The organism is Ignavibacteria bacterium (assembly GCA_017302895.1).
Lineage (GTDB): Bacteria > Bacteroidota > Ignavibacteria > Ignavibacteriales > Ignavibacteriaceae > UTCHB3.
Window position 1 is genome coordinate 1 of the sequence record JAFLBV010000003.1, and the last position, 115,343, is coordinate 115,343.

Below are 115,343 nucleotides of genomic sequence, written 5' to 3' on the forward strand. Positions count from 1 at the left end.
GGCATTCCCCGGCCGCTCGATCCCTTCCCTGCCGAAACGACGGTGTCGCCCGGTTGGCGCGCCAATCTGGAGCGCGCCGTCGCCGGCGAGATGGCCAATGTGCATCTTTATCGCTACCTTCTGCCCCCCATTCCAACAATTCTCTTTGAAAAATATTTACTCTCATCGGAGAAATTGTTGAGGAGAGTAAGCAGAACAATATCTTCAGCCGACCATCTGTGGGGAGATATACCCAAAGCTGAGAATTCACTCTGGATAAGGGGATTTTCGGAGTCGAGATACCCGTTAATTCCATCCGAATAAGCCTTAACCAAAACCTTCGCTTCGCTGTCAAGTTCATCGAAAAATGTTTTTGCCTTTGACGACAAATCAAGTTGTCTGAAAAATTTATCCGCTTCAACCGTTTTCTCACCGAGATATTCAGAAAGCCCCCCCAGGGCAATAAGTCTGTGATACTCCATTTCGAGCAGCCTGTCGCGTGCATGGAGGTATCCGAGCGCAAACAAAAGGTCTTTTCGACTTTTGCTTTTAACGAGGGGAATGCCGTATTCATTAGTTCTTATCTCTACATTATCAGTAAGTCCTTTTATTTCAATCGCACCTTCATACTTTGGAACGGATGTTCCGATGATGGACTTAAAAAAGAAGTAAATAACTACAGAGAGTATCAGGAGTGTAAGTGCCGGAGCAACAATATATTTAAGGAGTTTTTCCATTATCTCAAAATTGATTAATTATACCGAAATGAAGTTTACCGTCACTAAAACCTTCACCGGCCGCCAAAGCATAACTGACACTTAGCAATCCGATGCCGGTTTCAAAACTCATACCAAATCCATAGCCCGTCTTGAATGAACTTGTTTCCTCGATTTTCTTCTCTGCATTACCTTCCCGAAGGTAATATCCCGCATCGAAGAAAGCAAAAAGATATGATCTGCTCGAAGTAAGGAATCTGTATTCAAGATTAGACCAGGCAATTCTGTTCCCCCGAAACTGCTCTTCACGGTACCCTCTGAGTGATGAATTCCCACCAAGCCGGAAAAGATCACTCTCCTCAATAAGATCGCCCTGAACTTCTCTAACGCTTACACCAAGCGCTGCTATATTTCGATTGAACAATTCGAAATATGCATCGAAATCAAATACAATCTTTCTCAAATTCACCTGCAGTATCTGCCCGGGTGTTATGAATTCTTTGGGTCCTTGAATCTTCTTGTTGGAAAGTGAAAACCAGGAAAAGAAATTTATCCCACTAACAGGTGATATCGGATCATCCCGTGTATCGTATTTTATACCCACACCACCTGTCAGGATAGACGAATTGTAAACCGTGAAAACCGGAACTGCGAATAGAGTGGGGATTATCGATTGGGTCGCAAAAGACAGTGATATCGAGAAGTTGCTGCCGGTGTAATAATCAGCAGTCAGCTCGAGTATTCTGTCCACATAAAGTGTGTCCTGTTGCCTCTGATAGAGTCTCGGAGAGATATTCAGGGGTAAGCCAAGGAACCATGGTTCAAGATAGCGAAGATCGAGCTCCTGGGAATTCCTGTTCAACTGTTGCCATTTGAAACTGAAATTCCTTCCCGTACCGAAAAGATTTCGTAAATTAATGTTTACAAGACCCGTCAGATACCCCGATTCCTCATTTTGTCCGGGGGGCAGATAACCGATGACGCCGTCAAAATTGTTGGTGTTCGCTTCTTTTATGGTGATCCGAAGTACCCCTTCCTGTCGCTCGTTGAAATAAAATTCAGGTTGAGCCACGGGTTCGAAAAATCTTAAACGGTTAAGCTTTGCCGCAATAATTTTATTGTTTTCAGGCAGGTAGATGTCCCCTGCCCTGATATTTAACTCGCGAAGGATCACATCCGGTGAAGTCGAACTGTTACCTGAAATCTCAATCTTGTCAATAATCGCTTTTTTATTTGGTAAAATCGTCAAATTGACATCTGTATTGAGGGAAGTTGAGTCCTCTGATTTATAAACTGTTACAGAATTCACCTTGATCTGAGCGAAAGGATACCCTTTTTTCTCGAGGTTCTGTAGAATTTCCGCAAAAACCAGTTCGAGTTCCCGCTCGTCGTAAAAACTCCCTTCAATAAATTCAAGACTCCTCACCCCTTCAACGAGAGTATCAGTACCGGAATTCAAAAATTTTATCTTTTTTATTGTGGCTCTTAATCCGGCGTCTATAGTAACTGCAAGCCGGGATGAGAGTGAGTCGATCTGTTCAATTTTAGCGTCAACTATATGGGAAAGATAGCCGGAAGAGTTGAGTTTTCGGGAAATTCTCGCCAGAACTGTGTCAATTTCAAAAACAGAAGTTTTTATTGGAAAGGAAATCCCGACAGCAGCGGTAATTTCTTTTTCACTGATTGGGGGGGCAGGCCGGTATTCAATGGAGGTAATATTCTGTCCGAACAGAGGTATTTGAACAACAATCAGAACAAGCTTAAACCATCTCATTCATCAGATTCATTTTTTTACCAACAGGTTCAACAATTACTTCATTGAATTTGGATTTGATAATTTCCGGTTCCACTTCGCATACACTTATCATTGAGGCATTTGCTGCACCCGAAGCAGTGGCGTATTTAATAATATCAGTCAATATCTCGTCGTGCGACAGTCCATAAACGAATCCGGCGACAAAGGCGTCTCCCGAACCGGTCTCGTCAATTCTGTCCACTGCAGGAGGTATAACTTTATAATTGAACCCGAAAGAATTAACATAAAGAGGATTTGATCCATCCGTGATGACCGATATTTTAACCCCCTTCTCAGCAAATATTCTCAGGGCATCGAGGATTTCACTCTCTGTTTCAACTTTTGTGCCGGTAAACTCGGATGCCTCTTTTCTGTTAAGATGTAAAACCGTTGGATTTTTTTCGATAGCGAGGTGCAATGAGTTTCCATATGTGTCGAGGATGGAAGTTTTATCATACTTTTCTGCGATTTCCAGACCATAGGCAAATATGTCATCGCAAAGTGGAGAGGGACTGCTGCCGGAGAAAACAACATACTCACAATTTTGAATCATTTTATCAAGTCTGGACTTAAAACCCTCAACTTCAGATTCGGAGATAATGGAGTTTTCACCAAAAAAATGTGAGACTGTTCCCCTTCCTTCATCAATAATTACACTTCCGTATCGGGTTTCTGACACGGTATTCACGGCCGTAAACGCTATCTCTTCAGCCGTGAGTGCTGAGCGAAGACGCCTGCCGTGATCGCCACCAAGAAAGGTTAACGCAAGGTTCTTTATACCGAGTTTGTTTAATTGCCGACTGACATTAATCCCTTTTCCGCCGGCATAGTAACTTAGGCGCCCGTTTCGGTTTGTGCTGTTTTCAACTGTTTCACTGTAGTGTAACCTGTGTTCAATAATTGGATTAAGTGTTACGGTCAGAACCAATTTATTCTCCTAATATCTGTATCTGTACTCGCCAAAAAACGGAGTCACAAGCCTGTAATCTCCAAAGCCGGTTTGATCAACAAAAATGAAGCGTCTGTTGATATCGTAGTAATCCCAAATTTCGTATGGCTTACTGTCGTATTCAAATGGATGTCTTTCTATGTTGTTCGGAGTACCGAGGGTGATGTAAACCATCCCCATATCGCTTCTCCAACCTTCCAGCATCTGTTTGAAGTTTTTGTTTGCAAATTCGATTCTTCTGTAATACTCGTTGAAGACTTCGTTCTCGGGTGTACCCTGTGTTGGGTCCTTCTTCTCCCAGAATTCCATGAATCGTGCAAGTTTTTCTGTAAAATCCTTCCCGTCCTGGATAAAATTTATCTCGGAGGGTCCGGCAATATAGATCATTTGATCAGCAGCCTTCTCCAGATCTTTCAAAGTGGATGGCATACCTGACCACTTCGAAAAGAATGTTTTTGTACTGCCGATAATTGTCTTATCATCAACAAATGGTGCACTAATCACCATTTTATATTCACCCATGCCGGCATCTTTAAAATTGAAAGTGTAAAAAAGTTGATTGTTCCCTGCCTTGAAGGATTCAACTTTTTTCTCGTTATAGATTGGATTTCCTTTTAAATCGAGAATGGCGTAAGTTACTTCAATTTGTCTGTCAGTAGCTGAATAGACCTCATAAAAAACAGGGATCCCGTCTTTTTGAGTGGCAACATTTCTTGAGAGATTTGGGATAATCTTCGTTGTTCCCGATGCACTGGTGGTTTTACCTGAAATGAGCATAATGTCGCTTATCGCCAGTTCCTGTGTAAAAGTTCTTACAGGAAACTCAACTTCTGCCCTGTATTCTTTCCTTGAATCAAGGTCTTCCACTAAAATCGTGAAATAGTACTTTCCCGGAGGCAGTTTGAATGATCTTGCAGAGAGATTGTAGTCGGTTTTTGAATTGGTTTTCTGGAAATCGAGTAACTCAATTTTTTCCGTCCACGATTTCTCGGTGATTAATGTCAGTTTGTTTTCATCATTAATCGTAATGGAAATTGAGTATTCAGCTCTAAATTTTTCACCTGATTTGATAAAACTTAGCCTGTCGAAAGGCACCTGCAAAAAGAAATCGACCCGGGTCTGTGTTGTGTCACCCGAGTAAAAATTGTAAATATCAAAAAAGAATACAGGTTCTCTGCTGTAATCGTTCGGTTTTCCTGTTTCGGGTTGAGCCATAAGTGCCACCTGAAACAGTATCATGGTCAACAAGGCAACTTTTTTCATATCAGTTTCTTTCAATTTTTCCAAATAAATCGTATTCGGCAGAATCGTAAATTCTCACCTCGACCATATCACCCGGCGCGAGTAAATGATCCTCTTTGTCGATGATTACTTCACCATCAACCTCAGGGGCATCCATAGTGCTCCTGCCGATATAGAAATCGCCTTCAGCCGAGTCGATTATTACTCTCTGAAGAGTTCCGGTCAACGCCTCATTCTTTTTTCGTGAAATCCTTTTCTGGATTTCCATAATTCTTTTCTTTCGTCTCTTTTTTTCTTTTTCAGGAACAGGATCCCCTAAAATAAAACTTGTTGTGTTATCCTCCACGGAAAAAGTAAATACCCCAAGTCTGTCAAACTTAAATTCTTTTATAAATTTCAAAAGTTCTTCGAAATGCTCTTCTGTCTCTGCCGGATATCCCGCGATCATGGTCGTTCGAATGGTAATACCGGGCACTCTGGCTCTAAGTTTGTCAAGAAGTTCAACTGTAGCCCTGCGGGTTATCCCCCTCCTCATTGATTTTAGAACGGGATCGCTGATGTGCTGAAGCGGGATGTCGAGATATTTTACCAGTTTTGGGTTGTTCGCCAGTTCATCAATCAGCTCATCAGGAAAATGTGAAGGATAGGCATACATCAGCCTTATCCACTCTATTCCCGCCACTTCACTGAGCTTCTGAAGGAGTTCGGCGATATTTCTCTTCCCGTAAAGATCTTTACCATAATCGGTGGTATCCTGCCCGATTATTATCAATTCTTTTACCCCGTTCTTTGCAAGAAAGCGGGTTTCTGAAATCAAATCTTCCATCGGCTTTGATTTGTGCAAGCCCCTCATTAGAGGAATTGAGCAAAAGGAGCAGGGATGATCACACCCCTCGGATATTTTCAAATAGGCGAAGTGGTGCTGCTCAGAGAGATGTCTTTCACCGAGAAGTTCATACTTGAGGTGTCCCCCCATGTCCTCGATAATCTCTTCATATTTCTCGGTACCATAGAAATGGTCAACTTCGGGAATCTCGGTTTTAAGATCTTCCATGTAACGCTCGGAAAGACAGCCCGCTACTATTACATTCTCTATTACACCTTCGTTTTTCAGTTTCACGGCTTTTAGAATTTCTTCTATCGATTCCTGCTTTGCTGCTTCTATAAACCCGCAGGTGTTTAAAATCACGGTATCGGCTTCTTCTGCATTTTCGGTTAATTCATAACCGTTCAAGAGAAGCTGGTTCATCAATCTTTCTGAATCCACAGTGTTTTTTGAACAACCTAAGGTGATTACACCTACTTTTTTTGCCATATTTTTAGAAACTGATAAATTGTTTTACATAAATATAAATTACGGGAGCTGATGCGATTACCGAATCGAACCGGTCGAAGAAACCGCCATGTCCGGCAAGTATGTTCGAGGAGTCTTTTGTTCCCGCATCCCTCTTAATGAGTGATTCGACGAGATCGCCGAGGGGTCCAACAATTCCCACTATCAGACCGAGTGCCAACGCGTCGTAGACTGACAGGAAGTCAAGGAACAGATATCTGAACAGAAAAAAACTTGCAATCGCCCCGGCGAGTCCAAAATAAAACCCTTCCCAGCTCTTCTTTGGACTGACTCTTTCCATCAATCTGTGCTTTCCGAATGTCAGGCCGCCAAAATATGCGGAAGTGTCACTCAACCAGATCGAAACAATGTATGAAACTATGAATATCCCCGCCTTGCCGACAGGAAATGACGGAAATTCCCTGATCATTATCAAACTGCTGGCACATACACCTATATAAAAGATACCTGTCACACTTGCACCAAGATTGATGATTGCAGAACCTTTGTTCTTAAACAATTCCCGGAACATGATGACAAGAATAATCACATATATCGATTCTATTTCCGATATCCATTGGAATTTTACATTCAGTATGAAGAAGAGAACTGCAGGAATACCCCACCCTCTTGTGGTAATGGCATCTTTTTTCAGTGCCATCTCACTAAATTCCCAATACGACATTACGGCAATCAAAGATACCAGTGCCACAAACCACAAATCGCCGAAATAAGCTGCGGCAAGCACTAAAGGACCGAGGGAAAAAGCTACCAATGAGCGGGATGCGAGATTCGAAAATTTCATCTTCTGGAATTTTTTCCTGAGTTAATTAAACAAATTTTCATCTTCATTATCAGCTTCCGGTGGCTCCTTTTTCTGCTCATCATATGCCTTTAGAAATTCGAAAGCTGATTCGCTGTCTTCCACTTTTACATAGAGCATGATTGAGGACATGTTTCCCAAACCGGGATAACTGCTGTCTTTCTTGTTCACTATCCAGGTTTCGATCCCTGCACTTTCGAGATTAGCCTTGATCATTTCTGCTTCGTAGAGGTCGTAACAACTATAAATAAAGATGTACTCATCTGTATAGAAACTGATTGAGCCGTCAGAAGGATTTTCGACCGTCGCACCGCATTCAGGACAAACCGGTACACCACTGTCAAATATCGATCCGCACTCAGGACACTCGAACATACTACATCCTTATTGTTGAAAAAACAGTTAAATCAGAACTGATTATAACACTTTTCGGTGAAATTATTCACTCTGTTGAGGATAAACTTATCTCTTCGAGGTAAGCTTTCCGGCAAGACCTTCATACTTTGTCAGTTCAGCATCAATAGAACCGATCACAACTTTGGTTTTCACCTTCACAGGCATCTTTACATCGTCATCTGTCAACCAAACATAGATACTGCCTTCATTCTTGAACAAACCGCCTTTTTTAACAAGAGGTTCGAGTATGATACAATCAAATGTGCCGGCTGCAACTTTCACTCTTTCTTTACCGCGATAAACAACATCGAGCTGATTTACTTTGCCTTCATAAAAGTTTTTCAACTTTACGATGTCACCCTTTTTTGATTTCGAGAAGTCAATTGTCCGGCAATAATAAAATGCTGAAATTATATCGTGTGTGTATTTTGGGAAAGCGTAATCTCCATCAGAAGTCTTTGCCTTTCCTGCTCTGTGATCGAAGAAAGCTGAATAATCTTTTGTAAAGCTACCCTCTTTTATGTGCTGTTCAAATCTCCAGGGGAAAAGTCCTTCCACATCAAGATACGACTCGTATCTGTCGCGAACCTTAAAAACTGCGTCAAAAGATGGTACGGAGTTCACTTCAAACAAAACATTATAGGTTTCCCGTCCTGCAACCTTCTTAATTTTCGGAATTTGCATGGTGGCAATACCTGCAGTTACGAAACCGTAGTTTACATTAAAGGTGAGTTTTTCGCCGGCTTTAAAAGCCTTGTTAGTTACTTTGGGAAAATTGTCATAAACATCATTTCCGGAGTAGAAGCCACCGAGAAAGAGGATCGCACCCGCAAGTACGATACCGGTAATAAATCTTTTCATTTTGAGTTCCATTTTTTAATTTCTTGAATCTTATTCATTATGTCAGCTACTATTTTTTCGCTGTTTATACTATTCATACACTCCAAACGAACACATTGTTTCAAGTCACACCCGTTGCAATCCATTTCAGGCTCATATATCAGTTTTCTCTCAGTATAAGGTCCCCATCTTTTTGCCGAACACTGAATAACTTTTGGATAAAATCCGACAATAAAACAGCCGGACGCGGCTGCAATATGTAAAGGTCCTGTGGAATTTGAAATGAATAAATCACCCTCTTTTATGAAAGCGGTCAACTCTGAGAGAGACAATTCCCCTGCCAGAAGTGTTGCTTCGCTTTTCCCTTTCACTCTCAAACATTTTTCAATTTCATCCTTTGAGCCGGTCAAAAAAACCTGAAATCGGCCATCTTCACACAGTTTTTCGGTAATAAAACGAAAGTGAGTCTCAGGAAGATCAGCAGCACTTCCACCACTTCCGGGATGAACAATGGTTATTATCTTCGAATTGTCAGTCTGACTGTTTTTATTCTCTTTTATTCCTGCAAAAAAGTCCGCGGGAAAGCGGTATTTACCCCGCCATCCAACCATCGAAAGATTGTATTCCAGTTCGTGTTTTTCTGCAGTTTTTCTGTGCTCAAATATCTTTTGCGAAAAAAGAAAGGAATACCAGCGATATCCTGTGCCGACCCGCTTTTTAATCCCGGAAAGGAGACAGATCAGCGAGACCCTGAAATTCGGAGAGATTATATAGACTTCGCTAAACTTGTGTTTACGGAACTCTGCTGCACTTTGAAATACTCCCTTGTTTTTGAAATGATCCCAACTGAGGAATCCATCCACATAAGGAGATGCATCCACAAGTACTTGTGTATAATCTCTTCCCATGAACCATACTTCCGCACCCCTCTCTTTTTTCAGAATTTCAGCAACGGGGAGTGTAAGCACTACATCTCCAATTCTGTCTGTTCTGATTATGAGAATTTTATCCTTCACCGTCATTCCGGGAAATCTTGCTTTTCAGGAGTGTTATGATTTTTTCGTAACTGTCTCTTTTTTCAGGCTCTTTATCGATTAAGCGTGTAAAAATTTCAATTGCTTTTTCACTGTTACCCTGACGGGCATAAATTATTGCCATTCCTGCCGTGATAATCTCTTCGGGGGCTCCGTCATTTGTATGTTCAATTTTTTGAAGGGGTGCTTCAGTTTCATCTGAAGGTGTTTCTTCGACAAAATTTTCCGGTTTGTGGTAATCGTTAGCAATAGTGTCTTCATCATCAGGAAAGAGGTCTTCCGATGCAGAATTTTCTACCGGTTCATCATTGGACAACTCGAAAGTTTCCTCATCATTTTCCTCTTCATATGTCTCATAATCGACGGACCGGATTTCTTCCTCGGGTTCTTCAGAGATGGAGTACCGGGAAAGCTTCGCTTCTTCATCTCTCTGAGATCTTTCCAGTTCCCTCTCTGTTTCGCTGATCAGCTCCCGGTAGTAGGCAGTGAGCTCATTGCTCGAAAAAAATTTTACTGCGGAATTAAGTGTTATTTCCGCCTGTTTTGGCTTTTTTATCTCCAAAAAGAGCTTTATCAGGAAATAGTAAGCGGCAGGATTCCCGGGGAAATTTGCAAGTCCTTCCTTCACCTCAAGTATCGCCTCGGCCGGTTTTCCCTCTGCAAGTAAAACTGATGCCCTGCGAAGAAAAAGTTCGTGCAATCCCGATTCAATGGCAAGATTTTCAATCTCTTTTGTATATAACTCACCGGTCGATTCTTTTCTCATGGCAAGTTTACCACCCCGAAACCGTTTCGAGTAAAATATCCTCGGTTAATTTCTCGATTGCGGCCTCGATTGCCTGGTTTCTGCCCGATTGACCCGTTGCTGCGGCGTAATCGGCATAGTTCGAGAATTGTCTCTCGAAAATTGTTTTTTTGAGTTTCAAGTCTTTGTAAGCGACTTGAATTGTCAGATTTAGTCTTCGTGATTGTACCTGCTCACCGGTTGTTATGGCAGCAGGTGTATCCGAAATTCCAAGTACGGCACACTCAAGCACAGCATCGGCTTTGGTTTTATCCGTAATTACAAAACTGTTGTCGTCAATAAATTTTTGTGTAAGTCTTGTTGTGAAGCTCTGCACAAGCTGAGGCTCTCCCGACCCGCTTTGATCCTGCGCATACGGAATTGCAAGCGACTTGAGATGAGGTGGAATTGAGGCACCTGTAAATGAGTAGGGGCAACTGCAACCTGCAATGCTCATTGCGATGAACGAAGCCGAGATGAGCATGAGTCTGAACAGTTTCAGTTTAGTCATTGTCACCCTCGAGCCCGAATCTTTCCAGTTTTCGATATAGTGTCCTTTCAGAAATATTCAGATACATTGCGGCCATCCTTTTGTTTCCCCCCGCTTTTTGGAGAGCCTTTATGATCAATTCTTTCTCCATTTTGTCGACATTCAGGTCATCTCTTTCATCAGAAGCGTTGCCTGTAAGTTGAACATCGGAACCAAATTTACTTCTTACTGCCAGATTTGAGACCATGTCTTTCAATTCCAGAATATCTTTTTTTAATTCAAAGAGGGCCCTGTAGATAAAATCCCTTTCGACTTCATCAGTCGTTTTATTCAATCTGACCGGAAGGTTTTTAGCCGGTTCCCTTCCTTCAATTCTGAGAAGGCTTCTGAAAGAATCTGCAGTCAGTATATCCTTTTTGGTAAGCGCAATTGCCGTTTCCACGCCGTTCTTCAATTCTCTAACATTTCCGGGCCAGGGATATTCGTAGAGCATATCCAGAGCATCGGAAGAAAACTCGACCTGTGGCCGGTTATTGCTTTCACAATAGAGACGGGCAAAATTGTGAGCCAGCTCATCAATATCCTGTTTCCTTTTCCTGAGTGGAGGTATTTCTAGCGTAACCGCTTTCAGGCGGAAGAAAAGATCTTCCCTGAACCGTTTCTCATCCACAAGTTCCTGAAGATTTCTGTTGGTTGCGGCGATAATCCTGACATCCACTTTTGTAGTCTTTTCTGCACCGATTCTCATAAATTCCTTGGTTTCGAGCACCCGTAAAAATTTTACCTGAGTCGGAAATGGCATTTCACCAATTTCATCAAGGAAAAGCGTCCCGTTGTCCGCAAGCTCAAAATATCCTTTTCTGCTCTCAACCGCTCCTGTAAATGAACCTCTGTTATGACCAAACATTTCACTCTCAAGAAGGCTTTCAGGTATTGCTCCGCAGTTGAGTGAGAGCATATCCTTGCCTGACCTTCTGCTCAACTGATGTATCGCTCTTGCGAAAACCTCTTTACCAACACCGCTCTCACCATAAATCAATACGGTAATATCACTGGGTGCCACTTGTAAAATAATGTCAACCAGATCTCTGATCTCTTTTGATCTGCCGATTATACCTAGTTTTTTCTGAATTTCATCCATAATCAAACCGAAATTATCAAACCGTCATGAGCAATTGTAATTTTATTCAAACCATCCGGAAAGATTGCTGTTATTTTTGAAATCAAAGGCGATGGATCGTCTGTATCAATATGTGTCAATATCACTTTTTTTAGCTCGTTCTTCCTGATTAATTCGATTACTGTCTCCATATCGACATGTGTGGTTTCCGTAATCAGAATCGAATTGATGTCAGGTTGAAACAGCTCGAGATCCGAGGATGAACCAACATCCCCCGTGTAAAAAATCTCACCATTTGCGGCGGAGATTAAAAGACTGTAACTCTTAAGTTCCGAATCCTTAAGCCCGTGTTCCCTGTACTTCTCCATATGAGAGTTCTCAAATGCCGTAACAGTAAACTTCCCTCTGAAATCAACTTTTTTACCTGCCTCAATTTTTAGGAAATTCAGAGCAAATGAGAGTCTGTCCTCAAAAAGAAAACTTTTTGCTAACATCTCTTTTAAAAAATTAATATTACTCTTCGATACAAAAATGTCAACCGGAAGCTGCTTCTTGCCGAGTTTCATCTGCTGAATCAGCGATAGTATCCCTGAGAAATGGTCGGGATGGAAATGAGTGATCAGTATCCCGTCTATCTCATTATACCCGATACCAAGCCGCAACAGTGCCCTGCTGATACCATCCCCGGCATCGACGAGCAGATTGTAGGAATCAGACCGGATAAGAAATGAGGAGTGGAAGCGATTTAGTGATGATTTGCCTGACCCCGATCCTGTGAAAACTAATTTTATGGTATCAGACATATTGATGCTGTCAGGTTTGTGAACAAAACTGGTTTAACTATTCCCCGGTCTCATCGGGGCTGCTGTCGTCCAAAAAGTAATCAAAATCGGAACCCGGAAACTCATTTTCGACTGCAAAGATACAATTATTTGCTTTTCGGAAATTTTCAGTGGCTATATAATACAAGTATAAACCGGCATAGGCTGCTACTGCAAATTCTGATCTGGGATACCTTGCAAGGAGTGTTTCGAGGATTGTAATCGATTTCTCTCCGTCACCCGCGAGAAGAGCTTTTATATAAAGATCTGCAGGGGTTTCGGGCTTTCCCGCAAGGGCGGTCGATATTTTTTTCAACTCTTCAAAATTCTCTTTTTTGTAGAGGTCGAACACTTCCTTCGGGGTTACATTCTGACCAAAAAGATTTGATGCAAATGCGATAACAAAAAAGAGGAAAAGAGTGTTTTTTTTCATATTCACTAGACTGCCGATGCCTGATATTTTTCAAATACAGTTACCACTTCCCCAAAAAGGGTGGCAGATGTCACTCTGTCAATTTTTATATCAACATAATCCCCTGTCGAGATGTTTTCATCAACAGGGAAAATTGCTACTTTGTTGGTGTCGGTTCTTCCCGCAAAAAACTTGTCGCTCTTCTTTGAGAATCCCTCGACCAAAACTCTTTCAGTCTTCCCAATCATCAGATTGTTGAGTTCAAGCGAGTGTCTCTGCTGCAGTTCTATTATCTGTTGCAATCTTCTAGTTTTCACTTCCTCAGGCACATCATCACCCATCCTGAAAGCCTTGGTACCCTCTCTCGGAGAATATTTGAACATGTAGGCTCCGTCATACTTCACCTTGTCCATCAACTCAAGAGTCATCAGATGATCTTCGAGTGTTTCAGTTGGAAAACCGGTAATAATGTCAGTTGAAAAACTTACACCGGGTATGATTTTACGGGCTTTTTCGATCAGATTCAGGTAGTGTTCCACTGTGTATGTCCGGTTCATCAATTCAAGTACTCTGTTCGAACCCGACTGAACCGGAAGGTGGATATAATTACAAAGATTGTCATACTCAGCTATCGTTTCAAGCAGTTTATCGGAAAGATCCTGCGGATGTGATGTCGTAAATCTTACTCTCATGCCTGAATCAACCCGGGAAACAGCAGCCAGTAGGTCGGCAAAATCGCTGCCGTTATCATCGTATGAATTTACATTCTGCCCAAGAAGCGACACTTCCCTGAATCCCTTCATCGAAAGTTGTTCCACTTCCTTCACAATCGATTCAAGACTCCTGCTTCTTTCCCTTCCACGGGTGTAAGGAACTACACAGAATGTACAAAATTTGTCGCAGCCGCGCATTACGGATATCCACGCCTGCAAACCCTCTTCCCTGTAGGGCATAATGTCGTCATAAGTTTCGGTGCGCGAAAGTTTTACTCCAATCCCTTTCCCGCCGCTGTAAACCACATCGAGAAACTCGGGAAGTCTTCTGTATTCATCGGGACCAACCACCATATCGACAAGTTTTTTCTCCTCGATAAGATTCTTCCTGAGTCTCTCTGCCATACATCCAAGAATTCCGACAACCATGTCAGGTTTTTTATCTTTCAATGTCTTCAGGTTGCCAAGCCGCCCGTAAATTCTCTGCTCCGCATTTTCGCGAATGCTGCATGTGTTCAAAAAAACCACATCTGCTGAATGTACATCATCTGCAAGGTCATAGCCATTGTTGTTCAGAATTCCCATCACCAACTCTGTGTCTGCGGTGTTCATCTGACAACCGTATGTCTCAATATATACTTGTTTTTTCTTCATCAAATCTTTTTATGGTCTAACTTATGATTCCGGCATATCTCCGGAAAATGAATTATTTAAACAATAAATATAATCAAAATTTATCTTACCATTTACCGGTTATAAGTGCCCCCTGTACTCATTGTTTCTAAGGAACATTTAATAAATTGCACGGTTAAATACACAGTTTTATCCAACAATTATATGGATTATGCCATGAAAACCAATGTATTATTGCTTTCTTTTTTATTCTCTTTTCCGTAGCCCTGTTCTCACAGGATGTGGCCAAAAATAGTGTAAAACTGGACGGAGTGTCTGTGGGAATGACCATGGACGAGGTTTATAAGGCAATGGAAGCACCATTTACTCCGGGTGCGAACGACAAGATCTGGATATTCTTTGACAATAATCTCACTGTCGAGTTTGATGACAAGGACCTTGTCTCGGATGTTACTACCGAAAATCCGGGTTCCGTTCTGGAATTTAACGGGAAAACGATTGAAAATGGATCGGATGTCAAAAAGGCACTTGAAATTCTGGGGAAGCCCGATCACATAAATAAAACAGAAATGGTTACTGAATACACTTACCAGAACCTCGGAATTCTCCTTCTCACTTATGCCGATGACGATACAATAGTGCTTATCAGCATATTCAAACTTTAATAATGCCGCAGCAGTTTTTCAGGCTAAAAAGTGATTGAAATAAAAAGAGGTTGCCCCCACCCGGCAACCTCAAATATCTTCTATTTCTCCCACACCCTGATCGGAAGTACCGTCATCGGTATTCCTTCGAGAGTGAGTCGTTTTTGAATCGAAGCACCAGTTTCGTTGTGGAGCAGTCTTTGATAGAATTTCTCTTTCTCGAATACAAGTTTGCCGCTAAAGAATGAGGCAAGCGGGAAATCCTCGGCCACCTGTAAACATAGCTTTGAACCTTCCTCGGATACATCTGTGCCGACAGAAATTCGTGACTCGGCTACCAGTCCCAGCTCATTCGCAAATTTTATGTATTTGTCAACATTTGCCTGAGTGTATTTCCTGATGTTTTCCATTTCGTCACTTCCCTTAAAAACACCCGAATCGATAACACCGACTGATACAAAGAGTATCTGTTTGTAAAATTTCGGGAATTTTTTTAAGAGCTGAAGGATTGAGTGGATCCCCAAACCGCCATATCCTGAGACCAGAAGCACGGCAACAGGTTCATTTTTATCGATTGTTTTAGTTGCAGTTTCTTTTGATTTGTCATCTGCAACGGGAATATCCAAAAGTATTTCTGAAAGGCTCCTAACTTTTTTCATTACTTTGAAGTAGTGCCTCTTTATTAATGCACAGAACAGTACGAGTCCCATGGTTATGATTACGGTCAACCATGCTCCGTCGAGGAATTTTTCCACAACAACTATCGTAAGAATCGAAAAACAGAGGACGAATGCAACAATGTGAATGGTGAGATTCTTTTTCCAGTGAGGCAGCGACTTTTTCTTCTTAATCCAAAAAAGGGTCATCCCGAGCTGCGTCAGAGAAAAAGTTACAAATACATTTATTGAATACATGGTGACCAATGCATCAACACTTCCATCAGTGTACCAAAGGATAAGAAGCGCTGCGGTTCCTATCAGTATGATACCGTCCTGCATTGTCAGACGGTCTGAGAGTGAGCTGAATCTGTGAGGCAACCACGAATCTATCGCCATGTTAGCCATGACCCTGGGACCATCGATAAATCCTGTCTGTGCAGCTACAAAAAGGAGAAGTGCCTCCGCAACAAGTGTGAGAATCACAAACCATGTTCCGATTCCCATCGATTCAATCATTACTGCATTGAGGGTTTTCCCTTCGACCGTTTTAACGCCTGCGAGGAGATAAATAATAAGAATGGCAGATGCGGTAAATGCAAGTGAACCTGCCATATAAAACATCGTTCTTTTGGCAGTTTTTACTTTGGGCTCACGCATAATCTGAATACCGTTGGAAACAGCTTCAATTCCGGTATATGTACCTGCACCTCTCGAATATGCATTTGCAAACAACAGGAACATTCCTCCGATACCCAGAGTGGTTGAACTTTCATTGAAGTCTTTTACCACATCACCGGCTGTGGAAGCAATGTTGTCAATGTGAATGAAAAAAGATCCGAAGATTACTACAAGATGGGTGACAACAAAAAGGAGAAAGATGGGTACAAGTATCGAGATTGATTCTTTCACCCCTCTTAAATTCATCAATATCAGGATTACAATAACCACAGAATTTACATAAACAATGTTATGATGCCACTCTAAAGGAAGGAAACTGAAAACCTGGGATGTTCCCGATGCGATTGAAACTGTAATGGTCAGAATATAATCCACTATGAGGGCACTTCCCGATATTACACCAAATGAACTTCCCAAAAGTTTGGTGGCAACTACATAACCACCTCCACCGTGAGGGAAATGCTCGATTATTTTAGTGTATGAGTATGATATTATTATTACTGTTACCGCTGTGGCAATAGCTAGAAATATCGCAATGCTTGTATGGCCCCCCAAAGCTCTGAAAGCTTCGTCAGGTCCGTAGGCAGATGAACTTAATCCATCTGCTCCCAACCCTACCCATGCAAGAAATGCTGCCAATGAAATTTTATGAAAAATCTCAGGATTGTTGAGATCCTGAGGCTTTCCCAAAAGGAGATTTTTAATTTGTTTCATATCTCAAATGATTAGATTTACGAATGTAACGGACTGCAAAATGAAACTCTCCCGAAGTATCACTGACTTGCACATTCTATCGTAAAAACGGGTCTCGATTAAAAAGCCGTCTCAGATCAGTTTGTAAGACTTCTTACGGGAGCGGGTATCCTACCGCCTCTCCCAAAGAAAACATCGGCACTTAAAACTTTCACAGGCATTATCGGGGCTTTGCCCAACAATCCACCGTAATCAACCGATTCACCGACACTCTTGCCATAAGCAGGAATAAGCCGGCAAGCCGTCGTTTTTTCGTTGATCAAACCAATTGCTGCCTCATCAGCTATAATCCCGGCGATGGTGTTCACAGGTGTGTCTCCCGGAATTGCGACCATGTCGAGTCCAACTGAACAAACTGCTGTCATCGCTTCAAGTTTTTCGATCGTCAGGTGTCCCTTTTCGGCAGCGGAAATCATTCCCTGATCTTCGCTCACAGGAATAAAAGCTCCACTCAATCCACCAACGGATGAACTTGCCATAAGCCCCCCCTTTTTCACACTGTCATTCAGCATGGCGAGTGCTGCAGTGGTACCGGGTGCACCGACATCTTCCAAACCGATCTCTTTCAGAATATCTGCAATACTGTCTCCCTCAGCAGGAGTTGGTGCAAGGGAAATATCGACAATGCCAAACTCCACACCATCCTTTTCGGCAACTTTTCTGCCGACGAGTTCACCTGCACGGGTAATTTTGAAAGCTGTTTTCTTGATGACTTCTGCAATTTCCTGAATTGAAGCCCCTTTGTGACCTTTCAGAGCTTCAAGAACCACTCCGGGACCACTTACTCCCACATTCAATGTTGCATCTCCCTCGGTTATTCCATGGAATGCACCAGCGATGAAAGGATTGTCCTCAACCGCATTACAGAAAACCACAAGCTTTGCACAACCAATCGAGAATTTTTCTCTTGTTATGTAAGCTGTATCCTTGATTACCTGTGCCATCAATTTTACCGCATCGATATTGATTCCGGCTTTTGTTGATCCGATATTAACGCTTGAACATACTTTTTTGGTGGTTGCAAGTGCCTGAGGAATCGATAAAATGAAATTCTTCTCTCCCGGAGTCATCCCCTTCTGAACCAAAGCAGAGTATCCACCGATGTAGTCGATTCCGATCTCCATGGCAGCCTTGTCCATCGCTTCAGCTATCTTCACATACTCTTCAGATGAAAAACTGTCACCAATGAAGGAAACGGGAGTAACCGCCACCCTCTTGTTTGCAATCCTCAAACCGTATGCAGCCTCAACCGACTCGGCATTCCTCACATGATTTCCTGCCAGACGGGTGATCTTTTCATAAATCTTTTGTGTAACCACATTGATATTTCTGTCGCTGCAGTCCCTCAAATTAATACCCATCGTAACAGTCCTGATGTCGAAATGCTCGACCTCACTCATCATAATGGTTTCTAATATCTCAGAAAATTCAAAATTCATTCTAATTCCATTCGTTTATAACTCTTCAAAATTTTTCCCGCTTCCCCTCACAAACCTCATACCTCAAACTTCAGCTAATAGCTCATAGTTAATAGTTCATAGCTATATTCTGAACATATACTGAAAAATATCCTCATGCTGAGCATATATTTTCACATTAAGTTCAGTGGCAACTTTAGCAAGCTCCTCCTGAATCTCTCTTAGGTTTTTCGGGGAACTGGTGATATCAATGATCATGATAAGTGTATAGAAATTTTGCATAATCTTCTGTGAAATATCCTGCAGGTCGATTTCCATGGAAGCGAGAGAACCGGTGATTTTGGCTACAATTCCGGGTTTGTTAACTCCAAAAGAAGTAACTATTACCCTTCCCTCAAACTTCTCCTGAGAGCCGGGAGCAACATTCATCGATGCAATCTCTTTTTCAACATAATCTCTTACCATATCGGGACTCGCATTCGCGCCCAATACATCTATTGCCTTGTTGGTTATTTCCCAAATCAACTGTTCTGAAATCTTCAAGGTTTTAGTCCTCTGTAATTAAATTGTAAAAATCGTAAATTCTCATTTTTTATTTCAAGGTTTCGCCGGTTTATAAAGTCAATCGTGTTCGAAATGTTGCCTCTGTAAAAACGAAACAACACAAAATTGGCTTCAATAAGCGCATCGAAAAATCGATCTGCCTTAAGGGCATCCACCACAAGATATACTCCAAATGCCACCCACCCCAATGAAAGGGCACCATTTATGTACTCACCCGCATAGGCCTGACCTGCTCCCGGAATCAAAACCGACAGAAGCAGTCCCTTCGTAAGGGAAAGACTCCTCTCCTCTGCTGAATCACACAAAGCTGTTAAAAAAGCTGACGAATCCGAATTTTCGAAGTGGTGCTTCGCCTCTTTCCAATTTCCCGCAAATGCAAACCGCCACCCCCTCCAGTGTTCGAAAGCTGCATTTCTATCCGGAAAAACCTTTTCGAGAGCGGCAATTCTTTCATCAAATTTTTTGTATTTCCGCTCCAGAATCAGAAGTCTGAGTATTTCCTGCTCGGCTGAAAAAGACTCGTCCCTGTTCCTTCCTGCGACCGCAGCCATTTCAAAGGCAACTTTAGCCTCGGGATATCTGCCCGTTGCTCTCAGAGCAGACCCCCGAATCATGTTCGATTCGAATCCAAACCGGTTTGTCGTATCAAAAAATCTTAATCTCTCGGCTTCAAGGTAGGCTTCAAGGAATTTTTCAGCCTTCAGAAGCGAATCTGCATAACCGAGCTGGTCAGCAAAATCGTTTTCCTGCCCATTTATTAGTTTTGACAATGTCAAAAATAACAAGAATTGAAGAAACAATGATCTTAAAATCACTCTCCCCCCAGAATCTTTTCGGCTGTTTTCAACGGTTTATTGCCGTAATAGAAGTCAAAAAACTCCTTTTCTCTCTTTTCAATCTCATTCTGATTATGTAAAGAAGCTGACACCACCGATCCGTAAATATTACCACCTTGGAAAAAGGCAGTAATCAAACCGAAAATAAATCCCCGCTGCATATATCCGTCTCTGAAATTTGAGTATGTCAAATAGCCAAAAATACCCGTCAGAAGAAGACTTGCGGCAGCTTCACCATAATCCCCTGTATATACCCTTCCCAAACCGGGTACAATTGCAGACAAAACTCCGGCAAACAAGGGTGATTTCTTTCTTGGATGGACCCTTTGTTCCAGGTTGCTCAAAAGGAAATTTGATCCTTCCCCTCCAAAAAGATAGATGTTGTTTTTGTCCTCCTCATCCAAAACACCCCGTTGAATATCAGTGAGGATCTTCAACTTCAAATAGTTTACCGAAAGGGAGCTGTCATTTATGCTCTGGGGCAGTTTTACGGTTGTCCCAACCTTGCCCGACTCAAATTTTTCTTTTTCAATGGCATATTTCAGATGGGTTGAGAATGGAGACAAAAACTGAATATCGTATTCACCCCGTTTAATCCGTGACAAATCTATAAAAAATTTGGCGGTATCATCGAAAAATGGAGTGGCTGCAAGCCGGTTAAACTCAATCTCTGCTTTGTCATAAAAACCAAGTTCAAAAATATGCTTTCCAAATTGATAGACTTTTTCAGGAGTGTGTAGCGAATTTTGTGCAATGACGGGAAATAGCAGCAAAAACAGCAGAACAGCGAATTTTTTCAATTCATTTCCGTTTTAAGTAACGGGATGGGGGGTCAATCAGGTAACCATATTTGTCAATGTGGTAATGTTTGGATTTGTTGCCGAAACTTGTATCCCTGATCAACCTGTCGGATGCCAGCAACACAGCCTCAACCAAATTTGTTTCTCCGAGTGCCTCGACAAAAAACCTCGAACAACTCGGTGAAAAAGGACAATTCTCACCATCAGGTTCCGAAATAAAAAGGCGATATCCATTTACCAAAACTCTAAACACAACTTCAGGAACATCGCCTTTTATCTCATAATATTTCTTCTTTACAGGTATCTCCTCAGCATAATCAACCCTGACCGCCTCCCATGACTGCCCGTAAATCACTCCACAAAACAGCCAAACAGCAAGATTGAACGGGATTTTCAAAATTAATACCTAATACCTAATACCTAATACCTATTTAAGCAGTTCTCTCGCTATAACCACCCGCTGAATTTCAGAGGTGCCTTCATAGATTTCAGTAATTTTCGCATCTCTGAGGTATCTTTCAACGAGATATTCGCGAACATAACCGTAACCGCCGTGAATCTGGATGGCTTCCAAAGCGCAATCAACAGCCGCTTTTGAGGCAAAAAGTTTCGCCATTGCAGCCTGTTTTGTGTAATCTTTTCCGGCATCCTTCAGAGCTGCAGCTTCAAGAATAAGAAGTTTTGCTGCCTCAACCTGAACTGCCATGTCAGCTATTTTGAATTGGATTGCCTGATGATTTTTAATTTCGGTACCAAATGCTTTTCTCTGCTTCGAATATTTGATGGAAGCTTCGAGGGATGCCTCGGCGATGCCAAGTGCCTGAGCTGCGATACCAATTCTTCCGCCATTGAGGGTTTTCATTGCAAAATTGAAACCTTTGCCCTCTTCCCAGACGATGTTTTCGTGAGGAACGCGGCAGTTTGTAAAAGTCAAGGAACAGGTATCCGATGAGCGAATTCCGAGTTTATCCTCTTTTTTCGCCTGTTCAAATCCGGGAGTTCCTTTTTCAACCAGGAAAGTGGTGATTCCTTTATGCCGTAATTCCCTGTTGGTTTGAGCCATGACGAGGTAATAATCGGCGGTTTTTCCGTTTGTAATCCAGTTTTTAATACCATTAATCACCCAGTGATCGCCGTCTCTTACAGCTTCAGTATGCTGATTTGTAGCGTCACTTCCCGCTTCAGGTTCAGAGAGTGCGAAGGCTCCGAGCTTTTCACCCATTGCGAGCGGCTTCAGGTATTTCTCCTTGATAAAATCGGAACCGTACTGTTCCAATCCCCAGCACACAAGCGAATTGTTAACTGACATAACCACACCGACACTCGCATCAACCTTCGACACTTCAGCCATTGCAAGAACATAGCTCACGGTATCAAGTCCGGCACCACCGTAATCAGGAGATACCATCATCCCCATGAAACCAAGCTCACCCAGTTCCTTAATAATGTCATGTGGGAATTCTGCGTTAATATCCCTTTCAACAGCACTTGGTGCAATTTTTTCCTGTGCAAACTCCCTTGCAGTCTGCTGAATCATCAACTGTTCTTCAGTCAATTCAAAATTCATGTAAATTCCTTTTTGTTTTGATCTCCAAAAATATCCGTCTGCAAAAATAGTAAAAAAAGGTGAATCAAAACCGGCTTAGTTACATCTATTAGCTCTACTAAACCCGGGCTTTCACTCTGATCGCATTGATCAAATTGAGCCCTTTTTCGGTCAGTCTATATTTCTGGTTTTTACTTCTTGGTTTATCGCGAATCGTTCTGGATATTAAACCCGTTTATTCAATAGGCGCAATTTGGGTTTTGGCATTCTTTTGCTTAGAAACACCAACAAAAGTGAGTAATTCCTCGAGGCGTTTTTCTGGTGCGTTGATTATTTTGTATTGAATCAGACTTTCTTATCTGAGGATTTTAAAAAGAACTCCACCCCCACAAAAAATTCCCCCTCAAATCCCTCCCTTTTGGTTAAATTCACGGGTTAAATATTCTCTTTTTTCAGGAAAATTATGGACTTTATTCTTTATTTGTTCGACTTTATTTTGCATGTGGATGTACATTTGGGTGAGTTGATCAGAGATTATGGTGCTTTGACTTATGGTATTTTGTTTTTAATTATTTTTTGTGAGACGGGCCTCGTGGTCACTCCGTTTCTGCCGGGTGACTCGTTGCTTTTTGCAGCGGGAGCTTTCGGTGCGAAAGGTGATCTCGACCCCCATCTGGTATTTTTGATTCTGGCAGTTGCAGCTTTTCTGGGTGACTCGGTAAATTATTATATCGGGAAAAAGATTGGTCACCGGGCATATACGATGAACAGCCGGTTTATTAAAAAGGAACATCTGCAGAAAACACATCAGTTTTTCGAAAAACATGGCGGAAAAACGATTATTTTTGCACGGTTTTTCCCCATCATCAGAACTTTCGCTCCGTTTGTTGCTGGAATTGGTGAGATGGAATATAAAAAGTTTATTTCATACAATGCTGTGGGTGGTGTGCTTTGGGTTGCCATTTTTGTGTATCTTGGATATTTTTTCGGTAACCTCCCCTTCGTAAAACAAAATTTTACGATCGTTTTAGCCGCTATTGTTGTGATTTCACTGGCACCGGCAATCATCGGAGTTATAAAGAAATACACAAAACCGAAAGCTGAACCCGAAGCTTAATTCGGAATATATTAGTTTGATGTTTGGGATTTAGCCTGCCAGGGTTGAATCCCTTTTTATATATAAAAAAAGGCTGCCCTTTCGGAACAGCCTCGGATTCACCAACATCTTATTAATTTATCTAGTTTTTCTTTCCCTTGATCCACTGGTCGAGCCGGAGCTGCCACGATCGGTGTTTCTGGGGGTTGTATCTTTCTTTGGAGTATCCCTGACGGTATTGTCCCGTTTTGTATCTCTTGAAGAGCTTCCGCCGGTGTCACGGGTTACAGGTCTGTTATCGTCTTTTTTCACTTCTCTCGTTGTGTTGTCACGGGTTACAGGCTTGTTGTCATCTCTTTTTACTTCTCTGGAAGTGTTGCCACTATTGTCACGGGTTACAGGTCTGTTATCGTCTTTCTTTACATCTCTTGAAGTGCTGCTGCCATTATCACGGGTTACGGTCCTGTTATCATTTCTTGTCACTTCTCTCGAGTCATCTTTTCTGTCGATATTCCTTGTCCCGGTATTGTTCTTCACTTCCCTTGTGATTTCTCTTGCCGATTCATCAACTTTGTCAGATCTCAGGTCGCCATTGTTTCTGGTTCTTGTGATTTCCACTTTTTCATCGTTTCTGTCGGAAGTTCTGTTCAGGTCAATGTTCCTGACTTTTACATTTCCATCCGATCTGTTATTACCACGATCGCTTGCATTCGTGAAATCGAGATCCCTGGTTCTGATGTTGCCACCACCTCTTTTTTCAACGATTCTTGGATCGATACCTTCATTTACCACGCGGTCGCGATATTTGTAGTTTGAGAATGAATTTGTTCTTTCATAGCATCTTTCGGCACCATATCCACTAAAGTAGTAATCGTATATATTATGTCTGTGGAAGTCTCTGATTCTTACGAATCTCCAGTGGTGAACAGGAATCACAATGTTGATCGAGAAAGAGATTCCGTAGTTTGGACTGAAAATTGCGTAGGGTGACAAAGGAGCCCATCCAATATAGTCATCATCGTATCTCCACTCTACCCATGCCGGAGCCCAATCGTATCCGGGAACCCATACCCAGCCTTCCCAGTTGTCGTAGTACCATCTTCCATAGTGAAAAACTATGTCGCCAAACGCTTCGTCAGAATCCCAGAACCAACCGTAGCTGGTGTAGACCCACCGTCCGTAAGTGTAAGGCTGCCAGTTTGAATTTACTCTTGAGGGTTTCCAGACGACGACATTATCTATCTCCATCCAGTAACCGTAAGATCTAAGTTCTTTATGGAAAGCGTTGAACCTTCCACGGTTGAAGCTGTTATCAGCATTTGTGTTAAATGCCAAGGCTGCAAAAACCAAAACTGCAAATAATATCCGTTTCATTGTAAACCTCTCTTTGTTTGCCTCTTATGATACAACAACCGTGCCAATTATTTTCTTTCGATTTTGAGCCATTTTGTGCACTTTTTAAAATATGGAACTGTTCATTTTTTTGAACAGTTGTTCCATTATATAGTTAACCAAATGTTATTTATAAAAAGAGATCAAAATGTCAAAAAATATTTTATCCAAAAGTTTCGAGGCCGGAATCAAATTTGAAGACTTTCTTAAAAAAACTGAAGATTATGTAGAAACAACTGTCGTTGATTCACTTTCAGAGGATGAGAAATATCTGTTCAATTACACTAAGCTGAACCTTCAAAGAATGAAACGGGTGCTCAAAACACATCCCGTGGATGAAACACTCGCAACAAAAATAAAAGCCTTAAAAGAGAAACAATACTGGATGCTGATCACAGAAAACTGGTGCGGTGACTCGGCACAAAGTTCACCCGAATTTTATAAAATGAGTCAGTTGAACCCCAATATCGATCTGAGGGTGGTCGAAAGGGATACATTTCCGGAAGTAATGGACATGTATCTGACAAACGGGAAAAAGAGCATTCCGATAGTTGTCGCTTTTGATGAAAACTGGAACCAGCTCTGGAAGTGGGGCGCAAGACCAAAGGTATTACAGGATCAGATTAATGAATGGACAGCCCAAAACATGCCCAAGGACGAATGGATTGAGAAAATTCACCTCTGGTATGGCAGAAACAAGGGAAAAGAAGTCTTTGCCGAAATGAACCTTTTACCATTATAATTCTGTTTCATTATTATTATATTTCAGTATTGTAATTTTGAAAAAACAAGGTAATCATGTCTATTCTCACCCAATCTGGTTTGTTAAAACTCAGAGTTGAAAAAATAGTCCACGAAACAGACGATGCAATATCGATCTTGTTGAAAGAAGTTGACGGTAAAGAATTCTCATTTAAATCAGGACAGTTCCTGACATTTGTATTTGATCAGGATGGTAAGGAAATCCGCAGGTGTTATTCAATTTTTACGCATCCTTCCCAACTTCCCGAGACCGGTATTGCGATTAAAAAAGTACCCGGCGGATATGTATCAGACAATAGGATGGACAATCTGAAGGAAGGCGATATCCTGCCGGCACTGGTTCCTATGGGTAACTTCATAAGGCGTCCAACTGAAAAAAAGAATATCATCGCATTTGGTGCCGGAAGCGGAATAACTCCTCTTCTCTCGATAATCGAGGATGCCATACAAGATGAAAAAATTGAGAACATAATTCTTCACTTCGTAAACAGAAATGAAAACAGTATAATATTCCGGGATCGTCTCAATAAACTGCAGATGAGCAACAGGAAATTCACCCTTATCAATCACATTACTCAACCACTCAACGGGTGGAACGGCAGTAAAGGGAGAATAAACAGAGAGAAAGCTCTCGATATCCTAAATTCACTTCCGGAGGAAATAAGATCCGATTCGCAGATTTTTATGTGCGGACCCTGGTCGATGATGGAGGATATTACTTCCGCGGCTCTCGAGGCAGGCTATGACAGAAAGGATGTCAATCGTGAGATATTCAATTTTGCAATAAAAAACGAATCCTCTCTGAATCTTGATCCCGTTGCCAGAGAAGTTTCGATTATTGCGGGTGGAAGGTCTTTCGATGTGCTGGTACAACCGGGTGATTCGATACTCGAAACAGCCTTGAATGCGGGAATTGATCTCCCCTTCTCCTGTCAATATGGTTCATGTACATCATGCAAGACGAGACTCGTTTCAGGGCAGGTGGTGATGCTTGAGCAAACAGGATTGTCTGATGAAGAGATTGGAAAAGGAATCTGTCTCACATGTGTCGGTTATCCTGCAAGCGACAATGTAATATTAAACTATGATGATCCTCTGATCAGGTAGCTGCAGCATTTTCTTCTTTGACAAAGGCAAGGACAATGATGCCCGCCACGAAGAAGAAAAGCAGTGAAAGAATTGCGTACCTCTGGCTGCCGGTTGCGGAACTTATCAGTCCAAAAACCAGCGGTCCGAGGATGGCGGAACTCTTCCCGAAAAAAGAGTAAAATCCAAAAAACTCAGTCTTTTTATCGGGTGGTGTCAGTTGAGACATTAGTGCCCGGGAAATTGACTGGCTCGACCCCATTGCTCCACCCGCCAAGAAACCCACAACATAGAAATATGACTTTTCTGTAATCCAGAATGCCAAAGCCACTGTAAAAATCCAAATAAACAGCGTAATCATCAGGCTCTTCTTGTGTCCGATTGTATCGGAGATTATACCAAAAACTACAGAACCGAGTATGGCAGTTCCCTGAACCGACATGAAGAAAATTATCAACTCCCCTTTTGTGAACCCAAGAGTTGTGGTTGCATAAATACCGGCGAAATAGATTATGGTATTAACCCCTTCGATAAAAAAGAAGAAGGAAAGGAGAAAAATCGCCAGATTCCTGTATTGTTTCAAGTGCTTAATAGTGAAAATTACTCTCGTCACCCCTATCGTGAAGTAAGATTCTCCGGACGGTTTTTCCTTTTTATGTTCCTTTAAAAGAATCAAGGTAGGAAGTGCAAAGATGAAGAAGAAAAGTGCCGCAACCGGGAAAGACTCGCTTATCATCTCCATTTGTATCAATGGCATAAGGATCAGCAGCGAACTTAAGGATCCCAGATATCCCATCGCATAACCGTAACCACTTACTCTGCCGAAATTTTTAGGCTTTGTAATCTCCGGGAGAAATGAATCATAAAAAATCAGTCCTGCTTCGAATCCGATGTTTGCAACAATGAGAAGAGCCAGCCCAAGCACCACATCGCCCGGTCCGACAAAATACAATAGTGAAGTTGCAACAATGCAAACAAGTGAAAAGAAAGTGAGAAAGCGTTTTTTGGTGGAAGTGTAGTCGGCAACAGCTCCGAGAACAGGTGAGATAAGTGCAGCAACGAGCATCGAGACCGAAGTGCCGAGCCCCCAGTAAAAATCACCTTCGGATTTGTTAAGGTTTACAGTTTCTTTGAAATAAACTGCATAGAGGAATGTTACAACAATGATTGAATAAGAAGTATTTGCAAAATCATAAAGAGTCCAGACAAATATCTTCTTTTTTTCATTCATTTGGTTTTGTGGTCCTGGTAAGTGTTTCTTCTATCAGCCCTCTGCCGGTTTTTGAAATTTTACCTTCTTTTTCAAGGTCTTCATACATCTTGTCGAGCAAGCCGTTTATAAACTTCCCGCTTGCGGCAGTACTGTAATCTTTTGCAATCTCGATAATCTCATTCATTGTCACTTTGCGGGGGATATCGGGGAAATATCTGAATTCGCAAAGTCCAATTCTAAGGAGTATCCTGTCGATTCGAGCCATTCTTTCAATTTCCCAGTTTTTTGCATGTGCTTCTATCTCATCATCAAAACCGGGAGTGTACATAATAGTTTTGCGTACCAGATTTTCGAAGAATTCCCTGTCTGCAGCATCGGTTATCTCCTCTGAAAGTTCTCCCGCTGTCACTTCGATACCGTCACGGTTATAGGAGTGTGCGTACAAAACCTGTAGTACTTTTTCGCGTATAATTCTTCTGTTGGATTTTTTCTTAAGCATAATCGGTCATAAGGTGTGAAATGAAAGCTGAATCAGAGTAAAATTTGAATAATTCAGATTTTAAATATACAAAAATCAGAGGGGTTATTTGACTCCGAACATCCAGAAATTGATCAAGCCCACCACTTCACGAAATTTGTAATACCTGACCGACTCATCGGACATCACCAGATCAGACTTTACGAGGTCAACGGTCAGATTATAAAACTCTGCCATTTCCTTCACCCTGGTAAGGTGAAATGCATCTGAAACAATGATAATCTTCTGAAATCCGTTTCTTTCGATCAATGTATTCTTGATGTAGCTTATTTGGTCGAGGGTGGATCTGCTCTCCGATTCAATCCTTATGTCGGCAGGGTTGATCCTTTTTTGAAGCAAATAGTAGAATGCGACATCCGCCTCAGGAAGTTCACCGGGTGCGTTGCTTCCTGTCAGTTGCAGCTTTTGTACAATTCCTCTCGAATAGAGTTGCAGGCCTTTATCAATCCTCATTTTTAGGATGGTGCTTGGCTTGTTATATTTCCAAACCGCAGCGCCAAGAACCACCGCTACTTCAGCAGGGTTTTTTTCGTTGTAGGTGGATCCCGCCTTTACCCCGTCGCTCACATAAATATAGGTGTATAAAAAGACTGAAAGATAGTAGAAAAGAAGCAAGACTCCTGTATAGATGATAGCCCACCGCTTCGGAGAAAATATTTTTATAACAACGAACGCTGACAGAGTCGCCTTAAAAGCGAATCCGATATTAAAAAGGACGCCTGTGTAAAGCTTATAGAAAGGTGTGTCAAGCAGGTTAATATCGATACCGGAATTACTTTGGTTCATGTAACCACCGGCAATTGTGAAAGCAAAACCCAGGAACCACAGTATAAGAAGCAGCATCCTTTTTTTGGTGAATTCCTGTCGGTCCTTTACCCAAAAAATTATCAGGAACAGAATGAAAGAGCTGCTGAAGAGGAGTGTGAGGAAATTACCCATATACCAAAGGTTGAAATCATCGAAATCAAGCCGGTGATTAATATATTTCCCAAGTATGAGGGTAAGAAAATCGATGGCGCCCAGCAGAACAAAAACCAGAAGGTCAAAAATACCCGTCAGCAGATTGTTCGCTTTTTCAGAAATTTTTTTAATTATGCCGGGAGCCATCTAAATTTGTTTTTCTTGTCTCCTGAAATATAAGGAAAAACCCGTTGCGAAAAAATTAATCCTCGAAAATGTGAGATTCCTTATTTTCATTTGCTTCCGGCTTTTTCGGAGCCGGTTCATTCTTACTCCGTGAGAATGTCGATTTGAAGGCGTCACCCAACTCTTCCCAGATCATAAAGAAAACCGGAACGAGGATAAGGGTAAGAAATGTTGCAAATCCAAGCCCGAATATAACTGCGATACCCATCGATTTCCAGAATTCGGCACTTTCACCACCGAAAACAAATTCACCAGTGTAGATGTCGAAACCGAATCCAAACGAGAGCGGAATCAATCCGAGAATTGTGGTTACTGCCGTAAGAGTTACAGGTCTGAATCTTCGGAGTCCTGCATATTTTGCTATATCTTTCAGGGCAAAATCTCTCTTTTTAAGGAGATTCATATAATCGATAAGCACGATATTGTTATTTACGACCACACCCGCAAGACTGATCACACCGATACCCGTCATTACGATCCCAAAAGGCATTTTGAATGCGAGCAGACCTATAAAGACGCCCACAAGCGAGATAAGCACCGCCGTCATGATAATAAACGGTTGGGAAACAGAGTTGAACTGAATAACAAGTATCAGGAATATAAGCAAGATAGCGATTCCAAATGCTTTACCAAGGAATGCAGAAGCCTCTTCCTGCTCCTGACTCTGTCCTGTGAACGAGACGGAATATCCCTGAGGCAACTGGTATTCTCCCATTTTTGCCTTAACCTGATCGAGTACGGCATTTGCATTAAACCCTTCTGCGGCGTCACCCGTTATGGTGATAACCCTCTTAAGGTCCTTTCGTTTAATGGCTCCGGGGCCTCTGTCCAGAAATACATTTGCCACGCTGCTCAGGGGAACTGAAAGAGTCTTACCGTTTTGATTATTGAAAATTATCAAAAGGTTTTTTAGGGCATCAACAGAGCTTCTCTGGTCTTTCCGCAGCCTGACGGTAATGTCATATTCATCTTCATTCACGCGATATTTGGAAGCCTCAGTACCGTTTATTGCCGTTCTGACCGTACTGGCAATAAGAGATGTATTCATACCATAAACGGCGGCTCTTTTCCGGTCAATCACCACCCTGAGTTCAGGCTTTCCTGCATCATAATCGTCATCAACATCCACCAAACCGGGGACATCCTTTAGATAATCACGAATTTTAGCTGTAAGTTTGCCGATCTCATTGTAGTCCTCACCGGAGACTTCGATATTCACCGGAAGACCAACAGGGGGACCCATTTCCTCCTTGGCTATCGTTATGGCGGCTCCGGGGGTTCCTTCGACTAATTTGCGTATTTCTTCGGTGGTCTCTTTTGAGCTCTTGTTACGGTTTTCGTAATCGATATATTCAACCGTGATAGTACCCTTGTTTGGAGTGGCAGCACCCGCATCAAATGGATTGGTTGAAGCACCCGCCACAGCAAGAATCTTCTCAATATCCTTGAAGTTTGCGGTCAGAATTTTCTTTTCAATCCTGTTTATTATCTCATTTGTCTCCTTTATACCCGTTCCGGTTGGTGCCTCAAACTTGATATAAACCCTTCGGGGCTCGACATCAGGGAAGAACTCCACACCAAAACCAAAGGCGCCATAAAGCTGGGTAATGAAGAAAAGAGAAATAAATGCTGCGAAGATGAACCGCAGGCGAATATTTTTGAAAATCAAAACTACCAGGATCCCAAGAATCGCGGTAAGGATAATTTCAACTGTCAGCGGGAAAAATTGAGCCAGTATCCCTTCGACAAAAAACATACCGAAGAATGCCAGGATACCCAGCCAGGTCCTCAGGCTTATTTTCTTCCCTTTTTCGCGTTGTTCACCGAGTGAAAAATCGAGCAGTTTCTCATAGTATTTCAAAACCACAGGAAGCATCTTGTCCACGAATATGTATGTACCCCAGTCGAAAGGATAGGAAATTATTCCCAGTACTGACTTTTTCAGAACAGGTTTTCCGTGACTTTCATGTTTCACAAAAACTTCCGCAAACACGGGATTTATTACCAGAGCCACAAAAAGCGACGATGAAAGAGTAACAATTACTGTCATCGGGATGTAGTACATAAAATCGCCTGTAACACCTGGCCAGAAAAGCAAAGGAAAGAATGCGGCTACGGTTGTCAGGGTGGATGATGCCACGGGCCAGGCAACCTCTGCAGTTGCTTTCTTTGCAGCGTCAATTTTGTTGTAGCCCTCCTCAAGAAACTTTTGAATGTTCTCGAGGATAACTATCGCATTGTCCACAAGCATACCGAGTGCAAGGATCAAAGCAAACAGAACGACAAAATTGAGGGTTATATCCATCATCTGGAGAATAAAAAATGAGATCAGCATACTTAGAGGAATGGATATTCCCACAAGGATTGCATTTCTCATACCAAGGGCAAAGAAGAGGATACCGATTACGAGCACAAGACCCGAAAAAATATTATTCTCGAGCTCCTTTACCTGCTTGTCAATCTCCTCGGATTGATCTGTCACAATCGTCAGATTAATATCATCGGGAAGTTGAGCTTCCTTCTCCTTAATAATCTGTTTTACCTCCTCCGCAATTCTGATGATATTCTCCCCGGATCTTTTTGAAATCTGGATTGAGATAGCCTCAATATTGTTTGTCCTTGCGAAAGAAGTTCGCTCTTTGAAACCGTAAGTAAGCGTGGCGACATCCTTAAGGGCAATCCCCTCACCTTCCTTGGTCTTCACAATAATATTCTCGAGCGGGTACGGAGTTTTGAACTCGCCCGGTACACGAACCAGAAAACTCGACTGGTTTACATCAATCGTTCCTCCGGGGATTGTTTTATTTTCATCCCTGACGGCCGCAATAATGTCATCAAATCTGATGTTATAATGTTGAAGTTTCCTGTAATCAACATCAACCTGCACTTCTCTCTCGAGTCCGCCATTAACTTTTACTTCGAGCACCCCTTTGATGGTCTCAATTTTGTCTTTCAACTCTTCGGCAATATCTTTCAGTTTTGAAAGACCCGTTGGTCCTGAAAGTTCGAAAGTAAGTATCGGGAACTCTGAGAAATTGATTTCCACTATTTCGGGTTTGGTTGCATCTGCGGGAATTTCTGTTTCCGCTTTGTTAACTTTTTCCCGAACTTTTTGAAGTGCGTCCTCGATATCATATCCGCTTTGAAACTCAACCTGAATCAGGGAGTAGCCTTCAAACGAAGAGGACTGAATTTTCTTCACCTCCGCAATTTTCTTCACTTCCTTCTCTATCGGTGTCGTAACCAAAGATTCGATATCTTCGGGTGAAACTCCGGGATAAGGAGTGGAAATGATCACAAGAGGAATTGCAATATCTGGCGACGCTTCTCTCGGCAGCGATACATAAGATATGAACCCCATAATCGCTATTATGAAAACGAGAACAAAAACGCTCGTTTTATTATCAATCGAAATATCTGTAATTTTCATATTTTGCTGTTCCCGCTATCGTACATCAACTTTTTCACCATTCACAAGGGTCTGGTAACCGACAATAACCAGGGAGTCACCTTCATTCAGATTCCCTGAAAGTGCGACCCGGTTGTTGCTCCGTGCCAGTATTTCCACTTGTCTCATCTCCGCAACGGTAACACCATTTTTCTTCAGAACAACAAATACAACAAATCCAAGATCTGTCTTTACAACAACTTCCTCGGGCACCACCGGAACTGAAGTGTAAACTTTATCGTCAATCCTTACTTCAGCATTCATTTCAGGTTTAAATTTACCATTGTTGGGAAGTCGCATTTCCACTTTTACTGTCCGGCTTGTGGCGTCAACCGATTTTGCCACATAACTTACAGTTGAGTTTACTACGAGACTGTCAAGCTCAAGGAAAATCAGACTCCCCTTTTTCCCCGGTTTAATCGAACTGACATATGCTTCAGGAATTCCGGCTTCCACTTTCAGGTTATCTGAGATAATAGTAACAATCGGAGCACCGGGAGCCGCAACTTCACCAATTTCGTAATGCTTTGTATCTACAACACCCGCAAAAGGAGCCTTCACAAAAGTGTTTTCATACTGTTCCTTTACAGCTTCATACATTGCTTTTTTGGCGTCCCTGGTATACTTTGCCTGAAGGAACTGAAATTCCGTTCCTGCATTCTGTTTGTAGATTTGTTCCTGCTTTTGGAGATTTATTTCTGCAAGATCAAGGTCTGCCTTGGCTGCATCCAGATTTGCTTTCAACACCGTGTTATCGAGGACACAAATGAGTGTGCCGGCAGCTACCCTGGCTCCTTTTTCAACATTAAATCTTACAATTTTCCCACCTGTTGCAGAACCGACTTTTGAAATCTTGTCAGCTTTCACCTGCCCGATTACATCGATGAATCCGGTGAAATTTTCGAGCCTTACGGGAGCCACCTGAACAATGGCTTTCTTTTCAACTTTTTTAGTTTTTTCTTTTTCTTTAGAATCATCACCCTTGCAACCTGCGATAAAAAGGGTGGATAAGAGTAATACAGCAGGTAAAATCAAACTGTTTTTAAAATTTTTCATCCTCGACATTCTGTTATTCACCACTTTCCTTTCCGGATAAATTTTCAAGTTTCGACAAAAGGAGGTAGTATTCATACACTCCGTTCAAATAGTTGTATTTAGCTCTCGCTACACCCGTTTGTGAGTCAATAATTTCAAGCTGGGTGCCGACACCCGATTTGTAACGGGTTTCAGATAAAGAATAAGCCAGTTCAGCCTGTTTCACAGCTTCAGTGTAAGCTTTTAATTTTTCTTTCTGATTTTCAATCTTAAGAATTGTCTCTTTAATCTGAGTCGCATACCCCTCTTTGGCTTTCTTAAGATTTTCCTGAGCAATTTTCACCTCAAGTTCCGCCTGTCTTACCCTTGAATCGGTACTCCAACCGTTGAATATCGGTACAGAAAGCTCAAGCCCGAGATTGATGGAGTTATTAAATCTCCAGCTCCCGATTCCTCTGGAGTCATTTTCCTGAGACTCAATATTCCAGGCACCATATGCTTTCAGAGAAGGAAGATATTCCGATTTATAAACACCCACAGCTTTTTTACGAAGTTCTATGCCCTGCTCGAGCTGCTTGATATTCGGATTATACTTAAACATTCTCTCGACCACCAGATCAAACCCTGAAAGAGGCATATCGTTGTAGACGAGAGTGTCGGTCACATCTATTTCCATCGTGTAACTGAGTCCCATTATGTTTTTCAGCGCATCTTTCGTAAGTTTCAATGCGTTGTTAGCCTGTTCAAGTTCGGGTTTAGCTGTTTCAACAGCCACTTTCGCTCTTACCAGATCATACTCGGGAACAAGTCCTGCATCATATTTTATTTTTGTGTTTTTCAGGTTGTCTTCTGCCTGTGCCAGATTCGCCTGAGCCACTTTCAACACTTCCTTTGTTACCAGAATACCAAACCAGGCTGATTTAACCTGAAACTTGATTTCCTCCTCGGTTGCAGCAACCTGATGGTCTGCAATCCTGGCATATATTTCAGCCGCCTGAGCGCCAATGAAGACAGCTCCGGCAAAAATGTTTTGTGTAAAACTGAGTGTAGTGGTGAGGGTATTATCGGTACCGATGGGGAAAGTACCGCTGAAACCGGGTGCGTCAATTGTAAAGACACCCTTCTTGAGAGCCCTGCGGTAATTAACGGAACCCTTTACATCAGGGTAAACTGCAGTGCCCCAGGTTTCGTCCACCTTTTCGTAGGCAATTCTTTTGTTCAAATTGCTGGTTTTCAGATCATAGTTATTTTCGAGGGCAATGGTAATCGCTTTTTCGAGATTAACAATTATCTTTTCTCCCTGCTGAGCAAAGAGAACCGGGGTAAGAATTAAAATAATTGAAACTACAGCTTTTATTTTCATTTATTCTCCGGATCCATTGTTGGAACCAAAATCAATTTTATAATTTATTTAATTTATACGAAGGGATTACAAAAGATCTAACAATTTTTGGAAGAAAAAATTCCATTTTCAATTATTAAAAATAACTGATATTTTACTACCGTAAAGGTTTTTCATCAACAATAAAGCCCGTTAATCAAAATTTTGGTATTAAACGATGACCTTATTTAAAATTGACCGGAATGAGCATCTGAACTTTTACCGGTTTTCCGTCTTTTTTCCCGGGAGCAAATTTTGTTCTTCGAATTGCTGAAAGTGCTGAGTTATCGCATGCAGGATGTATTCCTTTTGTCAACACGACCGAGGTTACATTTCCTGATTCATCAATGAATGCAGTAACATATACTGTTCCACTAACACCGGCATCTTTGGCTGCCTGAGGAAATACCGCCTTACTTTGTATTGCTTCAAAACCCCCTATCGGAACAGGCATGTACGGGACGGCAGTATAATAGACATTATCCTTGGGAGCGTTTGTTTTCCCGTCCTTTTCCGTCGATTTTTTATTTGTTTCTTTGTTCTTGAATTTGCCCTGTTTATCCAAAGTTAAAAGATCCCCCTTGTCTATATCCTGACTTTCAAGCTTTATTTTTTCTTTTGGAGGGGTTAGAGTAACTTCAATTTCCTTGTTTATTGCCACCTCAGTTTCGGTTTTTGCTATTTTTGGTTTTGGAATTGTCGGTTCACTCTTCTTTTGTGGCAACTCTTCCTCTTTCCTGTTGTCAGGAAGCTCAATTGCATCGTCAAGTTCAATCAAATCCTCCCCTTTTGCAAGAGGATTTGTTACATTTTTTGAGAAAGGGTACAAACGGAACAGCATGATCATCATAAAAAGTACAACGATTGCGCTTATTTCCAACGACTGTCGATAATTCCGTTTTAAATTGTAAAATGAACCGGTCATGCTCTTAAAAGCTTTTGTGAATCATACAGTTTTTACCTGTAAAGCCGGGGAAAAGTTCTTAAAACTATGTAGGCAACAGCCAAACCCAATGCGGCACCGTTGATGTCAGCAAGAATGTCGTACCATTCGAAAAACCTGCCCGGAATCAGCAATTGATGGACTTCATCCAGCACTCCATAAACAGAAGCGATAATAAATGATTTTTGCAACAATTTGATGTCTGCTGTTCCCGACTCATCCTTAAGCCTGAACCAGGTAAAAAGCAAAAAACTCAACACAGCATACCCGGCGAAATGATTTATTTTGTCACCCGACGGGGTGTCCGGCAAACTGCTAGACGGAAGGGTGGTCCCCAGAAACAGTATCAACCAGTAAACGACCAAAACAACTAAAGCAACGGTTTTTTTCTTTTGCCTGTCAAGAGTCATGCAAACTCATCAATTTTTTTCATTGCAGCAGGTAAATTTTTAATCATCGATGATGCAGAAATGAAAACACCCGGAGAATCTTTTGCCAAAATAATCGCAGACAGATTGTAAGTGTGTATCGCATCAGCTATGCGGCTCGCAAAAAATTCCATCGTATCGAAATGTTGTTCGCTAAGCAAGCCGGTGATTTCCTCAATCTCAAGTGCGGGCAAGGCTAGTAACTGCGCAAAAGTCGAGGCGATCACACCGGCGAGTCCGTCACCTGTTCCAAACTTCGCAAGGGCATCCATTCCGGAGTCAATTATATAATTAACACCCACAGGAGTGGAGATAAAGATCGCGGCATGTTTTAGAACCAGAATGCAACCTGTTTCTTTTGTGAAGTCTTCCACTGCCTTGAAGATGTTTTTCTCAATCAGTTCCAAAGGTTTCCCGATAATCTTTGCAAATTCTCCAGTATGCGGCAACAGAATCTTTCCTTTGAGGTCATAATTTTTATAGTTACCTCCGTGAAGCGGTGCGAGGGCATCCGCATCGAGAATGACAAGACGATTATTCATCGCAAGAATCTTTTCAAGGGCAACTGTCGTTTCGGGTGATCTGCCGATTCCTGGACCGGCAAGCAACACTTCCTTTTTCTCCAATGCATCATAAACAGCTTTTATCGAATCGGAATTAAAATTCACGGGAAACTCATTGATAACCGCCTCGGGAACATTCGCCATCAGTACCGCTGATGCTTTTTCTGAGGTGAAAATTATTGGTGATCCTGAACCTGAATAAAAAGCTGCCTGGTAAACGAGAGATGCCGAACCCGGATATCTGTTTGAGCCTGCAACTATAACGGGACCTCCGGATGTATATTTGTTGATGGTACGCTTTTTTGCAGGCACAACACTTCTTACATCACTCATCTCATACAGAGACCAGTTGCCTTCAAGTTCAAGCAGATCCTCTTTGATCCCGATGTATCCGTAGTCGATCACACCACGGCAATCCATTCCCTTGCCGTAGAAATAGCCTTTTTTTAATGTACACAATGCAACTGTATAATGGGCTTCGAAGACAATCCCTCCGTTTCCGGTGTCAGGATCAAGTCCCGAAGGGATGTCAATGGCCACCTTCACAGCTCTGAGTTCATTCAATGCCACAATTATCTCATCATAGGGATACCTCGGCTCACCTTTGGAACCTGTACCAAGAAGTGCATCCACAATCACATAGCTCGAAGCAATAAGTTCTTTTAACTGTGTGACACTTTGATATTGGAAAATTGATATGTCGCCAGCTACCTCTGTCAAAAGCTCGAAAGCATTTCCTGCGTCTTCTGAAAACTCGTCAGGGTCATCCACAAAAACCACAGTCACTCTCCAGTGCATGTCGCGAAGATGACGAGCAGCTACAAAACCGTCACCGGCATTGTTTCCCTTGCCACAAATAATTGCGACAGTCTTCGTTTCGGCCTGAATCGTTTCGAGAAAAGCAGCTACACTTCTCCCCACATTCTCCATCAGAATCATACTTTCAAAACCGAAATCCTCAATTGCTATTCTGTCGGCTTCACGGGCTTCTGCGGCATTTAGTACAAGTCTCATCCAATTCTCTCATTCAAAAAAAAAGCTGTATCGTGAGGCTCCGGATTGACCGGTGGCAGACTCTCGATACAGCCTGAAAAATAAAAAATTAATTAAAATTTCGAGATAAGGTTTATCACCGAACCCGGCAAAATTCCCATCAATACAATCAGGATGGCTGACACTATGATTCCGGTCATTGCGGAATTTGAATTAACGATCTCGAGTTTTGATTCCTCTTTACTGAAATACATCACGACCACGAGTCTCAAATAGAAATATACACTTATGACCGATGAGATGATGCCAACAATGGCGAGCCACACCAAATTTGATTCGATAGCCGAGATAAACACATAGTATTTACCGAAGAAACCTGCGAAAGGGGGAATTCCCGAAAGAGCAAACATGAAGAGAGCAAGAAGACCGGCGAGGAGCGGGTATTTAGTACCCAGACCGGCATAGTCACTTATCAGGAGATTCTTCTCTTCTTTATCCTCGATCATCGCAATGATCCCGAATGCACCGAGATTCATAAAGGAATAGGCTGCCAGATAGTATATTAAGCCGTCAATCCCTCTGTCATTCCCGGCTGCGAGACCTATAAGCATATAACCCGCATGTGCGATTGAGGAATAAGCCAGCATTCTTTTAATATCTGTCTGTAGTATGGCTGTAATACTTCCGTAAAGCATCGAAAGGGTAGCAAAAAAGGCAATCATTGGGGTCAGTACTTCACTCGCTCTCTCTTTAGCAAATGCGGGTGAGACTACAAGAATAAGGGCTGCAAAAGCTGCAGTTTTACCACCTGTAGACATGATTGCTGTGGTTGCAGTCGGTGCACCCTGATAGACATCGGGAACCCACATGTGAAACGGAACCGCAGCAATTTTGAAGGCAAATCCAATAAAGAAAAGGGTAAGCCCGATGATTCCAATTATATTAGTCTTGTCAAAGGTGAATGACTGGAACAAAAGCGCAATATTGAGTGTGTGGGACGAGCCGTAAAGAAGTCCGAGACCGTAGACAATGAACCCTGTGGCGAATGAACCAAGAAGAAAATATTTTAACGCAGCTTCGTTCGAAAAAGGTCTTTTGCGCGCAAAACCGGCAAGAATGTAGAAACAAAGAGACATTTGCTCGAGACCAATGAAAATCATTACCAAATCGCGAGCGCTGGCTATCATCATCATTCCCAATACTGCCGATTGCAGAAGTATGTAAAACTCTCCATGATATATTCCGGTTTTACGGAGATAGTCCACAGAAAGGAGAGTGACTATTGCTGCACCAAAATTGAAAATGAAGTAGAAAATGTTGACCTGTCCACCGGTTGCCAGCATTCCGTTAAAGAAGATTCCCTGATCACCGACAGACAAGAGTGATTGATAAGACACCACAAGAAAACTGACCACAGTCAGCCATGGGATGATCTTTTCCGCACTCTTGACATACATCTCGATCACGAGGGAAATTAAAATAACCGATGCCAGAATTACCAGCGGGAGATAGCTATATATGTCTGTTATGTTAAAATCCATACCTACTCAATAAATAAAATGTCATGTTCTGTTTCTTCAATAGTTGCCACATGCGAGTCAGTTCTGTAGACTGCAAGTTTCATGTGTTTAGTAACATCAAATATGTCGTCCTCTTTTTCAACGACGACGATTTTTATATTATCATACTTCGATAAAGTATCACGAAGAGAGTTGTATTCCAGGAAGTAAAGGCTGGTATATAGATCCTCTTCCACAATGTTAATCCCTCTTGAACTGGGCGAAAAATCCGTAATAATGTCTTTTTCAACCACGACCTTAAGAAATCTTCCCTTGAACGGGAGAATTAGTCTGTTACCGTAAAGATAACCGGTCTTTTTTTCAGCAAGGCAACTCTTTATTGTCATTGATTAACCTCTGAAAAATATGAACCATATTATTGCATAAACGGGCAATAAAACGGGCAGTGAATACTTAATTATATACTCGATAAAGCTTGGAACCCTGACACCGGCTCTTTCTGAAATCGACTTCACCATAAAATTGGGTCCATTTCCAATATATGTCATGGCACCGAAGAAAACCGCACCAACCGAAATTGCGGTCAGGTACTGTACCGCATCGGGATTCTGGAGGAAAAGCTGAGTCTGTGCAGCTCCACCGTTCAAATCATAACCAAATTTTCCCATGGCAGCACTCATGAAGTTCAGATAAGTCGGGGCATTATCCAAAAATGACGAAAGAGCACCTGATGCCCAGTAGAACAATGAACTTGTGAATACATCACTGTTTTCGCGCGCCATATCCGCTATAAGTCTGAGAGCAGGAACCATTGTAAAGAATATACCAACAAACAGATATGCAACCTCTTTTATGGGAGCAAAATCAAATTCATTTGCCTTAAGTATCTTTTCGTCTGCAGTTCTGTACGCGGCAAAAACCACACTGAACATTATGATTTCCCTGATTCCAACGGGCAATGGATCCAATGAAGGTACCCATGACAGGACTGCCGGATCAAGGAATACCGACAAAATGATTACTCCCAGATAGCCAAGGTTTTTTAGCCCCTTTAGTTCTATCTTTCCGCTGTAGTTTGTCTCATCATCCGCTCCGAGTTTATTTGCTTTGTCAAGAACAAAGAAAATCGTGAGAATCATGAATATCGCCAAAATCCAAATCAGCCAAACCTGCTCTATCACCCAGAAAAAAGGAACTCCTTTAAGGAATCCGAGAAACAGTGGCGGATCTCCGATCGGAGTAAGAGCACCACCCGCATTGCTTATCACAAAAATAAAAAATATGATGTGGTACGGCTTGATTCTTCCTTTGTTCATTCTCATAAATGGACGAATCAGAAGCATGGACGCACCGGTTGTTCCAATCACATTCGCAATAATCGCCCCAAAAAGTAGAAAAAGCGTATTTGCCACTGGCGTGGCTTTTTTATCCACTTTTATCAGGATGCCACCACTTGCAACGAACAAAGAACTCAGCAGGGCGATGAATGACAGGTATTCCACGAGTGTGTGCCTGAGACTTGTAAAATCATTCAGTATCGCCGCATAATAAACAGCAACAATCAGACCCAAAAAGATTGCTACCTTGTGATAGTTGTGCTCCCAAAAATGTTGAAAAAACAAAGGGGCAACGGCTATCAGCAGTAAAAGCAGTATAAAAGGGATCACCATGTACGGACTTGGAGAAGACCCGTGATGCGCTCCGGTCTCTGCTGTCTTTGCTTTATCAGTATGAGAAAGAACAGTTTCCTGTTTTGTTTTGTCAGTTGAATCTTTCGATTCACTTCTTATTTCGCTGTTAAATAATATGAACAGTGTAAAAAAGGCTGCGAAAAAAAGTGCTGCGTGCCTCATATTTTATTTTGCCAGGGCGTTCATCACCGTATTTACAATGTTAGATGAAAACGCTTCGGATAACCTCAAGAAAGTTGACGGATAAATTCCTATCCAAACAATGAATAGCAGTAATGGAGCGAGAGTAATTAACTCCCGGGTGTTCAGATCGGTAAGAGAATTCATTTTTTCGTTCTTTACTGTCTCCAAACAGACTCTCTGATACATCCAGAGGAGATAAACAGCAGCGAAAATTACACCGGAGGCTGCTATTATTGAAAAATAAGGGCTGACGAGTAGTGGTGACTTGAATGAGCCAACAAGTATCAGGAACTCACCAACAAATCCGTTTAATCCAGGAACACCGATAGACGAAAGAGACACTATCAAAAGAATTGTTGCATATACCGGCACAATTTTCGCAATTCCGCCGTAATCAGCGATCTCGCGAGTGTGGGTTCTTTCGTATATATATCCGACCAAAAGGAAGAGTGCACCGGTTGAGAGTCCATGATTAACCATCTGGATTATCGCTCCCTGCATCGACTCAACGGTCAATCCAAAAATACCGAGTACAACAAATCCAAGATGGGATACAGATGAATACGCAACTAGCTTTTTCATATCCTTTTGCACCATCGCCACAAGTGCACCGTAGATTATCCCGATAACAGCCAGTGTGGTAATGTATGGAGCAAAAACTTTTACTGCATCCGGAAACAAGGGTAAATTGAATCTTATCAGGCCATATGTACCCATCTTCAGAAGAACACCGGCAAGAATTACCGATCCTGCAGTTGGAGCCTCAACATGCGCATCAGGTAACCAGGTGTGTAGAGGAAATAATGGAACCTTTATTGCAAAACTAAGAGCAAACGCTGCAAACAAAAGATTTTGCTTCGAAGGGTCGATTGCAGGTCCTTGTTTGTAGAGTTCAATCAGATCGGTTGTAAAGGCAGTTCCTGAATTTGCAAGCCAGATGATGGCAATGAGCATCACTAATGAACCGGCCATCGTATAGATAAAAAACTTAACAGATGCGTAGATTCTGTTTTTGCCGCCCCATATACCGATGATGAAGTACATCGGAATAAGCATCGCTTCCCAGAAAATGTAGAAGAGGAAAAGATCGAGGGACATAAAAACACCAAGCATTCCTGCCTCGAGCATCAACATGAAGAAAGTAAATTCTTTCACTTTAACATCAATACTCGACCAGGTGGAGAGAAGTGCCAGTGGTGTCATAAATGTTGTAAGCAGAACGAGCAAAAGCGACATTCCGTCGAGACCTACATGGTAATAAATTCCGAGTCCTTTTACCCACTCATATTTTTCGGCAAACTGGAAATTTACACTTTCGGCGTTGAAATTAAAATATGTGAATAATGAGACCACAAAGATCACGAGTGAAATCACAAGCCCTGTTATCCTGGTCAACCTCAAATTCTCTTTGGGTAACATCAGGACCAGCAACGAGCCGGCAATGGGAAGTAGTAAAAGAAGACTCAATATATAACTTTTATCCATCAGAAACTCAATATTATCCAGAATAATGTACCTGTTATTGCTATCATCATTATGACAGCATAAAACTGTGTCACGCCGGTTTGAAACTTTCGTGCATAACCTGATGCAAAATCAATTACCTTCGCTGTGCCATTCACGGCTCCATCGATTATTTTGGCATCGGTAAACTTAAATAAAACGGAATCAGAAATCTTCACCAGTGGTGTGATGATAACCTTCTGATAAAACTCATCAACATAATATTTGTTTAGAAGAGTGTTATAAACTCCTTTGAAAGAGTCAGATATACTTGTAGCAATTTCCGGTTTTCTCAAATAGATGTGTCTTGCAAGCATAATTGAAGCCACCGCTCCAATAACAGAGGTAGCCATCAGGAGATATTCTTCCAGGTGGGAATGAATGTTACCTGTCGCAAGTTTCCGGGTGGCATCTTTGAAAATTGGCGCCAGCCACACTTCGAACAGATTGCCATGCTCCCCTACGAAAACTTTCGGAAGTCCGATAAATCCACCAATTACAGAAAGCACTGCAAGCACGATTAACGGAATCACCATGATATTCGGGGATTCGTGAGGATGCACATGATGATGGTCGAATCGTTCTTTCCCCTCGAATGTAAGAGAAAGAAGTCTGAACATATAAAATGCAGTCATTAAAGCAGTAATTGCTCCTATTATCCAGAAGAACAATCCACCATTCGCATAAGCCATCCAGAGTATTTCATCTTTCGAGAAAAAGCCGGAAAGAGGGGGAATGCCTGAAATTGCCACAGCCGCAATCGCAAAAGTGAGATATGTTTTTGGCATATACTTTTTCAAGCCGCCATAATTTCTGATATCCTGTTCTTCGTGCATACCGTGTATTACAGAACCGGCACCAAGGAATAAAAGTGCTTTAAAGAAGGCGTGTGTCATGACATGAAAGATACCTGCGGAGAAAGCACCCATTCCGAGTGCGAGAAACATGTAGCCTAACTGACTAACAGTGGAATACGCCAAAACCTTCTTTATGTCGTTCTGAACGAGTCCGATTGTTGCAGCAAAAAGAGCTGTGAACAATCCGATTATTGCAACCACCATCATTGCAGTTGGTGCCATCGCAAAAATTACTGATGTTCTGGCAACGAGATAAACACCTGCGGTAACCATTGTCGCGGCGTGGATAAGGGCAGAAACAGGGGTCGGACCGGCCATCGCATCAGGCAACCATACAAAAAGAGGTATCTGAGCCGATTTTCCGGTGGCTCCGATGAAGAGGAATATTGCTATGGCCTCAAAAATCCAGGGCTCAATCCCCGATCCGGCAACAAGCGGCAATACTTCACTAAAATTTAAACTTTTGAAGTAGTAGAAAACAAAAAACATCGCGACGAGAAAACCGAAATCACCGATTCTGTTGACCACAAATGCCTTTTTGGAAGCATCAGCTACAGTACCTTTTTCAAATTTCCTGTCGTAGTAAAAACCGATGAGCAGGTAGGAACACAGTCCCACTCCTTCCCAACCGAGAAACAGAAGAACAAAATTGTCGGCAAGCACCAGGTTCATCATCGCAACGATGAAGAGGTTCATGTAGGCAAAAAACCGCCAAAAACCTTTATCTCCGTGCATATAACCGATTGAGTAAACATGGATAACAAATCCAACACCTGTAACAATAAGTGACATGGTGAGAGATAACTGGTCGACCTGATAACTGAATGCGGCATCAATACCGCCCGTTTTTATCCAGGTAAACCATTTGATTATCCGGCTCCGCTGATCAGCAGGTAATCCGAGAGTTTCGAAAAAAGAGAAAACTACGACCAGGAATGCGAGACCAACCATGCCGGCACCAATTCCGCCGACAATCTTCTCGTTTTTGATCAGTCTCCCAAACAGCCCGTTGATCAGAAATCCGATCAATGGGAAAAGCACTGCCAAGTAAATGTATTCTGTCATATTTCGTGGGGTGTTTAGTAGATTACCACTTTAAAATGTTAATTTCATCTATGTTAATTGTAACTTTATTCCTGAAAATGGCTATGATGATTGCCAGACCGATAGCTACTTCGGCTGCTGCGACTGCCATTACAAAAAAAACAAAAAGCTGCCCTATCACATCTCCAAAGAAAGATGAATATGCAACAAAGGTCAGGTTCGCTGAATTTAACATCAGCTCTATCGACATAAATACCACGATGGCATTCCGTCTGGTAAGTACACCGGCAACCCCGGTAACAAACATAAAAGCACTTAAAATAAGGTAATATTCGAGTGGGATCATAACTGAAACTAATCCAATTTCTTTTTAGATAATATCAATGCACCAATTGTAGCCGTAAGCAGTACAAACGCAATCGCTTCGAACGGAAGAAGATAAGTTGTATATAATTCCTTTCCGATGTGTTCAATTGTTCCAATTTCCACTCTGGTATTCTCATCAACCACCTTGCCCGGTAATGTGAAAAAGATCGAATAAACCATCTGTGCGAACATCAAAAAAGCAATTACTATGGCGAGAAATTTCTGCTGGGGTCTCTCTTTGAAGTAAGATTTCTCCTGTTCCGGTCTCAGAAGCATCAAAACGAACAGGAATAAGACCATGATCGCTCCGGCATATACTATTACCTGAACAACAGCTAAAAACTGGGCTCTGAGCAACAAATAGATTCCGGAGAGGGCTCCAAAATTAAGTACAAGAAATAGTGCGGAAATAACAGGATTTTTACGGGTTACCATCAAAACAGATGATGCTACCGCTATTAGTGCAAAAAATCCAAACAATCCCTGTTCCAAGGTCATCGAAAACTTCCTGATTTGGTAGTTTAAAACTCAAAATTAATCAAATTCAAATATAAGTTTTTAAGAGTACTTAATCAAAAAATTTAACGACAGGCGGGGAAAATTCAAAACATTTTTCGCCCCGTTTGAATTGCTTATATTTGCAGGTTAAATACTTTTAATTTTTTAAAACCGGAGTAACCTGAAAAATGCAAGGATTTGAGCTTTCCGCAAGAGAGAAAAGCATCCTTCGGCATATTGTGAATCAGTTCATTCTTACAGCTTCACCTGTAGGCAGCCGGAACATATCCAAAAGGTATGATATCGGATTGTCACCTGCCACTGTACGGAACATCATGGCTGATCTTGAAGATTCAGGCTATATAAATCATCCGCACACATCCGCAGGAAGAGTGCCCACAGACAAGGGCTACAGGCTTTATGTCGATTCGCTGATGGATGTCCCAAGTCTCGATGATACCACCCGTAATTCTATCACTTCAGAGATTAAGAAAAATCTTGTAAACAGTGAAGATATTTATAACATCGCATCAAAGATTCTCGGCAGAATTACAGACCAGCTTGCCTGTGTTATCTATCCAAAAATAGAAACCGGCGTTCTCAGTCGAATTCAACTCGTCTATCTCGCTTCAAACAAAATTCTTGTCGTCATCAGCATCGTTTCGGGGCTGGTGAAAACAATTACACTCGAACTGACGACGAATATCGAAGAGAAACAAATTGAGGATGTGCAGCGTCTGTTGAATGAAAAACTTGCCGGTTTAAGGCTAAAAGATATTAAAACCTCGCTGGCAGAAAGGTTGAAGGATTCCGAGATTCATGGAAATCCGATAATTTCGCTTCTATATGATTCTGCTGACAAGATATTTAATGATTTCAAGACAGATGATAAAGTCATGATTTCCGGCGCCAGAAATCTGCTGAAACATCCCGAGTTTGAAGATCCGATCAAATTTGAGAATATCGTCGAATTGATGGAAGAGAAGGATATAATTATCCACATTTTCGAAAACAGCTCAGGGATATTTCTTGAAAGAGCGAGTTCGATTAGTGGAGTAAATATCATGATAGGAAGGGAACTTCCATACAATCAGACCGAAGATTACAGTATTGTAATGAAAGAATATAAGGTCGGCGAAAATACCGGTGCAATGGGCATTATAGGTCCAAAACGAATGGATTATGCCAGAATAATCGCAATAGTTGATTTTACTGCCGGACTCCTGACTGAACTTCTTTCAGGGAACCAAAACAATATTTAAAATATTTATAAATGTTATTAAGTTTAATAAATCTCAAATTTTTAAACTTTATAAGGAGAAATTATCATGGCATTTGGAAAGAAAAAAGAAAATAAAGAAAAAATGAACCAGACAGAAAACCAGGAAAATGAAAATTTAGAGCCCCTGAATGAATCCGGCTCGACACAGGATAACGATTCAACGGGTTCCTTGACGGACGCAGGTATTATCAACGAACTCGTGGAGCAAATCAACAATCTGAATGCAGAGATCGAGAAGCAAAAAACCGAAATCGACAATTTGAGAGATATTCTTCAAAGAAGAGTCGCAGAAATTGACAATATCAAACGCCGTCACCGTGAAGAATCAGCCAAAACATGGTCAGATGCAGAGGGTAATCTCATTTCCGCGCTTCTGCCTGTCATTGATAACTTCGACCGCGCGGCAGAGTTTGCTCCAAAAACTGAAGACAAGGAGAAGGTAATACAGGGTTTCATTCTTATTCATGATTCTCTTGCAAAAATGCTTGAGCAAAAAGGATTGAAACAAATCCCTGCAAAAGGTCAGCCTTTCGACTATAACCTGCACAATGCAATAGGCAGATATGCCAACAGCGAAGTAGATCCCGATACTGTACTTGAAGTAGTTACCCCGGGTTACATGTATAAAGATACTATTCTGCGTCACAGCGATGTAATTATCAGTGAATTGCCGGAAACCCCTACAGATGACTCAACTAAATCAGAGGAAGAAGAAAAGTAAGATATGAGCAAAAGAGATTATTATGAGGTGCTTGGTGTTGCTAAGTCAGCTTCGAAGGATGAAATAAAGTCTTCCTACAGAAAAATTGCAATGCAATTTCACCCTGACAGGAATCCCGACAACAAAGAAGCAGAAGAAAAATTTAAAGAAGCAGCCGAAGCATATGAAGTTTTAAGTGATGATGAGAAAAGAGCGAAATACGACAGATTCGGCCACCAGGCTTTCGGAGCCGGTGGAGGTCAGCAGGGATTTACAGATATCAACGATATATTCTCCCATTTTTCGGATGTTTTCGGAGGTGGCGGTTCCATTTTCGATGACTTCTTCGGCGGAGGCAGAAGAGGTTCCGGAGGAGGAAAAAGAAGAAGTACCGGTACTCCCGGCAGTGATCTGAGAGTGACTTTAAAATTAAAACTTGAAGAAATTGCCACCGGCACTACAAAGACCATCAAAATCAATAAATTTGTAAAATGCGATTCCTGTACTGGAAGCGGATCTGAGGGTGGGGCCAGCAAAAAGACATGCCCTGCATGTAACGGTTCAGGTGAGATCAGAAATGTCTCGCGCTCGGTCTTCGGACAGTTCGTAAACATCCAACCCTGTGCCAACTGTAACGGCGAAGGGAGTGTAATCGACAAACCCTGCAAGAAATGCCACGGTGACGGTAGAACCAAAAGCGAAGTCACGGAAACCATCGAAGTGCCGGCTGGTGTCAGCGATGAGATGCAGTTAAGTCTCAGAGGAAGAGGAAATGCCGGTCTTAGAGGAGGACCGAACGGTGATCTGCTTGTCGGTTTTCAGGAGATTGAACACGAGCACTTCAAAAGAGACGGTTCGGATGTCATGTATCAACTCTTTATTAGTTTCCCGCAGGCTGTGTTTGGAGATGAAGTTGAAATTCCAACCCTTACAGGAAAAGTTAAACTTTCGGTTGAGGCGGGTACAAGCGCCGGCAAGATACTCAGGCTTGCAGGGAAAGGTCTGCCTAATGTGAATGACAGAAGCCATCGGAAAGGCGACCAGCTTGTTCAGGTAAATATTATTGTTCCGAAGAAAACGAACGCAAGAGAAAAAGAACTTCTTAAGGAATTACAGACACAGCCCAATATTTCGGGCTCAGAGGAAAAAAGCGGTTTCTTTAAGAAATTCGGATTGTAGATTTCACTTGAAAAATTTGATCGAGCGCCTTTCAATAAGGTCAGGATTAACTAAACTGGAGGTCTCAGCACTTCTGTTTGTCCTGGTCGCTATTGTAACCGGCGCTTTGATTCAAATTTTCAAACCTGATGCAAAAGCGGAAATTCCACCTCCCAAGGAAAAAACATCCGCTCAACTCCTAAAAGAACAGACTGAAAAAGTAGAGAAGGATAAACAAAAGAAAAGTGGGTCGAAGAGTTCAGCAAGTGAATCCATGAAAAAAGGAATCCCAAAAGACTCGTCGATTAATATAAATACAGCTTCTATAGACGATTTTGTGAGAATCACGGGAATCGGTGAGGAAATTGCTGCTAGTATTGTTGAATTTAGAGTAAATAATAATGGGTTCGACTCGGTTGACCAGTTACTCAAGGTCAAAGGTATCGGAAAGAAAACTCTTGAGAAAATTAAACGCTACCTGACGCTTTGATATGGAACAAGTAAAAAAGTTTTACAAGGATTATCAGTCGTTCATCAATCCGGGATTAATCATCATCCTTGGACTTTTTCTGTTAAAGGTTGCTTATTTCGATCCGCTTCATCTGACACAACTTGAAGAAAGCAACAAAAAGGAAGCCCGCAACCGGCTTCATAATCTAAGGACTGCACAAAGAGCTTATGTGGAAAAATACGGACATTTTTCCGGTAACATTGACGTACTGATCAACTTTGTGAAGACTGCCGAGGCAGGAATAGTTTTGGGGAGTATAAAAGGACTCGATTCTTCACTGTTCAGTTTCAGGACCGATGAAGAGGGGGTATTGAGAGCGGACAGCTTAAAATACTCAACAAAGGTTCATCAACCGTTTACAATATTACTCGATTCTGTGAAAGTAATCGATTCAGTTTTTTCAGAAAAAGGGAAATTCATCAGAGTGGACACTTCAATTACCCGGGGAACAAGATTCAAAATAGTTGATCCGTCAGGATATGGAAGTATCGGAAATCTCTATTTTGATGCACTTAAATATTCAGCTTCATGGGAATAGTATGAACCGGATCCTGCTCGAGATAAAATTTGACTCAATTTCAATTAAAAATGTGAACCCTAAGGAAGAGTCAGTTGATAAAATACCCCTGAATTACTCGATTCTCGAAGGTTCAACCATCAAGAGTATCAACCCTGAAAATGCGGCAAGGCTGAAAGACGATCTCCTTTACTCGATTGGTAAAGCGAATCTAATGGATTCCACGGTTTATCTTATTTTTCCGCAGGCAATGTTTCATACCTTCTCACTACCGGCTAAGCAAGGACTTTCGCGCCTGCAGCAGTACAACGAGTATAAATTCGAAACTAAACTGATTTTCCCCTATCTCACAGATGATTCTTTTTCGCTCGATGTCCAAAGACTCGACTCCCCCGGGTTCAGTTCACCTGATTATGAGTTGATTACCCTGATCGACAATTCCATTCTCACTTTTGCAGCAGAGATTAAAAACCATCTCAAAGCTCCAAAAACAAAGGTCACCATTCCTTTTCTCTCTCTGAGAAATTTTATAAAGAGATACTTCCCCGAAGAGCAATCATCGGTTTTGCTCCATCTCTCCGGGAGCAGCATCATCCTTTCGGCAATAAAAGGAAGGGCGATTACTTCGGTTTATTCCACTAATTTTATTGATGTCCCATCGGTACCTGATATCATCGATTCATTTTTGCTGAACAATTCGGCAGGAAGAATCGACAAGGATACACTCCATGCTGTTTATTTCAGCCTCGAGGATTACATGATCGGATTGACTTCTCTCGTGGAAAAGTGGATGAATGTAAAAACCAAGGACAGCTTTTCCGGTTTTCCACTTGGCAAAGTGAGCAAGATTCCGCCTGACCTTATGCAAGAGATCAGAAATGAGGCTTAGAATAATCTCAGGTGAATTTGGCGGAAGATTCATCAAAACTCCTGATTCCAAATATACAAGACCCACTACAGACAAAGTAAAACAGTCGGTTTTTAACTATTTAGCCAATTTTTACGATTTTGACGGAGCGGTTGTAGCTGATATCTATTCAGGGTCGGGATCACTTGGATTTGAAATGCTGAGCCGGGGTGCTAAAGAAGTTCATTTTGTCGAAAAGAATTACCCGGTGGTAAAGGTTCTTTCAGAAAATATCGCTTCTCTCGGAGTGGAAAAATCGACCAGCATACATAAAATGAGTGCAGTTTCTTTCACGGCAACAACAACACTAAAATTTGATGTTATCATTGCTGACCCGCCGTTTTATGAATTCGACATCCATCAGGTGGTGAAGAATATTATCAACCGGGGATTAGTAAATGAAGGGGGGCTTTTTCTTCTTGAAAGATCGAACCAGACTCTCGAAAAAGATACGGCAGCATTTGGCATAGAGCCCTTTAAACGAATTGGAGATACCTGTCTCTTCAGTTTTTGAATATAAAAAAAAAGATAACCGGTTTTAGCGGGTTAAATTGAACTCAACCAGTTATTAATGATTTGTTGCCCCTCAACAGTTTCGATCGAATCAGGATGAAACTGCACACCCTCAACCGGTAATGTTTTGTGCCTCAAACCCATAATTTCACCATCAGGTGTCCTGGAAGAAACAATAAGGACTGAATTTTCATCTGGTTCAGACACTGCAAGCGAGTGGTAACGCATTCCTTTAAATTTTGCAGGAATTCCTTTGTATACTCCCTCACCATCGTGATTGATATAAAAAGCTTTCCCGTGACATAATTCCCTGGCAGGCACCACATTCAATCCAAATGTCTCCCCTATCGCCTGATGTCCAAGACATACTCCGAGAACAGGCAGCACATCTTTACATTGTGAAAATATTTTCAACAGATTCCCGGCGTCACTTGGTGAACCGGGTCCCGGAGAGAGAACAACCCCCTGATAGTCAGTAAGTTCGATCTTTTCCCAGTCCCGGTCATCGTTGTTTACCACGGTCACCTTCGCGTTTCCCTGCCGGAGGAGAGCAACAAGATTCCATGTGAATGAATCGTAATTGTCTATAACAAGAACTTTTCTACTTGAAAGGCTCATTCAGATACGATTTGGCTAATTTGTGGGAACCATTATATTCGTCCAACTTCAAAATTTCATTGTAGCATTTTATTGCATCTTCCCGTTCACCTGTTTTGTCATGCATCATGCCCTGATACAGCAGTGCATTTACGAAGTAGCCGGAAGCTTCTTTTTTCTCTATCTTGCGGGAAAGTTCCACCGATTCTTTGAAGTAAATCCTGGAAGAATCCCACTGACTGATTGCTTTGTAGTAAAACCCCAGATAGTATGTGGTTTCGCGTCTCAACTTGGTAGTGTAACCAAATTTTCCGTCTTTGCAACCCTCGTAGAGTTTTGTGTAAATATCCTTTATCAGAGGATAATCACCGCGCATTACAGCAGCTCTTCCTCTCCATTTCAAAAAAACAGGATTTTCAGGGAACTGGTCAGTAAGCATTTTTGCATATTTTTCGGAAGATGGCGCGTCCTTCTCAAATTCCTGGTAAAGTGTCATCAGAAAGTATTGTGCCTCATATTTTGCATATCGACCTCTTTCGGCAACCCGCTGAAGGTCTTTTATTCCCTGTTGCTTGTCACCCGACGGGAAAAAAATCAGGAGGGGTTTTACTGCAGGATACTCATCGGGAATTACCGAGATGTAGTAGGAGTAAATACCTGTACCGAGGAGAACATCTGCATTCTTGGGTTGCAGTTTTAAGACCTTATTAACAATCGGAAGCGCTTCTCTTCCATCATCGGCGGCTTTCAACCAGCTTTCACGCAAAGCCCTGAGTCTTCCTCTGTAGCCAATGGCTCCTGCTTTGAAGAAGAGGGCATCGATGTTATCGGGGTCTTTGTCCAGAATTTCCTCGCAAACAAAGATGATGTCGTCAAGTTTTTTATAAAAAAGATCGTCCTTCGATTCATCATCCAGATCGACCAGAATCTTCCACCAGTCTATCATCGAAAGATAGAAAAGTCCCGCCGGTGATTTTGGATTCTCACGCAAGAGTGATCTGAATTTTGTCTCTGCAGCAGCGAAATTGAAGGAATACACATCTTTTATCCCTTCATCTACAATGTTATTGTTGGATTGCGGATGAATTTGTTGGGAGATTAGTATAAAAAACAGGGGTAGAATGAGATATTTTTTCATTAGTCAACTTATTTTTAATTCGTTATCAAATTATACTAACAGATTCCGAAAGAAGTTTCATAAATTTTTGGTTCCTTATTTCAAGCCCGCCTTTAATGCTACAGCGTACACTCTAAAGAAAAAGGCTGCTTCAAAAGAAACAGCCTTCAATCTGCATTTTCAAGCGAAATAATTACGCAAGCTTCTCAGCAAGATAACCGGAAAGCTTGGAGGCATCTACACGAATTTGCTCCATACTGTCTCTTTCACGAACCGTTACACTGTTATCTTCAAGGGTCTGGGTATCTACAGTGATAGCATAAGGAGTTCCGATTTCGTCCATTCTTCTGTATCTCCTTCCGATAGCTGCCTTGTCGTCATAGAATATTTTGTACTTTGATCTGAGATCCGCCTCAATTTTTTTGGCGAATTCGGGCATTCCATCTTTGTTTACCAGAGGAAGTATCGCTGCCTTGACCGGAGCAAGTCTTGGATGGAGGTGCAATACCGTTCTGATGTCACCGCCAAGATCCTGTTCTTCATAAGCATCAATTAAAAACGCCATGAACGACCTGCTTGCACCGGCTGAAGTCTCGATAATATACGGGAGGAATCTTTCCTTTGAATCTTCATCATAAAATCTGAGACCCTTTTTGGAATACTGTTCATGTCTGCCCAGATCAAAATCTGTACGGTTATGAATTCCTTCAATCTCTCCCCAGCCGAACGGGAACTGATACTCTATATCGGTCGCTTCTTTTGCGTAGTGAGCAAGTTTGTTGGCAGGATGGTCATGATATCTCAAATTCTCAGGTTTCATTCCAAGACTCTTAAACCAGTTGAGTCTTAGTTCTTTCCAGTAATCGTAATATTTTTTGTCTTCGTCCGGCTTTACAAAATACTGCATTTCCATCTGCTCAAACTCACGGGTTCTGAAGAGGAAATATCTGGTATTGATTTCATTTCTGAAAGCTTTCCCGATTTGAGCAATACCGAACGGTACTTTCTGACGGGAGGCATTCTGTACATTCAGAAAATTCACAAAGATTCCCTGAGCTGTTTCCGGTCGAAGATAGATTGCCGAGCCTGTCTCTTCCACTGGACCTAAAAATGTCTTGAACATAAGATTAAACTTACGGGCAGATGTGAAAGAACCCTTGTTACCGCAAGTCGGACAATTTAATTCCTCGATCAGTTTCGGAGCAAGTTCAGTTTCGAAAAGATCAACAATAAAATCGTTCACTTCCTCTGATTTGGATTCAACTGATTTTAACGAATCTTCTAATTTTGACTTCAGGTCACCCTCTTTGGCGACTGCAAGTAATGTTTCGAGAAGTTTCGACTTCTTTTTTACGGCAATCTGATCAATAAGATAATCCACTCTGAAACGGGCTTTACATGATTTACAATCGATCATCGGGTCTGTGAAATTTTCAACATGTCCTGATGCAACCCACACTTCGGGAGACATAAGAATGGAAGCATCAAGTCCTTCAACATCTTCTCTGTATGTCATGAACTTCCACCACTCGTCTTTCAGATTACGCAGCATCTCACTTCCCAATGGGCCGTAATCATAACATCCGTTCAAACCGCCATATATTTCACTGGACTGGTAAACAAATCCTTTTCGCTTCGCCAAGGAAATTATTTTTTCCAAAACATCGCTCTTGGTCTTCATCAATTCTCGTTCTCCGGAATTATATTTTTTAAAAAATTCAGTCTTTAAATATAACCATATCATTGCAGTTGATACCGATATTATTATTCGGATTAGCCCCTTCTTTTTACTATTTTTGTAAGATTTCCTTTAATATTTTATAAAACAATGCGAAGAACCATTTGGATCTGAAACTATTCGACCTGCTTGACGATTATTATTTTCTCCTTGACATGGAAGGAAAGATTATTTCCGCAAGCAGACAGATTTACGACAAACTTGGATATTCCCGTGATTCACTGAAAGAAATTGATTCAATACTTAGTCCTGAATCGATTCTAAAATTTGAACACTCTCTTATCAAGTGCGTTAACTCAAAGTCGAGGATCACTTTCGACTGCAGAATCAAGGATGTCGAAAGCAGGTCTTACTATGACTGCTCCGCGTTGTTCAATTGTGTCGAGGGGAACAAGGTTTTTCTGCAAATAAAGGATACTACTCTTTTCAGGAAGAACAAAACAGATCTCATCAGATTTAAATACATTGCTGATCATACCATGAATCCGCTTCAAATCACAGACCTGACCGGAAGAATGATCTATGTGAATCCGGCATTTTCTGCAGAAAGCGGTTTCGATCAGAGAGAACTTATCGGGTTCAACCCCAGAATCTTTGGCAGTGGCAAGCATTCACAAATGCATTGGGAGAATATGTGGAAGACCATTTCATCCGGTTCAACATGGATTGGTGAAGTGGAGAACAAAAGGAAAAATGGTGAAACATTTTATTCTCAGTTGCAAATCACCCCTATGCACGATGAAGACGGAAATCTGATTGGCTATTTTGGTATCCACCGTGATCTGGCAGACAAACGGAACCTGGAGAAGCAGCTTATTCATACTCAGAAAATGGAAAGTATTGGAACTCTTGCAGCAGGAGTGGCACATGAAGTAGGAAATCCCCTCGCTTCCATCTCCGCTTTGGCACAAATAATACAACGATCCACCGAAGATGAATTTATTAAAGAGAAACTTGAGCTTATAAAAAAACAGATCAACAGGATCTCAAAAATTATCAGAGACCTTGTCGATTTCTCGAGGCCCAGCAATTACGAACTCAGATCAACTGATATCGGGCAAAATTTGAAAGAAGCTATTGAAATTGTTATGGTTGGCAAAAAAGCCAAGGATATCAACTTTAAATTCAATCAGCAGGAAGGACACATTATCCCCTTGGTGTCTGATCAGATCCAACAGGTTTTTGTGAATATTCTTATTAATTCTGTCGATGCAATCCTCGAAATGAAAGAAAAATTTCCGGATCACCGTGGTGAGATTTCAGCAGAAACTTATGTTGAGGGTAGCTATCTCATAGTAGAACTTGCTGATAATGGTGTCGGTATCCCTGCAGACAAGCATGCAAAAATTTTCGAGCCCTTTTATACCACAAAAGCAGTCGGAAAGGGAACGGGTTTGGGATTGTGGGTGAGTTACGGCATTGTCAAAAGTTTTCAAGGGGATATTAAAATTTCAAGTAAACCCGGGAGGGGGACATCTTTCAAGATATCGCTCCCCTTAAACCCGATTTATTAAGCTTACGGAGTGTAAATGTCAAAGAAGATACTCGTTGTAGATGATGAAGACATTATAAGGGAGTCGATCTCTTTTATCCTTCAGAAAGAAGGTTATCAGGTCGATTCCGCTGAAAACGGAGCAATAGCTTACGATATGGTGCAGCAAACAGAATATGACCTTGTAATTTCGGATATCGAAATGCCGGAAATGAAAGGGATTGAGCTGCTCGAAAAGATTGTTCGTCTCAATCTTCATACTTCAGTTATAATGATTACAGCATACGGATCTCTCGAAACCGCCATTAGAGCACTTCGTGCAGGCGCCGGCGACTATCTCCTGAAGCCTCTCGATTTTGATGAATTAACTGTAAAGGTCTCCAGGATCTTTCAGCTTAAGGAACTGATTAGTGAAAATCAGATTTTGAAACATGAACTGCATCGCCAGTATGATTTTTCAAATATAATCGGTAAAAGCAAGAAGATGCAAAACATCTTCAAAATGATCAGAGCTGTGTCAGAGACTGACTCGACCGTCCTTATTACAGGAAACAGCGGTACAGGGAAAGAACTTGTTGCCAAAGCCATCCACTTCAACAGCAAAAGGAAAAATAAACCCTTTATTGCAGTTAATTGTGGTGCCATATCTGAGACTCTGATTGAGAGCGAGCTTTTTGGACACAAAAAAGGATCTTTCACCGGTGCCACTTACGACAAGGAAGGTTTTATAAAGGCAGCCGATGAGGGTACGCTCTTCCTCGATGAAGTTAGTGAGATGCCGCTTAATCTTCAGGTAAAACTTTTAAGAGTCTTGCAGGAAAGAGAATTTATTCCTGTGGGCAACACTTCCCCGGTTAAAATTAATGTAAGATTTGTAGCCTCCACAAACAGAAACCTCGCCGAAGAGATAGAAAAAGGCAGATTTAGGGAAGACCTGTTTTACCGTCTGAATGTAATTGAGATAAGGCTCCCGTCTCTCACCGAGCGAAAAGATGATATCCCTGTATTGGCGGATCATTTCCTTAACATTTACCGGCGTCAGATGAACAAAAGCATAAAAGGATTTGATTACTCTGCTGTCAGAGCACTGATTAATCACGATTGGAAGGGTGAAGTAAGAGAGCTGGAAAATGTTATTGAGCGCGCTGTTATTTTTGCTGAATCCGATTATATTACAGTGAACGATCTCCCGGAAATCATCAAAATTCAAAGGGAGTTCACTTCCTCTTCTTCCTATATTTCACTTGATGAATTCATGCGAAAAGTTGAAAGGGATTTCCTGGTAAGAATTCTCGAGGAACATGATTATGACAAGGAATTGGTTGCAAAAGCGCTAAATCTGGGACTTTCGACCCTCTACAGAAAAATTAAATATCTTGACATTGAAGTATGAAAAAACTTTTGTAATTTAAATCAAACTTTCTTTAATAATTTTTAATTAACTTTGACATTCATAAATTCGTCAGGTTCGAATGTTAATCAGGTTATGGGGTGTTCGGGGATCTGTACCGACACCACCAACTACAGCTCAATACCGGGATAAGCTTAGGCAAGTCCTTAAACTTTCCGCAGGTCGAAGTTTTGAATCAGACTCCGATGCAGATGCATTTATCGAGAGTCTTGATGATTCATTAAAGTACCTCCTGGGCGGAAATACGACCTGCATTGAAGTCGTCGCCAACGACACCCGTCTCATTTTTGATATGGGTTCAGGAATTCGTGAACTCGGGAATCACCTGCTTAAATCTGCAGATCCTCTTAACGAGATGCACATCTTTATCAGTCACACTCACTGGGATCACATTCAGGGCTGGCCTTTCTTCAAACCGGCATACATGCCAAAATATAAAATGAACTTTTACAGCCCTCATGGCAATTTTGAGCAAAGATTGACCGAACAACAGGAATTTAAGTTTTTCCCTGTTTCTCTCAACTTTATGGCTTCAAAAAAGGAATACAAAGAGTTTCCACCCGAAACTTCACTTGAGATTAACGGTATTAAAATCAAGAATCTTGAACTTCACCACCCGGGCAAATCATACGGTTACAGAGTCGAGTATCAGGGTAAAGTATTTGTTTTTGCTTCTGATTCCGAGTACAACAATTTTACTACTCAAAAATTTCAAAAGTTTATCGACTTCTTTGGTAAGGCTGATATTATAGTCTTCGATGCACAATATTCGTTTGATCAGGAGATGCAAAGAGTGGACTGGGGACATTCTTCTGCTTTTGTGGGAGTGGATTTGGCGATGCAGGCTGAAGCCAAGACGCTCATCCTATTCCATCACGAACCCGATAACGACGATTTTGAGATTTACAGCCTGTTCAGTAAATCTGTCCAGTACAAAAATGACAACTACCCCGGACACGATCTTGAGATTTTCCTCGCAAGAGAAGGTCAGGTGTTCGAGATTTAGTCTCAACTTTATTTAAAACATAAAAGGCTGTCTTAAGAGACAGCCTTTTTATTTTTAAAGAACAGGGTTCCTTAGTAGTTGATTCTAATCATCGGTGAGAAGACCACATAAGATCCGTCTCTGTATGTCGGTAGAGGATCGCTGCCAATTACAACACCGCTATAATACTTGAATTCAAAACCGAAAGAGTTACTAATAAGGAATGACAGGTTGAACCCATAATACAGGTTGCTCTCCGTTACATTATAGTAAACAGTCGGTTTGAATGTATACGCGAACAAGGCATCCTCTTTAGTGAACAAACCCGCAGCCTGTACATAAAACTTCGACTTGCTTCCCGTCATCGGAAGTTCAGTCAACTGCGGTTTTGAAGGATCAAGATTGTAGTCCTGCACTTCATAAATACCCAGTCCAAGATTGGCTCCCAGATATCCGAATGTTTCAAGGTCAACAAAATTCTTCCTCTCCATACCAAAATTCAAATAATTTCTAATCGAACTGATATTGGAGTTCACACTCACATGTTTAATCTGACCTGGTTCAAATGTACTTAGAGCAAGTGATGCTTCAAGATTCAGGTCGTAATCCCTCCAGTATTCGGAGGCATAACGAAGGAAATTACCTTTCAGATTCATATAGATATTCTGACCGGTCATGAAATGCCGTTTACCGTGAGGAACCAGTTTGTCAACAAAAGGTTGTGAAACCGGTATTCCCATTCCGATGTCGAAAGTAAATACATCGTTGGGACGGTTATTCAGAATCCTGTCTATGTAGGTTACTCTCAAACCGGCATTATATGTCGGTGAAAACCACCCCGGCATGATCATCTTGTCATAACCCCAACGACCAAATGCAGAGATCAGATATTTGTTCTTGTCATTCGTAGTGAAGTTGTAGAAAGTCAGATGGGGTTCAATTAAACTAAAAAATATGTCGAACTTGTAGGAAAGTTTCTCATCGTAATATGTCTTCGAGACATCGTTAAATGCGTATCTCTGAGATTTCAACAATGTATAATTTTCCGGACCGACTATATCCTGAATTCTGACAAAATCCTCGACCGGATCAAAAAAGAAATCGAGCGAGTCGGGATTCTTGCTTACCTTGCTCTCTGAATAAAATCTAAACAGATCTATTTCATCGTCATAGTAGCGTTTACGAAGATCAATGAAAACCTCTCCTTTATAGATATCCTTTACTTTTTCACGAACAAAATCAAGCGAAGGTTTTCTGCCGTCAATTCTCAATCCGTTGCTGACCAGAAATTTATTGAATACTGCTCTGACCAAAACAGGATCGGTAACAATCCACTTCTCGCGCAAATCATCAAAAGCAGCCGTGTTCAGTTCAAGATTTCTGTAAATTTTTGTCAGTTTCTCCATTTTGGCGTCAAGAGGTGCCGGCGTATTCTGACTGTCTTGAGCAAATGAAGAGAAATTCAGACAGAGTATCAATCCGATAACTGATATATACCTGATTTTAGAAACCATATCTGTACCTCAACTGAATAAATGTCTGCGAACTTTTGCTTTCCCATATTTCAGGCTCTCTAAACATTGCTGAAGAGACATTTGTCATCTCAACACGGAAATTGTGGTCACCACCAAACTCAAGCAGTTTGAGCCAGATTTTTGATGTCAAGTGATTATCGAAAAATCTGAAATCAGTGCCAAGGAACTCCACATCATTTGGAACGAAGTTAACAGAGAGCGCAACTACAGGCTGGATAACATCTTTCAATTTGGCGCGGGCAGTAGTAGCTCCTGAATAATCAGCTTCAATTACATCGAAGCCACCAACTCCAAGATCCATTTTATACCTTATTGCTCTTTTCTCTGAATTGTTCCAGAAGAATGACATGGTCGATTCCCACTGGGTGAAAGTGAAATAAGCTTTAGAACCGACTCTATAAGAAGGATTCTCAAGGTTTTCAGGTCCATAGGCAAAATAGGCATTGAAAAACGGCAGGCTGAAAGATCCGGTAGTCTTCACATCCACAATAAATCCATTCCCAACATTAAGAGATATCGGGTCGCCCATCACAAACGGAAGATTTCCCAAAAATGAATTCATGTCTATATGAAATCTCCCCATCAGTTTTGCATCAATCAGCATGTCAGTGAGCGGATTAGCTATAGATCCTGATATACTGAACAATGCCCGAACTCCACCCGTAACTGATTGCCCTTTCCATGGAATAACATTTACCACCGGAGTGTGGGTGTTGAATTCAACACTCACGAAGCCAAATCCGTAATCCATGACAGGGTGGAAAAAGCTGAGAGACGACAAGGAACCATCAATTTGGAAGGGTGCCCCTGTTGGTGCAGTGGTCTGACTTCCCCTCCCCCGACCGGAAGTCTTGGGAGCGATGGCTTTTGGATACTTGTGCAGACTGTTGGTAAGCTGATAAGCAATGAAATCCAAATTTCCGTCCGAGGAGATGCCGCGGGTTATTTTCTCTTTCTCTTTTTTGTCGATCTTCGATAGAGATGAAGCATCCGTTGTCAAGAGTTCACGATTCAGAAAGGTAAGTAATTGCGTGTACGCCTGGTCTTTGGTAAAATAGAGTTCCATAAAATCTTTGAACTTTACTACCATATTACTGTCTGCACCTCCGGCAACATTACTTCCAAAAATGTTGGAACTGTCGGCTGCACCTCCGGCACCTATCTCAAGCAGATATAGCAAAATAATCGTATCATTTTCCAGATCCGGTTTTTTGAATACCAGTGAGTAGTTAATGTTGCCATTACTGTTGAAGCGAAAAACCCCTCGTCCGTCAGTAAGTGGAATTGCAGGCAATAAATTCGACATTGTTGCATCAGGAGTAAAATTATATGTGTAGATATCGAGATATGTTTTATCTACCTGTAACTTCCTCTCGATTATCCTGTACATTTCATCTGTGGTTTGAGCCATCAAATTACATGTAAAGAGAAATAAAACAGTAAATGCAATTCTCGTCATTTTGTGTCTGTCTTTAAATTAGAAAGGTTCCCCCGGCGATTAGTTACCGGGGGATAGTAATTAGTAGTTAATTCTCAGAATTGGTGAAAATACAACATATGTGTCGTATCTGTATGGGAATTTGGTTTTATTAACGCTAAATGAGCTGAATATCTGAACATCCAGACCGAAATTACCACTTACCATACCCATAGCCTTTAATCCAACAAATCCATATCCATCAGTTGCATAACCTCCAACCAAATTGATGGAATGCTGGATGAGTCCTGCTGATTTTCTGACACCAACTTCGGCAGATAAAATATGATTAAATTTCTGCATAAAGCTTTTTCTTCCCTTTTCCAGATCAATAATCTCTGCCTGAGCGGGGTCGAGACGCAGCTTGTTAATGTCGGAGGATGAAAGAACAAGACCGACTTCAAGATCACCAAAGTCAAACACATTCATAAGATTTCTTTTTCTGAGCTCCCAGTTCAAAATGAACTTGTTGGAAAAGAAATCCTGAACTGTTGTGAATTTGCCAAAATCAGCCTTCTTGTTATCATTTATTGTAACTTTACCTTCAACTGAGAAGAGTACATCTTTCATGAAGTCGGAATCAATAAATGTAAAAGGATAGCCTTCAAGTTTGGCATATACAGACTGACCTGCAACCCAGAGTCTTGAGACTTTTCCGTCATCTTTATAAGGTCTGTTAGATGGTATGCCTGCACCAATTGATAGTCTGTATGTGAATTTCTCAGGATCATTGCTTAGACTCTTGAAGTATGTAAGTCTAGATCCAACGAAATATTCATTCAGATACCACCCGGGCCAGAAAGCTTTATCACTTCCCCATTGCCCAAACAAGGAAAGAAGGTATTTATTGCTTCCCTCTGATGTTGTACCCCAGTACATCACTTCAGGGCGAAGCAGGTTAAGGTTTACATCAAAGTTATAACCCATTTTGGTGTAGGTCTGTTGCTTTGTTGTCTCTTTGTAAAAATAAGTCAGCTCTTTGATTTTGTCGTAAGACTTATCCCCGACAATCTCTTTCAACAGAAAACCGTCATGAACGATATCAAAAAGAGGTTGAGGATTTTCTTTCCCGATCTCACCAGAAGGGTAAAATGCGAAGAACTCGAGTTCGTCATCATAGTACCGTTTTCTTACTTCAATTGTGACATCGCCTTCCTGAACCTGTTTAACTCTTTCTTTGATGATATCAGGTTTCACAGTTCTTCCGTTCAAACGAAGGGCATTTCTTACCACAAACCTGTTGAAAATCTCACGAATAAAAGTGGGATCATCGATCATCCATTTTTGTTTGAGATCATCAAAAGCAAGGGTGTTATACTCCAAACTTTGATACAGGTTCTTGAGTTTTTCTACCTCGGGGTCACCGGCTGTCTGCGCCTTTATGTATGGCACAAACATCAGGAACGCCGTTACTATAAATAATGTCTTTTTCATAATTCCATCCATCTCTTAAAATGATTAGAAACCATATCTGTATCTAATTTGGAAGAAAACACTTCCTTCGTTTTCCCATTCACGGATGGTTCTTCCGATTGGATTCGAGAAAACAGTTCCTGCAAATCTGAATACATGACCGCCGTCAAGTTCGAGCAGCTTTAGCCAGCCCTCTGCTTTTACGACAGAATCAAATACTCTTAGCTTCACACCAAAAATATCATTCTGTTCCGGTGCAAAGGTGTAGTGAAGTGTAACAACGGGTGAAATTAGATTGTCAACCACCTCGGTCTTTGTTGCAGTTGTTCTGCCTCCAGGGTAGTAAGCTCTTAACATATCAAAATAGCCCAATCCGACATCAATTCTGAATCTGGAGCTAAGTTTGTCACTCGTATTCCAGTAGAAGGAGAATGAACCCTCTGCCTGTGTAAATGAGAAGTATGCATACTTCTGATTTGCTACAAGTTTATCCTTGAATGTCACATAAGGATTTGAATATCCCCTGCCACCAATCGCGACATATGCGTTCATGAAGGGAAGACCAAAAGGTCTCGTAACATGAAGGTCAATTGCAGCGGATGTACCGACATGGAAGTTGGATGTTGCATTTAGAGCGAAAGGCAGATTGTTTACAATCTCATTTGTCTTTATTCTGATTCTTCCGAGAAATCTTGCATCAAGAACCATTCCTGCATTAGGGTTTTTTGTGTCCTTGGAAAGATTAAAGAGTGTTCTAAATCCAAAACCAAGGGTGTTGTTCCCAAATGGCAGAGCATGTAACACAGGTTCTTCCATGGTAATCTCAATCCCGGCAGCACCTATGGAAAAATCCATTGCCTTGTGCGAAAATGAGAGAGAACTGAATCCTGCATCAATTCTAAAATCTGAAGATGTCGAAACTTCCGCACCCGAACCGGATTGTCCTCTTCCTTTTTTAGTGGAAGACTTTTGTGCAACCTTGGGATACCAGTGCAACGAATTTGCACGCATGTAGTTCAGAAAGTCCGTGTTGTCTCTTGAGGTGATACCCAAAGATGTGTTTATGGCATCATCAGGAAGGATACCGAGAAGTGTGCCGTATTTATACTCCGGATCCACTTTCTGCATTCTGTCAATATATTCGACAAGTTTCGAATATTTTCCATATTCACTTCCGAGCATGGAGTTGACATCCTTGAATGCTATAACCATTGATTCTGTTGGTCCACCGGCTTGATTTGCACCGAAGATGTTTGCTGAGTCTCCGGCTCCTGCGGCTATGATCTCACTTATATAAAGGAGAACGGTCGAATCCATTCCAATTGCATTGGTAAGAAAAACGACTCTGTAGGTATAATTGTCATTCGCCTTAAATATAAATGGGTCCTTGCCATCAACTCTCTGTACCGGATTCATGCTTTGGAGCAATTTCTCGGTACCGGCAAGATCAACGAAGTTGAGGTTAAGATATTTTTTATCTTTTCTCAACTTAAGATCGATATTACGGATGTAGTCATCTGCCTCCTGCGCCATGAGGGGCTGGAGAAGAAAACCTGCAACCATAATCAGTGTAAGTAATCGTTTCATTGTATTGTCTTTTTTATTTATAAATCCTTTGTTGAGCTCTACTTTATCACATTCGCACGGTATTTCTTAACCACTTTTTCACCGAACTGGGTTGTAAACTGAATCGTTAATTTGATATCCTGATCCGATCCAATTGCCATTGCATCGAGGAATGCCGGATTAACGACTATTTCCACAACGGGGAACAAACCTTTTTTGGTCTGAGAAACACTCTGAATAAAGTTATCAGGTTCAGCTGTCACTCTTAACTGATTAAACTTCGGAGCGGCGAATACAAATCCATTGGCTGTATTACCAAAATAACCAAACAGAAATTGTCTTGACGCCTGATTGTCGACACTGATATACCATGGGGCGGCATTCTCAGCTTCTTTTTCGGAAAGTGTAGCCCAACCACTGAAATCTCCCAACCCGGGTTTTTGAATCATTATATCCCATGAGGCAACCTGTGGCTTTCCTGTAGCAGGGTCATTGTAAGTCATCAGTTTGTCATTGTAAAATCCCTGAACTTTAATGCTTTTTCCAACATTTTGAGCATCGTTCAGAATTTCACTGAGGTTTATAAATGATCCTTTACCTTCCTTCAGTGTGCTGACACCGTCGGATATCTTATAGGAATATTTTTCCTGATCGGTATATTCTTTTACGGCAAAACTAAAAGCAGGATTTTCACTGAAAAAATAGCTGTTTCTAACTGCTACGGGCGCAGCCAAAGACGGAATTTTTACATCAATCATGTAATATTTATCCGCAACAAGGGCTTTATTTGCTTCACCGGTCACATTTATCGACATTTTTAGATAATAGATACCGGGTTCTTCAAATAACGGTTCAAAGTAAGTTTGAACTGTTACACCTCTACCTTGTTGTTGGGTTACCTTTGAAACAACTTCATCCGAAGATGGTTTCTGAAATTTTTGGCTGTCAGTCAGTTTTAAGATACTCGATCCGGATGAATTGAGGATCTCTGCTGAAAGTGAGTTGACCTTGGTGATGGCAGAGAGTACCAGAGGAATCTCCGGTACTCTTACCTTCTGTAAAGTCACTACTTCAAGCGTATCATCTATCTTAAATCCTTGTGAAAAACCAATTGTCGATAACAAAAAGATAAAGATTGTTGCTTTTAGTAATGTTCTGTTCATCGTGTTTCCTAATATTAATCTATAGATGGACCCACATTGATCACATCACCCTTCTTGGGTTGCTGTGCCGGGGGTTCAGTCTTAACCTTGATCTTGATTTTGACAGGTTTTGTTGTGACTTCCTGACCTTCCTTGAACCCACTCGCTTTTTTCAACTCTTCGAGAAGAAACGCCGGCAGATATGTTGGAAGCTGTCTTTTAACCTTCAAATAAGCTGTGAATTCATACTCACCTATCGAGGTCACTTTCAGGATCTCAATAGTCGCATTTCCATTCACATCCTTGACGATTGAGTAGGGTCCTGCGGGTGAGGCAGAAGTAAGTTCCGAAGGGAATGCACCACTTCCCGGTGACTTTCCTCCATCCGATTTAACCACATATACTGACGATTTTTTCTCTTCGTCAGATACAAGGCCTGTTGCACTGATCGGAATTTTAACCGAGTCTGTACCGATTTGCCACTCACTGTATGGAATTGGAGCTGTCAATTCGATGTCTCTCTTGTACTGGTCAGCAATACTTGAAATCATCTTTATTTTAATCTGCTCTTCTTTTTCCATCAGCTCGTCGCGCTCGGTGATTACAATCAACAATTCCGTAATCAGTACGATATACATTATAAAGTACACTTGGCTCTTTTTCATTTCAATCTCCTTTTAGATTTTTAGTGAGCGATCAGGAAATTTTTGTTTTCAAGTCTGAAAGAGCCTGTAATGACTGCTGTTGAATAACTGTGATCTTTTTGTTCAATGCATTGTATTGATCAATGACGCTGTTTACAACCTTAATCTGATCATCTGCAACTCTCTGCAGTTGTTCGAGCTCTGCTCTGAGATCGGCTGAAAGATTTTTTGGAACGGAAATAACATGATTAAAACCGGCAGGTTCGGCTTCTTTTGGTTTCTCCGCATCTTCATGTGAAATGTGTCCATATTCTTCAGGAGTGAAGAATGTGACTGCTGCAAGAATCATAAGAAGGAAGAACTCCAGGAAGAGAGCCATCATTACCCAGTTAGGGTCGATTTTCTTGAGTTCATGATCTAATAAGAATTTTGGAACAACAGCCAGGGTACCGGCGAGCTCACCCAAACCTCTTAGACCAACAATAATGATGAGGACTGCTGCACCCATATATACAATACCTTGTATATTGTTTGCGTATTTGGCTACTACAGTGTAGACCATGAAACGGCCGAAAGCTGTCTTTGGTTGTTCGTGCACTACTTTTCCATGTGCCATATTAACTCCTGTGAATGATGGTGATGATGATATCGATTAATTAGTATTTTAAATACTTTGAGATGATTCCAAATATCCTGACTACATATTAAGCAGAATCAGGAAGATTTGCAACTATTATTTTTTTCTATCCAACAAAATTTAAACAATTTTTTGTATTAAATACATGATTTAAATCAAAAATTTTCAATTTTATTCTTCAAACCACGAAAAAAACTCAGTGAGGGCGTCCCGTCTGTCCGGAGGCATAAAATAAAAATTAATTCCACGGGGCGTGATTTCCCAAAATTCCTCATTATTCGTCCCGGTTATTATATCCCTGATCTTAAGGATTCTCGATTTTGGCTCAACCTTAAGGTCTTCAAAAATATGCTTCGCATGTTCGACATCGTTATTTAGCAAGTAGTATCCTGCAAGTCTGATCTGAGCGATTCTTACCCCCACCAGTGACATTTCCTCTTTACTCTCCTTATGTGGAGAGTTATCCTCAATCGGCTGATCGAGTGTTAAAAATATTTCCAGCAGCTTGTCTTTGTTTGGCGATTTCAGCTCATGAGCTTTTTCATTAAGCAAACAAAGATCATATGCTACTGTTTCCAGTATGAATAAAACATTGTTTTTAACCGATTCATGGCCATAATATTTGAAATAGAATGACAACTCCTCTGCCAGTTTCGGATCAAACTTGAGAGTCTCCTCTCCGATTAGCCTGTAGTGCTCCAGCGCAGTAAAGACTGTTCTGGGGTCTCTCTCCCTGATTCCTATCCTTAAAAATGTATTCATATACTGAAAAGCCATCTGAAGTGTACCGGCATCATTATTCTTCATGGCTTCATAGGAGATCAGCTCGACATTCAACAGGATGCCTGATATAACATCCCGCATCGACTTTCTTCCCTGTTCAAAAAGCATTTCATAGAGTTTAAAAACTTTTGTCTCAAGAAAAATCTTTTTGTTTTCTATCTTTTTTAAGACATAAGGCGCGAAACTGGAGAAATCGGGGTCCAACAAAACTGAACCACTGATGTTATCCCACCCTTCGGGAAGTCTGTCCTTCAATTTTATATAGAAGGATAATACATTCTTTAGCGAGTTAATACAAAGAAGTGTACTCGCTCTGTCACCCGATATGATTGAGTTTATTGCAACATCACCGATAAAGTTGATTTTTTCATTGACCAGCAGCTTTTCCTGCTCAATATATTTTTTCCCTTTTCTTCTGCTTTTCAACATCTTGTCCAGAATTTCCCTGACCTCGTTTTCAACATACAAAAGAAAATTATCCGGTCTAAGAAACTGAAACACATAATTAAAGTGAGGTATCACTACCACAAGACTTAAAATTATCAGCAACAAAGTTAATGAAATTGAAAATGCAAAAGCAGCAGTTTCTGATGAATTAAGGGTATTTACTACAAGAACGGTCACAATTGCGGTTATAACATAGATAAAAAGGATGATTACATTTATCTTGTTTTCAAAAAAAAGTTCAAATATCTTGGATGAATATTTATTGGCTGCCAGTTGCACGATAATCGCAAGGGCTGTAATTTCAATCGCCAAAACGCTCGTGACCACTTCTCCGAGCCCACCCAGTGTATTTGAGAGAACATCTATCTGATTGTTGAACATGAACCCAAAGGGATTCAGCCCGAATTTGACAAGCAAAAAATCGACAAGACGCCCAATACCAAATATTGCAAAACTTATAGCAAAAAGAAGTGCAAATGGTTTGATCCAGGGGACAGATATTTTTTGAGGTCTTGTGTTTTCTGTTATCATCTATTAAAAATTAAAATTTTCGTCTGCTAATCTAACAAAAACGAGCAAAAAAAGAGCCGGATTAACCGGCTCTCACAAAAAATTAACACTTATTTTACTTCAGAAGCATCATTTTCATCGTTTTCGAGAACTTGTTGCCACCCGCTGCCTCTGCATTTATCGTATAAATGTAGAGTCCGCTGTTCAGCTTAGTTGCATCAAAAACCACTGAATGGTTGCCTGCGGCGATGCTGCCATTAACGAGTGTCATAACTTCCTGACCAATTGCATCAAAAACCTTTAGGGTTACTTTTGCTTCGACAGGAAGAGCGAAATTAATGGTTGTTGAAGGATTGAATGGATTCGGATAATTCTGACCAAGTCCAAATTCAACTGGCATATCAACATTTACTTCAACTTCACTGCTGTATTCGAAGTTACCATTCAAGTCAACTTGTTTAAGCCTGTAAGTGTAGTTGGATGCTGTCAGACCTTTGTCAACAAACGAGTAGCTGTTCGATTCAGTTGTTGTGCCCTTGCCGGCTACAAATCCAACTTTTTCAAATGATCCGTTTCCTGATTTTCTTTCCACTTCAAAACCAAGGTTATTGGTCTCTGTGGCAGTTGTCCAACCAAGCTCTGCGGAATTACCTTTTGCATTAACAGAGAAAGAAGAAAGTTCAACAGGAACAGGGGCTGCTGTTATAAGTGTGAGTGTCCACCCTTTAACATGCCCTGTATCCGTATTTGCGTCATCGTATACTCTGAGAATCCAAGCACCCGCCGACTGTTTGTTAGCGAAGGTTGAAAGCAAACCTTCAGGTTTGAAAGTTCCCGTAAATGGAGCAGTTCCAGCAGTAACAAGAGCTGTTGCTTCATCATCGAATATCGTACCAATGTAGTTATCACTCGACGAACCGTTATCAGTAGAAAGCTCGATCTCTGTGCCATCAGGAGCTTTTAAGTAAATATCCAAATCAGCATCATAAGTATGCATTATGGTGTCAAGGCGAACAATAACTTTCACAATGTTAGCTTCCATCGCAGGGACGAGTACTGTATCAACTGCACTTTGGAGATCTCGGATGGCAACATATTTCTTCTTCGAATATACCGATGCATATATACCAACACCGGTCGGAGTTGAATTTCCGGGCTGGCTTGCATATCCACTGTCGTAAGCGACAACATTAAACACATGTATTCCGGTTGGTAACCCGTCAGCAACGAAATTGTTGACAGTACCGTTAACTTTTCCGAGGCGAAGGTTTCCATTTGCCCAAACAACTGAAGAATCGACAACAATTGTATTTCCGTTGATGTTTGTTGTCGGTACAGTCCAGTTCACAGTCACCTGATTGTTTGCACCAGTCCAGTTCGCAACTACATTAGTCGGAGCTACTGGAGCAGGAGGTGGAATTGTAGCAAATGACCATACACCACCGATTGTCGAATCGCTTGCATCGGAAACAACTATTCTCCAGTGATATGTGGTACCATATGCCAGAGATGAAGGATGCGTATAAGATGTATAAACCGCACCGGCTCTCACAATGGCTGAAGGATTCATCGTTACAACAGCATTCATGTCTGATGAGAAATAAACTGTCGATTTAACAGTTCCGGCAGGGTTCGACCACGAAAGTGTTGGTGAACTAACCAAAGGAATGTTTGTTGCACCGATCGCTGGAACAGGATTGCCCGGGAATCCCGGTCCTGTTGCGAGCAATGTGTATGCAGCAAAAACATCAATAAGTCCTCTTCCATAGTTGTTATCTTCACCGGCTGCTCCGAGATCGCGGGCAGTCTGATAGAGAGCCATTTTAATTTGATGGCCTGTCAGATTCGGGAAAGCAGATTTCAACAATGCAACAGCACCCGCAACATGGGGTGATGCCATTGATGTACCGTCAAGACTCGAATAGGAATTGTCACCACTCCCATAAGAGGATCTGACTCCAACACCGGGCGCAGAAACTTCAGGCTTGATCAGAAGTGATCCGGTGCCTCCACAAGTCGAAGGACCGCGGCTTGAGAAACTGGCTATCGGGTTCGTACTTCCACCGAGCCATGCTGCACCATCTATTGCAGCCATAGCAAAAACATTCACTTCATTTGTGTTTATGTTTTTTGGCATGGTGATGGTTGAAGGATTTGGTCCGCTGTTACCTGCCGAAAAACAGATTGCGATACCTGCTGCTTCAACGGCATTAAATAACTGTACAAATTCTCCGGCGCATTGATTAACTGTAGCGGGTTCGTACCAGCTGTTGTTAATTGATGCGGGCATATCAGAAGTGGTAGCAGGATTTCCGTCGGGATCCATTGCCCATTGGAATGCAGTTATGTGGTTCGTCACAGAATTGCCTGTACAAATGGTTTTGGCTGCCATCCACTGTGCGTCAGGGGCTACACCAACAGTATCACCTGATGCAGATCTTCCGACCATAGTGCCCATCGTATGAGTGCCATGTCCGTCACAATCAGACGGTGTGGTTGTACCGGCACCCGGATCAAGCCATGCTTGATTAGCCGGTGCAAAATTGCCTCTCCACCTTGCAGCGAGTGCCACATGCGTGTGACGGACACCGGTGTCTTCTCCCATTACAATGGTTCCGGCACCGGTAATACCCATCTGCCACAACAGATGTGCATTAATAATTTTTACTCCCGGCTCAACTGCTTCCTTTCCCTCAGATTTAGGTGCGTCCCTGAAATTTAAAGGTTTGTCGAGATAGGTCGGGACATCGAGATCCATGGCAACCAGATCCATGCTGTTGCCAAGTTCTTCAAAAACCGATTTTTTGGCTTCAACTGCTATCGCATTAATAACCCAGAATGGCTTAAATGTATAAACCGCTCTGTCAACAGATTTCGATTCAAGGTATTTGATCAGATTTCTTTGAGTGCCCGACGCTTTGTTCTGCAAGGCAGTTATTACGGTTTCAGCACGCAGTGAAGGGGAGGCTTTCTGTTTATAAAGCTCCTGATCGAGTTTTAAAACATCAACCTGATCACGAAGAAAGATAATTCCCTTCACATATTCATCGTTACTGCTGTTTTGCAGTGCCCGGTTTAAACGGGTGGAAACTTCGGGTTGCGAATACGCTGTCAGGAACAATCCCGACATAACCCAGAAAAACAGTAAGAGTTTTCTCACTATTGGCTCCATTGTTGTGTGATATATATTAGATGTGTAATGTTAAATTACAAAAAAAATCGGACTGTCACAACATAAATCAATCGGAATGTTGCTTTTTCATCCCGTAAATTTTTTATGACCTATTGCCCGATTGAGAAAAAAATGTTAAGTTTCGGATATAAATCACCTTTAATTCTGTTCAGCGAAATGGAAAAGGAGTCCACACACAAATGCATCTAAATTTTCCCATCTTTCACAATTCCGAAAGGAACCTCCCGGCTCTCTGCGCCCGGAGGTTTTTTATTATATGAACATCAAAGCAAAAATTCTCGATCAGGAAGCCCTCCAACGAGTCGTGACCCGCATGGCTCATGAAATTGTTGAGAAAAACAAAGGAACCGATAATCTCATTATTATGGGATTAAGAACCAGAGGAGAGTACCTCGCCACACGATTAAAAAACAAAATCTTCGAAATTGAGAATGTAGAAGTACCTCTCGGCATTCTCGATGTCACCCTCTACAGAGACGATTTCCGCACCAGACTTAAACAACCACAGGTTTCCGTTTCCAATATCACTTTCGATATTACTGAAAAAAACATTGTCCTCGTTGATGATGTACTCTATACGGGAAGAACAATCCGCTCGGCTCTCTGTGCAATCATGGATTTTGGAAGACCTGCGACCATAAAACTATGTTGTCTCGTCGACCGAGGTCATCGTCAGCTTCCCATAAAGGCAGATATCATCGGAAAGAACATCCCCACTTCAATTAATGAGGAAGTGAGAGTAAAACTCGTTGAGCACGACGGCGAGGATGCCGTTTACCTGGTTGAGGCTGAAAAATGAAAATTAAAAACGGAATAAAAAAATGCAACTGAAAATTAAACACCTGCTCGGGCTCGAAAATGTGAGCAGTTCAGATATCCAGACCATTCTGGATACCGCTGTTTCCTTCAAGCAAGTGCTCGAGAGACCCATCAAAAAAGTCCCCACCCTGCAGGGAAAAACCATCGTTAACCTCTTTTATGAAAATTCCACCCGAACCAGAATATCCTTTGAACTCGCAGAAAAAAGACTCTCTGCGGATTCTGTAAATTTCTCCGTATCAGGCTCGAGTGTATCGAAAGGTGAAACTTTCAAAGACACAGTAAGAAACATTGAGGCTATGAAAGTCGACATGGTTGTCGTCAGACACGCCTCGGCAGGAGTTCCACTTTACCTGACTAAAATAACCGACTCCATAGTTATAAATGCGGGAGACGGTATACATGAGCACCCGACTCAGGCACTTTTGGACATGTACTCAATCAGAGAGAAGTTTGGAAAACTCGAAGGATTGAAAGTGTGTATTGTGGGTGATATTGCTCATTCCAGAGTTGCATTGTCGAATATCTTTGGTCTAAAAGCGATGGGTGCCGATGTGTCTGTTTGCGGTCCGGCAACACTCATCCCTCGGAACATCTCGGATCTTGGGGTTAAAGTTATCCACAACATCGACGAGGCAATTCAGGAAAACGATGTTCTTAATATCCTTCGAATCCAACTCGAAAGAAAGGCAAAAGCATCATTTCCTTCAACCCGTGAATATCACAAGTTCTACGGAATAACAAAGGAAAGACTCGAAAAAAACAAGAAGGATGTTTTGCTCCTTCACCCGGGACCTATAAACAGGGGTGTGGAAATATCTTCCGAAATGGCTGATGGAGAGCACCAGATAATTCTTGAACAGGTTACAAACGGGGTTGCTGTAAGAATGGCAATCCTGTATCTTCTTGGAACCAGACATGGCGAGGAAAACTAACATGCAAACATTATTAAAGAGCCTTCGTATCATTGATCCAGAACTTGGTCTCGATCTCATTTCTGATATCCTGATAGACGACGGTGTTATCACGAAAATTGCTCCTGAAATTGAATTAAACGACTGGAATGTGGATATCCACGATTACTCCGGATGTGTAGCGGCACCCGGTTTTATCGACATTCATGTTCATCTCCGTGAACCCGGAAGAGAAGATGAAGAAACTGTGGAAACAGGATGTGTAGGAGCTGCAGCCGGCGGTTTTACAGCAGTTGCATGCATGCCAAACACCGATCCGGCGATCGATTCAGCCGAAATAGTTGAATCAATTATCGCAAAAGCAGCTAAAACACCCGTCGATGTATTTCCGGTCGCTGCCGCAACTATGGGTCGAAAAGGTGAAAGCCTCTCCCCTGTTGGTGAATTGAAGGAGGCCGGTGCAGTAGCTTTCTCTGATGATGGAGTCGCCATTAAAACAGCATCAATCCTAAGAAAAGTAATGGAATATGCCTCCATGTATGACCTTCCTGTCATTGAACACTGTGAAGACGAGTCTCTTGCCGGTGGTTCGATGAATGAGGGATTAAATTCAACCCGCTTTGGGCTCACCGCGGTTCCACCGATAGCCGAGGAACTGACCGTTGCAAGAGATATCATGATGGCTGAGTACACAGGTGCAAAAGTCCACATAGCTCATATCTCAACCGCAAAGGCAGTCCAGCTCGTTAGAGAAGGAAAAGCTAAAGGAATTAAGGTAACGTCAGAAGTAACTCCACACCACTTTATTCTTACAGATGACTGCTTAGCAGATTACGACACCAATTTCAAAATGAATCCTCCCCTTCGAACATCAGACGATGTGAAAGCAATGATTGAAGGCCTGAAAGACGGCACAATCGATTGTATAGCATCTGATCATGCACCGCATTCCATTGAAGAAAAGGAAATGGAGTTTGAGTATGCTCCGAACGGTATTCTTGGACTTGAAACCACTCTAAGCCTCACTCTCCATCATCTTTACCATGGTGGAGTCTTGTCTCTCAATCAGATTATTGAGAAACTGTCAGTTAATCCCAGAAAATTGCTTAAAATCCCAATACCTGCTGTAAAGGAAGGTGATAAGGCGAATTTGACGATTTTTAATCCCGATGCTGAACGAATGGTGAAAGTATCAAGATTCAAATCAAAATCGAAAAACTCCCCTTTTGATGGATATGTCCTAAAGGGCAGCCCGGTGGCAATCTTCAACAAAGGCAAACTGATCACTGCTGAATAAATTCTTTCAAGGGAGGCTGTTTTGTGCAGTCTCCCCGCTGTTTTCAAACAATTCTCCTCTTTTTTATACATCTGTTCAATTTTGTAAACAATCACCTGCCGTAAACTCCTTTAATACCGCCTGAAACAGCAATTATGGTTTTGGCACAGTTGTTGCAGTATAAGTGCAGAAACATTTTAACAAGAGGTGATACCATGAAAAAGACTGGTTTAATTTTAGCAATAGCAACAACAATCCTGCTTCTGTCGGGATGCAGATTCAGAAACGACTTCTTTAACGATCCGTATTATGACGATCGGGCTCCATCGGTTCCAAAAAATGTTGAAGTACTCAATGGTGACGGAGTTGCTACTGTCATCTGGGATCACAGCCCCGAATCAGATGTAAAAGGCTACAGAGTCTACTCTTCATCCAGCTTCAGTGGTCGATACGAATATATCGCAACTGTTTATGGAAATCAGTATGACGATTATGGTGTAAGGAACGGTGACCAATATTTTTACGCTGTTACTGCTTACGATATTAACGGGAATGAATCAGACTTGAGCTACGAATATGCTTACGCAGTACCAAGACCCGAAGGTTTTGGAAAAATGCTGTACGAAGCCAATGCTTTCCCTGCATCTTCAGGATATGACTTCTCCGGATACAGAACTGTAGCATGGAACGCTCAGGATGCAGACTTCTTCTTCGAAAAGGTAAACGGGGTTTATTATCTATCGGTCTACGATGACACAGACATCAAAGACATGGGGACAACAAATAACATCTACGATATCGAATTCGCCCCTTCATCCGGGTGGGCTCCTGACAAAACCGCAAAAGTGTACGCCGGCAGAACATATGTCTTCTGGTTATGGGATAACAAATATGCAAAGATCAGAGTAAAGTCGATATCAGCAGACAGAATAGTATTCGACTGGGCTTATCAGACAGTAGAAGGCGAACCGCAACTGAAGCCATCAGTAATAAAAGGCAAAAGACCAATCGCAAGGGTTCAATAATTAAACTTAACTCCTTACACGGAGACTGAAATGAAAACTCTAACTCAATCCTTAATTCTTCTGACGCTCCTGACCTTCGGGTTGGGAGCTCAGGTTTATAACTTCGACAACAATAAAGCCGGGCAGAAGTTTCCAAACCCGCAAGGAGTCCTGCAGGAGATCGAATCCGGTATCAATAAAGGCGATGCATCACTCTTCACAAAATATTTATCCGAGAATTCCTACATAAATCTTCCAAATGGCGTTTCAGGCTATTTTAGCAGCAACCAATCTTTTTATATTTTGAAAGACTTTTTTAAAACTTTTGTTCCTGTTTCCTTTTCATTCACTGAAACAGGTAACAGCAGAAACCCCGTGGCTACGGGAAGGTTGAAATTCGATCAAAATGGAAAGAGAGATAGTGCTACTGTTTATATCGCCTTGTCGTTTGAAGGTAACTCTTGGAGGATAACTCAACTTTCCGTCAATTAACCGGTGCCGGAATTCATGGTATCTTTTTCAGATTCCGGAAGTCAGTATTAATTGCTGCTTCCGGAATACTTTTTTTAATACTTCTTCTTTTTTATCACTCCGAAAACACAGACTTCTCCGGCAATAAAGCTGTCGACCAAAAAGTTAAAGATTCATTTATTGAAGCCTTTCACAATGAATACAAAACACTGGAGAATTACCACAGCAACCTGATTAAAAAAATTTCGCTGAAAGGCATAAATGCCTTCACAACTGATGAAAGCCGGAATAAATCCAATTCTGCGTTTTTTTCTTTGGATGGCAAGTTTGTCGCAGGATTCTCTCTCCTCTCTCAACTTGACAAGGAACAATTTCTTAAGTTAAAAAAAGAGAGATCCCTCATCCTCTTAAATTCCTTAAGGGCAGACCTGGCGTTATCATCCGAAATAAATTTTCAGGGATCGCGTTACATTCTGGTTTCTGTCACATTAATCGACAAATTTTATTCTCTCAAGAATCAGTACGATGATCCGGATAATTTCTTCACAAGTTTTGAAAAGAAAACAGGAACAACCGTTTCGATCACAGGTTCCGGGGGTAAAAATATTCTTCAGCTTACATCACCAGATGGAAGAGTGCTGGCTGAAGTTGCGCTTGAAAATTCTGATTCGAGCCGAATAAAATCGTCCGTGTTCCTGACTGTATTCAGAATATTTCTCTTTGTGGCTTCCACGCTTCTGCTGTTTCATGCCTGCTATCTGTTTATCACCGGGGCGAAAAGTAAATTTAGAACCGGCTTGGAGACGGTGAAACCGGGATATTTATTTCCCGGAGTGCTTATCGCACTTTTTGTGGTTTTGTCTCTAAGAATATTTCTCCTGAACTTCGATGCCGGAATTCTGCTCGGACTCAAAGATTTTGACAACCCTGCAAACTATTCTTCTCCATTTGGTTTTGGTGTTGCGGGTTCTCCGGTCAATCTTCTTATCACTTCATTTTTAGGGACAATTTTTACCGCCACTCTCCTTTCTGCCGTAATTCGAAACAACAGGAAACAGAGTAACCACCCGTCAATACTGGCAATAAGGGCATTTATATCAATTTTCCTGTCAGTTCTTCTCCTCAGAGGATTTGCCGCAGTTCAGCGAAGTATAGTCTATGACAGCTCCCTTCGCTACTTTATGGGAGACTCGATACTTCCCGGAAAAGATGTTATCCTCATGAACATCAGCATTCTGATGGCATCATTTACGCTTGTGTCTCTGACTGTAATGTTCATAGCTTCAGCGATAAACTCCCTTCATCTGTCATTGAACAGATTGAAATTCGCTTCGACACCCGGTATTCTGTTGCCGGCTCTTAAGATTATTGCAGTGGTTGTATCAATACTCCCCGGGCTGCTTTATTTTGCAGTGTTCGAGAAGGAGATGATTCTGCCACTTCCGTCACTTCTGATTTCTCTGTTGCTGCTGGTGGCAGTCTATTTTGTCCTCGGAAAACAAAACGCGCTCGTTTCAACTTTCCTTGTCATCGCACTCATATCTTCAACCTCCTCCATAATTTTGTTGAGCAAGTTCAACGAAGACCTTGAGAAAGATTCCCTTAAGAAAATTGCATTGGAGATCAACAGACCAACTGACACTTTTATGCGCTTTTTGGTACAGCAATCTCTTTCTGTTGTCTTGCGAATGAATGTATCACCTCAAAACAATGAGGCAACCTTAACGGGAATGGCTTTTAGAGTCTGGTCGGGCAGCATTTTAAACGGTGAAGTATACCCGTGCAAAATTTCAATCTATAGAGGAGCCACACAAAAAGATATTTTCTCTCCCTTCGGTATTCCGTCACTCAACGAGTTTAATGACGCACCCGACACTTCCCTGACGGATATTGCGATACGGGACTCGGCGGTCAGCGAAGGAAAACTGATAACAGGTGCAATTCCTTTTGCAGAGAGCGATTCCACAAAATATTTTGCCGTCGTAACGATATTAAAACGGGATTTCCATGTACCCGGCGCCGGAATCCCCCTCTTTATGCGTCCTGAAACCAACCCTGTAAATGATATCATAGATCTTAGGCGCATGTCAATTTTCAAGTTCGTAAATGATACCCCGATCGGAAGTTTTGGAGCGGTACAAATCCCGGACAAAGAAATAGTAAATATCAGAGACAAGTATAAATCAGGAAGAGTAGAGGAACTTTACCGGACAACCATCTCCGGTCAGGAGGCAAGTATATTTTACCTGCTCTCAAATCAGGGGGAATTAAACAGTCTCACTGTGTTGATACTCAAGGATAAAGACCCTGTGAGAATTCTCTTCAACTTCTTTAAATTGTTCTTTCTTCACTCGCTTTTCATCCTCTTGCTTCTGCTTGTAGTCGCGATCGTAAGGTTCAGAAAGATTTACGAACTTTTCTTCAGGTTCAGATTTCAGTTGACAGTCAGTTTTATGATTATGTCGGCAATTCCGATTTTAGCTCTTGCACTTTTTAACCGGGATAATCAGGCATCAGTTGATGAAAAAAACAGATATTTTGCCCTGAAATCAAGAGCCGAGAAGGTTAAACAGATTGTGCAGACTCTGGAGCCGGGCAGCTCATCATTGAACCTGACGGGCATTCCCTCATCCATATACAGAGACGGGAAATTGTTTTTTATATCACCAAATGAAGCCAAGGCACCCTTCATTCCCGGATATCTGCAGTTACCGGCCAGCTCCCCGGGACTGGTACCGGTCGAGGACTTTTTCCTCACACAACACTTCGACAGATATAAATACTTCTCATTTTCCCATTCCTGGCTCAACAACGGGAAGATTTTTACCGTTCTTGTGAACGATATCTCAGACAGGGATGAACAGTCACTAACGCTCCTTGAATTTGATGTTTTTCTGTTTGGAGTCTACTCTCTAGCAATTATTCTGACCTCCATTCTTGCTACTTTCATTTCGGGAAGGATTTCCTCTCCCCTACTAAAGCTGACGAAAGCCACCAATTCAGTTGCTTTGGGTAATTTTGATTATGACATCTCTTCAGGCAATAAAGGCGAAATTGGCGAGTTGATCAGGGGATTTCGATATATGACCGATGAGTTGAAAAAAAATCAGGATGAAATAGCACTTCTCGAACGGGAAGCTGCCTGGAAGGAGATGGCAAAACAAGTTGCACATGAAGTTAAAAACCCCCTTACACCCATGAAATTGAGCGTTCAGCACTTGCTTTCCGCTTATAAGGATGGTGCACCAAATCTGCCCGAACTCACTGAGAAAATTCTTGTTTCCATTCTTAAGCAGATAGAAATACTTAATCAGACGGCATCAGAGTTTTCGCGTTTCGCGAAAATGCCAGGATTTCAGCCACACCCTGTGAACATTTCATCCCTTATTCTGGAAATAAAAGATCTGTATACAGGCTCTCCACTAAGATTTGAATTTCGAAGTGAGCTTGATAATGCTTTTATCCTGGGTGACGAATCTTACTTCAAAAGATCGATGATCAATCTTATCAAAAATGCAATCCAGGCAGGAGCTTCATCTGTCACAGTTAAACTCACTCAAATCGAAAACGAGTATGAATTGACCGTTCTGGATAACGGAAAAGGCATCACCGAAGAAACAGCTTCCAAAATTTTTGAGATTAACTTTACCACAAAAGTAACAGGCACAGGGCTGGGATTAAAACTGACCCGAAGGTTTGTAGAATCTGTTGGGGGATCAATCGAACTTCTGAAAAGTGAAGAGGGCACACTTTTCAAGATGAAATTCCCGGTTTATAAGGAGAAACTTGATTGATCAATTCTTTATTTTTTATACCGGCATGCAATATTTCGAATTTGCTTCGTAAATTTGGCTCTGACATTCTGACATAAATCAACCTATACTAAACCTGACCGCAGAGGATAAATAAATGACCAAACTCACTCCAAAACAACAACAGGCTTCAGATCTTTCCAATCATATTCTGGTGACTGCAAATGCTGGTTCCGGCAAGACAAAAGTTTTATCCGGCAGATATATAGATGCTCTCCTGAACAAAAACATCAGAGTAAACGAGATAGCAGCCATCTCATTTACCGATAAAGCCGCCTCCGAACTCTATTCCAAAATCAGAGAACAGCTTGTAAAGAAATACAACGATTCAAAAGACGACAACGAGAAAACCAGATTAAACGGGTTAATCAAAGACCTGGTTAATTCAAATATTTCAACCTTCCATTCATTCTGCTCAAGTCTTCTGAAAGAGTATCCTCTGGAAGCGGGCCTTGATCCATCATTCAAACTTCTCGATGATCAATCTTCTGACAATCTGATAAGAGAAACTACAGACGAAATAATATCCCGTTCTCTCGTCGATGAAACGCTCAGTCCAGATATCAAAAAACTGATCAGACTTCTCAGAGGGACCTCCAGATTCAAGTCGACTATGAAAGAGATGATTGATGGAAGAAAAAGGGTACAATCGTGGCTCGACGGATTAGACGGGGATATCTCATCTGAAACAATATTAAAAAAATCAGTCGAATCCATAAATAGCTATATTGCAATTCTCTTCCCGACTCTTGATAAAATGGTTGAGGGGATAGCTTTCATTAACGACTTCGTAGCTTCCAAAGGGGAGAATGATTATGCGAATAAAATTTATGATCTGCTCACAGAATTTCATTCATCATCGGATAATATTGTAAAATTTGACATTCTTTCGCAGATTTTGAAAAATTTCCTTACAAAAGAAGGCGAAATCAGAAAAAAGAGTTACTTATCTGATAAGTTAAAAGCACTTGTTGATCCTGAAAAATTTGCTGAGATACAGGAAAACTGCCTGTACTTAAGGAAATTTTTTGAATTTGCTTCTAAAGAAGAAGACAAAACAAGCTACGACCATCTCAAGATTTATGCTGAGTACTCTTCTCTTTTTATCAAATTCTACAAAATTACTCTGGAACTTTTGAATAAAAAGAAAAAAGACATAAATGCCATTGATTTTGAGGATATGTTGATACTTACCGCAGAACTTTTAAAGAAGGATTCGGTAAGAAAGGCAATACAGGGCAGGTATAAATTCATGATGATCGATGAATACCAGGATACCAACGATCTTCAATTCGATATCTTTATTCCACTACTCGGAGACCTCTCTACCGGAAATCTCTATGTCGTTGGCGATAAAAAACAGAGCATCTACGGATTCAGAGATGCAGATCTCTCGGTTTTCGATCGAACAAAAGAGAAAATAGTATCTAATTCCGGTGAATCTGTCGTACTTGAGCACACCTTTAGACTTACAAGAGAATTGACTGCGTTCGTAAACAAAATATTCCCCCGTGTCTTCGCAGACAGAAATGAAATGCTGGACGGAACGGAAGAACAGTTTGCAAAAAAACGAAGTCTTATCAATGCAGTTGACTATGAGCAGACTGTTTTCTTCGATCTGGACAAAGAATACAAGGAAAGTGAAATTACCCTGCTGATAAACGATTTGTCGAAGAGCAACGACACATCAGTTGATATCGGGGATCAAAACAAATCCGGAACATCCGGCAAGAAGCAGGGACCAAACGCCAAACAGTCCCGTCAGGCTGAAGCCGAAATGCTCGCGGCTCATTTGGTGAAACACTTTGCTCATATTACCAAATTAAACAAAACCCTTGAAGAAAAACTGACAGTTGCAATACTTGTGCGAAAGTCAACTGCTATTGAGTACCTCGAAGAAGCTCTTACTGAGGCAGGAGTGCCCTATGAATTGATGGGCGGGAAAAAGTTCTATCAGCAGAAAGCGGTTGAAGATATCTCGATGATTTTTAACTTCCTGACAGATCCAGGAAATGATTTCAATCTCTATTCTTTGTTACGAAGCCCCTTCTTCTCAATCTCAGATGAGGATATCCTCTCAGTCTCTCAATCAGATGGTAATACTGCCTTTGAAAAACTTCGATTCATAGCGGGCGAAGAGAACCAAAGGTTAAATGTTGCGTATCAGACACTAGCCTCTCTTATCGATGTCTCTCAAGGTGCAAAACCATATAAGATCATCGACCATGTTTTGTCTAATACTCCATATCTCGCGGTTGTAAATAACAGACCAAACGGCAACCAGATTCTCGCAAATCTCAAGAAACTCCTTTCTCAGGCAGTCGAGTTCGAAAATAGTGCGTTTAATTCCATCCATGATTATAAATCGATGCTCCAAAGACTGATGAAGGAATCTGAGAAAGAGAGTCAGGCTCCGCTGTCTGAAGATACCGATACGGTAAAGATTATGACAATCCATCAGTCGAAGGGTCTTGAGTTTAACTCTGTTTACATCTATGGATGTGCAGAATCTGCCTTGTTGGAAGGCCCTCGGGACAAGTCACCGGTATCCGTCCACAAGGACCTTGGATTGAAATTTAAAATCTCCGAGTCAGATGATATTTACTATGACAATATCACTCATATTCACGACAAACTCGCTGATCTGATTGATAAGCAGGTTGACATAGAAGAGTTGAAACGGGTGTTTTATGTAGCTGTCACCCGGGCTGCGAATAATCTTTTTCTATCGGTTTCAATGAAGGATGATAATATCGTTGAAAACAGTTTCCTCCAAATGTTATTGAAAGGGCTGGGTATTCCTTTCCTCCCAAAAGAGGATTTTGACCTGGAAGCCGGTACGCTGACAACGGCTCGAAACGGAGAAGAAGGACAAATCGAGAGCAAAGAAGAGCAAATAACTTTGAAAATAAAGGTTTGCACCGATTTGGTCCAGGGGACAGTTAATCTCAAACCAGAACTTTCAGAGCGCCCTGCTCATGAGTTTTCTTTGTACCCTAATAAACTGGAGAAAAAACTTTCCAACGAAATAATCACAGCAACCAAATTCCTCTCGTTTCAACAATGCCCGTTCAAGTATTACCTGAATTACATCTCAGGAATCACCGGGATTCCGGGATTATCTGATTTTATTGCAGAGAACACAGACGCCGGAGAAGGGGAAGAAGACCTTTTGCAGGAGAGTGCGCTCGATGGAGCCGAAAACGGGAGTATAAATCTAGGCGAAATCAACTTTGGCGCTGCCATCGGTACTCTCGTCCATGAAGTCCTTGCGAAGACTTATTCACCCAGGCTGGATCAGGAGCTTGTCTCGTCAGTCGTCAATCAATTCCTTAGCGACAATCCTGATTTTTCGACAGAGAAAGAAGCTCTAATGAAGAATACATCAGGTAAGTTGGATAGTTTTTTCAAAAGCGATGTTGCATCTGAAATATTTAATCACACGAATTTCGATAATGAACGCGAAATTTTTGTTCAAGTGGACGATTTTTATTTGGTGGGTGTTATCGATAAGTTGATTATTTTAGATGACAAAATTGTAATAATTGATTACAAGACTGATAAAAATCCCGATGCCTCTCTTGCAAGATATGTCGATCAGTTAAAATACTATGCCTTTTTATGCTCAAGGATATTCCCGGAAGTGAAGGTTTTTGAACTTCGTCTGATTTTCCTCAACAATCCCGGACATTTCGAGCCGTTGACGGTGAACAGAAATGATATTGACATAACCGGGAAAAGGATTAGGGAATTTGTCGGGACTCTCAGGACGGCAATTAACTCAAACGGATTTCAAAAAAATACGAATCATTGTCCTGACTGCAGGTTCAGTTTTAATTCAGAAAAATGCTTTGTCTGATATTTACTTATTTTACCGGTTAAACAAATGAATTTAAATACCGTATCAAAGTCAATTGTCATAATTATTTTTGGTTCACTCTTCCTGTCTTACACAGGCTGCACTACGGTTAATCAGGTTTCACAAACATCCTGTTCTCTTTTTGAAATGCCTCCCGATCTTACAGATGCGGCCATAAATGACTCTGTGATCAAATTCTACTCTTCGGCGTTGAAAGGAAAAGTTTTCTTTCTCGATCCCGGACACGGTGGCAGCGACAGGAAAAACAAAAGTCCAAATGGTCTTGTTACAGAGGCTGATATTAATTTGAAGGTGGCGCTCTATTTAAGGGATTTCCTCACCCGGGCAGGAGCAAAGGTCTTGATGTCACGAGACACTGACAAGACCGTTGAACTGAAAGAGCGGAGCAGACTCGCAAATGAATCAGAGGCCGGATTTTTCATTTCAATTCATCATAATGCTCCCGGTAAACCAACCGATTCACATATTAACTACTCTTCCACTTACTATCATGCTACAGAAGATGATTTTGAACATCATCCTTCAAACAGAGATTTGGCAAAATATATTAATCGAGATCTGGCTTTCAATACCGGTCGCCCGCCGGGTCTGGCATCTTTTGATGGTACAGTTTCAGATTATCTTATTTACCCCGGGGACGGATTTTCTGTATTAAGAAATACAAATATCCCCGCTGTACTCGTTGAATGCTCCTTTTTCACCAACCTGAATGAAGAAATTCGACTTTCAGATTCCCTCTATAACAAACTTGAAGCATGGGGAATCTTCAAAGGCACGGGGAAATATTTCAGAGCTGCGGTTCCACAACTTTCATTGAAAACCAGGCAAATTGTGAAGAGCAAACTCGAACTAAAGGTGGACATCAATTCGAAACAGGAAATCCGGTCTCATCAAATTAAAGTGTTTAAAGACAAGGAATTACTCCCCGAAAAGTTTTATACTGTTTCCAATAATCTTCTGACCATCGATTTGGGTGATTCCTGGAAAAAAGAGACTGTTGTAAAGGTGGTTGTTACCAATAAATCCGGTTTGAGCAATTTACCTTTTGTTATCACACTCACACCTGAAGTAAACTAACAAGGAGAATGTAGATGCTCAATTATATCTGGGCTGTACTGATATTTCTCGGTTTCATTTCTGCGGTATTCTATGATTTGAGCGACTCCGCCACTTCAAAGTATCGAAATGGCACTGAAATTACCACCTTCTCGAAGATTGTCACTTCTTCTGAGGGTGTAAAAACCGTCGAAGTGATGCTCGATTCAACTTTGCTTTCCAAACACTTTGGTGTACCCGTCAGCGGAGTGATAAAAAGTGAAATCCCTCTCGAAAAACTGAAGGCAGCGCAGGAAGCAAGCATTACATTCAGGATTCCCGAGGATGCCGGTTCAATCATCAAGGAGATTGCAAAAGCCTCGGGAAAAGAGAATGACATAACTGCAACGATTTCACTCAAAACTGAGGAAAAAACGAGTGTAAAAAGTTCACTTGTATTGGAATCAGTCTCCTTGAAAAAGATAAAAGAGGTCACTAATTCAGCGATAAGTTACGCCGGAACAGCAGTAGAGATTGCTCTTGGTCTCGTTGGAATAATGGCAATGTGGCTCGGGATAATGAAGATTGCTGAAGCTGCCGGAATCATCAATTACATAGCTATCGCGATGAAACCGGTAACTAAAAGGCTTTTTCCGGATGTCCCTCATGATCATCCTGCAATTGGATCTATCATTATGAATATTTCGGCAAATTTCCTGGGTCTCTCAAATGCAGCCACTCCCTTCGGTTTAAAAGCAATGGAGGAGCTGGATAAATTAAATCCGGAAAAAGGAACTGCGACTAACGCAATGTGTACTTTTCTGGCAATTAATACCGCAGGAATGACTCTAATACCTGCCACTGCAATTGCTGTCAGAGCAGCCGCCGGTTCTACTCAACCTGCAGTAATCATCGGAACCTCATTGTTTGCATCTGCCTGTGCCACCACAGCGGGACTGATAGCGGTAAAGACTCTCGAAAAGTTCTCTGCTGACAGGAAAGAAGGTGTCGTGTTTCTTAAAAAAGTTGCAAAAAAGGCAATTTTTATCCTTCCTGTTATTGCGTTGATTATCTATCTATTTACTTCTGATATAATTTCATTGCCTTCAACCGGCTTCGATACGGCAATTCTGAAAGGGATTATCGATACATTTTCAGCATTGGCGATCCCGTTGATCATTTTTACATTCGTTCTCATCGGTATCCTGAAAAAAGTGAAGGTTTATGAGACCTTTATTGAGGGGGCTAAAGAGGGATTTGGAGTCGCTCTTAAAATTATCCCCTATCTTGTAGCCATGCTCGTTGCTATTGGAATTTTTAGAGCGAGTGGTGGAATGGATCTTCTGGTTTGGGTGCTTACACCCGTTACCAGTCTTGTTGGAATGCCGGCAGAAGCATTACCGATGGCACTGATGAGACCCCTTTCGGGAAGCGGTTCCATCGCAATAATGACCGAAATAATCAAGACTCACGGTCCTGATTCCATTCTTGGCCTGATGGTTTCCACCTTCTTCGGAAGTACGGAAACAACTTTTTATGTGCTGGCAGTCTATTTCGGTTCGGTAAGTGTAAAAAGAACCCGGCATGCACTCCCTGCAGGACTAATTGCAGATGTTACCGGCCTTCTGATGGCGGTATTTATTGTAAGACTATTATTCGGTTGATAAAGAAATAAAAAAAAAGAGGCTGCCCCGGATGAGGCAGCCTCTTCATAATTTAAAGAGTAATATTATTACTTGATTATTCTGAATTCCACTCTTCTGTTAAGGGCTCTTCCTTCTTTGGTAGAGTTGTCAGCAACAGGGTTGGTGTCAGCAACACCTTTGATAGTCATTCTTGAAGCTTCCACACCTTTTGAAACAAGGTAATCTTTCACATTTTGAGCACGCTTTACTGAAAGCGGGTTGTTACCTTTAAGGTCACCCTTGCTGTCTGTGTTTCCGATTATCTCAACGTTGACTTTCTTGTTTGCAATCAACTGAGCTGCGTTCTGTGCAAGAATAGCATAGTATTCTGATTTTATTTCCGCAGAACCTGAATCAAAGTTTATACCGACTAACACGATTTCATGATCAATAGCATCAGGTTTAGTGCTCTCAGGCTTGTTTTTCTTGATCATGTCCTCAATCTTCTTGTAGTCGATCTCAGGTGCAGGAGGAGGAGTCACTTTTGCATCATTAATCATTTTTTCGATTTTTTTGTAGTCGATCTCATTGGAAACGCCTTTTGGTAAATCGCAGATTTTCGTTTCTTTACCTCTCGAGAAATAATACATGATACCAAGATCGAGTGTAGTGTAACTGTCCAAAGTTCCACCGAAAAGTCCACCATTTGGTCCCATCAATCCGTCAAATTTATCGGTCGACAATGTATGATGACCAAGCTCAAGAAATGTAGAAAAATCCTTTGAAACAGGAAGATTTACACCTAAATTAACTGTCAGAGAAATCTCATTCAAGCTGGTTTTATCTGAAACGAATCTCACAGGATTAGTAACTTTGTAGGCTGTGACAGCAAATCCTGCACCACCGTAGACTTTTATGAAGTCGGTGCAAGGGTTGAAGGTCATCAGATAATTAATCCCAAAAGTAACGGCATCGGTAGAGGGACCGTTCACAACACCCAACGGAGCACCTTTGGAAGTGAACTTGAGATAACTCAATTTTACTCTGAATGCATTATATGCATCGAACTCACGCGTTAAGGAGAGTCCTGCCCCAAGGTCAAGATCTTCACCATATGTGTCTCCAAACATTCTTGGTGAAGTTGCAGACAGACCAACTGCCCATCCGTTTTCATATGTCTGTGCGTATCCAAGTGATGCAAACATCAAGAGGATAACAACTAAAAATTTTCTCACAACAACTCCTTGTCATTATCTTTAATAAAAAACTCTCGTGCCTGAAGCGTGATAAACCAGACAAACTGCACGGGAAGTTTCAGCCACAAAAAATATTCAAGAACAAATATAACCGTAAAAACTTAGAAAAACTAATAATACTTACAAACTGATATTTCTGAAAATCAGTTCAAAACCTTGAATTCGACTCTTCTGTTCATCGCTCTTCCCTCTGCAGTACCATTATCAGCAACAGGGACGGTGGAGCCATAACCTCTCGCTGTTAGTCTGGAAGCTTCCACACCTTTTTCGATCAGATAAGATCTCACAGATTCAGCTCTGTTTTGCGAAAGTGATAAATTACTGTTATCGTCACCCACAGCGTCGGTGTGACCTCCAATTTCTATTAGAAGACCCGGATTTGCGAGCAGTATCTGTGCAGCATGGTTGAGAATCGGATATGATTCGGGACGAAGTTTAGCCGAACTGAAGTCGAAATTCACACCGTACAATACCCAGCTCTGTGTCTGATCCTTGCCGGAGTACTGCTTGATAATATCTTCTATCTTATTGTAGTCAATTGGATCGGTCTGATATTTCTTTACAATTTCCTCGATTTTGGCATAATCCACCGGCTCATATTTGGTATCATTTTTGCCGGGGTCATCCTTCTTGGGGTCTTTGTCCTTATCTTTTTGCTCAATAATTCCGCCATAAAGCAATGGTGCATCTGCCTTGTCACCCCTGTCGAGATACATGTTTAAACCTAATGAGAATGTCATGTAACTGTCGTAAGGACCACCAAGGAAACCGCCCACTGGTGAACTCATGTTAATTAGTCCATCCAATCGGTCATGAGATACTGTCATGTAACCAACCTCGGTGGTAATTGAATACCCCTCGGAGAAAAGTTTCCAGTCTGCACCCAAAATAAGGTTAAATCCATAGTCAAACTGCCAGGCACCGTCTTTAATTGAAGTGCTTGCGGGTTTGTTTACAGAGTACATGTAAGCACTCCCACCCATTCCAATGTAGGGAGAAACAGGCTCGTTAGGGATAAATTTATATAGAATATCCACCTGGCCGTTCACCATGTCTGTGCTTTGTCCCTTGTTGGAACCGGGCATATGAATATATGAGGGTTTCAATCGCATTGTTACATATTCGTTAAATTTCTTTGATATCTCGACATATCCACCGTATCCAAATTCCTGACCGAGCTCATCAGTACCTGCAAATCTGGGATACATAAAACCAACTCCAAAAAGCCAGCTGTTCTTGTAAACAGGATATCTCTCAATCATTGGAGGGGTTTTCTCTTTTGGGTCAGCACCGGCAAAATATTTGCTTTTAGGACCAAAACCAAAGTTGTACAACACCCCAAGACCGAAATTCATGTAAGAGTCTCTTCGGCCACCCAGCATACCGCCAATTAGTCCATTCGTACCGTCAAGTCTGTCGTTTGTGACTGAATGATAAGAAATCTCTGCATTCAAATCCCAGTTTTTGGCGATCAAATCTTTGAAAACAAGTCCAAATCCCAAATCTGTAGTATAATCGAGCACACTTTCATCCTTGCCGTCGGTGGCATTTTTTATTTGCTGCAGGAAACCGGAAAATCCGAGGGTTAAATACGGAGTAACTGCGTATCCCGGGATGAAGTAATAGTTGAGTGCAAATCCGGTACCGATAAGGTCAGATGTACTTTTCTTTGTTGACTGGGATTCAAGATGTGTGTAAAATGGCTTAAGTCTTAACCCGGCATGCTCGGAAAGATCAAGCTGAATGCTCAGCCCTCCGCCATAGTTAAACTCTTTACCGCCTGCATCAGTACCTATCAGTCTGGGGTACATGGCACCGAATCCAAATCGCCATTGGTCAGTATAGACCTGTCCGTATGACTCAAGGGTTAGCGAGACAAGAATAATCGAAGTAAGTAGCAGTAGTTTCTTCATACCGGATGCTTTCCTATTTTTAGCAATTATACATTGCAATCTAACAAAAAATAAACCTTGCACAAACTTATTTCATCGTCCAGTCAATTTTTTTTTAATTCTTAAGTCCAATTATTTTATACAATTACTAAATTTACTTAAAAAATTGCATCATATCGGATGTCTGACTCCGCATAACTTCGTTGTTTTTTTATTTCTCGATTTTTCAATATATTTGCGTTCTGTTTTTCGGGGTGTAGCGCAGCCCGGTTAGCGCGCGTCGTTCGGGACGACGAGGTCGAGAGTTCAAATCCCTCCACCCCGACCAAATAAATAATAGACGGAATTATGGCATCTAATCATTCATTCGATATAGTTTCAGAAGTTGACTTTCAGGAAGTTGACAATGCTGTCAATCAGGCACTCAAAGAAATCATTCAAAGATATGACCTGAAAGAGTCTCACACCACTATCGAACTTTCAAAAAAAGACAAGAGTATAACCATCCACACAAAGGATGACTACTCTCTCAGCCAGAGCGTTGATATTCTTCAGACAAAGTTCATTCGAAGAGGAATGTCGATAAAGGTATTAAAAATGAATGAAGCCGAACCTGCAGCAGCAGGAACCTTGAGACAGAAAATCGACCTGAGAAGTGGTATCTCAAAGGAAGACGCAAAGGAAATCACCAAACTTATAAAAGATTCAAAACTTAAGGTAAATGCTCAGATTCAAGATGAGCAGGTGAGGGTTACCGGATCGAAGATTGATGATTTACAGGCTGTTCAGCAACTCGTTAAAGACAAGGATTTTCCTTTCCCTGTACAGTTCGTCAACTACAAATAAAAAGTCATAACTCATAAGTAATAACTTATAAGTCCTATCTTCTTCCACTGAAGAAATTATCAGATTTTTCGAGTTTAAGGTCCTGCAATTGCGGGGCTTTAACTTTTATTTCAAATCTGTAACCTGTATAAGTGCCGACAGGATTCCACACAAAATTCATAATCCAGCAATGGAGATCCCTGCTTACAACTATTTGTGGTGCTGCGAACTCTTTGTTTTCAAAATCATAGCTTCCCCCAAGTGTAAATTTCCAGAATTTGGTCAAATTGAAATTTAAATCAGCCCGAAGGGTGGTGTATTTTAATATCTGAACTGGAGTTACCCTGTTCTCGTTGTAATTAAATGACAAATTCAACGACCATGGAATGGAAAAATCGGGGTCAACTTCCGCAAACAGTCCCTGATAATTCCTGTTCTGATAAAAAACTTTTTGTTCTACATTCACCGAATCTTTTTTTGTCTCATCAGCTATTCTCTCTCCCGTCAGAGTGGCCGAAGCTGAAAAGTTGAAGTTCCGCAACTGCAACAGACCCTGCCCCTCAGCGATGAGAAATTTATTGATTTCCCTGCCATTTGCATCCCAGACATAAGGACTGAAAACTGCCGACCCGGAAAGACTCAGAAAATCGAGAACCTGAGTCCTGTAATCGAGAAACAAATTTGAAAGTTTTAGAGAATCAGCGGCAAAATTGTGTGATATTCCTCCGTTGACATTCAGCAACTGGATTTTCTTTTCTTTGGAAGTGGTATCCGTAGGATCCGGTTTTGTCTTTATTTCAAAGATGTTCGAAAGCCCCAGCCGCATGCTTTGTTGCTCACCTGTCGAAGCTCCGCCAAAGATTTCTCTCTCATATTTGTTATACTTAACCACTCTGCCGGTAGCATCGGTATATGCACCAAAATAACCCCAGCCATCCAATGAAAAATCGGGCTGATAGTCATAACTCAAAGTTGGTATGAATGTGTGACGAAGGGAGGAAATTCCGAAAGTGTTTACCGGGAAAATTCCGTAGAGTTTGGTAGTTGCCGAAACCCCGACGCGAAAAGTTCTGACAAAACCGATTTTATCGACATCATTAGTGATAATTGAATCTTTCAAAGCATTTGACGACATCAACGAGTAGTTATACGAATTCATCATGTTTGCACTGCTGCCATCAGGAATGTAAATCGATGTTCGCTCTATCTGCTTGTTGTACCATAATTCCTGATAACTCACATTTGGAGTTACATTTATGTATCCTATTTTTGGAGAGAGTGAGAAATTGAGACTGTGCCTCACACCACCCCTCACATCCAAAACACCATCGGTATTTTTCCTGTTATTCTGCAGCTGTCCGGAATAGCTTATTCCGAGTTTTTCGTACCAGGCTTCATCAGTTTTTATTTCAGCACTTCGAAAAGGATAAAAAACAGACTTCGAGAAGGAAATATTAGGCAATATTTCGTTGATATTACCAGTCTGCAAATCCTGTTCTCTACTGTAATTTACACTAAGCCCTGCTCCGAATTCCTCAAAATTCTGGAAATATGAGATATTGGAATAGATGTTATTCCGTAACAGATCGTTATAGTTCGAGGAATTCTGTTTTATATAATTGCTCGAAAGAAACTCGATATTGGCGTCTATTCTGGAATCAGGGGTCAGAGGCTGATTGTGAACCAGTCTCAATCGCCAGTTTTTCTCATCAGTTCTGTCGGGATCAGTTGATTCCCCCTGGTTTAGATTTGAGTACCCCGCCTCCACAAAACCTGAGAAATCATACCTTTTTACATAGCGGAAATTTCCATTTATACCCCAACCACCACGGGTATAATAATCACCTGTTGTGGTCAAATCCATATAATCGTTTATAGCCCAGTAGTACCCAAACCGGGAAAGATACCTTCCGTAACCGGTCCTGTTTCCAAATGCAGGTGTTAGCAGTCCCGACCGTCTTCCCTTTTGTAATGGGATAACAGCAAAAGGAAGCGGCACCGGAAAGGGTACACCGCCGAAAGTGAGCCAGATCCACTTTCCTATTAACTGTTCATCGGGAATGACTTTCATTTCTGTACATTTGAAGCCATAGTGCGGCGGATTATGTTCACAGGTGGTATAAAATCCTCCCTCAACAAAATAGTTTTTTTCATCCATTTTCTTGATTTTTACACCTGAATAGGAAGCCTCCTGATTCGTGGTCGATGCGAATGTTATATAACCCCGTTTGGTCTTGAAGTTATATTTCATCACTTCTCCGTTATACTTGTCTTTCCCGTCAATCAGTTCGGGAAGCTGCTTCACTACCTTGTAACCGGCACTGTCAATATAACTTCCATAGGCGTCAACATTGGAGGACTCGAAATACACTATAATTTTACCGCTTCTGAGTTCGGTTGTTCGATACTTTATCAATCCTTTGTTGTAGATCTCCATCCTTTTCTGTTTTGTGAAGAAAAGTATCGAATCTGTAGCTGAAGCATAAATCAGAGTGTCAAGGTCGCTCTTAGCTACTGAATCCTGCGTCAGAATGGTATCGGCAAGTACTGCGAGTGAATCATTTCCCAGAGGAATGCTGTCTCTGTCCAATTGATAACCCATCCTCACACTGCCTGTAAGGGGAGAACAGGCAACCGTACCAAGAACAATCAGTAATACTAAAAAGCGATTCATTAGTATTGGATTACGCTTCCATATTTGAATTTATTGTCTTAATGGATTCTTCAATTTTTGTACCGATCATATGGGCGACCCGTAAAGCTTTTAATCCGTCTTCGCCTGACACCACCGGGGTAGTTCTCTCGATTACCGCTCTAATAAAGAGTTCGAGTTCATATTCAAGTGCATTCACTTTCGGAGCCTCCGCCTGCTCATAGACAACACTTTTTGCATTGGCGCCAACACCGATAAGCCCGAATGAAAATGCTGCTCCTGATGGCTCACTCGGCGATACCAGTCTGTAGATTTCTGTTGTACCGGTTATAAAATCGAGAGTAATGTAGTTATCCTTTTGGAAGAGTCGCATTTTTCTCATTTTCTTTTGTGAGATGCGGCTCGCAGTAACCACCGCAACTGCCCCGTTTGCAAATTCTATCCTGCAGTTTGCAATGTCAGTTGTTGGAGATACAACGGCTATCCCGCTAGCATCCACTTTCACCACTTCACTCTTAACAAGGCTAAGAATGATATCGATGTCGTGAATCATCAAATCCAGCACAACTGCCACATCCGTACCTCTGGGGTTAAATTGGGCAAGCCGGTCTGTCTGAATAAATTTTGGTTCGAGATTATATTTGTCGACTGCGAGTATTGCGGGATTAAACCTTTCGATGTGACCGACCTGTATCAGTTTGCCTTTTTCTTTAGCCAGGGCAACGAGTTTTTCAGCTTCCTCAATTGTTGCTGTAACTGGTTTTTCTATAAATACATCAAGACCGTGCTCGAGACAAAATTTGGCAACACTGTAATGTGCTGTGGTGGTTACGGCTATCGAAGCAGCCTCACATTCCTGTACCAGCTCCTCAAGAGTGCCAAAGACTTTTATCCCAAATTCATTTGCGCATTTTTCTGCTCTTTCTTTGGAAGTATCATATACCCCCAAAAGCTCCGCTGATGCAATATTTTTAAGCATCTTGACATGGAGACTGCCAAGATGGCCTGTACCAATTACGCCGGTTTTTATCTTTTTCATCGAATTTCTGTCTTGTTTATTTGAGGAAAGAATTGAGCGGGAAAATGAGGGCATGGATCACCCGGGCAACCGGAACCATACCCCTCAAATTTTAAAAATGTTGGAGCCACTTTTCTTGAAACTTTTGAAGTGGTGTCTGAAATTCCTCTTCAATTTAAATTTCTGATCAGCTAAAAGAGCAAACTTTATTTTTACTCTTGTATCTCTGCACATTTAATCGAATTGTAAGGAATAAAAATCCTTACTGTTTCACCATTTTCTCTCTCGTTCCTTAGAAGCAAGCCATCATCGTAGGTGGCTTCAAGCTTCCCCATCTTGAAAACGATCTCATATACGGGAGTATTAGAGAAAGAATCGGTTACCAGTCCGTAATTTTCAAACATGGTAACATGTACAGATTTTCCTTTGAATTGAGACCAATCAAATTTCATAAACTTATCTGACTCCTAATTGAGCATAAACTTTTTTAGAATAACTGTTAAATATAATAAATTGATACTGACAGAACAAAATCTCTGTCGGACATTCTTGCAAATATCTGCAATATTTTCACTTTTTATTTATTGTTTGATCATCCAGCCAGCGAAGCATGGTGTTGATCGCAATAAATTTTGATCTTTTTTGTTTAACTTTCACATTCTCATCGTACAATCTCGCCAGCTCCGCCCCGACAATGAATACCATATTTGTATAATAGATCCAAAACGCTATCACTATCAAAAGAGAATAAGTCCCGTATATTTGTCCAAATGAAGCGAGATTATCGATATAATATCCAAACGCAAACTTTGCGAGAATCCAAAGTCCTGCAGCAGTCATCGCGCCAACAAACAATGAAACTTTCCTTATTTTTTTTGACGGTACTATCCTGTAGAAGAAATAGAAAAGAATAAAAATTGATAAAAATGAAACCGCAACAGTAAAAGTTTCCTTTAGCAATACCGAATCAAGCAATCCAAGAAAGGGCATCTCCATCGCTATCCTCTGAAGAACCATCAAAGCCGGCAAAATCAGGAATATCGCAAAAAACAGAACTATCATCACGAGTATCAGAAGAAAATCAACCAGTTTCGAGATAATTATGTTTTTCTGCTCGGGCACATCAAATACATTGTGCAGAACGGTCCTGATACTCGAGAAGAACCCCGATGCAGCAAACAATAATGCGCTGAAACCGATGATTCCGGCGACATTTTTGTACTCTACAAGCTCCTCAATTCTCCCGCCTATCATCGTCTTTGCAAATTCCGCATAACTCTGATACGGTATCAGCGCATCGATAAATGTATTAATCCTCCCGACAAATTCTACCGAGGTAAGAAAATTTCCCAAAATAAAGAACATGATAAGAGTAATCGGGATTATACATAAGAATAGAGAAAAAGCGAGCGCTCCCGAAAAAAGAAAGACATGATGCTGATCAAATCTGTCAATAAATCTTAATATCCACTCTACATAAACTTTGTAAAGCCCGTTAACCCGGTTATAGGTCGACTTCTTTTTGAACATTTCAGGTTCAAAAACGAACACTCCATCAAATATCAATACAAATATTTTGAAAAATGGCTTAACTTTTTCTTGCCATAAGTTCCGGAATAGCTTCATAATATCTTTCTTTTAGCTCCGATATCTCAAATTCAATATCATTTATCTTTACTTTTTTTCCCCCTGTTTTCCCTGCCACCTTGACTGGAACACCTTTTTCGTGTGCCAATGTCTCAAACTTGGACAGGTTTTCCGGTGCAATTGAGAAGACAATCCTTCCCTGGGTTTCGGAAAAGAAAGCGAAATCTTCGCGAGTGCCGGAGAAACTGACTTCTGCTCCAACAGGATTCTCTTCGTCCGCAATGCACGACTCAATTATTGTGACCACAACACCACCTTCAGACACATCGTGTGCCGAATTAACCATCCCCGACTTTATAACTGCAAGAGTGAAATCGTGCAGTTTTTTCTCTTTCTCCAGATCACAAACAGGAGGTGTTCCTTTTACCAGTTTGTGGATGATCTTTAAATACTCGGAACCGCCAATTTCTTCAGCATCCTCTCCGGCAACAATTATAAGGTCTCCTTCATTTTTGAAGTGCATCCCTGTAATGTGGGACAAATCTTCAATCAAACCAAGCATTCCAACTACGGGTGTCGGATATACTGCAGAATCCGGTGACTCGTTGTAGAAGGAGACATTCCCTCCTGTCACGGGTGTATCAAAAAATCTGCATGCCTCGCCCATTCCGGTAACAGCTTCTTTGAATTGCCAGTAAATTTCAGGCTTATACGGATTTCCAAAATTCAGGCAATTTGTGATAGCGAGTGGAATTGCGCCCGTACAAACGACATTTCTCGCAGCCTCTGCCACGGCGAGTTTGCCCCCTTCCCTCGGATCGAGATAAACGAACCTCGAGTTACAATCTGTTTTCACTGCTATCGCTTTATTGGTGTCTTTCAGGTATACCACAGCAGCGTCACCGGCTCCCGGTCCCTTTACGGTATTGGTTCTAACCATACTGTCATATTGCCTGTAAACCCATTTTTTGGATGCAATCACCGGAGACGACAAAACCTTCAGAACTGCAGCTTTCAGATCTCCGGGAACGGGAAGTTCTGTTTTTTCGAATTTTGCTGTTTCCTCCAAATAAAGTGGTTTCCGGGTCTCTCTGTCATATTGCGGAGCACCACCTCCAAGTACGAGATCGTAAGGATCTACATCGGCTTTTAACTCACCGTTGTAAAAGATTTTTACTCTTCTGTCTGCAGTAACTTCCCCGATTGTTTCGCAATGAAGATCCCATTTTTCGAAAACTTCTTTTACATCTTTCTCAAACTCTTTTTTTGCAACTACGAGCATTCTCTCCTGACTTTCAGAAAGCATTATCTCGTAAGCTGTCATCCCTGTTTCACGAAGTGGCACTTTTGACAAATCGATCGTCATGCCGTGATTCCCCTTCCCGCTCATTTCGGTGGTTGAGCACGAGATTCCCGCTGCTCCCATGTCCTGTATTCCCACAATGTAACCTTTTCTGATGACTTCCAGACTTGCTTCGAGCAACAGTTTTTCGGTAAACGGGTCACCAACCTGAACCGATGGACGCTTTGCCTCACTTTTCTCCGAAATTTCTTCGGAAGCGAATGTAGCACCATGAATACCGTCCCGTCCCGTGGATGAACCCACTATAATCACAGGATTTCCCGCTCCCTCGGCAGTGGCGGAAGCTGTCATTCCGTGTTTGACAACTCCGACAGCCATCGCATTTACTAAAGGGTTACCATGGTAACATTCGTCAAAATAGACTTCTCCGGCTACTGTCGGAACACCGAAACAATTTCCATAATCTGCGATGCCCTCAACCACCCCGTTGAAAAGGTATCTTGTCCGGTCGTCGTCAAGCGAACCAAACCGAAGCGAGTTCAAAGCCGCTATAGGTCGGGCACCCATCGTGAAGATATCCCTCAAAATGCCTCCGACACCTGTGGCAGCACCCTGATACGGTTCGACTGCAGACGGATGATTATGACTTTCGATTTTAAAAGCTATTGCGAAACCGTCTCCAATATCCACAAGTCCGGCGTTCTCCTCCCCCGCACCCACGAGGAGTCTCCCACCGCTTCTGGGCAATGTTTTTATCAGCTTAATGGAATTTTTATAACTGCAATGCTCACTCCACATTACACTGAATATCCCAAGTTCTGTGAATGAAGGCGTCCTCCCTAGACGGGTGCAAATATCTTCAAATTCCTCTTTGGTAAGTCCGTGTTCAAATGCCAGTTCAAGTGTTACTTCAGGTTCTTTCATTCGTCAATTCCATTGGTTTCTAAATTTTCGGTTAATTTCAGGCAAGATATTGCTGCCATATATCATAAAGTTGGTAAGTGGCAAAGATATCCCTCCCGCAATATTCAGCAATTTCTTTTATTCTCCCTTCATGATACATGTTTTTTACTTCAGAACCTGAAACATCTTTAGATTTGGGAGTTTTAATTCCAAAACTGTGACAGTAAAAATCGAGGTTGAATTTGCGGAATCCGCCATAAAAAGATAACTGTTCGAGAAGATCGAGGTGCAGCTTGCTGTCAAACCTGTTTCCCATCAAATTTTTCGAAGGTTTTATGCCAAGAAGTGCCGATCGCAACATCAGGAATGGAACATCAAATCCCCTCCCGTTAAAGGAAATAAGTTGATCAACTTTTGAAACAAATTCCCAAAACTTTATCAAAATTTCCCGTTCAGGCAATCCCTTGTAGCTAAAACCGGTCTCTTCCGACTGCCACACTTCCTCAGTCTCATTTTCGTAAAAAACATAGCCTTTTTGCTGCTCTACATAATACATCCCGATGACGACAACTTTCGATGTGAAAGGATACAAAGCTGTCCAGTCTTTAAGTTCCGCCTGTTTCCGTTCCTTATCCTCAGGGGTTTTTTCTTTTTCTGCGTCTCTCAGTAGGTATTCCTGCTGGCTCGGGGAAAATGATTCCCATGGCAAGGCGACAGTTTCTATATCAAAAACGATTCTTTTCATGTTCTTTTGCTCCTGTCAAAACTTCTTTTCTCAAATGATCCGACTTTTGCCGCAAATTCGTCACTCAACGGAGCTGTTTTTCCTGTTTTTTGATCAACCTGAGCAACAACACCGGATCCGTCGACCACCACTTCACCTGTAGTTTTATTCACGATTACATGCTCAAACCCGTAGGAGGAATTCCCAATGTAAGATATCCTTGTATGAATCTCGAGTTCATCATCATATTTCGAATGTCTTCTGTAGTTAATCTCATTCCTTACCATGAAAAAATCGAAACCATCGGTGAATAAACCTCGCTCGGGAATCAATCCGGCTTCTTTCAGATATTCGAGACGGGATTGCTCCAAAAAAGAGACATAAACAGCGTTATTGCAAACGCCAAGCATGTCAACTTCATGGAATCTTACTTTCAACTTTGTAACATGATAAAATGCGTGTCCGTTGTACTCAAACATTTTTACAACCTCCACAATATATTGAGTGCTTCGATAATCTGATCTTTATTCACATCCATGTGTGTTATAGCCCTTACTGTTCCAATTGGACCGGGAAGAAAACGAAGACCCTCCGCCTCACACTCTGCCATCAATACTTCAGGTGATTTTGTTCTGTGTTTGAAAATGAGAATATTTGTTTGAACAGAATCTGAATCAATCTCATATTGGGGCATGTTCGCAAGTTCTCTTGCCATAAATCCGGCATTTTCATGATCCTCATGAAGTCTGGAAATATTATTCTTCAGAGCATAAAGTCCCGCTGCGGCTAATACTCCAACCTGCCTTGCCCCACCTCCCCATGCTTTTCTGAACCGGAATGCCTCTTTGATAAAATCCCTGTTCCCGGCAATAACAGAACCAACAGGCGCTCCCAAACCTTTCGACAGACAACAGGAAACTGAATCGAAGTGAGAAGTAATCTCTTTTGGCTCCACACCGAGACTCACGGCAGCATTCCACACTCTTGCACCGTCCAGATGGAAAATAAATCCCTTTTCATGCACAAATTTTTCAAGTTTTTTTATTGTCTCAAGAGGATAAACCCTCCCCATTCTCCTGTTATGCGTGTTTTCAAGGGCAATTACTCTGGTTCTTGGCATGTAGTAGGCTTCGAGAGGTCTGATCGCTGGTGCGACCAGTTCGGGTGTCATAATACCGTCCTTTGTAAAAACCGGAAACAACTGTAAACCGCTCAATACTGCCGGAGAGCCAGATTCATAATAAAAAATATGCGATTCAGCATCGCAAATTACCTCGTCGTGTGGCTGTGTGTGGGTTTTGAGGCACAACTGGTTACCCATTACGCCGCTGAAAACGAAGAGTGCTGTTTCAAACCCCAAGAGATCTGCCGCATACTCCTGAAATTCATTTACAGTTGGATCTTCTTTAAAAACATCATCCCCAACTTCGGCATCGTACATTGCCCTTCTCATATCAGGCGAAGGTTTTGTAACTGTGTCGCTTCTTAAATCAATTATTTTCAAAATGTCATCCAAATTCTGTTTTAATTCATCTTCAAAAATACCACTTTTTTTCGTTTGCCTGACAATCATTAATTGAATTCCCGGTCTGGAAAGAGAATGGCTAAATGCGCTGCATCACGATATTATTTCCATTCAAAATAAATTTTATCCTTCCATGGAATTATTTTGCATAATGACCGGTTTTTAAATTATATTTGCATTGTACATAGTACACATTTTTGGACGGGTGTACATTATTAAGGGCAACCCGTAAAACTTTACAAAGACAAACAGCGTCTAAAATAGATAAAAGGCGATTTATTACTTAAAATTTACTTTGGCACATTTTTTGTAGCGTTATTATTGAACGAATGAGAACGATACAGACTATAGAGGTTTAATCATGAAAAGATTTTTTACAATTATAATTTTGGCCACCATACTGGTGGCAGCAGGTCTTCCCTCGATGAAGACTGAAACAAAATCAAGTACTCCAAAAGGTAACGGAGATAATCCACGCAATTTTGTATTGGAGCAAAATTATCCCAATCCGTTTAATCCTGAAACGACCATCAGCTATCATCTTCCAAACGCTGGTCAGGTGAGACTTTCAGTGTATAATCTCCTTGGAGTTGAAGTGGCAGTTCTTGTGGATGAGTTTCAGTCAACCGGAACCTACAGCATAAGATTCAACGCTTCGTCATTGCAGTCGGGAGTTTATCTTTACAAATTGAAAATGGGAAATACCACCCTCACACGGAAAATGACTTACCTCAAGTAATTTCATTTAATCTGTAATTAAAAGTTTTAAGGCTGTCTCATTCGGGGCAGCCTTTTTTAATTCATCCTTCAACCCTCTGCCCTCCTCATTCATCCTTCAGCCCTCTGCCATCTTTTTTCAGCCTTCAGCCCTCTGCCATCTTTTTTCAGCCTTCAGCCCTCTGCCATCTTTTTTCAGCCTTCAGCCCTCTGCCCTCCGCTTTCTGCCTTTTAAAAATGAACGGCAATCCTTTGATATTAGCTTGGTTATCCGTAACTTTATATGATACATATTTGGATAAAAGGTTTTCGAAATGCGGCTACACTATTTTATATTTTTTCTTACAATTGTTACTGTTTCAGCGTTTTCTCAGAATTTTGCGGGAAAGAAATTTGCTCTCGATCCGGGACACGGAAGTCCGAGGAATGCAACCTGCGAACCCGAGACCAAAAGGTTTGAAACATATGTAAACCATATCGTGATGCCCTATCTTAAAAGATACTTGCAACGGGATGGTGCGACGGTTTTTTCGACAAGAGGTGATTTCGATTCGCTCGGTGCATGCATGACACTCTCAGAAAGGGAGGCTGTAGCAAACAACAATAATGTCGATTTTTTCCACTCCATTCACCATAACGCCTTTCAAGGGACGAGCAATTACTCTCTTGTTCTGTTCGAACAGTTGAATAATACTGTTTGCCCCAACGGAAATCCACAATGGCCCGGAACTGCGGACAGCATGTCGATTTATATGGCAGCAGAACTTTATGCGGGACTTCAAACAACCGTTGGTTACCCCCGGGGTGACTATTGCTTCCTTGGCTACAATTTGGGTGTACTTAATGACCTGGCAATGCCGGGGGTACTCAGTGAGGGTTCATTTTTCGATTTCCCTGCAGAAGCGGCAAGACTCGCTAATCTTGACTATCTGATGACTGAGGCTGAAGCACTCTACCTGTCTTACCTGAAATATTACAAAAAGCCACTTCCTTCACATGGAAGTCTTGTCGGAATTGTTACAAATCTGACTACAGGCAATCCTGTAAAAGGGGTAAGAGTAGTCCTCACCTCACTAAATAAAACATATCAGATTGATTCTCTCGGAAACGGTTTTTACAGATTCGATTCTCTCGCACCCGGTACCTACCCGGTCTCGGTTTATTCAAATCTTGATACAACAAATACGACCGTAACAATTACCGCCGGTAAAATTAACAAAAAAAATCTCCTCAGCGGTTCTGCCGATGCTCCTCCGATTGTGAAATTATTGTCTGTTACTGCATCTGAGGGCGCTCTTAATCTGAGATGGGAACAACCCGCTGGACTCGTGGATTCGATCATGATTTACCTCTCAGAGACAGGTGCCATCCCCACAGGAAGCCCTTACAAGACAATAGCGGGGAATGTTACCACCCATATCCTTTCGGGACTAACGGCCAACCAGACTTATTATGTTGCCCTTAAAGCCAAAAATCTCTTCGGTATCAGTCCGGCAATCTCAAAAGTTTATGGAGCTCTCACCACCGGAAGTGGTGACCAGGTATTACTGGTTGACGGATTCAACCGTTATGGCGGCTCCGGAAGCTGGCAGCAACCTTACCACAATTTCACTTCCTATTACGGTGAAATTTTGGGTGAGTCTCTGCTCAGGTTTTCCACTGTCTCCAATATGGCTATTACCTCTTCCTCTCAAATAAAGCCATTTAAGTATCTTTTCTGGCTTTTAGGTGATGAATCGACCCTCGATGAAACTTTCTCCACAACTGAACAAACATTTGTGAAGGAATACCTTCAAAACGGCGGAAAACTTTTCGTTACCGGTTCTGAAGTGGCATGGGATCTCGACAGTCGTGGCACGACCACCGACAAGGAATTTTTTAATCAGTTTCTGAAAGCTTCTTATGTAGCTGACAACCCGACCCCCAATACACCTTCAGCATCGGGTGTTCCGGGTACTTTTACTGATGGTTTTTCTGCAACTTTTGGAGTGACATATCCTGAAGATTGGCCCGATGTTATTGCCCCGCTTAATGGCAGCACATCAATTCTTAGATATAATGCCACTCAAAATGCAGCCGTGGCTTTTGATGGTATGTTTCCTTCAGGAACAAACCCGGGTAAACTTGTTTATGTGGCTTTTACCGTGGAAACCATCGGCGATGCAACCAAGCGGAAAGCGCTCGTGGACAAGATTATGGGATACTTTGGCGGTTTTGTTTCAGTGGATGATTTGGCTGATGGCTTGCTCCCCGGTTCATTTTCAATGACAGTACATCCGAACCCTTTCAATCCATCGACAAAACTGACGGTGAATCTTCCAGAAGAAGGTCTCTACAAGATCAAACTCTTTGATATTCTTGGCAGAGAAATTCAAACTCTTTATGATGGGTCTCTTGTCAGAGGTTCACATTCTTACAATGTGGAAATGAACAATTTCCCCTCCGGAACTTATTTTATCCATGTTTCGGGAAATAATGTGAATTCTGTTCAAAAGATTTTACTCCTTAAATAAGTCCGGAAATTAAAATGAAAAAAATATTATTTATAACTCTTATTTCAGCAACACTTTTGTTAGGCCAGGGTATTTCGGTGACGATGAACCCGGTGCTCCTGACAAATGGTGATGCCCTGTATTCACTCGGAAAACTCTCTCCTGACGGGAAATACGCACTCTTGTCGGGAAAAGGATATACAAAAATTGAACTCCTTGAAATCCCGACAGGGAAATCGAAGATTATCACCGAGAATTCCCCCGGATCCGGTTGGGGTATGAGGTGGAACCGCGACAGCAAGAGATTCCTGTTTAAAATAAATGACAATTCTAACCCTGACAAGAAGACCATTTCTCTCTTCGAGTATAACGATGGAAAAGGATTGTCACAAATTGCCGGGCTGGATCCTGAATCGAACAATCTTTTCTTCTACACTCTTCTGGGAGATGGAATTTCAACCGAGGGGAAAAACGGGACCACCCAAATTTTGCGGAAATCAAACAGCGCAGATGATGTTTCTTATTCACTAAATGATGGAAAACTCACCGTCATTGACCCTTCAGGTAAATTGAAACAGGGAGCAACAGAACAGATTTCATTAAAAGAAAAAGTCCTCTTCGCAGAGTGGTCACCTTCGGGGAAAAGACTTGCTGTTCACTCAGCAGGCAATGGCATCTTTGTTTTTGATTTTGAAACAGGGAAAGAGTATAATTTCCCGAAAAGCGAATATCCTTCCTGGATAAACGATGATTATCTTGTCTATATGATGACCGAAGACGACGGATACACCCTGCTGAACAGTGAGGTTGTAGTTGCCAGGTTCGACAGGAGCGAGTCGTCAATTGTTACAAAGGACTTTATGGCCCCTGCTCTCTTTCCTTCGGCCTCGGGCGACGGAACGATTATATTTACAGCCAGTGATCATAAGATATATGTTACCAAAGTTGAATTTTATAAGAATTAAAATGAACTATTTTTTGTATTTTTACATTAATAATTCCCGGTAATCATTTCAATTAAATGCGAGGCACAAGCAGTTAATGGGACCTTCAAGAAATTTTAAAACAATCCCTGAACTTTTCAGAATTCTTGTAGATGACTATGGCAAAGACCCTTCAAAGGTTATGCTGAAGCATAAAGTCGGCAAAGAATATGTGGATATCACTTATCAGCAGGTCAAGTCGGAAGTGGAACTGATGGCCCACGGTTTTCTCTCGATTGGAGTAAAAGAGGGCGACAAAATTGTCCTTCTTGCAGAAAACCGTCCTGAATGGATGATGCTCGATTTTGCCATACTTGGAATTGGTGCTGTGGATGTCCCCCTCTATCCCTCACTTACTCCAAATGATATCGGTTTTATAGTTAACAATTCTGAAGCCAAGGTTGTAGTCGTTTCCAATAAACTGTTGCTCTCGAAGTATCTGAAAGTAAAAGATCAATGCCCGAGTGTCGAGAACATAATTGTGATTAACGAAAAGGATGCGGATGATTCGATCTCCGGTCTCTACTCCCTCAAACAACTGCAAAAAAGGGGTGAAGAACACAGGAAATTCAGTCCGGGTCAGTTCGTCGAAATGAATTCCCGTGTGAAAGAGTATGACCTGTGTACTATAATCTACACTTCCGGAACCACCGGTGAACCTAAAGGCGTGCTTCTCACCCACCACAATATCATTTCCAATGTCCTCGCTGCCCTGGAAGTGATTGCGGTAACTCCTACCGAAGTTTTTCTTTCTTTCCTTCCTCTCTGCCACATTTTTGAGAGGATGGCGGGGTTTTATCTCGCTCTCGCGTCGGGAAGCCAGGTGGCGTTCGCTCAAAGTATCGAAACGGTCCCCCAGAACATGGTGGAAGTGCGACCAACTCTCATGACCGCTGTGCCCAGACTTTTTGAGAGATTCCATGCCCGTGTGATGAAAACTGTTGAAAGTGGATCAGAGAAAAAACAACAAATTTTCCATTGGGGACTTCAAGTCGGAAAAGATTATGTCAAAGCAAAAAAAGCCGGCAAGATACCAATGGCTCTTAAATTGAAGCATAAAGCGGCTGATGCTCTCGTGCTTAAGAAAATCAGGGAGAGAACCGGAGGCAGGTTGAAGTTCTTTGTCTCAGGCGGAGCAGCTCTTCCCGGACCAATCGGTGAATTTTTTGAAGCTCTTGGGATATTGATTCTCGAAGGTTACGGACTTACAGAGTCTTCCCCTGTGATAGCAGTAAACAGAGTTGAAGCATACAAATTCGGCGCCGTTGGTAAAATTATTCCCGGTGTACAGGTTAAGATAGTTAAGGAACATCCTGAAGATCATGATGGTGAAATTCTTGCAAAGGGACCAAACATCATGCAGGGTTACTACAAACTCCCGCACGAAACTGCCGAGACCATAAAGGATGGCTGGCTCCACACCGGCGATATCGGCTACATCGATGCCGATGGATTCCTCCTGATCACCGACCGGAAAAAGAATCTTTTCAAAACCTCGGGTGGAAAATATGTTGCCCCGACACCAATCGAAAATCTTTTCCTCGCCAACAAATATGTCGAACAGTTTGTTCTAATCGGTGATAAACGAACTTTCCTAAGCGCACTGATTGTACCCGATTATGATAATCTTAAGGATTTCGCAAAAGCCAATAATGTCGAATATGTGGATATCCCGGATTTAATTAAGAAAAAGGAAATCATTCAGCTCTACGAAAAAGAAATCGTAAACATTCAGAAACCTCTCGCGAGCTATGAAAAAGTGAGAAAATTCGCCTTGATGGAAAGAGCTTTTACGATCGAAGATGGAGAGATGACACCTTCAATGAAAATCAAAAGAAAGATTGTCGAAAAGAAGTACGCCGAGGAAATTGAAAGAATGTACGCATAGATTTGCTTCTCAGGAATAAAATTGAGACGCACTAAAGAATACTGGATCGAGAAACTTCATTTGAAGCCACATCCTGAAGGAGGTTTCTATGGTGAAACATACCGTTCTGAAGAGGAGATTGAGAAATCTGCCCTTCCCGAAAGGTATGGCAGCAACAGATCATTTTCGACTCAGATATACTTCATGCTCGTGTCGGGAAATTTCTCCGCATTCCATAAAGTAAACTCAGACGAGACATGGCATTTCTATGACGGTTCTACTGTGCTGTTGCACTGCCTCCACCCGGATAAAGGAGTTATAACAACAATGCTCGGACTTGAAGACGGTGCCGAACCACAGTTTACTGTAACTCGAGACATATGGTTCGCTGCAGAGGTTGCAGATGGCGGTGATTTTTCTCTGGTTGGTTGCTCGGTTGCGCCCGGTTTCGATTTTAATGATTTCCAACTGGCGGATAAGGATGCCCTCTATTCGCAATTCCCTCTTGATATCGTGCAGAGACTCTGCCGTTAGAATACTCAACGGACTTCAAACAGTTCTTTAAAATGGAAAAGGCTGTCTCATTGCGGGACAGCCTTTTTTAATATTTGAGCAGAAATCAATGTTTCAGTTTATGTACAAGATCAAGTTCGATTGCCTCTTCTGAATAAAAAGCCTCGCCGTAATCTTTCCCGATTCTGAATCCATACAATTTTGATCTTGATTCAATGAAGTCGAGAAAACCTTGTTTGCTGATAAATGTCTCAGGCTCTTTGTTTTTGGGGTCAAAAAACTGACTCGAGAACGCCTTTACAGATTTCATCTTTGTATCAAAGTATCCTGAAATATCAACTATAAACGAAGGCTCAAACTCATAAGTCTGCATGTAATAATAGAGAGCCGAAGGTCTGTAAGATGGTTGCATATGTTCATTTTCGAATGTGTGGATTTTTCCAACACCTGAATAGAAATATGCCTGTTTTGCGAGCTGACTCACTGCGATATGATCAGGATGCCTGTCATTAAAGTATGGCGCAAAAATAACTTTAGGCTTGTATTTTCTGATCGCATGAATAAACTTCAGCAGATTTTCGCGATTAACCTGTATCTCACCATCAGGAATGTTAAAATTGTCTCTAAACTCAGCTTTCAAAACAATTCCTGCCTGAATGGCTTCGTGTTGTCTGATCTCGGCAGAACCACGGGTTCCCAGCTCACCCCTCGTACAGTCAATTATTCCAACCTTCATCCCGTGTGATGCAAGTTTGGCGATGGTACCACCCATTGAGAGTTCGGCATCATCCGGATGTGCAGCAAAAACTATAACATCAATCTTCATCTTTATTGCCTTATTCGACTATCGACATGTAACGGTCAACTTCAGGGATAACGGTCGACTTTGCATAATCGGTTTTTAAAGTAATAAGTATATCTTTTGCTTTTTCTTTATTGTTCATTTCTATGTAAACAATTGCAGCATTCAAAAGATATTGTGCGTTCATCGGATTGTCTTTTGAGAAACTTGCTGCCTTCTCATAACCTTCAACGGCTTTTTCATATTCTTTTTTCATTTCATAATAGCCGGCTTTGCCAACTTCAGCAGCAGCTTTGAAAATCGGGTTGCTGCCGGAATAGTCATCGTAATATTTGAAAGCTTCTTCCTGTTTGCCAAGGTAGCTGTATGCGTTCGCAGCATAAATTTTTGCAGCCTCACCATTCTCTGTTCCGGAATAATCTTCGGCTATTTTTTTCAAACCGATAATTTTCTTTGCGGGATCACCGTCAATTGCCTGAAGATACGCACCTGATTCATACTGCGAAAGAACAAGCGTAAGAGCTGTTCCTGCAGCTTCATCATTCTGCTTTTTGTTAATTCCATAAAACACGATAGCTGCTATTATTATAACAAATGCAGCCAGACCGCCGAAAACAATCTTTTTATTCTCTTCGTACCAGCCGAGAACACGGTAATACAGTTCTACCGATGCTTCTCTCTTGATTTCTTTTTGTTTAAATTTGCTGACAGGTTTAGCCATTATTAACCTTTCTAAATTCTAAAAATTGCGAATAACAAAGATAACCGTAATTTCTTTAAATTCCTACACGAATATGGTTTGAAAATATCCATCCTCTCCCCCCATGATAAACTTCAACCCTGTAAACCCCTTTTTCATAAACAACAAACTCAATATCACTGCCTGTAGTCTCATCAATCACCCTGCCATTATGAACAAGTTTCATCACAGCGAGCTGAGCAGGCACGAGAACCCGCAGATTGATTTTTTCGCCATGCGGAACCGTGTCACCCATATTGTATGTTTGACCTCCGGCATCCGCAAAAAACCTGAACCCAGTCGCATCACCGTGATAGTAATTCGCAACGAAACTTCTTCCTTCTTTTAGTGCTTCAAGTATCAGTTTTTGATAATGTTTCTGAACCGCAGGGTCATCGGTCGGATACATGCGTTCAGGAAGTATCACATATGTCCTGATCGATTTATAAAGTACTTTGTAGGGGAAAACCTCCACTTCAAAAAATCCGAGCAGATTCACCCGGTGGGCATGTGCATCTATTCCACCAATGGCTGTGACTTTCCGCTTCAGGTTCAGTCTGTCCCAGACCTCGAGTGTTTCCTCCGCAGGTCGGTCAATTGTTCTGAGTGGATGTACAAAAGAATTGTATTTATTCTGCTCGGTGAGGTTTTCCATCCACTCCGACATGTGGTTCCAAATCTCAATTCCGGTGAAATCTGAAATTTCCCAGTCAGTCCAAGGATAAGGAGGGTGCTCTTCCATTGAGTCCCGCTTTTCGTGCGGGTGTGCCAAAAACCCGATTCCACCGGCATCATTAACAGCTTTTACATACTGTGCTGCCGGCATTCTTGTGGAGAAGGTTTTATCAACTCCAAAAGCGAGGTAGTGATTCTTATTCTCTTTATCATTTATCTCGCATCCCACAATAAGAAGTGTCTTGCCATAAAATCCCTCGTAACCTTCATCTTTCGCTCTTAGAGTGTTGTGATCGGTGAGAATTATGAAGTCGAGCCCCGATTCATTGGCGAGGTTCGCTATTTCACGAACTTCGCCCGAACCGTCTGAAAATTTTGAATGTATATGCAGGGATCCTGAATAAACAAACATTTAAAACTTGAACTCGTCGATTATTTTTTGCACTTCTGCTGCAGTAAGTGTTTTCTCTCCCGAACTCTCCTGGTTTTTAGTCTCTTTTTTGGGAATTTCTTTCATCGCGTTGTTCTGGTTTATCACCGGGTTACCCGCTCTTGCTCTCAGTCTTTCTTCAATTTCCTGAAGATAACTTTGCGAACGGGTAATATTATCACCCATTCCCGAGAGTGAATTTCCATGATTTACCGGATTCACCTCAAATGCAAGATGCTTTATGTTCATAAGGTGTTTGGCGCTCACATTTTCTGAAACGATGGAGCCACCCCATGTTCCTGGTCCCAATGTCAGAGATGGAAGAAGTGCTGTTGTATAGCCAACCGCCCCTATCGAGGAAACGGTATTACACAAAATTCTGAAAGCCGGTTTCTCTAATGCAAACTTCATTATAATTTCACGGTCGTTCGAATGAATCACCATTGTGTGACCTACCCCGCCGAAATGCAGGAGGTCGATACATCTATGGCAGCCTTCAAGCCAGCCGTCTACAGTATAAAAAGCAAGTATCGGAGACAATTTCTCGTAGGAAAGAGGTTCTTCCTTCCCGACTTTATCACATTCAGCCACAAGAACTTTGATATTCTCCGGAACAGTGAATCCAGCATAGTTGGCGATCCATGGGGCAGGTTTTCCCACTATTTCAGGATTTACTCTGCCACCTTTAAGAATTGCAGCCCCGAGCTTCTTTTTCTCTTCCTCATTAACAAAGTAGCAACCGGCGGATTTTGCCTCTGCAATCGCCGTTTCCCTGATTGACCTGTCAACTATCATAGCCTGTTCGGAAGAACAAAGTGTACCGTTGTCAAAGGTGGTGCCGTAAACAATATCGAGAACCGCTTTTTTAACATTGGCACTTTTCTCAATGAATGCAGGAACATTACCGGCTCCCACGCCGTAGGCAGGAGTCCCCGAACTGTAAGCAGCCTTCACCATCGGAGTGCTTCCGGTGGCGAGTATCACTGCGATGTTTTTATCTTTCATCAGGGCTTCTGTGCCCTCGATTGTCGGTGTACGGAGGCATTGAATCAATCCTTTCGGAGCACCTTCCCTCTCAGCCGCCTGTGCAACAATTGCGAGGGCTTCAGCAGTACAGTTCACCGTTCTGGGATGAGGAGAAGCAACGATGCCGTTTCTGCACTTCAGGGAAATAATAGCTTTAAACATTGCCGTTGATGTAGGATTGGTGGAAGGAACCAGTGCGGCTACAACTCCCATCGGTTCTGCAATTTTCAGTACCTTGCCGCCGTGCAAACTCTCGATTACACCACAACTTTTAAGGTCTTTTATCGATTCCCACACATTTTTTGTGGCAAACTGATTCTTTACTACCTTGTCCTGCCACTTGCCAAATCCGCTCTCTTCACAAGCCATTTTTGCGAGTTTCTCAGCAGCAGCATAACCTGCATCAGCCATCGCCTTTACAATGCGATCAACCTGATCCTGTGAGAAATGCTTGAATTCCATTTGAGCCTCTTTGGCTCTCCTCGAAAGCTCTCTTGCCTCTTGTATCGAGAGCAGGTCTTTATCAATATTCATTGAATTTCCTTAAAAAATCTCATCTCGAAATATATAGATTATTTCCCTAACTATCAATTCTATTAAATATTGAGTTGGGAGATGTTTCATTACTTCAGAACTCCTGAACCTCGGAACTCCAGTACCTCAGTATCTCGGAAGTTCAGAGGTTCTGAAACTCTGAGGTTCTACTTCACAAAAAGCATCTTATCCGAGCGGATGAACACGGGTTTCAGGTTTGCATCCCTCACGGTGAGGTTGTAGAAATAGACTCCTGATGCCATGTCATTCATCGTGCCTGTCTTTCCCGGGGTGAAATCCCTCTCATGCTCTCCGGCAGGAAGCCAGCCGTTGTTCAATACCGCAACGGTTGACCCGTTTACATCGTAAACCCTCAGGATCACCTCTCCCGGTTCTTCAAGCCTGAATCTTATTGTTGTGGATGGGTTGAACGGGTTGGGATAGTTTTGGTAGAGTACCACTCCCTTGGGTGAAAGTTCTCCTCCTTCTGCAATATCAGTCAGTACCACCGTTACACTGTCCCATTTGCTAACAAGTCCCTGATTATCCCTCGCTGTGATTTTGTATGTATAGTTTCCTGTCGGGTCAGAGATTGAATCGGTAAACATTGTGTCTCTGCCCGTATATATTCTGTTTAATTCTCCCGGGATGAAATACGGGTCTCTCCCCCTGTGAAGTGAGAATGAATTGAAATCCGCCTCTGTACCTCCCCGCCAGTGAATCTCCATCCTCCCCTCGCCTTTCAGGAGAGTGCCGGAGGCATCACCACGCGAGGGTAAAGGGGGTGAGGTGACAAGAGTAAAACTCGGTTTTTTGGGTGCCAGGTCAAGATATTCGTATCTCTGACCGTAGGGACCTCCATACCTTCCGATGTCACTTCTGGTTCCGTCAACATCAAGTATAGTCGGGTCACCGGCATCTATGAGGGGGGAATACATCTGAAGACGGTAGTTGCTGCTGTCAGTGCCTTCATACATCGGGTCATACGAGGTATAGATTAGAGTATCGGGATTAAGTTTTGAAATGTCATTGGAGATTGTGCCGTTGCCATAAAAGTTGTTGTAATTGATGCTGCCTGCAACCACATTTTCTCTGTATAAATCGAATACTACACCACATGAATCAACAGTGTTGTTTATAAAATTAATTGGTGAGTATGCTGTCCAAGGTTCTACAACATTAGTGAATAATCTGAAGATATTGTTTGCAAAAAAACCCCTCCCCAGCCCAACACCTGTTGACGCATTACCCCCAAAAGAAATCAAATTATTGTAGAATCTGGCTGTTCCCCCAAAAAGTCCTAATGCAATCGCTTTCCAATCATTGTACAGAATCAAGTTTTCGCTTATAAGTCCCGTACTCAATGATAATGTGTAAATATTTTTATACATGATGTTTGACCTTATTTCTATTGGAGGTGCAGATGTTTGATAAGCAGTTTCTATAGCTGTTTCTGCACCTGTAAATAGATTCATTGACGCTTCTCCTGTTCCTGACCACACCGATAGAGCGTACCGAAAATTACCAAGAAACAGGTTGTTACGAATTCGAACTTTTGTTATTCCTGCAGGCCATGAAATATACAAACCACTGTGATAAGTAGTAGCCTTTTTTGTTCTAAAAGTGAGGTTTTCAAGTGTAATGTTATCCCTCATGAAAAATGCATATATCTCCGAAAACTGAGGAAACCCGCTCAAATCCACAATACAACTGTCAACATCAATACCGATTATTGCAAGGTCTCTTCCCTGGTGTTCTGATACCACCTGCTCCCTGTAAACACCTGTTCCGATCAGTATCGTATCTCTACTCTCACACATGTCCACAACTTTCTGTATGCTGTCAGATGCAGTTGCCCAGGTGGTGTATGGATACACAGGGGTTGGATTCCCCGCTTTTACATAGCGGATGGTTGGTACAACAGCCCGACCGCTCCCTGAATGTGGAGTCCGTCCAGAGTGACCCTTCTCAGCAATCTCATCTTTTTTGTTGAGGTATCTTGTCTTTATATTGCTGTCCGTCTTACTGAGCATTTGGCTGTTCTTCAGCGAGAAGCGTTCCGGTATTCTATCCTTGTCTCTGCCATAAACATACCAGATTAACTCATCCATCACTTCAATATTATCGATGTAAAGTTCTCCGTGATTCACTGTGCTGATACCTTCAGGAAGTACAACTGCATACGATATATTCATCGATTTTATGCTTTGCGGATCGATTGTACCGGATGAACTGTTATTGAAACTGCTTATTATTCGCAAATCGTATGGAAGAATGATCAGCGTAAAAAACTCATCGGACAAATCGTCCCATTTTACTTCCTTCCCCGCTAATGTGACGGTTGTCGTCTTCCCCGATATGTCTGTCAGGTTCAGGTTCACCCGTAATGAACAAACCGTGATGTTCGAATCAGGCCTTCCTCCTCCCTTTAACTTAAATTGTGCCAGATATTGTATCAGCATTGAATTTGGAAGTCCCGGCAGATTTGTAAAATTGTAATCCCTTTCCTGATAAATGAAAGGACCTTCAACGAGTGTGATTTCCTGGCGGGTTTTGGTGCAGGTTGTGTCTGTCAGCCACCTTTCAGATAATTTGGTTTTGACATAACTCCCCAATTGATCGCTTATGACAGTTGTGTAATTGGAGTCACGGTTCATTCTGACAGTGCCGGGATACATACCACCACTGCCTCCTTCTGCCTCCCAGATATTATGGATAGCGTGAGAGAGTAGTTTCTCCCAGTCAATTTGGCTGTCATCGGGTTCAGATATATTCCAAAAGCTGTTTTGTGCAAAATTTTTCCCGAAAGGTATCCCGTTTGGTACCTGTGATTTTATAGTTTGTCCCAAAATGATTGAAAAAATAACACAACTTAATAAACTGTATCTACAGGTCATTGATCCGTCTTCTTTTAGTTTTTACAAATTGTTGAACCCCGGTCCCTCAGTTTCTCCAAAGTTCTGAGGTTCTGAAACTCTGAGGTTCTATTTCACAAAAAGCATCTTCCTTCTCCGGACTGCATATATCTACTCGAGTATAACGGTAAATGTTTTATGTTCCTTATCCACAAAAATTTCCTGCTTCAAGGGGGTCCTTCCTTCCTTGATGATTTTAATTTTGTGATTTCCCGGACTCAATTTCACAGGAAGATTATGATCAGTTTTCTTGAAATCCACAAAAAGTTCGGCATCGGGTGGTGATATGGTAAATGTCACTTCAATTATTCCGGGATCATTTTCAGCAAGCTTTGGCTCAATCGAATAGGGCAAAACATCCGACGGTTGAAGTGGTGGTATATTAATCAGAACGGGTTTGAACCCCGGAGCAGAGACCTCTATTACCTGATCGTGAGTATCAAATATTACGATGTACCGTTTTTCCGCTGCTTCAAAAACGGGACCAATTAAGGTATCAGTCTTGCAGGTAAATTTTAGATTATCGAGGGAAGAGTAAACTATCAGGGCAGCCCTGTTCGGAAAGATGTAGAAATCGGGTTCGCCGCCTTTATATTGTGTGGGCCCGGCTTTTAGTTCGTTTTCCTGAGAAGAGAGGGGACAGGAAAGGAGTGCCAAAATTATTAACAGGAACAGATTTTTCATAGTAATTCTCAATTAGTAAATCTCAAAATACAAAACCCCGTCAAACTAAAGAAATATCAATAAAAATATTCAGAAAACAACAAAAAACCGTGTGATCAGAAGAATTTGTGCTACCATTTTTGTGTACAGTCTGCTCTCCTGAACTTTACTATGTTTGTATCGGAAATTTTAATCACATTTAAAGCGGATGATATATGAACACAAAAACCATAAAAGCTTATGGCACAGAGACCCACGATACACCGATCCATGGTATGGAAATAAAACGGCGGGAGCTGCTACCGAACGATGTTGAGCTGGATATCCTTTACTGTGGCATCTGCCACTCTGATCTGCATCAAATCAGGAATGAATGGGGATTCACCACATATCCTGTCGTTCCCGGTCATGAGATAGTCGGAAGGGTAACCCGGGTTGGCGCGGAAGTGACAAAATTTAAGACGGGTGAACTTGCTGCCATTGGGTGTATAGCCGACTCATGCAGAAAATGTGAATATTGTGAGGA

At 41.7% G+C, this 115,343-nt stretch carries 97 protein-coding genes and 1 tRNA gene (1 of these 98 running past the window's edge); 31 read left to right on the forward strand and 67 right to left on the reverse strand.

Annotation, left to right across the window (positions count from 1 at the left end; genetic code table 11):
- Window positions 1–113 precede the first annotated feature (113 nt).
- The 15 genes from J0L60_12275 to miaB all read right to left on the reverse strand — a co-directional run bounded on the left by J0L60_12275 (window position 114) and on the right by miaB (window position 14,101).
- Window positions 114–716, reverse strand: a complete 603-nt coding sequence (locus J0L60_12275) for a penicillin acylase family protein (GenBank protein ID MBN8546898.1) — start codon at window positions 714–716, stop codon at window positions 114–116.
- Window positions 717–720: 4 nt separating this feature from the next.
- Window positions 721–2,469, reverse strand: a complete 1,749-nt coding sequence (locus tag J0L60_12280; protein ID MBN8546899.1) for a BamA/TamA family outer membrane protein — start codon at window positions 2,467–2,469, stop codon at window positions 721–723.
- Entirely contained in the window at window positions 2,456–3,418 is a 963-nt protein-coding gene (locus J0L60_12285; GenBank protein ID MBN8546900.1) for a 1-phosphofructokinase, read from the reverse strand. Before J0L60_12285 ends, J0L60_12280 begins: the two co-directional genes overlap by 14 nt.
- Before the next feature lie 9 nt (window positions 3,419–3,427).
- Complete coding sequence (locus J0L60_12290; GenBank protein MBN8546901.1) at window positions 3,428–4,702, reverse strand: GWxTD domain-containing protein; 1,275 nt, start codon at window positions 4,700–4,702, stop codon at window positions 3,428–3,430.
- A 1-nt stretch (window position 4,703) separates the two neighbouring features.
- Complete coding sequence (gene rimO / locus J0L60_12295; protein ID MBN8546902.1) at window positions 4,704–5,996, reverse strand: 30S ribosomal protein S12 methylthiotransferase RimO; 1,293 nt, start codon at window positions 5,994–5,996, stop codon at window positions 4,704–4,706.
- A gap of 4 nt (window positions 5,997–6,000) precedes the next feature.
- On the reverse strand, window positions 6,001–6,819 hold the full coding sequence (locus J0L60_12300; protein ID MBN8546903.1) for a phosphatidate cytidylyltransferase: 819 nt from the start codon (window positions 6,817–6,819) through the stop codon (window positions 6,001–6,003).
- Window positions 6,820–6,840: 21 nt separating this feature from the next.
- Window positions 6,841–7,212 (reverse strand): DUF2007 domain-containing protein, encoded by a 372-nt coding sequence (locus J0L60_12305; GenBank protein ID MBN8546904.1) that lies wholly within the window; start codon window positions 7,210–7,212, stop codon window positions 6,841–6,843.
- 87 nt (window positions 7,213–7,299) lie between these two features.
- On the reverse strand, window positions 7,300–8,094 hold the full coding sequence (locus J0L60_12310; protein MBN8546905.1) for a DUF3108 domain-containing protein: 795 nt from the start codon (window positions 8,092–8,094) through the stop codon (window positions 7,300–7,302).
- Window positions 8,091–9,089 carry a glycosyltransferase family 9 protein gene (locus tag J0L60_12315; GenBank protein MBN8546906.1) on the reverse strand — a complete coding sequence of 333 codons (999 nt, stop codon included), beginning with the start codon at window positions 9,087–9,089 and terminating at the stop codon, window positions 8,091–8,093. The genes J0L60_12310 and J0L60_12315 overlap by 4 nt, the downstream gene beginning before the upstream one ends.
- Window positions 9,079–9,873 (reverse strand): tetratricopeptide repeat protein, encoded by a 795-nt coding sequence (locus J0L60_12320; GenBank protein MBN8546907.1) that lies wholly within the window; start codon window positions 9,871–9,873, stop codon window positions 9,079–9,081. Before J0L60_12320 ends, J0L60_12315 begins: the two co-directional genes overlap by 11 nt.
- Before the next feature lie 7 nt (window positions 9,874–9,880).
- Window positions 9,881–10,402, reverse strand: a complete 522-nt coding sequence (locus tag J0L60_12325) for a hypothetical protein (GenBank protein ID MBN8546908.1) — start codon at window positions 10,400–10,402, stop codon at window positions 9,881–9,883.
- Window positions 10,395–11,528: a sigma-54-dependent Fis family transcriptional regulator gene (locus J0L60_12330; protein MBN8546909.1), complete on the reverse strand. Its 1,134-nt coding sequence runs from the start codon at window positions 11,526–11,528 to the stop codon at window positions 10,395–10,397. Before J0L60_12330 ends, J0L60_12325 begins: the two co-directional genes overlap by 8 nt.
- On the reverse strand, window positions 11,525–12,304 hold the full coding sequence (locus tag J0L60_12335) for an MBL fold metallo-hydrolase (protein MBN8546910.1): 780 nt from the start codon (window positions 12,302–12,304) through the stop codon (window positions 11,525–11,527). The genes J0L60_12330 and J0L60_12335 overlap by 4 nt, the downstream gene beginning before the upstream one ends.
- Window positions 12,305–12,341: 37 nt before the next feature.
- Window positions 12,342–12,755 (reverse strand): hypothetical protein, encoded by a 414-nt coding sequence (locus J0L60_12340; GenBank protein ID MBN8546911.1) that lies wholly within the window; start codon window positions 12,753–12,755, stop codon window positions 12,342–12,344.
- A 5-nt stretch (window positions 12,756–12,760) separates the two neighbouring features.
- The gene (gene miaB, locus J0L60_12345; GenBank protein MBN8546912.1) at window positions 12,761–14,101 is read right to left on the reverse strand and encodes a tRNA (N6-isopentenyl adenosine(37)-C2)-methylthiotransferase MiaB; all 1,341 of its coding nucleotides are present in this window, start codon (window positions 14,099–14,101) and stop codon (window positions 12,761–12,763) included.
- A 308-nt stretch (window positions 14,102–14,409) separates the two neighbouring features.
- Here miaB and J0L60_12350 point away from each other — a divergent pair, with 308 nt between their 5' ends.
- The gene (locus J0L60_12350) at window positions 14,410–14,745 is read left to right on the forward strand and encodes a hypothetical protein (GenBank protein ID MBN8546913.1); all 336 of its coding nucleotides are present in this window, start codon (window positions 14,410–14,412) and stop codon (window positions 14,743–14,745) included.
- Window positions 14,746–14,825: 80 nt separating this feature from the next.
- Here J0L60_12350 and J0L60_12355 read toward each other — a convergent pair whose 3' ends face one another.
- The 7 genes from J0L60_12355 to J0L60_12385 form a co-directional block, all read right to left on the reverse strand.
- Window positions 14,826–16,775: an APC family permease gene (locus J0L60_12355; GenBank protein MBN8546914.1), complete on the reverse strand. Its 1,950-nt coding sequence runs from the start codon at window positions 16,773–16,775 to the stop codon at window positions 14,826–14,828.
- A gap of 116 nt (window positions 16,776–16,891) precedes the next feature.
- On the reverse strand, window positions 16,892–18,253 hold the full coding sequence (locus tag J0L60_12360; GenBank protein MBN8546915.1) for a PFL family protein: 1,362 nt from the start codon (window positions 18,251–18,253) through the stop codon (window positions 16,892–16,894).
- A gap of 102 nt (window positions 18,254–18,355) precedes the next feature.
- On the reverse strand, window positions 18,356–18,661 hold the full coding sequence (locus tag J0L60_12365; GenBank protein MBN8546916.1) for an ACT domain-containing protein: 306 nt from the start codon (window positions 18,659–18,661) through the stop codon (window positions 18,356–18,358).
- 110 nt (window positions 18,662–18,771) lie between these two features.
- A complete protein-coding gene (locus J0L60_12370) occupies window positions 18,772–19,566 on the reverse strand; it encodes a hypothetical protein (protein ID MBN8546917.1) in 795 nt (264 codons plus the stop codon).
- Window positions 19,567–19,607: 41 nt separating this feature from the next.
- Window positions 19,608–20,432 (reverse strand): hypothetical protein, encoded by an 825-nt coding sequence (locus J0L60_12375; GenBank protein ID MBN8546918.1) that lies wholly within the window; start codon window positions 20,430–20,432, stop codon window positions 19,608–19,610.
- 1 nt (window position 20,433) lies between these two features.
- Complete coding sequence (yidD, locus tag J0L60_12380) at window positions 20,434–20,829, reverse strand: membrane protein insertion efficiency factor YidD (protein ID MBN8546919.1); 396 nt, start codon at window positions 20,827–20,829, stop codon at window positions 20,434–20,436.
- Window positions 20,830–20,859: 30 nt separating this feature from the next.
- Complete coding sequence (locus J0L60_12385; protein ID MBN8546920.1) at window positions 20,860–21,999, reverse strand: acyl-CoA dehydrogenase; 1,140 nt, start codon at window positions 21,997–21,999, stop codon at window positions 20,860–20,862.
- 442 nt (window positions 22,000–22,441) lie between these two features.
- Between J0L60_12385 and J0L60_12390 the strand changes: the two genes are divergently transcribed.
- Window positions 22,442–23,095 carry a DedA family protein gene (locus J0L60_12390; GenBank protein ID MBN8546921.1) on the forward strand — a complete coding sequence of 218 codons (654 nt, stop codon included), beginning with the start codon at window positions 22,442–22,444 and terminating at the stop codon, window positions 23,093–23,095.
- Window positions 23,096–23,212: 117 nt separating this feature from the next.
- Here the strand turns inward: J0L60_12390 and J0L60_12395 are convergent, their stop codons facing one another.
- A complete protein-coding gene (locus J0L60_12395; GenBank protein ID MBN8546922.1) occupies window positions 23,213–24,448 on the reverse strand; it encodes a hypothetical protein in 1,236 nt (411 codons plus the stop codon).
- A 166-nt stretch (window positions 24,449–24,614) separates the two neighbouring features.
- Here J0L60_12395 and J0L60_12400 point away from each other — a divergent pair, with 166 nt between their 5' ends.
- Both J0L60_12400 and J0L60_12405 read left to right on the forward strand, forming a co-directional pair.
- Window positions 24,615–25,208, forward strand: a complete 594-nt coding sequence (locus J0L60_12400; protein ID MBN8546923.1) for a thioredoxin family protein — start codon at window positions 24,615–24,617, stop codon at window positions 25,206–25,208.
- A 56-nt stretch (window positions 25,209–25,264) separates the two neighbouring features.
- The gene (locus tag J0L60_12405; protein ID MBN8546924.1) at window positions 25,265–26,335 is read left to right on the forward strand and encodes a ferredoxin--NADP reductase; all 1,071 of its coding nucleotides are present in this window, start codon (window positions 25,265–25,267) and stop codon (window positions 26,333–26,335) included.
- Here the strand turns inward: J0L60_12405 and J0L60_12410 are convergent.
- From J0L60_12410 to J0L60_12485, 16 genes are all read right to left on the reverse strand, one after another.
- Window positions 26,328–27,545 (reverse strand): MFS transporter, encoded by a 1,218-nt coding sequence (locus J0L60_12410; GenBank protein MBN8546925.1) that lies wholly within the window; start codon window positions 27,543–27,545, stop codon window positions 26,328–26,330. The two genes, J0L60_12405 and J0L60_12410, sit on opposite strands and share 8 nt — an antisense overlap.
- A complete protein-coding gene (gene nusB, locus J0L60_12415) occupies window positions 27,538–28,026 on the reverse strand; it encodes a transcription antitermination factor NusB (GenBank protein MBN8546926.1) in 489 nt (162 codons plus the stop codon). The genes J0L60_12410 and nusB overlap by 8 nt, the downstream gene beginning before the upstream one ends.
- An 84-nt stretch (window positions 28,027–28,110) precedes the next feature.
- Window positions 28,111–29,172: a YdcF family protein gene (locus tag J0L60_12420; GenBank protein ID MBN8546927.1), complete on the reverse strand. Its 1,062-nt coding sequence runs from the start codon at window positions 29,170–29,172 to the stop codon at window positions 28,111–28,113.
- A 55-nt stretch (window positions 29,173–29,227) separates the two neighbouring features.
- A complete protein-coding gene (locus tag J0L60_12425) occupies window positions 29,228–32,641 on the reverse strand; it encodes an efflux RND transporter permease subunit (GenBank protein ID MBN8546928.1) in 3,414 nt (1,137 codons plus the stop codon).
- 15 nt (window positions 32,642–32,656) lie between these two features.
- Window positions 32,657–33,715 (reverse strand): efflux RND transporter periplasmic adaptor subunit, encoded by a 1,059-nt coding sequence (locus J0L60_12430; protein MBN8546929.1) that lies wholly within the window; start codon window positions 33,713–33,715, stop codon window positions 32,657–32,659.
- Window positions 33,716–33,728: 13 nt separating this feature from the next.
- The gene (locus tag J0L60_12435; GenBank protein ID MBN8546930.1) at window positions 33,729–35,057 is read right to left on the reverse strand and encodes a TolC family protein; all 1,329 of its coding nucleotides are present in this window, start codon (window positions 35,055–35,057) and stop codon (window positions 33,729–33,731) included.
- Window positions 35,058–35,259: 202 nt separating this feature from the next.
- Window positions 35,260–35,955 carry an energy transducer TonB gene (locus tag J0L60_12440; GenBank protein ID MBN8546931.1) on the reverse strand — a complete coding sequence of 232 codons (696 nt, stop codon included), beginning with the start codon at window positions 35,953–35,955 and terminating at the stop codon, window positions 35,260–35,262.
- Between the two features lie 77 nt (window positions 35,956–36,032).
- Window positions 36,033–36,428 carry a VanZ family protein gene (locus J0L60_12445; GenBank protein ID MBN8546932.1) on the reverse strand — a complete coding sequence of 132 codons (396 nt, stop codon included), beginning with the start codon at window positions 36,426–36,428 and terminating at the stop codon, window positions 36,033–36,035.
- Window positions 36,425–38,023, reverse strand: coding sequence for an NAD(P)H-hydrate epimerase (locus J0L60_12450; GenBank protein ID MBN8546933.1), 1,599 nt, complete (start codon window positions 38,021–38,023; stop codon window positions 36,425–36,427). The genes J0L60_12445 and J0L60_12450 overlap by 4 nt, the downstream gene beginning before the upstream one ends.
- Before the next feature lie 92 nt (window positions 38,024–38,115).
- Window positions 38,116–39,543, reverse strand: a complete 1,428-nt coding sequence (locus tag J0L60_12455; GenBank protein MBN8546934.1) for an NADH-quinone oxidoreductase subunit N — start codon at window positions 39,541–39,543, stop codon at window positions 38,116–38,118.
- 2 nt (window positions 39,544–39,545) lie between these two features.
- Complete coding sequence (locus tag J0L60_12460) at window positions 39,546–39,908, reverse strand: hypothetical protein (protein ID MBN8546935.1); 363 nt, start codon at window positions 39,906–39,908, stop codon at window positions 39,546–39,548.
- A gap of 3 nt (window positions 39,909–39,911) precedes the next feature.
- On the reverse strand, window positions 39,912–41,375 hold the full coding sequence (locus J0L60_12465; GenBank protein ID MBN8546936.1) for a sodium:proton antiporter: 1,464 nt from the start codon (window positions 41,373–41,375) through the stop codon (window positions 39,912–39,914).
- Between the two features lie 3 nt (window positions 41,376–41,378).
- Entirely contained in the window at window positions 41,379–42,881 is a 1,503-nt protein-coding gene (locus tag J0L60_12470; protein MBN8546937.1) for an NADH-quinone oxidoreductase subunit M, read from the reverse strand.
- Window positions 42,881–44,821, reverse strand: coding sequence for an NADH-quinone oxidoreductase subunit L (gene nuoL, locus J0L60_12475; GenBank protein ID MBN8546938.1), 1,941 nt, complete (start codon window positions 44,819–44,821; stop codon window positions 42,881–42,883). Before nuoL ends, J0L60_12470 begins: the two co-directional genes overlap by 1 nt.
- 22 nt (window positions 44,822–44,843) lie before the next feature.
- Window positions 44,844–45,146: an NADH-quinone oxidoreductase subunit NuoK gene (gene nuoK, locus J0L60_12480; GenBank protein ID MBN8546939.1), complete on the reverse strand. Its 303-nt coding sequence runs from the start codon at window positions 45,144–45,146 to the stop codon at window positions 44,844–44,846.
- A gap of 8 nt (window positions 45,147–45,154) precedes the next feature.
- The gene (locus tag J0L60_12485; protein MBN8546940.1) at window positions 45,155–45,664 is read right to left on the reverse strand and encodes an NADH-quinone oxidoreductase subunit J; all 510 of its coding nucleotides are present in this window, start codon (window positions 45,662–45,664) and stop codon (window positions 45,155–45,157) included.
- A 188-nt stretch (window positions 45,665–45,852) separates the two neighbouring features.
- Between J0L60_12485 and hrcA the strand changes: the two genes are divergently transcribed.
- The 7 genes from hrcA to rsmD all read left to right on the forward strand — a co-directional run bounded on the left by hrcA (window position 45,853) and on the right by rsmD (window position 51,253).
- Window positions 45,853–46,926, forward strand: a complete 1,074-nt coding sequence (hrcA, locus tag J0L60_12490) for a heat-inducible transcription repressor HrcA (GenBank protein ID MBN8546941.1) — start codon at window positions 45,853–45,855, stop codon at window positions 46,924–46,926.
- Between the two features lie 66 nt (window positions 46,927–46,992).
- Entirely contained in the window at window positions 46,993–47,667 is a 675-nt protein-coding gene (locus tag J0L60_12495; GenBank protein ID MBN8546942.1) for a nucleotide exchange factor GrpE, read from the forward strand.
- 3 nt (window positions 47,668–47,670) lie between these two features.
- A complete protein-coding gene (gene dnaJ / locus J0L60_12500; GenBank protein MBN8546943.1) occupies window positions 47,671–48,825 on the forward strand; it encodes a molecular chaperone DnaJ in 1,155 nt (384 codons plus the stop codon).
- 16 nt (window positions 48,826–48,841) lie between these two features.
- Window positions 48,842–49,294 carry a helix-hairpin-helix domain-containing protein gene (locus J0L60_12505; protein ID MBN8546944.1) on the forward strand — a complete coding sequence of 151 codons (453 nt, stop codon included), beginning with the start codon at window positions 48,842–48,844 and terminating at the stop codon, window positions 49,292–49,294.
- A gap of 1 nt (window position 49,295) precedes the next feature.
- A complete protein-coding gene (locus J0L60_12510; protein MBN8546945.1) occupies window positions 49,296–49,853 on the forward strand; it encodes a hypothetical protein in 558 nt (185 codons plus the stop codon).
- 1 nt (window position 49,854) lies between these two features.
- Entirely contained in the window at window positions 49,855–50,721 is an 867-nt protein-coding gene (locus tag J0L60_12515) for a hypothetical protein (GenBank protein MBN8546946.1), read from the forward strand.
- A complete protein-coding gene (rsmD, locus tag J0L60_12520; protein MBN8546947.1) occupies window positions 50,711–51,253 on the forward strand; it encodes a 16S rRNA (guanine(966)-N(2))-methyltransferase RsmD in 543 nt (180 codons plus the stop codon). The genes J0L60_12515 and rsmD overlap by 11 nt, the downstream gene beginning before the upstream one ends.
- A gap of 32 nt (window positions 51,254–51,285) precedes the next feature.
- Here rsmD and J0L60_12525 read toward each other — a convergent pair whose 3' ends face one another.
- The 3 genes from J0L60_12525 to J0L60_12535 all read right to left on the reverse strand — a co-directional run bounded on the left by J0L60_12525 (window position 51,286) and on the right by J0L60_12535 (window position 54,647).
- Window positions 51,286–51,870 carry an aminodeoxychorismate/anthranilate synthase component II gene (locus tag J0L60_12525; protein MBN8546948.1) on the reverse strand — a complete coding sequence of 195 codons (585 nt, stop codon included), beginning with the start codon at window positions 51,868–51,870 and terminating at the stop codon, window positions 51,286–51,288.
- Window positions 51,854–52,987, reverse strand: a complete 1,134-nt coding sequence (locus J0L60_12530) for a hypothetical protein (GenBank protein ID MBN8546949.1) — start codon at window positions 52,985–52,987, stop codon at window positions 51,854–51,856. The genes J0L60_12525 and J0L60_12530 overlap by 17 nt, the downstream gene beginning before the upstream one ends.
- A 172-nt stretch (window positions 52,988–53,159) precedes the next feature.
- The gene (locus tag J0L60_12535) at window positions 53,160–54,647 is read right to left on the reverse strand and encodes a glycine--tRNA ligase (protein MBN8546950.1); all 1,488 of its coding nucleotides are present in this window, start codon (window positions 54,645–54,647) and stop codon (window positions 53,160–53,162) included.
- Window positions 54,648–54,808: 161 nt separating this feature from the next.
- Here J0L60_12535 and J0L60_12540 point away from each other — a divergent pair, with 161 nt between their 5' ends.
- From J0L60_12540 to J0L60_12550, 3 genes are all read left to right on the forward strand, one after another.
- Window positions 54,809–56,218, forward strand: a complete 1,410-nt coding sequence (locus J0L60_12540; GenBank protein MBN8546951.1) for a PAS domain S-box protein — start codon at window positions 54,809–54,811, stop codon at window positions 56,216–56,218.
- Between the two features lie 15 nt (window positions 56,219–56,233).
- Window positions 56,234–57,589: a sigma-54-dependent Fis family transcriptional regulator gene (locus J0L60_12545; protein MBN8546952.1), complete on the forward strand. Its 1,356-nt coding sequence runs from the start codon at window positions 56,234–56,236 to the stop codon at window positions 57,587–57,589.
- Window positions 57,590–57,668: 79 nt separating this feature from the next.
- Window positions 57,669–58,613, forward strand: coding sequence for an MBL fold metallo-hydrolase (locus tag J0L60_12550; protein MBN8546953.1), 945 nt, complete (start codon window positions 57,669–57,671; stop codon window positions 58,611–58,613).
- Between the two features lie 71 nt (window positions 58,614–58,684).
- On the opposite strand, the gene J0L60_12555 is transcribed toward J0L60_12550, so the two are convergent.
- From J0L60_12555 to J0L60_12595, 9 genes are all read right to left on the reverse strand, one after another.
- Entirely contained in the window at window positions 58,685–60,106 is a 1,422-nt protein-coding gene (locus J0L60_12555) for a hypothetical protein (protein ID MBN8546954.1), read from the reverse strand.
- Window positions 60,096–61,586 (reverse strand): hypothetical protein, encoded by a 1,491-nt coding sequence (locus J0L60_12560; GenBank protein ID MBN8546955.1) that lies wholly within the window; start codon window positions 61,584–61,586, stop codon window positions 60,096–60,098. Before J0L60_12560 ends, J0L60_12555 begins: the two co-directional genes overlap by 11 nt.
- A gap of 60 nt (window positions 61,587–61,646) precedes the next feature.
- Window positions 61,647–63,038: a hypothetical protein gene (locus tag J0L60_12565; GenBank protein ID MBN8546956.1), complete on the reverse strand. Its 1,392-nt coding sequence runs from the start codon at window positions 63,036–63,038 to the stop codon at window positions 61,647–61,649.
- 24 nt (window positions 63,039–63,062) lie between these two features.
- On the reverse strand, window positions 63,063–64,604 hold the full coding sequence (locus J0L60_12570; protein ID MBN8546957.1) for a hypothetical protein: 1,542 nt from the start codon (window positions 64,602–64,604) through the stop codon (window positions 63,063–63,065).
- 38 nt (window positions 64,605–64,642) lie between these two features.
- Window positions 64,643–65,746, reverse strand: coding sequence for a hypothetical protein (locus J0L60_12575; GenBank protein ID MBN8546958.1), 1,104 nt, complete (start codon window positions 65,744–65,746; stop codon window positions 64,643–64,645).
- 14 nt (window positions 65,747–65,760) lie between these two features.
- Complete coding sequence (locus tag J0L60_12580; protein MBN8546959.1) at window positions 65,761–66,390, reverse strand: hypothetical protein; 630 nt, start codon at window positions 66,388–66,390, stop codon at window positions 65,761–65,763.
- 31 nt (window positions 66,391–66,421) lie between these two features.
- Window positions 66,422–66,985, reverse strand: a complete 564-nt coding sequence (locus J0L60_12585) for a hypothetical protein (GenBank protein MBN8546960.1) — start codon at window positions 66,983–66,985, stop codon at window positions 66,422–66,424.
- Between the two features lie 192 nt (window positions 66,986–67,177).
- On the reverse strand, window positions 67,178–68,767 hold the full coding sequence (locus tag J0L60_12590) for a DUF2254 domain-containing protein (protein MBN8546961.1): 1,590 nt from the start codon (window positions 68,765–68,767) through the stop codon (window positions 67,178–67,180).
- A 94-nt stretch (window positions 68,768–68,861) separates the two neighbouring features.
- Window positions 68,862–71,906 carry a S8 family serine peptidase gene (locus J0L60_12595; protein MBN8546962.1) on the reverse strand — a complete coding sequence of 1,015 codons (3,045 nt, stop codon included), beginning with the start codon at window positions 71,904–71,906 and terminating at the stop codon, window positions 68,862–68,864.
- A 289-nt stretch (window positions 71,907–72,195) separates the two neighbouring features.
- Between J0L60_12595 and pyrR the strand changes: the two genes are divergently transcribed.
- From pyrR to J0L60_12640, 9 genes are all read left to right on the forward strand, one after another.
- Entirely contained in the window at window positions 72,196–72,738 is a 543-nt protein-coding gene (gene pyrR, locus J0L60_12600; GenBank protein ID MBN8546963.1) for a bifunctional pyr operon transcriptional regulator/uracil phosphoribosyltransferase PyrR, read from the forward strand.
- A 22-nt stretch (window positions 72,739–72,760) separates the two neighbouring features.
- Window positions 72,761–73,693: an aspartate carbamoyltransferase catalytic subunit gene (locus J0L60_12605; GenBank protein MBN8546964.1), complete on the forward strand. Its 933-nt coding sequence runs from the start codon at window positions 72,761–72,763 to the stop codon at window positions 73,691–73,693.
- A 1-nt stretch (window position 73,694) separates the two neighbouring features.
- Entirely contained in the window at window positions 73,695–74,969 is a 1,275-nt protein-coding gene (locus J0L60_12610) for a dihydroorotase (protein MBN8546965.1), read from the forward strand.
- Window positions 74,970–75,163: 194 nt separating this feature from the next.
- Window positions 75,164–75,973 carry a hypothetical protein gene (locus tag J0L60_12615; protein ID MBN8546966.1) on the forward strand — a complete coding sequence of 270 codons (810 nt, stop codon included), beginning with the start codon at window positions 75,164–75,166 and terminating at the stop codon, window positions 75,971–75,973.
- A 30-nt stretch (window positions 75,974–76,003) separates the two neighbouring features.
- Window positions 76,004–76,444, forward strand: a complete 441-nt coding sequence (locus tag J0L60_12620) for a DUF4783 domain-containing protein (GenBank protein ID MBN8546967.1) — start codon at window positions 76,004–76,006, stop codon at window positions 76,442–76,444.
- Window positions 76,414–80,217, forward strand: coding sequence for a HAMP domain-containing protein (locus J0L60_12625; protein ID MBN8546968.1), 3,804 nt, complete (start codon window positions 76,414–76,416; stop codon window positions 80,215–80,217). Before J0L60_12620 ends, J0L60_12625 begins: the two co-directional genes overlap by 31 nt.
- A gap of 115 nt (window positions 80,218–80,332) precedes the next feature.
- Window positions 80,333–84,094 (forward strand): UvrD-helicase domain-containing protein, encoded by a 3,762-nt coding sequence (locus tag J0L60_12630; protein ID MBN8546969.1) that lies wholly within the window; start codon window positions 80,333–80,335, stop codon window positions 84,092–84,094.
- Between the two features lie 27 nt (window positions 84,095–84,121).
- Window positions 84,122–85,192 (forward strand): N-acetylmuramoyl-L-alanine amidase, encoded by a 1,071-nt coding sequence (locus J0L60_12635; GenBank protein MBN8546970.1) that lies wholly within the window; start codon window positions 84,122–84,124, stop codon window positions 85,190–85,192.
- 14 nt (window positions 85,193–85,206) lie between these two features.
- Complete coding sequence (locus J0L60_12640) at window positions 85,207–86,814, forward strand: spore maturation protein (protein ID MBN8546971.1); 1,608 nt, start codon at window positions 85,207–85,209, stop codon at window positions 86,812–86,814.
- Window positions 86,815–86,882: 68 nt separating this feature from the next.
- Here J0L60_12640 and J0L60_12645 read toward each other — a convergent pair whose 3' ends face one another.
- Entirely contained in the window at window positions 86,883–87,491 is a 609-nt protein-coding gene (locus J0L60_12645; GenBank protein ID MBN8546972.1) for an OmpA family protein, read from the reverse strand.
- 683 nt (window positions 87,492–88,174) lie between these two features.
- Window positions 88,175–89,944, reverse strand: a complete 1,770-nt coding sequence (locus tag J0L60_12650) for an OmpA family protein (protein ID MBN8546973.1) — start codon at window positions 89,942–89,944, stop codon at window positions 88,175–88,177.
- A gap of 229 nt (window positions 89,945–90,173) precedes the next feature.
- Here J0L60_12650 and J0L60_12655 point away from each other — a divergent pair.
- Both J0L60_12655 and J0L60_12660 read left to right on the forward strand, forming a co-directional pair.
- Window positions 90,174–90,251 (forward strand) — tRNA-Pro (locus tag J0L60_12655).
- Window positions 90,252–90,271: 20 nt separating this feature from the next.
- Complete coding sequence (locus J0L60_12660; GenBank protein ID MBN8546974.1) at window positions 90,272–90,769, forward strand: YajQ family cyclic di-GMP-binding protein; 498 nt, start codon at window positions 90,272–90,274, stop codon at window positions 90,767–90,769.
- A gap of 34 nt (window positions 90,770–90,803) precedes the next feature.
- On the opposite strand, the gene J0L60_12665 is transcribed toward J0L60_12660, so the two are convergent.
- The 8 genes from J0L60_12665 to J0L60_12700 all read right to left on the reverse strand — a co-directional run bounded on the left by J0L60_12665 (window position 90,804) and on the right by J0L60_12700 (window position 100,434).
- A complete protein-coding gene (locus tag J0L60_12665; GenBank protein ID MBN8546975.1) occupies window positions 90,804–93,422 on the reverse strand; it encodes an LPS-assembly protein LptD in 2,619 nt (872 codons plus the stop codon).
- Window positions 93,423–93,432: 10 nt separating this feature from the next.
- A complete protein-coding gene (locus tag J0L60_12670) occupies window positions 93,433–94,440 on the reverse strand; it encodes a Gfo/Idh/MocA family oxidoreductase (protein ID MBN8546976.1) in 1,008 nt (335 codons plus the stop codon).
- Between the two features lie 191 nt (window positions 94,441–94,631).
- Window positions 94,632–94,871: a hypothetical protein gene (locus J0L60_12675; GenBank protein MBN8546977.1), complete on the reverse strand. Its 240-nt coding sequence runs from the start codon at window positions 94,869–94,871 to the stop codon at window positions 94,632–94,634.
- A gap of 118 nt (window positions 94,872–94,989) precedes the next feature.
- Window positions 94,990–95,949, reverse strand: a complete 960-nt coding sequence (locus J0L60_12680; protein MBN8546978.1) for a YihY/virulence factor BrkB family protein — start codon at window positions 95,947–95,949, stop codon at window positions 94,990–94,992.
- Window positions 95,950–96,007: 58 nt separating this feature from the next.
- On the reverse strand, window positions 96,008–98,233 hold the full coding sequence (gene purL, locus J0L60_12685; protein MBN8546979.1) for a phosphoribosylformylglycinamidine synthase subunit PurL: 2,226 nt from the start codon (window positions 98,231–98,233) through the stop codon (window positions 96,008–96,010).
- Between the two features lie 37 nt (window positions 98,234–98,270).
- Window positions 98,271–98,957 (reverse strand): ribonuclease H-like domain-containing protein, encoded by a 687-nt coding sequence (locus tag J0L60_12690; GenBank protein MBN8546980.1) that lies wholly within the window; start codon window positions 98,955–98,957, stop codon window positions 98,271–98,273.
- Window positions 98,954–99,415 (reverse strand): acyl-CoA thioesterase, encoded by a 462-nt coding sequence (locus tag J0L60_12695; protein ID MBN8546981.1) that lies wholly within the window; start codon window positions 99,413–99,415, stop codon window positions 98,954–98,956. Before J0L60_12695 ends, J0L60_12690 begins: the two co-directional genes overlap by 4 nt.
- A gap of 2 nt (window positions 99,416–99,417) precedes the next feature.
- Window positions 99,418–100,434: a low specificity L-threonine aldolase gene (locus J0L60_12700; GenBank protein MBN8546982.1), complete on the reverse strand. Its 1,017-nt coding sequence runs from the start codon at window positions 100,432–100,434 to the stop codon at window positions 99,418–99,420.
- A gap of 388 nt (window positions 100,435–100,822) precedes the next feature.
- On the opposite strand from J0L60_12700, the gene J0L60_12705 reads away from it, so the two are divergent.
- The 5 genes from J0L60_12705 to J0L60_12725 all read left to right on the forward strand — a co-directional run bounded on the left by J0L60_12705 (window position 100,823) and on the right by J0L60_12725 (window position 107,054).
- On the forward strand, window positions 100,823–101,200 hold the full coding sequence (locus tag J0L60_12705) for a T9SS type A sorting domain-containing protein (protein MBN8546983.1): 378 nt from the start codon (window positions 100,823–100,825) through the stop codon (window positions 101,198–101,200).
- Window positions 101,201–101,492: 292 nt separating this feature from the next.
- Window positions 101,493–103,691 (forward strand): N-acetylmuramoyl-L-alanine amidase, encoded by a 2,199-nt coding sequence (locus J0L60_12710; protein ID MBN8546984.1) that lies wholly within the window; start codon window positions 101,493–101,495, stop codon window positions 103,689–103,691.
- A gap of 14 nt (window positions 103,692–103,705) precedes the next feature.
- Window positions 103,706–104,635, forward strand: coding sequence for a hypothetical protein (locus tag J0L60_12715; protein MBN8546985.1), 930 nt, complete (start codon window positions 103,706–103,708; stop codon window positions 104,633–104,635).
- 76 nt (window positions 104,636–104,711) lie between these two features.
- Complete coding sequence (locus tag J0L60_12720; GenBank protein MBN8546986.1) at window positions 104,712–106,541, forward strand: long-chain fatty acid--CoA ligase; 1,830 nt, start codon at window positions 104,712–104,714, stop codon at window positions 106,539–106,541.
- Window positions 106,542–106,562: 21 nt separating this feature from the next.
- Window positions 106,563–107,054, forward strand: a complete 492-nt coding sequence (locus J0L60_12725; protein MBN8546987.1) for a cupin domain-containing protein — start codon at window positions 106,563–106,565, stop codon at window positions 107,052–107,054.
- A gap of 85 nt (window positions 107,055–107,139) precedes the next feature.
- Here J0L60_12725 and bshB1 read toward each other — a convergent pair whose 3' ends face one another.
- The 6 genes from bshB1 to J0L60_12755 form a co-directional block, all read right to left on the reverse strand.
- A complete protein-coding gene (bshB1, locus tag J0L60_12730) occupies window positions 107,140–107,859 on the reverse strand; it encodes a bacillithiol biosynthesis deacetylase BshB1 (GenBank protein MBN8546988.1) in 720 nt (239 codons plus the stop codon).
- Window positions 107,860–107,869: 10 nt separating this feature from the next.
- Window positions 107,870–108,556 carry a hypothetical protein gene (locus J0L60_12735; protein MBN8546989.1) on the reverse strand — a complete coding sequence of 229 codons (687 nt, stop codon included), beginning with the start codon at window positions 108,554–108,556 and terminating at the stop codon, window positions 107,870–107,872.
- A gap of 55 nt (window positions 108,557–108,611) precedes the next feature.
- Complete coding sequence (locus J0L60_12740; GenBank protein MBN8546990.1) at window positions 108,612–109,661, reverse strand: CehA/McbA family metallohydrolase; 1,050 nt, start codon at window positions 109,659–109,661, stop codon at window positions 108,612–108,614.
- On the reverse strand, window positions 109,662–111,239 hold the full coding sequence (locus J0L60_12745; GenBank protein MBN8546991.1) for an aldehyde dehydrogenase family protein: 1,578 nt from the start codon (window positions 111,237–111,239) through the stop codon (window positions 109,662–109,664).
- 167 nt (window positions 111,240–111,406) lie between these two features.
- Window positions 111,407–114,088, reverse strand: a complete 2,682-nt coding sequence (locus tag J0L60_12750) for a hypothetical protein (protein MBN8546992.1) — start codon at window positions 114,086–114,088, stop codon at window positions 111,407–111,409.
- A 177-nt stretch (window positions 114,089–114,265) separates the two neighbouring features.
- Window positions 114,266–114,838 (reverse strand): hypothetical protein, encoded by a 573-nt coding sequence (locus J0L60_12755; protein MBN8546993.1) that lies wholly within the window; start codon window positions 114,836–114,838, stop codon window positions 114,266–114,268.
- 194 nt (window positions 114,839–115,032) lie between these two features.
- Here J0L60_12755 and J0L60_12760 point away from each other — a divergent pair, with 194 nt between their 5' ends.
- Window positions 115,033–115,343: the 5' end (the start) of an NAD(P)-dependent alcohol dehydrogenase gene (locus J0L60_12760; protein MBN8546994.1), read on the forward strand. It continues 745 nt past the right edge of the window; only the first 311 of its 1,056 coding nucleotides appear in the window; the start codon lies at window positions 115,033–115,035; its stop codon lies beyond the right edge, outside the window.

Coding starts and splice junctions, on each gene's coding strand:
- J0L60_12460 (MBN8546935.1), bottom strand. CDS start 39,908: ATGACAATAAAGAGTTGCCTTGCTGAAAAAAAGACCGGTTATCTTTAC.
- J0L60_12665 (MBN8546975.1), bottom strand. CDS start 93,422: ATGAATCGCTTTTTAGTATTACTGATTGTTCTTGGTACGGTTGCCTGT.
- J0L60_12680 (MBN8546978.1), bottom strand. CDS start 95,949: ATGTTCAAAAAGAAGTCGACCTATAACCGGGTTAACGGGCTTTACAAA.
- J0L60_12320 (MBN8546907.1), bottom strand. CDS start 9,873: ATGAGAAAAGAATCGACCGGTGAGTTATATACAAAAGAGATTGAAAAT.
- rsmD (MBN8546947.1), top strand. CDS start 50,711: ATGAGGCTTAGAATAATCTCAGGTGAATTTGGCGGAAGATTCATCAAA.
- J0L60_12420 (MBN8546927.1), bottom strand. CDS start 29,172: ATGGCTCCCGGCATAATTAAAAAAATTTCTGAAAAAGCGAACAATCTG.
- miaB (MBN8546912.1), bottom strand. CDS start 14,101: ATGAAGAAAAAACAAGTATATATTGAGACATACGGTTGTCAGATGAAC.
- J0L60_12385 (MBN8546920.1), bottom strand. CDS start 21,999: ATGAATTTTGAATTGACTGAAGAACAGTTGATGATTCAGCAGACTGCA.
- J0L60_12735 (MBN8546989.1), bottom strand. CDS start 108,556: ATGGCTAAACCTGTCAGCAAATTTAAACAAAAAGAAATCAAGAGAGAA.
- J0L60_12300 (MBN8546903.1), bottom strand. CDS start 6,819: ATGAAATTTTCGAATCTCGCATCCCGCTCATTGGTAGCTTTTTCCCTC.
- J0L60_12275 (MBN8546898.1), bottom strand. CDS start 716: ATGGAAAAACTCCTTAAATATATTGTTGCTCCGGCACTTACACTCCTG.
- J0L60_12340 (MBN8546911.1), bottom strand. CDS start 12,755: ATGAAAAAAAACACTCTTTTCCTCTTTTTTGTTATCGCATTTGCATCA.
- J0L60_12705 (MBN8546983.1), top strand. CDS start 100,823: ATGAAAAGATTTTTTACAATTATAATTTTGGCCACCATACTGGTGGCA.
- J0L60_12575 (MBN8546958.1), bottom strand. CDS start 65,746: ATGAACAGAACATTACTAAAAGCAACAATCTTTATCTTTTTGTTATCG.
- J0L60_12305 (MBN8546904.1), bottom strand. CDS start 7,212: ATGTTCGAGTGTCCTGAGTGCGGATCGATATTTGACAGTGGTGTACCG.
- J0L60_12560 (MBN8546955.1), bottom strand. CDS start 61,586: ATGACGAGAATTGCATTTACTGTTTTATTTCTCTTTACATGTAATTTG.
- J0L60_12355 (MBN8546914.1), bottom strand. CDS start 16,775: ATGAAACAAATTAAAAATCTCCTTTTGGGAAAGCCTCAGGATCTCAAC.
- J0L60_12620 (MBN8546967.1), top strand. CDS start 76,004: ATGAAAACTCTAACTCAATCCTTAATTCTTCTGACGCTCCTGACCTTC.
- J0L60_12670 (MBN8546976.1), bottom strand. CDS start 94,440: ATGAAAAAGATAAAAACCGGCGTAATTGGTACAGGCCATCTTGGCAGT.
- nuoL (MBN8546938.1), bottom strand. CDS start 44,821: ATGACAGAATACATTTACTTGGCAGTGCTTTTCCCATTGATCGGATTT.
- J0L60_12590 (MBN8546961.1), bottom strand. CDS start 68,767: ATGATAACAGAAAACACAAGACCTCAAAAAATATCTGTCCCCTGGATC.
- J0L60_12515 (MBN8546946.1), top strand. CDS start 49,855: ATGAACCGGATCCTGCTCGAGATAAAATTTGACTCAATTTCAATTAAA.
- J0L60_12675 (MBN8546977.1), bottom strand. CDS start 94,871: ATGAAATTTGATTGGTCTCAATTCAAAGGAAAATCTGTACATGTTACC.
- J0L60_12360 (MBN8546915.1), bottom strand. CDS start 18,253: ATGAATTTTGAATTTTCTGAGATATTAGAAACCATTATGATGAGTGAG.
- J0L60_12405 (MBN8546924.1), top strand. CDS start 25,265: ATGTCTATTCTCACCCAATCTGGTTTGTTAAAACTCAGAGTTGAAAAA.
- J0L60_12485 (MBN8546940.1), bottom strand. CDS start 45,664: ATGACCTTGGAACAGGGATTGTTTGGATTTTTTGCACTAATAGCGGTA.
- purL (MBN8546979.1), bottom strand. CDS start 98,233: ATGAAAGAACCTGAAGTAACACTTGAACTGGCATTTGAACACGGACTT.
- J0L60_12280 (MBN8546899.1), bottom strand. CDS start 2,469: ATGAGATGGTTTAAGCTTGTTCTGATTGTTGTTCAAATACCTCTGTTC.
- J0L60_12745 (MBN8546991.1), bottom strand. CDS start 111,239: ATGAATATTGATAAAGACCTGCTCTCGATACAAGAGGCAAGAGAGCTT.
- J0L60_12470 (MBN8546937.1), bottom strand. CDS start 42,881: ATGGATAAAAGTTATATATTGAGTCTTCTTTTACTACTTCCCATTGCC.
- pyrR (MBN8546963.1), top strand. CDS start 72,196: ATGAACATCAAAGCAAAAATTCTCGATCAGGAAGCCCTCCAACGAGTC.
- bshB1 (MBN8546988.1), bottom strand. CDS start 107,859: ATGAAGATTGATGTTATAGTTTTTGCTGCACATCCGGATGATGCCGAA.
- J0L60_12410 (MBN8546925.1), bottom strand. CDS start 27,545: ATGAATGAAAAAAAGAAGATATTTGTCTGGACTCTTTATGATTTTGCA.
- J0L60_12645 (MBN8546972.1), bottom strand. CDS start 87,491: ATGGGACCAAATGGTGGACTTTTCGGTGGAACTTTGGACAGTTACACT.
- J0L60_12755 (MBN8546993.1), bottom strand. CDS start 114,838: ATGAAAAATCTGTTCCTGTTAATAATTTTGGCACTCCTTTCCTGTCCC.
- J0L60_12455 (MBN8546934.1), bottom strand. CDS start 39,543: ATGGATTTTAACATAACAGACATATATAGCTATCTCCCGCTGGTAATT.
- J0L60_12535 (MBN8546950.1), bottom strand. CDS start 54,647: ATGAAGACCAAGAGCGATGTTTTGGAAAAAATAATTTCCTTGGCGAAG.
- J0L60_12570 (MBN8546957.1), bottom strand. CDS start 64,604: ATGAAACGATTACTTACACTGATTATGGTTGCAGGTTTTCTTCTCCAG.
- J0L60_12690 (MBN8546980.1), bottom strand. CDS start 98,957: ATGAAAAGAATCGTTTTTGATATAGAAACTGTCGCCTTGCCATGGGAA.
- J0L60_12545 (MBN8546952.1), top strand. CDS start 56,234: ATGTCAAAGAAGATACTCGTTGTAGATGATGAAGACATTATAAGGGAG.
- J0L60_12290 (MBN8546901.1), bottom strand. CDS start 4,702: ATGAAAAAAGTTGCCTTGTTGACCATGATACTGTTTCAGGTGGCACTT.
- J0L60_12565 (MBN8546956.1), bottom strand. CDS start 63,038: ATGAAAAAGACATTATTTATAGTAACGGCGTTCCTGATGTTTGTGCCA.
- hrcA (MBN8546941.1), top strand. CDS start 45,853: ATGCAAGGATTTGAGCTTTCCGCAAGAGAGAAAAGCATCCTTCGGCAT.
- J0L60_12720 (MBN8546986.1), top strand. CDS start 104,712: ATGGGACCTTCAAGAAATTTTAAAACAATCCCTGAACTTTTCAGAATT.
- J0L60_12400 (MBN8546923.1), top strand. CDS start 24,615: ATGTCAAAAAATATTTTATCCAAAAGTTTCGAGGCCGGAATCAAATTT.
- J0L60_12740 (MBN8546990.1), bottom strand. CDS start 109,661: ATGTTTGTTTATTCAGGATCCCTGCATATACATTCAAAATTTTCAGAC.
- rimO (MBN8546902.1), bottom strand. CDS start 5,996: ATGGCAAAAAAAGTAGGTGTAATCACCTTAGGTTGTTCAAAAAACACT.
- J0L60_12395 (MBN8546922.1), bottom strand. CDS start 24,448: ATGAAACGGATATTATTTGCAGTTTTGGTTTTTGCAGCCTTGGCATTT.
- J0L60_12310 (MBN8546905.1), bottom strand. CDS start 8,094: ATGAAAAGATTTATTACCGGTATCGTACTTGCGGGTGCGATCCTCTTT.
- J0L60_12695 (MBN8546981.1), bottom strand. CDS start 99,415: ATGTTTGAGTACAACGGACACGCATTTTATCATGTTACAAAGTTGAAA.
- J0L60_12325 (MBN8546908.1), bottom strand. CDS start 10,402: ATGACTAAACTGAAACTGTTCAGACTCATGCTCATCTCGGCTTCGTTC.
- J0L60_12465 (MBN8546936.1), bottom strand. CDS start 41,375: ATGAGGCACGCAGCACTTTTTTTCGCAGCCTTTTTTACACTGTTCATA.
- J0L60_12715 (MBN8546985.1), top strand. CDS start 103,706: ATGAAAAAAATATTATTTATAACTCTTATTTCAGCAACACTTTTGTTA.
- J0L60_12450 (MBN8546933.1), bottom strand. CDS start 38,023: ATGAGACTTGTACTAAATGCCGCAGAAGCCCGTGAAGCCGACAGAATA.
- nusB (MBN8546926.1), bottom strand. CDS start 28,026: ATGCTTAAGAAAAAATCCAACAGAAGAATTATACGCGAAAAAGTACTA.
- J0L60_12635 (MBN8546970.1), top strand. CDS start 84,122: ATGAATTTAAATACCGTATCAAAGTCAATTGTCATAATTATTTTTGGT.
- J0L60_12430 (MBN8546929.1), bottom strand. CDS start 33,715: ATGAAAAATTTTAAAAACAGTTTGATTTTACCTGCTGTATTACTCTTA.
- J0L60_12605 (MBN8546964.1), top strand. CDS start 72,761: ATGCAACTGAAAATTAAACACCTGCTCGGGCTCGAAAATGTGAGCAGT.
- J0L60_12660 (MBN8546974.1), top strand. CDS start 90,272: ATGGCATCTAATCATTCATTCGATATAGTTTCAGAAGTTGACTTTCAG.
- J0L60_12630 (MBN8546969.1), top strand. CDS start 80,333: ATGACCAAACTCACTCCAAAACAACAACAGGCTTCAGATCTTTCCAAT.
- J0L60_12350 (MBN8546913.1), top strand. CDS start 14,410: ATGGACGAGGTTTATAAGGCAATGGAAGCACCATTTACTCCGGGTGCG.
- J0L60_12585 (MBN8546960.1), bottom strand. CDS start 66,985: ATGGCACATGGAAAAGTAGTGCACGAACAACCAAAGACAGCTTTCGGC.
- J0L60_12610 (MBN8546965.1), top strand. CDS start 73,695: ATGCAAACATTATTAAAGAGCCTTCGTATCATTGATCCAGAACTTGGT.
- J0L60_12390 (MBN8546921.1), top strand. CDS start 22,442: ATGGACTTTATTCTTTATTTGTTCGACTTTATTTTGCATGTGGATGTA.
- J0L60_12365 (MBN8546916.1), bottom strand. CDS start 18,661: ATGAATGTTGCTCCCGGCTCTCAGGAGAAGTTTGAGGGAAGGGTAATA.
- J0L60_12510 (MBN8546945.1), top strand. CDS start 49,296: ATGGAACAAGTAAAAAAGTTTTACAAGGATTATCAGTCGTTCATCAAT.
- J0L60_12640 (MBN8546971.1), top strand. CDS start 85,207: ATGCTCAATTATATCTGGGCTGTACTGATATTTCTCGGTTTCATTTCT.
- J0L60_12445 (MBN8546932.1), bottom strand. CDS start 36,428: ATGACTCTTGACAGGCAAAAGAAAAAAACCGTTGCTTTAGTTGTTTTG.
- J0L60_12615 (MBN8546966.1), top strand. CDS start 75,164: ATGAAAAAGACTGGTTTAATTTTAGCAATAGCAACAACAATCCTGCTT.
- nuoK (MBN8546939.1), bottom strand. CDS start 45,146: ATGATCCCACTCGAATATTACCTTATTTTAAGTGCTTTTATGTTTGTT.
- J0L60_12650 (MBN8546973.1), bottom strand. CDS start 89,944: ATGAAGAAACTACTGCTACTTACTTCGATTATTCTTGTCTCGCTAACC.
- J0L60_12555 (MBN8546954.1), bottom strand. CDS start 60,106: ATGGTTTCTAAAATCAGGTATATATCAGTTATCGGATTGATACTCTGT.
- J0L60_12530 (MBN8546949.1), bottom strand. CDS start 52,987: ATGAAAAAATATCTCATTCTACCCCTGTTTTTTATACTAATCTCCCAA.
- dnaJ (MBN8546943.1), top strand. CDS start 47,671: ATGAGCAAAAGAGATTATTATGAGGTGCTTGGTGTTGCTAAGTCAGCT.
- J0L60_12550 (MBN8546953.1), top strand. CDS start 57,669: ATGTTAATCAGGTTATGGGGTGTTCGGGGATCTGTACCGACACCACCA.
- J0L60_12435 (MBN8546930.1), bottom strand. CDS start 35,057: ATGAAAATAAAAGCTGTAGTTTCAATTATTTTAATTCTTACCCCGGTT.
- J0L60_12425 (MBN8546928.1), bottom strand. CDS start 32,641: ATGAAAATTACAGATATTTCGATTGATAATAAAACGAGCGTTTTTGTT.
- J0L60_12495 (MBN8546942.1), top strand. CDS start 46,993: ATGGCATTTGGAAAGAAAAAAGAAAATAAAGAAAAAATGAACCAGACA.
- J0L60_12335 (MBN8546910.1), bottom strand. CDS start 12,304: ATGTCTGATACCATAAAATTAGTTTTCACAGGATCGGGGTCAGGCAAA.
- J0L60_12710 (MBN8546984.1), top strand. CDS start 101,493: ATGCGGCTACACTATTTTATATTTTTTCTTACAATTGTTACTGTTTCA.
- J0L60_12525 (MBN8546948.1), bottom strand. CDS start 51,870: ATGAGCCTTTCAAGTAGAAAAGTTCTTGTTATAGACAATTACGATTCA.
- J0L60_12580 (MBN8546959.1), bottom strand. CDS start 66,390: ATGAAAAAGAGCCAAGTGTACTTTATAATGTATATCGTACTGATTACG.